100 protein-coding genes (2 of these 100 only partly in view) are annotated in these 115,343 nt (G+C 40.2%); 37 read left to right on the forward strand and 63 right to left on the reverse strand.

The window, feature by feature from the left end:
* Positions 1–7 carry the 3' portion of a hypothetical protein gene (locus ACHUE3_RS10530; protein ID WP_394192532.1) on the forward strand. 227 nt of this gene lie to the left of the window's left edge, so the window shows 7 of its 234 coding nt (coding positions 228–234); the start codon falls outside the window, past its left edge; its stop codon occupies positions 5–7.
* Between the two features lie 20 nt (positions 8–27).
* Here ACHUE3_RS10530 and ACHUE3_RS10535 read toward each other — a convergent pair whose 3' ends face one another.
* From ACHUE3_RS10535 to ACHUE3_RS10550, 4 genes are read right to left on the reverse strand one after another with little or no spacing between them, the layout of a single operon-like run.
* Positions 28–528 (reverse strand): DUF1543 domain-containing protein, encoded by a 501-nt coding sequence (locus ACHUE3_RS10535; RefSeq protein WP_394192372.1) that lies wholly within the window; start codon positions 526–528, stop codon positions 28–30.
* An 8-nt stretch (positions 529–536) separates the two neighbouring features.
* Positions 537–1,886 carry a sigma 54-interacting transcriptional regulator gene (locus ACHUE3_RS10540; protein ID WP_394192373.1) on the reverse strand — a complete coding sequence of 450 codons (1,350 nt, stop codon included), beginning with the start codon at positions 1,884–1,886 and terminating at the stop codon, positions 537–539.
* Between the two features lie 3 nt (positions 1,887–1,889).
* Positions 1,890–2,402, reverse strand: coding sequence for a hypothetical protein (locus ACHUE3_RS10545; protein ID WP_394192374.1), 513 nt, complete (start codon positions 2,400–2,402; stop codon positions 1,890–1,892).
* A gap of 1 nt (position 2,403) precedes the next feature.
* Positions 2,404–3,852, reverse strand: coding sequence for a sensor histidine kinase (locus ACHUE3_RS10550; protein WP_394192533.1), 1,449 nt, complete (start codon positions 3,850–3,852; stop codon positions 2,404–2,406).
* 307 nt (positions 3,853–4,159) lie between these two features.
* Here ACHUE3_RS10550 and ACHUE3_RS10555 point away from each other — a divergent pair, with 307 nt between their 5' ends.
* The 4 genes from ACHUE3_RS10555 to ACHUE3_RS10570 all read left to right on the forward strand — a co-directional run bounded on the left by ACHUE3_RS10555 (position 4,160) and on the right by ACHUE3_RS10570 (position 5,249).
* Positions 4,160–4,393: an EF-hand domain-containing protein gene (locus ACHUE3_RS10555; protein WP_394192375.1), complete on the forward strand. Its 234-nt coding sequence runs from the start codon at positions 4,160–4,162 to the stop codon at positions 4,391–4,393.
* A gap of 20 nt (positions 4,394–4,413) precedes the next feature.
* On the forward strand, positions 4,414–4,641 hold the full coding sequence (locus ACHUE3_RS10560; protein WP_394192376.1) for a hypothetical protein: 228 nt from the start codon (positions 4,414–4,416) through the stop codon (positions 4,639–4,641).
* Positions 4,642–4,771: 130 nt separating this feature from the next.
* Positions 4,772–5,008 carry an EF-hand domain-containing protein gene (locus ACHUE3_RS10565; RefSeq protein WP_394192377.1) on the forward strand — a complete coding sequence of 79 codons (237 nt, stop codon included), beginning with the start codon at positions 4,772–4,774 and terminating at the stop codon, positions 5,006–5,008.
* A 4-nt stretch (positions 5,009–5,012) separates the two neighbouring features.
* On the forward strand, positions 5,013–5,249 hold the full coding sequence (locus ACHUE3_RS10570) for an EF-hand domain-containing protein (RefSeq protein WP_394192378.1): 237 nt from the start codon (positions 5,013–5,015) through the stop codon (positions 5,247–5,249).
* A gap of 57 nt (positions 5,250–5,306) precedes the next feature.
* On the opposite strand, the gene ACHUE3_RS10575 is transcribed toward ACHUE3_RS10570, so the two are convergent.
* Positions 5,307–6,938, reverse strand: coding sequence for a methyl-accepting chemotaxis protein (locus ACHUE3_RS10575; protein WP_394192379.1), 1,632 nt, complete (start codon positions 6,936–6,938; stop codon positions 5,307–5,309).
* Between the two features lie 143 nt (positions 6,939–7,081).
* Between ACHUE3_RS10575 and ACHUE3_RS10580 the strand changes: the two genes are divergently transcribed.
* The gene (locus tag ACHUE3_RS10580; protein WP_394192380.1) at positions 7,082–8,728 is read left to right on the forward strand and encodes an amidohydrolase; all 1,647 of its coding nucleotides are present in this window, start codon (positions 7,082–7,084) and stop codon (positions 8,726–8,728) included.
* Positions 8,729–8,748: 20 nt separating this feature from the next.
* Here ACHUE3_RS10580 and ACHUE3_RS10585 read toward each other — a convergent pair whose 3' ends face one another.
* Positions 8,749–8,979 carry a uroporphyrinogen decarboxylase gene (locus ACHUE3_RS10585; RefSeq protein WP_394192381.1) on the reverse strand — a complete coding sequence of 77 codons (231 nt, stop codon included), beginning with the start codon at positions 8,977–8,979 and terminating at the stop codon, positions 8,749–8,751.
* A 278-nt stretch (positions 8,980–9,257) separates the two neighbouring features.
* Here ACHUE3_RS10585 and ACHUE3_RS10590 point away from each other — a divergent pair, with 278 nt between their 5' ends.
* The 3 genes from ACHUE3_RS10590 (at position 9,258) to ACHUE3_RS10600 (ending at position 14,492) form a co-directional block, all read left to right on the forward strand.
* Complete coding sequence (locus ACHUE3_RS10590; protein WP_135473089.1) at positions 9,258–9,914, forward strand: Crp/Fnr family transcriptional regulator; 657 nt, start codon at positions 9,258–9,260, stop codon at positions 9,912–9,914.
* Between the two features lie 379 nt (positions 9,915–10,293).
* Positions 10,294–12,222, forward strand: a complete 1,929-nt coding sequence (locus ACHUE3_RS10595) for a hypothetical protein (RefSeq protein WP_394192382.1) — start codon at positions 10,294–10,296, stop codon at positions 12,220–12,222.
* Positions 12,223–12,371: 149 nt separating this feature from the next.
* Positions 12,372–14,492, forward strand: coding sequence for a YjbH domain-containing protein (locus ACHUE3_RS10600; protein WP_394192383.1), 2,121 nt, complete (start codon positions 12,372–12,374; stop codon positions 14,490–14,492).
* A gap of 76 nt (positions 14,493–14,568) precedes the next feature.
* Here the strand turns inward: ACHUE3_RS10600 and ACHUE3_RS10605 are convergent, their stop codons facing one another.
* Both ACHUE3_RS10605 and pepB read right to left on the reverse strand, forming a co-directional pair.
* The gene (locus ACHUE3_RS10605) at positions 14,569–15,135 is read right to left on the reverse strand and encodes a phosphoribosyltransferase (protein ID WP_099294960.1); all 567 of its coding nucleotides are present in this window, start codon (positions 15,133–15,135) and stop codon (positions 14,569–14,571) included.
* Between the two features lie 255 nt (positions 15,136–15,390).
* Positions 15,391–16,686 (reverse strand): aminopeptidase PepB, encoded by a 1,296-nt coding sequence (gene pepB, locus ACHUE3_RS10610; RefSeq protein ID WP_394192384.1) that lies wholly within the window; start codon positions 16,684–16,686, stop codon positions 15,391–15,393.
* An 80-nt stretch (positions 16,687–16,766) separates the two neighbouring features.
* Between pepB and sfsA the strand changes: the two genes are divergently transcribed.
* Positions 16,767–17,486 (forward strand): DNA/RNA nuclease SfsA, encoded by a 720-nt coding sequence (gene sfsA / locus ACHUE3_RS10615; RefSeq protein ID WP_394192385.1) that lies wholly within the window; start codon positions 16,767–16,769, stop codon positions 17,484–17,486.
* On the opposite strand, the gene ACHUE3_RS10620 is transcribed toward sfsA, so the two are convergent.
* Positions 17,476–20,022, reverse strand: a complete 2,547-nt coding sequence (locus ACHUE3_RS10620; protein ID WP_394192386.1) for a penicillin acylase family protein — start codon at positions 20,020–20,022, stop codon at positions 17,476–17,478. The two genes, sfsA and ACHUE3_RS10620, sit on opposite strands and share 11 nt — an antisense overlap.
* Positions 20,023–20,220: 198 nt before the next feature.
* Between ACHUE3_RS10620 and ACHUE3_RS10625 the strand changes: the two genes are divergently transcribed.
* The 8 genes from ACHUE3_RS10625 (at position 20,221) to ACHUE3_RS10660 (ending at position 26,863) form a co-directional block, all read left to right on the forward strand.
* Positions 20,221–21,210, forward strand: coding sequence for an AraC family transcriptional regulator (locus tag ACHUE3_RS10625; protein ID WP_394192387.1), 990 nt, complete (start codon positions 20,221–20,223; stop codon positions 21,208–21,210).
* Between the two features lie 218 nt (positions 21,211–21,428).
* Entirely contained in the window at positions 21,429–21,872 is a 444-nt protein-coding gene (gene dksA, locus ACHUE3_RS10630; protein ID WP_058560218.1) for an RNA polymerase-binding protein DksA, read from the forward strand.
* A 19-nt stretch (positions 21,873–21,891) separates the two neighbouring features.
* Positions 21,892–22,839 carry a tRNA glutamyl-Q(34) synthetase GluQRS gene (gluQRS, locus tag ACHUE3_RS10635; protein WP_394192388.1) on the forward strand — a complete coding sequence of 316 codons (948 nt, stop codon included), beginning with the start codon at positions 21,892–21,894 and terminating at the stop codon, positions 22,837–22,839.
* A 172-nt stretch (positions 22,840–23,011) separates the two neighbouring features.
* Positions 23,012–24,445: a polynucleotide adenylyltransferase PcnB gene (pcnB, locus tag ACHUE3_RS10640; RefSeq protein ID WP_394192389.1), complete on the forward strand. Its 1,434-nt coding sequence runs from the start codon at positions 23,012–23,014 to the stop codon at positions 24,443–24,445.
* A 4-nt stretch (positions 24,446–24,449) separates the two neighbouring features.
* Entirely contained in the window at positions 24,450–24,935 is a 486-nt protein-coding gene (gene folK / locus ACHUE3_RS10645; protein ID WP_394192390.1) for a 2-amino-4-hydroxy-6-hydroxymethyldihydropteridine diphosphokinase, read from the forward strand.
* Between the two features lie 31 nt (positions 24,936–24,966).
* Complete coding sequence (gene panB, locus ACHUE3_RS10650) at positions 24,967–25,761, forward strand: 3-methyl-2-oxobutanoate hydroxymethyltransferase (RefSeq protein WP_394192391.1); 795 nt, start codon at positions 24,967–24,969, stop codon at positions 25,759–25,761.
* Positions 25,761–26,615, forward strand: a complete 855-nt coding sequence (gene panC / locus ACHUE3_RS10655; protein ID WP_394192392.1) for a pantoate--beta-alanine ligase — start codon at positions 25,761–25,763, stop codon at positions 26,613–26,615. The genes panB and panC overlap by 1 nt, the downstream gene beginning before the upstream one ends.
* A gap of 8 nt (positions 26,616–26,623) precedes the next feature.
* Positions 26,624–26,863 (forward strand): hypothetical protein, encoded by a 240-nt coding sequence (locus ACHUE3_RS10660; protein ID WP_394192393.1) that lies wholly within the window; start codon positions 26,624–26,626, stop codon positions 26,861–26,863.
* 221 nt (positions 26,864–27,084) lie between these two features.
* Here ACHUE3_RS10660 and ACHUE3_RS10665 read toward each other — a convergent pair whose 3' ends face one another.
* From ACHUE3_RS10665 to ACHUE3_RS10715, 11 genes are all read right to left on the reverse strand, one after another.
* A complete protein-coding gene (locus tag ACHUE3_RS10665) occupies positions 27,085–28,053 on the reverse strand; it encodes a PstS family phosphate ABC transporter substrate-binding protein (protein WP_394192394.1) in 969 nt (322 codons plus the stop codon).
* 72 nt (positions 28,054–28,125) lie between these two features.
* Positions 28,126–29,472, reverse strand: a complete 1,347-nt coding sequence (gene phoR, locus ACHUE3_RS10670; protein ID WP_394192395.1) for a phosphate regulon sensor histidine kinase PhoR — start codon at positions 29,470–29,472, stop codon at positions 28,126–28,128.
* A 65-nt stretch (positions 29,473–29,537) separates the two neighbouring features.
* Positions 29,538–30,227 (reverse strand): phosphate regulon transcriptional regulator PhoB, encoded by a 690-nt coding sequence (gene phoB / locus ACHUE3_RS10675; protein WP_394192396.1) that lies wholly within the window; start codon positions 30,225–30,227, stop codon positions 29,538–29,540.
* A 598-nt stretch (positions 30,228–30,825) separates the two neighbouring features.
* Positions 30,826–31,890, reverse strand: coding sequence for a class II fructose-bisphosphate aldolase (gene fba, locus ACHUE3_RS10680; protein WP_099294973.1), 1,065 nt, complete (start codon positions 31,888–31,890; stop codon positions 30,826–30,828).
* A gap of 215 nt (positions 31,891–32,105) precedes the next feature.
* Positions 32,106–33,281 carry a phosphoglycerate kinase gene (locus ACHUE3_RS10685; RefSeq protein WP_394192397.1) on the reverse strand — a complete coding sequence of 392 codons (1,176 nt, stop codon included), beginning with the start codon at positions 33,279–33,281 and terminating at the stop codon, positions 32,106–32,108.
* Between the two features lie 54 nt (positions 33,282–33,335).
* Positions 33,336–34,352, reverse strand: a complete 1,017-nt coding sequence (epd, locus tag ACHUE3_RS10690) for an erythrose-4-phosphate dehydrogenase (protein ID WP_394192398.1) — start codon at positions 34,350–34,352, stop codon at positions 33,336–33,338.
* Between the two features lie 394 nt (positions 34,353–34,746).
* Positions 34,747–35,007: a hypothetical protein gene (locus ACHUE3_RS10695; RefSeq protein WP_394192399.1), complete on the reverse strand. Its 261-nt coding sequence runs from the start codon at positions 35,005–35,007 to the stop codon at positions 34,747–34,749.
* A gap of 68 nt (positions 35,008–35,075) precedes the next feature.
* Complete coding sequence (locus tag ACHUE3_RS10700; protein WP_394192400.1) at positions 35,076–35,711, reverse strand: 3'-5' exonuclease; 636 nt, start codon at positions 35,709–35,711, stop codon at positions 35,076–35,078.
* A 24-nt stretch (positions 35,712–35,735) separates the two neighbouring features.
* A complete protein-coding gene (locus tag ACHUE3_RS10705; protein ID WP_394192401.1) occupies positions 35,736–37,574 on the reverse strand; it encodes a DUF294 nucleotidyltransferase-like domain-containing protein in 1,839 nt (612 codons plus the stop codon).
* 103 nt (positions 37,575–37,677) lie between these two features.
* Positions 37,678–39,402, reverse strand: a complete 1,725-nt coding sequence (locus ACHUE3_RS10710) for a sodium:solute symporter family protein (protein WP_394192402.1) — start codon at positions 39,400–39,402, stop codon at positions 37,678–37,680.
* An 11-nt stretch (positions 39,403–39,413) separates the two neighbouring features.
* Positions 39,414–39,677 carry a DUF4212 domain-containing protein gene (locus ACHUE3_RS10715; RefSeq protein ID WP_004586074.1) on the reverse strand — a complete coding sequence of 88 codons (264 nt, stop codon included), beginning with the start codon at positions 39,675–39,677 and terminating at the stop codon, positions 39,414–39,416.
* A gap of 383 nt (positions 39,678–40,060) precedes the next feature.
* Here ACHUE3_RS10715 and ACHUE3_RS10720 point away from each other — a divergent pair, with 383 nt between their 5' ends.
* Positions 40,061–43,501 carry a PAS domain-containing hybrid sensor histidine kinase/response regulator gene (locus ACHUE3_RS10720; RefSeq protein ID WP_394192403.1) on the forward strand — a complete coding sequence of 1,147 codons (3,441 nt, stop codon included), beginning with the start codon at positions 40,061–40,063 and terminating at the stop codon, positions 43,499–43,501.
* Positions 43,502–43,574: 73 nt separating this feature from the next.
* Here the strand turns inward: ACHUE3_RS10720 and ACHUE3_RS10725 are convergent, their stop codons facing one another.
* The 3 genes from ACHUE3_RS10725 to ACHUE3_RS10735 are packed head-to-tail and all read right to left on the reverse strand — an operon-like array spanning position 43,575 to position 46,956.
* Positions 43,575–43,883 carry a nucleotidyltransferase family protein gene (locus ACHUE3_RS10725; protein ID WP_394192404.1) on the reverse strand — a complete coding sequence of 103 codons (309 nt, stop codon included), beginning with the start codon at positions 43,881–43,883 and terminating at the stop codon, positions 43,575–43,577.
* Positions 43,873–44,259, reverse strand: coding sequence for a nucleotidyltransferase substrate binding protein (locus tag ACHUE3_RS10730; protein WP_394192405.1), 387 nt, complete (start codon positions 44,257–44,259; stop codon positions 43,873–43,875). Before ACHUE3_RS10730 ends, ACHUE3_RS10725 begins: the two co-directional genes overlap by 11 nt.
* A 45-nt stretch (positions 44,260–44,304) precedes the next feature.
* Positions 44,305–46,956, reverse strand: coding sequence for a DUF2339 domain-containing protein (locus ACHUE3_RS10735; RefSeq protein ID WP_394192406.1), 2,652 nt, complete (start codon positions 46,954–46,956; stop codon positions 44,305–44,307).
* A gap of 303 nt (positions 46,957–47,259) precedes the next feature.
* Here ACHUE3_RS10735 and ACHUE3_RS10740 point away from each other — a divergent pair, with 303 nt between their 5' ends.
* A complete protein-coding gene (locus ACHUE3_RS10740; RefSeq protein ID WP_394192407.1) occupies positions 47,260–47,826 on the forward strand; it encodes an RNA polymerase sigma factor in 567 nt (188 codons plus the stop codon).
* 104 nt (positions 47,827–47,930) lie between these two features.
* Here the strand turns inward: ACHUE3_RS10740 and ACHUE3_RS10745 are convergent, their stop codons facing one another.
* A complete protein-coding gene (locus ACHUE3_RS10745) occupies positions 47,931–50,180 on the reverse strand; it encodes a serine/threonine protein kinase (RefSeq protein WP_394192408.1) in 2,250 nt (749 codons plus the stop codon).
* A gap of 376 nt (positions 50,181–50,556) precedes the next feature.
* Between ACHUE3_RS10745 and ACHUE3_RS10750 the strand changes: the two genes are divergently transcribed.
* Complete coding sequence (locus ACHUE3_RS10750) at positions 50,557–51,006, forward strand: REP-associated tyrosine transposase (protein ID WP_394192409.1); 450 nt, start codon at positions 50,557–50,559, stop codon at positions 51,004–51,006.
* Positions 51,007–51,331: 325 nt separating this feature from the next.
* Here ACHUE3_RS10750 and ACHUE3_RS10755 read toward each other — a convergent pair whose 3' ends face one another.
* The gene (locus ACHUE3_RS10755; protein WP_394192410.1) at positions 51,332–54,205 is read right to left on the reverse strand and encodes a hypothetical protein; all 2,874 of its coding nucleotides are present in this window, start codon (positions 54,203–54,205) and stop codon (positions 51,332–51,334) included.
* A gap of 593 nt (positions 54,206–54,798) precedes the next feature.
* On the opposite strand from ACHUE3_RS10755, the gene purU reads away from it, so the two are divergent.
* The gene (gene purU, locus ACHUE3_RS10760; RefSeq protein WP_394192411.1) at positions 54,799–55,629 is read left to right on the forward strand and encodes a formyltetrahydrofolate deformylase; all 831 of its coding nucleotides are present in this window, start codon (positions 54,799–54,801) and stop codon (positions 55,627–55,629) included.
* 46 nt (positions 55,630–55,675) lie between these two features.
* Here the strand turns inward: purU and ACHUE3_RS10765 are convergent, their stop codons facing one another.
* Both ACHUE3_RS10765 and acs read right to left on the reverse strand, forming a co-directional pair.
* Positions 55,676–56,329 carry a response regulator transcription factor gene (locus ACHUE3_RS10765; RefSeq protein WP_394192412.1) on the reverse strand — a complete coding sequence of 218 codons (654 nt, stop codon included), beginning with the start codon at positions 56,327–56,329 and terminating at the stop codon, positions 55,676–55,678.
* A gap of 93 nt (positions 56,330–56,422) precedes the next feature.
* The gene (gene acs, locus ACHUE3_RS10770; RefSeq protein WP_394192413.1) at positions 56,423–58,363 is read right to left on the reverse strand and encodes an acetate--CoA ligase; all 1,941 of its coding nucleotides are present in this window, start codon (positions 58,361–58,363) and stop codon (positions 56,423–56,425) included.
* Between the two features lie 294 nt (positions 58,364–58,657).
* Between acs and ACHUE3_RS10775 the strand changes: the two genes are divergently transcribed.
* Positions 58,658–59,827, forward strand: a complete 1,170-nt coding sequence (locus ACHUE3_RS10775) for a DcaP family trimeric outer membrane transporter (protein WP_394192414.1) — start codon at positions 58,658–58,660, stop codon at positions 59,825–59,827.
* 135 nt (positions 59,828–59,962) lie between these two features.
* The gene (locus ACHUE3_RS10780) at positions 59,963–62,092 is read left to right on the forward strand and encodes a TonB-dependent siderophore receptor (protein WP_394192415.1); all 2,130 of its coding nucleotides are present in this window, start codon (positions 59,963–59,965) and stop codon (positions 62,090–62,092) included.
* Between the two features lie 118 nt (positions 62,093–62,210).
* Here the strand turns inward: ACHUE3_RS10780 and recA are convergent, their stop codons facing one another.
* Entirely contained in the window at positions 62,211–63,257 is a 1,047-nt protein-coding gene (gene recA, locus ACHUE3_RS10785) for a recombinase RecA (RefSeq protein WP_394192416.1), read from the reverse strand.
* Between the two features lie 68 nt (positions 63,258–63,325).
* Positions 63,326–63,814: a CinA family protein gene (locus tag ACHUE3_RS10790; protein WP_394192417.1), complete on the reverse strand. Its 489-nt coding sequence runs from the start codon at positions 63,812–63,814 to the stop codon at positions 63,326–63,328.
* Positions 63,815–63,835: 21 nt separating this feature from the next.
* Here ACHUE3_RS10790 and mutS point away from each other — a divergent pair, with 21 nt between their 5' ends.
* Positions 63,836–66,406 (forward strand): DNA mismatch repair protein MutS, encoded by a 2,571-nt coding sequence (gene mutS, locus ACHUE3_RS10795; RefSeq protein ID WP_394192418.1) that lies wholly within the window; start codon positions 63,836–63,838, stop codon positions 66,404–66,406.
* Positions 66,407–66,488: 82 nt separating this feature from the next.
* Here the strand turns inward: mutS and rpoS are convergent, their stop codons facing one another.
* The 11 genes from rpoS to ACHUE3_RS10850 all read right to left on the reverse strand — a co-directional run bounded on the left by rpoS (position 66,489) and on the right by ACHUE3_RS10850 (position 74,089).
* Positions 66,489–67,472: an RNA polymerase sigma factor RpoS gene (rpoS, locus tag ACHUE3_RS10800; RefSeq protein ID WP_394192419.1), complete on the reverse strand. Its 984-nt coding sequence runs from the start codon at positions 67,470–67,472 to the stop codon at positions 66,489–66,491.
* Between the two features lie 57 nt (positions 67,473–67,529).
* Positions 67,530–68,354: a peptidoglycan DD-metalloendopeptidase family protein gene (locus tag ACHUE3_RS10805; RefSeq protein ID WP_394192420.1), complete on the reverse strand. Its 825-nt coding sequence runs from the start codon at positions 68,352–68,354 to the stop codon at positions 67,530–67,532.
* A 41-nt stretch (positions 68,355–68,395) separates the two neighbouring features.
* Positions 68,396–68,974 (reverse strand): YqaA family protein, encoded by a 579-nt coding sequence (locus ACHUE3_RS10810; RefSeq protein WP_394192421.1) that lies wholly within the window; start codon positions 68,972–68,974, stop codon positions 68,396–68,398.
* 9 nt (positions 68,975–68,983) lie between these two features.
* The gene (locus tag ACHUE3_RS10815) at positions 68,984–69,622 is read right to left on the reverse strand and encodes a protein-L-isoaspartate(D-aspartate) O-methyltransferase (protein WP_394192534.1); all 639 of its coding nucleotides are present in this window, start codon (positions 69,620–69,622) and stop codon (positions 68,984–68,986) included.
* The gene (gene surE / locus ACHUE3_RS10820; protein WP_394192422.1) at positions 69,612–70,376 is read right to left on the reverse strand and encodes a 5'/3'-nucleotidase SurE; all 765 of its coding nucleotides are present in this window, start codon (positions 70,374–70,376) and stop codon (positions 69,612–69,614) included. The genes ACHUE3_RS10815 and surE overlap by 11 nt, the downstream gene beginning before the upstream one ends.
* Positions 70,377–71,405 (reverse strand): tRNA pseudouridine(13) synthase TruD, encoded by a 1,029-nt coding sequence (gene truD / locus ACHUE3_RS10825; RefSeq protein WP_394192423.1) that lies wholly within the window; start codon positions 71,403–71,405, stop codon positions 70,377–70,379.
* Positions 71,402–71,884, reverse strand: coding sequence for a 2-C-methyl-D-erythritol 2,4-cyclodiphosphate synthase (ispF, locus tag ACHUE3_RS10830; protein WP_394192424.1), 483 nt, complete (start codon positions 71,882–71,884; stop codon positions 71,402–71,404). Before ispF ends, truD begins: the two co-directional genes overlap by 4 nt.
* Positions 71,881–72,582, reverse strand: a complete 702-nt coding sequence (ispD, locus tag ACHUE3_RS10835) for a 2-C-methyl-D-erythritol 4-phosphate cytidylyltransferase (protein ID WP_394192425.1) — start codon at positions 72,580–72,582, stop codon at positions 71,881–71,883. The genes ispF and ispD overlap by 4 nt, the downstream gene beginning before the upstream one ends.
* Positions 72,572–72,862, reverse strand: a complete 291-nt coding sequence (gene ftsB / locus ACHUE3_RS10840) for a cell division protein FtsB (protein ID WP_394192426.1) — start codon at positions 72,860–72,862, stop codon at positions 72,572–72,574. The genes ispD and ftsB overlap by 11 nt, the downstream gene beginning before the upstream one ends.
* A gap of 62 nt (positions 72,863–72,924) precedes the next feature.
* A complete protein-coding gene (locus tag ACHUE3_RS10845) occupies positions 72,925–73,548 on the reverse strand; it encodes a hypothetical protein (RefSeq protein WP_394192427.1) in 624 nt (207 codons plus the stop codon).
* 64 nt (positions 73,549–73,612) lie between these two features.
* Positions 73,613–74,089 carry a DUF2947 domain-containing protein gene (locus tag ACHUE3_RS10850; protein ID WP_394192428.1) on the reverse strand — a complete coding sequence of 159 codons (477 nt, stop codon included), beginning with the start codon at positions 74,087–74,089 and terminating at the stop codon, positions 73,613–73,615.
* 60 nt (positions 74,090–74,149) lie between these two features.
* Here ACHUE3_RS10850 and ACHUE3_RS10855 point away from each other — a divergent pair, with 60 nt between their 5' ends.
* The 3 genes from ACHUE3_RS10855 to ACHUE3_RS10865 are packed head-to-tail and all read left to right on the forward strand — an operon-like array spanning position 74,150 to position 76,477.
* Positions 74,150–74,389 carry a DUF1653 domain-containing protein gene (locus ACHUE3_RS10855; RefSeq protein ID WP_394192429.1) on the forward strand — a complete coding sequence of 80 codons (240 nt, stop codon included), beginning with the start codon at positions 74,150–74,152 and terminating at the stop codon, positions 74,387–74,389.
* A 50-nt stretch (positions 74,390–74,439) separates the two neighbouring features.
* Positions 74,440–75,288, forward strand: a complete 849-nt coding sequence (locus tag ACHUE3_RS10860) for an AAA family ATPase (RefSeq protein WP_394192430.1) — start codon at positions 74,440–74,442, stop codon at positions 75,286–75,288.
* A 1-nt stretch (position 75,289) separates the two neighbouring features.
* Complete coding sequence (locus ACHUE3_RS10865) at positions 75,290–76,477, forward strand: vWA domain-containing protein (protein WP_394192431.1); 1,188 nt, start codon at positions 75,290–75,292, stop codon at positions 76,475–76,477.
* 1,246 nt (positions 76,478–77,723) lie between these two features.
* Here ACHUE3_RS10865 and ACHUE3_RS10870 read toward each other — a convergent pair.
* The 11 genes from ACHUE3_RS10870 to ppnP form a co-directional block, all read right to left on the reverse strand.
* Positions 77,724–79,013 (reverse strand): S41 family peptidase, encoded by a 1,290-nt coding sequence (locus ACHUE3_RS10870; RefSeq protein ID WP_394192432.1) that lies wholly within the window; start codon positions 79,011–79,013, stop codon positions 77,724–77,726.
* 223 nt (positions 79,014–79,236) lie between these two features.
* Positions 79,237–79,773 carry a DinB family protein gene (locus tag ACHUE3_RS10875; RefSeq protein ID WP_394192433.1) on the reverse strand — a complete coding sequence of 179 codons (537 nt, stop codon included), beginning with the start codon at positions 79,771–79,773 and terminating at the stop codon, positions 79,237–79,239.
* Positions 79,774–79,899: 126 nt separating this feature from the next.
* The gene (locus ACHUE3_RS10880; protein WP_394192434.1) at positions 79,900–80,766 is read right to left on the reverse strand and encodes an alpha/beta fold hydrolase; all 867 of its coding nucleotides are present in this window, start codon (positions 80,764–80,766) and stop codon (positions 79,900–79,902) included.
* A 660-nt stretch (positions 80,767–81,426) separates the two neighbouring features.
* The gene (locus tag ACHUE3_RS10885) at positions 81,427–81,756 is read right to left on the reverse strand and encodes a hypothetical protein (protein ID WP_394192435.1); all 330 of its coding nucleotides are present in this window, start codon (positions 81,754–81,756) and stop codon (positions 81,427–81,429) included.
* A 431-nt stretch (positions 81,757–82,187) separates the two neighbouring features.
* Positions 82,188–82,949 carry a hypothetical protein gene (locus ACHUE3_RS10890; RefSeq protein ID WP_394192436.1) on the reverse strand — a complete coding sequence of 254 codons (762 nt, stop codon included), beginning with the start codon at positions 82,947–82,949 and terminating at the stop codon, positions 82,188–82,190.
* Between the two features lie 112 nt (positions 82,950–83,061).
* On the reverse strand, positions 83,062–83,379 hold the full coding sequence (locus ACHUE3_RS10895; RefSeq protein ID WP_394192437.1) for a helix-turn-helix domain-containing protein: 318 nt from the start codon (positions 83,377–83,379) through the stop codon (positions 83,062–83,064).
* Entirely contained in the window at positions 83,366–83,698 is a 333-nt protein-coding gene (locus ACHUE3_RS10900; protein WP_394192438.1) for a type II toxin-antitoxin system RelE/ParE family toxin, read from the reverse strand. Before ACHUE3_RS10900 ends, ACHUE3_RS10895 begins: the two co-directional genes overlap by 14 nt.
* Before the next feature lie 79 nt (positions 83,699–83,777).
* Positions 83,778–84,233 carry a GNAT family N-acetyltransferase gene (locus tag ACHUE3_RS10905; RefSeq protein ID WP_394192439.1) on the reverse strand — a complete coding sequence of 152 codons (456 nt, stop codon included), beginning with the start codon at positions 84,231–84,233 and terminating at the stop codon, positions 83,778–83,780.
* Positions 84,234–84,277: 44 nt separating this feature from the next.
* On the reverse strand, positions 84,278–85,528 hold the full coding sequence (locus tag ACHUE3_RS10910; protein WP_394192440.1) for an NRAMP family divalent metal transporter: 1,251 nt from the start codon (positions 85,526–85,528) through the stop codon (positions 84,278–84,280).
* A gap of 132 nt (positions 85,529–85,660) precedes the next feature.
* On the reverse strand, positions 85,661–86,017 hold the full coding sequence (gene hpf, locus ACHUE3_RS10915) for a ribosome hibernation-promoting factor, HPF/YfiA family (RefSeq protein WP_394192441.1): 357 nt from the start codon (positions 86,015–86,017) through the stop codon (positions 85,661–85,663).
* A gap of 183 nt (positions 86,018–86,200) precedes the next feature.
* Entirely contained in the window at positions 86,201–86,512 is a 312-nt protein-coding gene (ppnP, locus tag ACHUE3_RS10920) for a pyrimidine/purine nucleoside phosphorylase (RefSeq protein ID WP_394192442.1), read from the reverse strand.
* A gap of 451 nt (positions 86,513–86,963) precedes the next feature.
* Between ppnP and ACHUE3_RS10925 the strand changes: the two genes are divergently transcribed.
* Positions 86,964–88,928, forward strand: a complete 1,965-nt coding sequence (locus tag ACHUE3_RS10925; protein WP_394192443.1) for a DUF1800 domain-containing protein — start codon at positions 86,964–86,966, stop codon at positions 88,926–88,928.
* A gap of 9 nt (positions 88,929–88,937) precedes the next feature.
* A complete protein-coding gene (locus tag ACHUE3_RS10930; RefSeq protein ID WP_394192444.1) occupies positions 88,938–90,266 on the forward strand; it encodes a DUF1501 domain-containing protein in 1,329 nt (442 codons plus the stop codon).
* 140 nt (positions 90,267–90,406) lie between these two features.
* Here the strand turns inward: ACHUE3_RS10930 and tkt are convergent, their stop codons facing one another.
* On the reverse strand, positions 90,407–92,398 hold the full coding sequence (gene tkt / locus ACHUE3_RS10935; protein ID WP_394192445.1) for a transketolase: 1,992 nt from the start codon (positions 92,396–92,398) through the stop codon (positions 90,407–90,409).
* A gap of 277 nt (positions 92,399–92,675) precedes the next feature.
* Between tkt and metK the strand changes: the two genes are divergently transcribed.
* Positions 92,676–93,827, forward strand: a complete 1,152-nt coding sequence (gene metK / locus ACHUE3_RS10940; protein ID WP_058561814.1) for a methionine adenosyltransferase — start codon at positions 92,676–92,678, stop codon at positions 93,825–93,827.
* A 273-nt stretch (positions 93,828–94,100) separates the two neighbouring features.
* On the opposite strand, the gene ACHUE3_RS10945 is transcribed toward metK, so the two are convergent.
* The 4 genes from ACHUE3_RS10945 to ACHUE3_RS10960 all read right to left on the reverse strand — a co-directional run bounded on the left by ACHUE3_RS10945 (position 94,101) and on the right by ACHUE3_RS10960 (position 99,107).
* On the reverse strand, positions 94,101–94,508 hold the full coding sequence (locus ACHUE3_RS10945) for a diacylglycerol kinase (protein ID WP_394192446.1): 408 nt from the start codon (positions 94,506–94,508) through the stop codon (positions 94,101–94,103).
* A gap of 53 nt (positions 94,509–94,561) precedes the next feature.
* Positions 94,562–96,550: an LTA synthase family protein gene (locus ACHUE3_RS10950; RefSeq protein WP_394192447.1), complete on the reverse strand. Its 1,989-nt coding sequence runs from the start codon at positions 96,548–96,550 to the stop codon at positions 94,562–94,564.
* A 341-nt stretch (positions 96,551–96,891) separates the two neighbouring features.
* Positions 96,892–97,554: an START domain-containing protein gene (locus ACHUE3_RS10955; RefSeq protein ID WP_394192448.1), complete on the reverse strand. Its 663-nt coding sequence runs from the start codon at positions 97,552–97,554 to the stop codon at positions 96,892–96,894.
* 32 nt (positions 97,555–97,586) lie between these two features.
* Positions 97,587–99,107 carry a CYTH and CHAD domain-containing protein gene (locus ACHUE3_RS10960; RefSeq protein ID WP_394192449.1) on the reverse strand — a complete coding sequence of 507 codons (1,521 nt, stop codon included), beginning with the start codon at positions 99,105–99,107 and terminating at the stop codon, positions 97,587–97,589.
* A gap of 209 nt (positions 99,108–99,316) precedes the next feature.
* On the opposite strand from ACHUE3_RS10960, the gene ACHUE3_RS10965 reads away from it, so the two are divergent.
* Positions 99,317–99,916, forward strand: coding sequence for a TIGR04211 family SH3 domain-containing protein (locus tag ACHUE3_RS10965; protein ID WP_394192450.1), 600 nt, complete (start codon positions 99,317–99,319; stop codon positions 99,914–99,916).
* A 39-nt stretch (positions 99,917–99,955) separates the two neighbouring features.
* Here ACHUE3_RS10965 and ACHUE3_RS10970 read toward each other — a convergent pair whose 3' ends face one another.
* Positions 99,956–100,435 carry a winged helix-turn-helix transcriptional regulator gene (locus ACHUE3_RS10970; protein WP_394192451.1) on the reverse strand — a complete coding sequence of 160 codons (480 nt, stop codon included), beginning with the start codon at positions 100,433–100,435 and terminating at the stop codon, positions 99,956–99,958.
* A 170-nt stretch (positions 100,436–100,605) separates the two neighbouring features.
* Between ACHUE3_RS10970 and putA the strand changes: the two genes are divergently transcribed.
* Positions 100,606–104,409, forward strand: a complete 3,804-nt coding sequence (gene putA / locus ACHUE3_RS10975; protein WP_394192452.1) for a bifunctional proline dehydrogenase/L-glutamate gamma-semialdehyde dehydrogenase PutA — start codon at positions 100,606–100,608, stop codon at positions 104,407–104,409.
* Between the two features lie 105 nt (positions 104,410–104,514).
* Positions 104,515–105,714: an HD-GYP domain-containing protein gene (locus ACHUE3_RS10980; RefSeq protein ID WP_394192453.1), complete on the forward strand. Its 1,200-nt coding sequence runs from the start codon at positions 104,515–104,517 to the stop codon at positions 105,712–105,714.
* Positions 105,715–105,746: 32 nt separating this feature from the next.
* On the opposite strand, the gene ACHUE3_RS10985 is transcribed toward ACHUE3_RS10980, so the two are convergent.
* Together ACHUE3_RS10985 and ACHUE3_RS10990 are read right to left on the reverse strand one after the other, a co-directional pair.
* Positions 105,747–106,799, reverse strand: a complete 1,053-nt coding sequence (locus ACHUE3_RS10985; protein ID WP_394192454.1) for a general secretion pathway protein GspB — start codon at positions 106,797–106,799, stop codon at positions 105,747–105,749.
* Positions 106,800–106,811: 12 nt separating this feature from the next.
* A complete protein-coding gene (locus ACHUE3_RS10990; RefSeq protein WP_394192455.1) occupies positions 106,812–107,729 on the reverse strand; it encodes an ExeA family protein in 918 nt (305 codons plus the stop codon).
* Between the two features lie 128 nt (positions 107,730–107,857).
* Here ACHUE3_RS10990 and ACHUE3_RS10995 point away from each other — a divergent pair, with 128 nt between their 5' ends.
* The gene (locus tag ACHUE3_RS10995) at positions 107,858–108,970 is read left to right on the forward strand and encodes a tRNA nucleotidyltransferase (protein WP_394192456.1); all 1,113 of its coding nucleotides are present in this window, start codon (positions 107,858–107,860) and stop codon (positions 108,968–108,970) included.
* Here ACHUE3_RS10995 and ACHUE3_RS11000 read toward each other — a convergent pair.
* The 4 genes from ACHUE3_RS11000 to ACHUE3_RS11015 all read right to left on the reverse strand — a co-directional run bounded on the left by ACHUE3_RS11000 (position 108,967) and on the right by ACHUE3_RS11015 (position 112,332).
* Positions 108,967–109,476, reverse strand: coding sequence for an Lcl C-terminal domain-containing protein (locus ACHUE3_RS11000; protein WP_394192457.1), 510 nt, complete (start codon positions 109,474–109,476; stop codon positions 108,967–108,969). The genes ACHUE3_RS10995 and ACHUE3_RS11000 overlap by 4 nt on opposite strands.
* Positions 109,473–111,152 (reverse strand): Lcl C-terminal domain-containing protein, encoded by a 1,680-nt coding sequence (locus ACHUE3_RS11005; protein ID WP_394192458.1) that lies wholly within the window; start codon positions 111,150–111,152, stop codon positions 109,473–109,475. Before ACHUE3_RS11005 ends, ACHUE3_RS11000 begins: the two co-directional genes overlap by 4 nt.
* Positions 111,153–111,258: 106 nt before the next feature.
* Positions 111,259–111,591 carry a hypothetical protein gene (locus tag ACHUE3_RS11010; RefSeq protein ID WP_394192459.1) on the reverse strand — a complete coding sequence of 111 codons (333 nt, stop codon included), beginning with the start codon at positions 111,589–111,591 and terminating at the stop codon, positions 111,259–111,261.
* Positions 111,592–111,624: 33 nt separating this feature from the next.
* Positions 111,625–112,332, reverse strand: a complete 708-nt coding sequence (locus ACHUE3_RS11015) for a DUF2982 domain-containing protein (RefSeq protein WP_394192535.1) — start codon at positions 112,330–112,332, stop codon at positions 111,625–111,627.
* 231 nt (positions 112,333–112,563) lie between these two features.
* Between ACHUE3_RS11015 and ACHUE3_RS11020 the strand changes: the two genes are divergently transcribed.
* Complete coding sequence (locus ACHUE3_RS11020) at positions 112,564–113,616, forward strand: efflux RND transporter periplasmic adaptor subunit (RefSeq protein ID WP_394192460.1); 1,053 nt, start codon at positions 112,564–112,566, stop codon at positions 113,614–113,616.
* 3 nt (positions 113,617–113,619) lie between these two features.
* Positions 113,620–115,343, forward strand: the 5' portion of a protein-coding gene (locus ACHUE3_RS11025) for an efflux RND transporter permease subunit (RefSeq protein WP_394192461.1). It continues 1,375 nt past the right edge of the window; 1,724 of the gene's 3,099 nt are visible here — the first part of the coding sequence; it begins with the start codon at positions 113,620–113,622; the stop codon falls past the right edge of the window.

Below are 115,343 nucleotides of genomic sequence, written 5' to 3' on the forward strand. Positions count from 1 at the left end.
CGATTAGTCGCTTACTTGAGTCTCGACTTATAGAATATAATAACCATACCAGTCTGGCTTTATTTTTTGTGATTGGCCGCTAGGAGTTAGCTTAATGCTTAATTGGCAATCAAGTAAGTCAATAGCAAAACAATCATCAACATCATGTAAATCATCTTTGTGTATGTGGCTTAACCCAGCAAGTAAATTTGTTTTTGCGCGTTGCTTAGCCTGCTCAGCATCCCTCGCTACGAACAAAGCAAAATCATGCTGCTCTGCAAGGCTATCAGCGCGATACGCGCCTAGATTAACAAAAAACAATTTCTCAGCTTGGCTTACTGGCTCATTTACAACCTCAACGTGGTAACCATCAATGTGCTTGATTGCCATGTAGCTGTCCATATGAACACTGCTTTTATCACCAACCCATTGGCTTTTTAACTTTGAATAACACTGCTCTATTGAATCTCCAACAACAAATCGAACATCATGCATTTCAATATGACAGCCTTGTATTCTGCCACCTAAATACACCATAAATAACTGCATTTTCACTCCTATAAAATAGCATCAACATCAATGTTATGTTTTTTAATTAACTTATAAAAATCTGAACGATTTCGCTTTGCAAGTTTTGCACCTTCTGCAACATTGCCCGCGGCCATTTTTAGTGTATTAATTACATAATCACGCTCAAACTCTTTTTTTGCATCGTTTAAAGAAAGCGGCTCGACATTGGTTTCATTACTATTCAGGGCACTTTCAACCAAGTGTACTGAAATCACTTCACTAGGTGAAAGAGCCACTACCTGTTCAACCACATTTTGTAGTTGACGAATATTACCAGGCCAATCATAACGAACTAATGCGTACATAGCATCTGTAGCAAACTGCTTTTGCCCTTGCCCCATTCGCTTTGCAATCATTGAACTAAAATGCTGTGCTAATAAACTAATATCCTCACGACGCTCTTTTAACGCCGGTAGCTTTAAATTTACAACATTTAAGCGATAGTATAGATCTTCTCTAAACTGTTGATTAGCAATAGCATCGGGTAAATTTTTATGGGTTGCAGAGACAATACGTACATCAATCGGTATCTCTTCTTGGAAACCCACCGGGCGGATGGTTTTTTCTTGTAAAACACGTAATAACTTAACCTGTAAGTTTAACGGCATATCACCTATTTCATCTAAAAATAACGTGCCGCCTTGAGCTTGTTGAAATAACCCTTGGTGATCTTTTACAGCCCCCGTGAACGCGCCTTTTTTATGACCAAATAACTCAGACTCAAGTAACTCACCGGGCACCGCTCCACAATTTATAGCAACAAAAGGCCCGTCACATACGTGACTATGCTGATGAATCGCATTGGCGAGTAATTCTTTACCTGTGCCACTGGCGCCTGATATAAGCACATTTACTTGGGTTGGGCCTAAAAGCTTTACTTGTTCAAGTAAATGCAACATCGCACCACTGCGAGTCACGATAGTACTGCTTGAAGATTGCTCCTCAGCATTTAAACCATGAATTTCAATTGCTTTAGCTAGGCTGTCAAATAACTCATCTTTATCCACGGGCTTGGTTATAAATGCAAAAATGCCCTGTTTAGTTGCTTCAACTGCGTCGGGTATCGAACCATGAGCCGTCATCATTATCACAGGTAATGCCGGATAACGACTTTGTAATTGCCGATAAAGTGCCATCCCATCCATTTCATCCATACGTAAGTCGGTGATCACTGCATCAAATACGTGGCTTTTAAGTAATTGCAGCGCCGCCATACCACTTTCACACGTTGTAACTTGATAACCTTTAGATTCAATACGAATAGACAGTAATTTAAGTAAACTTGCATCATCATCCACCAATAAAACACGTGCACTTTGGGTTAATTGAGTTGCCATAGACTACTGCTCCTTAGTTTCTTCGCGTAACAGCAGTTGCTGCTCGATGGTTGCCAGAGACGACAAGGTCTCTTGCATTTTATCGCTCAATGCCTGTTGTTCTTTTTTCGCATTGAGCTGTTGTTTTATTTGCTGCTTTTGCAGCCACCAGTAATGTTTAATATCATCTGGCCAATAATAAGCTTGATCGAGCTGCAAAAGCATTGTTAGCACTTTTTCAGGTGCTAACGTATTATTTTTGCAACTAAAATTAAAATACGATTGAATTTCTCTCTTGCCCACATACTGTTTTTTATCAGCTGCTAGCGCAAAACCGCCACATGACGAAGCATGCCAAGCGATCACTGTACTTGCCGATGGGTAAGCTGGTTCTGTTTTGGGCCGAGGCTTTGGGTTTGGATACATCGCTTTAATTGAATCTGTATTTTTTGTGCCTACATCACTTATTAACTCACACCCTGTCAATCCTATTAGGGTAATGCAGGCCAAAACAGCTGACTTAAAATAATAAGCCATGTTAATTCACTCCTTGTGGAATCGGTATTCGAATAATGAAACAGCAACCTTGCGGTCTATTTTCCTCAACGGTAATTGTACCTCTAAGGTGCTCAATTGATTCTTTCACGATTGTTAACCCTAAACCGCTGCCATGAGAATTTTCATCTTGGCTCGCTTTTGTTTGATAAAAAGCGTTAAATATTTTTGATTTTTCATGCTCTTTAATTCCAATACCATTATCACTGACTGTAATGATTAATTTGCTTTCAACTTGCGCGAGTTCAACTTTGACAGTGCTCCCATTTGCTGAGTATTTTAATGCATTAGAAATAAGCTGGATAAGTGACATTTCAATTAATTCGCCAGCTAAAGGCAAAGGGTCATCGGCCACGCTAGCTTGCCAACATATAGTTTGCTCCCGTGCTTGCAACCGATGCTCAAAATGGTTATTTATTTTTTTTATTATGTGATCAAATTCAACTTCGTTTAGGTTATCTTTGCTGGTGCGAATTGCATTATAACTAAGCAGGCTTTCAATCATAGCACGCAAACGATCCATACTTTGAGTAATTAACACAAGCACTGCCCGTTGCTCATTATTTATGGGCCCTACGATTTCGTCACTCAGCAAATCGGTACCTTCAACCATAGAGGCTAATGGCGTTTTTAGCTCATGCGTTACATGACGTAAAAAGGTGTCCTTTTGCTGCTCTAACGTATGTAATTGAGCTTGCACCCACTGTAACTTATTACCCAACTCAACAAGTTCAGCCGAACCTTGCACTGATATTTTTTGCTGCCAATGCCCTTGCCCTAATTTATCAATCACGGTTGTTAACCCTTTCAGACGACCGCTGATGCGCCATAAAAAGCCGCCACCAACGAACATAGTCAACGGCAGAAGTGCAACCAACCAATTAATAAATGAGCTCTGTAATGTCTTTAATTGCTGTTGATTTTCAGCAATTTTTTGCTCATTTTTCTCTCGCAACCACAGTGTTTGTTCGTTAATAAGCTTGCTAATTGGAATAAACAGCTTGGCATTTTGCGCATTTTCCTCAATAAGCTGTTTTTTTGTATTGTGTAGCACGGTTAAAAGTGATTGCCATTTTTGCTTACCCTGTTCATTACTTAACACTGTTAATTCATCTATAGTCTCAAATGATGCAATCCACTTATCTTTTATAAGTCCATCAAGTGATTCACTTTTTAGCACCCAGTTTTGGCGTGTCGCACGCTCTAAACTATTAAGGTCTTGCTTAAGGCTATTAAATGATTTAGTCACCTTGTAGTTGCTATCCACAATAATTTGGGTGGTGGCAAGCTGTTTGTTTAATGCATTTAAAAAAATAATAACCACCAAAGACAAGGGCAACAAAGACAGTAAAATACTAATTAAAAACTGCCCGATAAGGCTCGGTCGCCATGCAAGCATAGCTTTGTATTTTTTGCCTATCGTCACTAGTATTACCCTTCCCTTTTAATAATGGACGTATTATCAGACAGCTAACTTAGACACTCGCTGAATAAAGCACCTTTAGATGCATTTGAAGTACTACTGTGGTTAATTGGCAACACACTAAGCGATTACTTTTAAAGATATTTTTTATTTACACCCTTACCTTGTTGCAAAAAAAACACACTACCGAGTATTTTTTTCTTACCTTAATCTTTATAAAAAAATAAACCCTTGATTTATATAGACAAATATTATTGGCACTATTTTTGTTAACACTATCAATTAAATACAATATGTATCATTAAAAAGGATGTTTATGAGCACTCGTGGAATCACACTATTTTGCCTAAGTGCACTATTAAGCTTTAGTGCTAGTGCTAGTGCTTTTGACAGTAGGGCCACTTTCGCCGAGCTAGATAAAGACAGTAATGGAACGTTAAGCGAAGGAGAAGCATATGAAGATGCCATACTTTATAAAAATTTTGAGCAAATAGATAAAGACCACAGCGGTCAAATTTCGTATGCAGAATTTAAGTTATTTATTCAGTAATCAATGTTAAGGAAACAAAGATGAAACAATTAATAAGCGCATTTGCGTTAATGTTTTTAGCTATCAGCGCATCTGTTTTAGCGTCTCAGCTTAATGTTAAATTTGCGCAATTTGACATTAATGCAGATGGCAAAATATCACGCATAGAAGCTAAAAAGAATGACAACTTGTTCAAACAATTTAGCGATCTTGATGAGAACGGTGACGAAGTGCTTTCAGAACGCGAATTTAAACAATTAAAGCGCTAACTAACCTACACTCAGTTAACTAAATTAAAGTATTTGCCATAATCCCGGAGGGATTGTGTAAATGGATTTATTGTTGGGACTTAAATTATGGCAAATACTTTATCTTTAACATTTATTAAAGGACTTAATAATGAAAAATAAAGCACTTATATGTGGATTAATGATCAGTGTGAGCTTTGGAGCATCTGCACTCAATGTTAAACAACGCTTTGACCACTTAGACAAAAATAAGGACGGTTTTTTATCACATACTGAGCTGGAGCCTCAGCCGCAGTTACTTAACAGCTACTCTATTTGGGATAAAGATCGCGATAACCGCATTTCCTTGCTCGAATTTAAGCAATTTTTAACTAACAACTTACACTAAGCCTATGAACATTTTTAAAAATCTTATTTTATTTTTACTACTAACGACAAGTTGTGGCAGTTTTGCAACAAGTAACCGAATTGCAGAACAATTTAAAGCCTTGGACAGAAATGAAGATGGGCTATTAACTCGCTCAGAGTCGGCCAAAGACCCTGCACTTTGGTCACGCTTTAAAAATTACGATTCAGATAAAGATAACAGGCTCTCACTAGCTGAATTTAGTGTTTACCTAAATCAATAACTATCTGATAAAGCAAAATTACCCTAGAAAATCGCTACGGGTTAATATCGGCTAAACTTAACTTAATTTAAAGTATTCCACTTGTTCCAATACTGATTTGCTTTGAGTAGCCATATTCGTACTACTATTTGCAGTCTGCTGAGAAATTTCAGCTGTCTTTTCTGTTAGGGTATGAATCGTATGCATATTTTGACTAATATCAGCAGCCACCGCAGATTGCTCTTCAGCAGCAGTGGCAATTTGTTGTGTTTGATCATTTACTTGGTTAATCATCCCCATAATTTCTTTTAGCAGGCTATTACTCTCATCCATTTTATCTTCGGCTTGAGCAGCAACACGGGTACTGTCTGCCATCATGGTTACTGCATTTTGACTGGCTGAACGTAATTCCCCAAGCATGGTTTCTATCTCATTTACTGAACTGTGAGAACGCTGCGCTAAAGTACGTACTTCATCTGCGACCACAGCAAAGCCACGCCCTTGCTCACCTGCTCTTGCGGCCTCTATAGCCGCGTTTAAAGCAAGCAGATTAGTTTGCTCTGAAATATTACGTATAACATCCAAAATTGTTTCTATTTTACTTGATTCACTTTGTAATTGGTCGACTACACCTGAGGTTTCATTTAATGTTCCTAATAGTTGAGAAACGGCCTCTTTTGTTTGCTCTGAGGCTTCTATTCCACTGTGTGCCAGCTTCATCATGCCATCGGAGGCGGTTGCTGAGTCAGCAGTATTCACTGCAATACTCTTACTTGTAACTGTTAATTCCTCAATCGCTGTTACAGCCTGAGTTGTATGATCAGACACCTCAGAAGTTGCACTTTGTATGTCAGAATTTGCCGTCAGTAGCTCACTACTATGACTATTAACATCACTCACACTCTTATAAATACTAGCCATTGTTGCTTTTAAATGGGTAATTGTAGAATCGAGTGTAAAACTCAGATCAGCAACTTCATCCTTCCCTCTTACCGATGATAAGCGGTCTAATTCACCTCGCTGTAAAGCATGAGCACTCTGACTTACCTCAAATAACCCCATAACCACCTTTTGCGAAAGCAGGTGACTAAACAAGATAGCTAAAAATAACGCGGCTAATATAGATATATAAAAAATTGCGTTTGCTAAATCGATAGAGTCTTGTGCCGCTACTTGCGCCTCTTTAACTTGTTTTGTGTTAGCTTTCTCAAACTGAGAAAAAAATGCAGTTAAAGCCTGATGGGAGTCTACAAACTCTCTATAAATTGGGTAATCGGCTTTGTTGTCTGGTGCCGATTCCATTGCTTTTTTAAAGTTCAATGCTGCAGCTTCATATCGTTGTGAATGGCTGTTTAATTCTTTAATAAGTGATAAGTCACCTGAGTAGGTTTGCTGTATTCGGTTGATTAAAGGGCCTGTTTTAGTGATGTGACTTTCAATTTTGCTAAGCACCTCAGGAGCTTGCTCATTTAAGCCTAAAAGATAGATAACTTGTAAGCCTCGTATATCAGCGATAATCCCATCTTGTGCTTGCTTAAGCTCTGCACTTAGCTGTGTGATCATAAAATTTTGTTGATAGAACTTATTAAAACTCTGAGCAATTTGGTTATTTGCCACTTTAATAAACATCATAGCAACAATAAAAATGACACAAATAACTGCCGACAGCAGAATAAACTTGCTCCGCATAGTTAATTCATTCAATTTCATGATAGTTCCGTTTGTTAGCTCACTTTATTCATTGATTTTTAAGCATAGTGCATAATCTTGACTATACATAAAGTTGATAAGTATTTTGCAGCTCTCGCATTCTCTGTTAATGTTTATAAAAACAACAATAAGAGACTCTCACAATGAAGAAATGGCTTGCTTTATCTCTCATTTTTCCTTTGCTCGCAATTGCTGACACCAAAGTTATTTACAATGCCAATGGCTATACGCCAAGCTATAAAGGTGAGCTGACACAGTTTTCAACGCTCGTAATTAAAGATGGTAAAGTCGTTAAAATAGGCACAGACGAGCTTAAAAATAGCTTTCCTGATGCCGAAAAATTTGATGCAAAACAAAAGACACTTTTACCTGGGCTGATTGATGCCCATGGCCATGTTATTGGTCTGGGTCAAAATTTATCGCAACTGGATTTACGTGGCAGCGAATCTGTAAAAAATATTCAAGATAAGCTAGCTAAATTTGCGAAAGGCAAAGAAGGTTGGATAATTGGCCGAGGATGGAATCAAGAGCTTTGGCCCTCAAAGCAATTTCCGACTGCCGCCGATTTAGACAAAATTATAAGCGATGTACCGGTCGTTCTATCGCGTGTTGATGGACACGCAATTTGGGTTAATAGCAAAGCAATGGCGTTGGCAAATATAACCTCAAACACTGGCGCCCCCGACGGAGGGGAAATTATTCGCACTTCAAATGGCAAACCCAGTGGTGTATTTATAGATAAGGCCGAGGGATTAATCACGCCATTTATTCCTTCGCCTTCAGAAGCCGATATAAATCAAGCACTAGATAAAGCGGGTAATCATTTATTAAGCCTTGGCATAACTTCCACTCATGATGCCGGTATCGATAAACAAACATGGCAAATCTATAAGCAACGCGCTGAACAAGAAACTTTGCCTTTGCGGATCGTTGCGATGCTTAGCGCAACTGACCCATCACTTGAAACGATGCTCAAAGCAGGTCGTTTTAAGGATATTAATGATTATATGTCTATTCGCAGTGTTAAAATTTATGCTGATGGTGCTTTGGGTAGTCGAGGAGCCGCGTTAATTGAGGATTATGCTGACAGAAAAAGCCACAAAGGTTTAATGTTAGAAACTCAGCAAAAATTAGAGGCGTTATTCACCTTGAGCTTTTCTAACGGGTTTAGCGCTAACACACACGCAATAGGTGACCAAGCAAATCAAACTGTACTTAATGCATATGAAAACGTATTTAAAAAAACGGGTGGTATTTTACTGCGCAACAGGATTGAACATGCGCAAATAGTAAACCCAACGGATATCCCTCGCTTTAAAGCATTAAAAATCATTCCGTCGATGCAGCCCGTTCATGCAACATCTGATATGCATATGGCAGAGCAACGTTTGACGCAAAAACAATTAAGCGGTGCATACGCGTGGCAAACCTTTTTAAATCAAGGTTCTGTTGTTGCCGCTGGTTCTGATTTTCCTGTTGAACTTGCCAATCCTTTTCACGGTTTGTATTCAGCAATAACAAGAATGGATCATCAGCTGCGCCCAGAAAATGGCTGGCGAGCAGATGAAGCGTTAAGCCGAGAAGACGCATTACGCGCTTTCACACTGGGAGGAGCATACGCTGCACATCAAGAGTTTAAGCTAGGCAGCTTAGAGCAAGGAAAGTGGGCTGACTTTATTTTAATTGATAAAGATTATTTCAAAGTGCCAGTAAAAGATATTTATAGCATAAACGTTGAACAAACTTGGATTGCAGGTGAACTAAAATATCAAAAAACGAATGTTAACTGAGTGGTTACTGCAGAATAGTATTATTCTGCAGTTTTTGACTTTTTACGATTAAGTTTAATTAAATGGTATAAGTTAACAAAAGTAAGTAAACCATTTGTTATTGCAATTGGCCATGCACTTATTGCAATACCATAAAGTGTAAATGCTATACACCCAGCTAAATTAAACCAGCGCAGTTTGACTACATCGCTCATAGTTAAAGAAGCAACAAGTAAAGCAGAAGCTGTATAACCTAGATATTCCCAACTCATTTTGTTTCTCCTAACAATTAAGATTAACACTATGGGTATTGCGATTTGGGTGCAATAGCGACACAATGTAGTAATGTATAAAAAACTAACTTACTTAAAACCTAAAGTAAGCTAAAAGCATACTTTTAAATAATCGTTACACGGGATATAAAGGTGTGAAACTTGTATAGGTGCTGAGGCGCTTAAACAAGCTAGTAAGTTAGTGTAAATTCTTAGAGTTTTAATGCTATCGTCATTAAGATGTAATAAATAGGACAATTGTCCGAAGAGCATATTTGATGTTTCAATATCATTTTTCGAGTTATCTAGTTGAGCAACTTCTCACTTTTGCAGGTAGTCGATACCAGCAATCAAAAAAAGAAGTGCTAATTCACCAAGATCAGCCTTTAACAAAGCTCGTGTTAGTACGAAGCGGTACTGTGTCATTTAGCTATGACGTGGGTAACGGCAGACGTCTATTGTTAGGGCAGCTTGATTGTAATAATACACTGATTGGCGAAATTGAAGCCCTCAACAACAACCCGTGTATTTATACTGTAACTTGTTTTAGTGATGTGAGTTATAACTTAATCGAATTAAAGCATTGGCGAGCCTTATTATTAGACAAACCTGAGTTGAGCTTATATACAGCACAAACTATTGCTGCAAAATTTCAAGAGAACCAAAAAATAAACTTGGATAAATTACTGCTTCCCCTTGGTTACAACATCGCTAAAGACTGTTTATTAAGAGCAGAAAATAACAACCCAACATTACTGCGTGCTTACCCAACGGTTAATGCCGAAGCTGAGCGGTTTGCAACAACCGAAAGAGCCTATCGCCGTGTTGTGTCAGAACTAGTTGAAAAAGGCTTAGTTGAAAGGTCTAACAATGGTTTGAAGGCGGTTAACCTTGATAAACTCAGTGATTACGTAGATAGCTTTTCACAGATCTAACTATATTATCCTTTTCACGAATGCTATTATTGATGAAATTACACAAAACATACATAATTTAGCAATATAAAAGATGCTAAATTATGTATGTTTTACATGGTATGCTAGTTACATTAGCATCTAAACTTTAGAGTAAGCGCTGCCAATACATTATTTGTACTCAACTTGAGTACACTAGTAACACTGATTACAATTTTCTTATTAATTTAAAGAAAGTATATATAATGTTCACTTGACGTATATATAATGTGCGCTTATCCTTCATAAACAAAATTATTGTATCATAGTAAAAGTACCTCTTTAAGGGACCTCTAATGATACTAGTTTAACTGCAATTAAGTCTGTTTACTTAAAGAGAAAGGAAAGAAAGGTAACGATTATGGGAAATAATAATTTCAAGCTAACCAAGCTAGCGCTAGCTCTTGGCCTAACAGCAAGCTTAACTGCTTGTTTCAGCGACAACGATGACAACAAATACGAAAAACCACCAGTTAAGCCACCTGAAACAGTAGTGGTTGCGGTACCACCTGCAGCTGCTGAAGTTCAAGCTGGTGCTATTACTGTAAGTCTAGTTGATGTTCAAGGCAATCAATTAGTTGACACTACTGCAACCATTAAATTTACCTCTTCTGAAGACGGCCTAGTAACTTCAGCTGGTGCTGAATTATCTGAAGAAAACAAATCTACGACTGCAAGTCTTTTTGCTTTTAATGTTAGCGCAATTCCAGCTGACGGCATTGACTACAGCTATGTTGTTACCGCTGAAGGGTATTTAAGTAACTCAGGAACTTTCTCCCTAACTGCAGAAGAAACCTCTCTTGCACAAGAAATCCGCTTAACACCTAGAACACTTCCTGATTCAGACGTTGCAGTTGTAGCAGCTACAACTGCTTTAGCTGATTTAGCTGAGGAAGGTACTGACGTTGCCTATGACGAAAGTACAGGCCTAGTTATTTCTGGTGATAAATCAGAAATTGAGCTGAAGCAAGAAATTTCTGGCGATAAAGCTAGCACTGCTGTTGGTGGAACAACTGTTAAGCTTAAAAGCGGTACTAAATTCATCAAGAAAGACGGTACGGCAATGACAACAGTCCCTGAAATGACTGTTGCTTACTTCGCAAATGAAGCGACTCGTAATACAACTGAATCTGAAGAAAATGCTGCTGAGTCATCTTCATTAGATGCTTTCCCAGGTGGTTTAGCCCTTTCTGTTGCAGGTCCAGACAGTGACGACGCTGTTGCTGGCTCATTCACATCTGGTGGTTTTGTAGCTATTGAATTAGTAGATGACGAAGGCAACAAGGTTAGTACTTTTGGTGAAGATGAAAATGGGAACCCAATTGCACTAACGGTTGCAATGCAAGTAGACAAAAATACTAACAACCCATGCCCTATTATTTTCGATGAAACTTCAGCAGACTCGTTAACTGCTCAAGCAGAGGCTGGCGGTTACAAAAATGGTGTTTGTACAATTGCAACACCTACTAGCCGTGATTTACAAGCAAACGATATATTTCCAGTTTGGAGTTATGACGAAGACGCTGGTGAATGGAAGTTTGAAAACTACGGTGTTGTAAAAGATAACGGTAATGCAACTACATTTGATGTTGAAGTAGATGTTGAACATTTATCTTATTGGAACCTAGATTTCTTTACTTACCGTATTGGCGCATCTAAATGCCCTAATAATAGACTAACCTTCAACATTGTAGATCAAAACGATGAGCCTAATGAAGTTAGATCGAGCTTGGTAATTGAAGCTAAAGGCTACCGCTCGGTAATTAACAGCTTTGGCGGTAATTACGACTCAGGTAATTTCTTAAATCCACCGTCATTCCCTGTAAAAATCAAAATGTTGAGAGATGGTAAAAACATTTTAGATGGTGTTGTTGGCCAGGCAAGCGCTGATGGAGTATCTTCAGCTGTTGAATTTGATGACTTATGTGACTTACAAGGTCAAACTATTAAGCTAAATTCGGCTCCTGTTACTATTGTTGAAAAACAAATCACTACTCAGCTAATTTGTAGTAATACTGAAGACTTTGAAGTTGCTACAGCTCCAGTTGTAACACCTACAAACGTTAATATTTACCAAAGTGGTAAATTCGTTCGTAGTATTTACTCAACGGGTACATTCTCGTTGAAACTGGAAGAAGGTGGAACATACACAGCTTCTTACGAAGACACAAACACTGGTGACTTTATTTCAACCGACCTTACAGCTGACGCATCAGCCGCTACATTTGATATCCCAACTGTATGTGAAGTTGAAGAAGTTGAAGCAACTGGTTCTGGTTCTGGTTCTTAATTACTACTAGAACACTACCTTCTAAAGCCGCGCATTTGCGCGGCTTTTGTTTATCTTGCTATTAAGTTATTGCTTCATTTATATTATGGTAGAAGTAACTTTGGGTTTTAAAATTTAAAACCTCATTTAAATCTAAATTGGTTAATCACGTGACTTATTATAAAAAAACTCTCGCGACACTTTGTGCAATTGGTGCCAGCTCTTCTGCTTTTGCTGCTAATGATTTAAATCATGGCATTGCATTTAATGGTTTTACTGGAATTTTTCATACTCCCACAGCGGCCGTAATGAATAAAGGCGATATTGATATAGGCTACAGCAACCAGCTGGAAATAAGAGATAAATACACCGATGGCCATAACTTCACATTTTCTGCGGGGCTTTTTGACGGCCTAGAGGTAAGCGGTAGAATTACTTCGTCGTCTATGCATGATAACCTTTATAGCTACGAAAATGACGGGCAAATTCGCGATCTCTCTTTTAATGCCAAGTATCAAATCCCTTTTATCCCTACAGACTGGTTTACTGTTGCTATTGGTGCAAAAGACATAGGCGGCGCGGCTAATAATTATGAAGCATATTATGCTGTAGTTTCAAAAGAGTTATGGGACTTTCGTTTTAGTGCGGGCATGGGAAGCTCTGACGCGACCATAGGTCAACTTGATGGCGCTTTTGCAGGTGTTGAATATCAGCCCTTCACTTGGCTATCTATCCTTGCAGAGCATGACTCAGAGGCTTTTAATTTGGGTGCTAAAGTGACTGTTCCTAAAGAGTGGCTTTATGACATTGCAACTGTGTCTCTGAATACCCGCTTTTATTCAAATACCGAACTTGCTGATGAAGACACTTATTGGGGAGTAAACATCAGTATGCCGCTAAGTAATGAAGCTCAAAGCAACTATACACAACCTAAAGCAGCCCCTATACCTGATACTATACAAACACCTTCTGTAGCAAAAAAAGATAGAAAACCACAATTTCAAGTGAGTGCTTTAGCAAACTTAAATTCACCGCAAACTGTATCCAAGTCTAAAAAAATAGATCAAGCCAATAAAAGTAATAATCAAAACATACACGGCTTAAAATCAGCTTTAAGCAATGATGGTTTCGAAAATCTGCGCGTGGGTTTATCTGAAAGTGATTTAATAATAGTTGAATTTGAAAATTCGGTTTATAACCGAAATGAAATTGACGCTTTAGGACTCGTGCTAGGCCGTATTACTGAGCACTTCCCTAAAGGAAATAACGACTTTATTGTTCGTTTATCAAAATTAGACATACCTATACTACAAGTAAGTGGGCAACTGGAAAATTACCGACGCTTTATCAGTGAAAATATAACGCCTGATTTACTCGTTAAAACTCAATTTACTAGTCAAGATACGCAATCTATCAAATGGGCTGGAAACACAACAACGACAAGCCCTTACTTTGTTCCAAGGGTAACATTTTCACCTTCTTTATCATCTAGGCACGCAACAGAGTTTGGCGTACTCGATTATTCATTAGCACTACAAGCCGACTTAAATATTCCTATTTGGCAAGGTGCAGGTATAAATGTAACTGGCCAAGTAAATGTAGCTAATACAAGTCACTTTGAAGATCGCAAAATTTTCTCTAACTCACGCCAAGAAACGGGGATTACGCGTGCGGTCGCTTACCAGACGTTTTCACTACCGTTTAATATCTATAACCAAACTCAGATTGGACTATTTCAAGATTACTTTGACTTTATGGGTATAACTAATGAAACGGCATGGCAAAGCCCTGCTGGTGCTCATAAATTAAAAGCTAAAATAGGCTATTTTGAATATAAAGATTACAACACAGATAAACGTGATTACTCATTACTTTCATACCGTTATTTATGGGCTGAAAAAGATGTATCTTTTCATATAACTGGCGGGCAGTTCTGGAATGAAGATACAGGCTATAAACTTGAAACTAAATTTTGGTTCGGTGATGCAAATTTACGATTAATGTACATAGATACCGATGTGCAAAAAGTAGGCATTGGTTTTAGCATCCCACTATCGCCTCGTAAAGATATGAGCGCAGGTAATTGGCAAGTCAAAGGCACAAAAAATTGGAGTCACAGTGTGAACACTGTTATAAACCAAGATGTTAACTTAATTAATAGAACAAGTGCAGTTACACCTACCTCATCTATTGACCTTGACAATACTTTCTTTAACCAAGATAGAATGTCGAGTAGTTATATTTATTCGCACATTGCAAGGTTAAAAGAAGCATTTGAAATATATAAATAATATTTTAGATAAATAATTACATACAATAAAAAAGGCCTATTAAAGGCCTTTTATATTGTATGAGTAATACTTGAATTTACTTTTCTAGCAATAAATCATGAATTTTTGCAAGATCCGTTTTACCTTCGATGATCTCATCAGGCGTTAACCCTGATAACTCATGCGGGAAAACGAGCCACTCTTCAGATTCATGAATGTAGTAATCTGGTTTCATATCAACTTTTGAGTTTTTCGGCTTGTAGTATGGGCATGCTACACGAATATCTTTTGGTAAATTTAAACGCATTAACTCTGAAAGCTTTTCTTTTAATGCAAAAATACTACGGCCAGAGTCAAAAACATCATCGACAATAAGTAGCGAATCACCGGCATTGGCATTTTCAATAATGTAATGTAAACCGTGAACTTTGATCTCTTTTGATTGCTGGTTAATACCGTAATACGAAGATGTACGTACTGCGATATGATCAGTTTCTATGCCTTTATAATCATAGTATTCTTGCACTGCAATACCAATTGGTGCACCACCGCGCCAAATACCAATAATAAAATCAGGACGAAAACCGTCTTGGTAAACTTGTGCGGCAACGCGAAAAGAATCTTCAAGTAATTGTTGCGCCGTGATGTAAGTCTTATCAGACATAATAGAAACCCCAGTGTATGTAGTTCAATCAAGTGTAGTCTAAGCAAGACAAAGTTAACCACCTGAAAAGCTGTGGGGCGAGATTTTAACTTAAATTAGGATAAAAAGCTTGTTTGCGGGGGATTTTTAATGGTTATCAGCTAAAAACGAATCTAAACGTACAGCACAATGAGCTCTTTAAAAAAAATAGCACTTTATTTTCACAAGGTGCTACTTTCATCAATAATGCTTATTAAGCCGCTTTAAATAGCTAAATTACGCTTTTTCAAGCAGTGTACGGGCAACTGTACGCATACCAACAGTTGTTGCACCTGCAGCCCATTGACCTGTACTCCCCATATTAAACGCAGCTGCTAAATCAATATGTACCCAGCCTTTGCCATCATTTGGTACAAAGCGTGATAAGAAACCTGCCGCATTTGATGCGCCGCCATAACCGCCACCCTTTTGTGCTCGGCTATTTGCCGTATCAGCATAAGGTGATGGGCAGTTTTGTTGATGCCACTTTTCAAGTGGTAATGGCCAGCCAGCTTCCATTTCTTGCTCTGCAAAGCCTTCAACTTCACGTACAAACTCTTTATCAAGACCAAATAATGCATTGTACTCTTGACCAACTGCAACCAGTGCAGCGCCTGTTAGAGTTGCAGCATTGATAATAAGCGGTGCACCGGTTTCTCCGGCAGCCATAAGACCATCAGCTAGTACTAGGCGCCCTTCAGCATCGGTATTTACAATTTCAACCGTTGTGCCATTTTTATAAGTAAGAATGTCACCTAGTTTATATGCATGGCCAGAAATCATGTTCTCTGCGCAGCATAAAAATAACTTAATACGTTTATTAATACCACGGCTAATAGCTAAGGCAAGACCAGCAGTAACAGTGGCTGCACCACCCATATCGCATTTCATGCCCAGCATGCCTTCACTTGACTTAATTGAGTAACCGCCTGAGTCAAACGTGATACCTTTGCCCACTAAAGCCGCGTCAACTGGTGCATTGTCGTCCCCAGTTGGGTTGTAGTCTAATGCTAGTAATACTGGCGGACGCTCACTGCCACGACCAACAGCATGAATACCAATCCATTGCTGCTCAAGCAACGCATCGCCTTTAATAATTTGGTAGCTAACATGCTCAGGTGCAAGTGATTGAATAAATTCAGCCGCTTTACCAGCAAGGCTTTCAGGAAAAATATCATCTGCTGTGCCATTGATCATTTCACGTGCCCAAGTGGCAGAACGCAGTAATGAATTAAGTTCTTGGCTATCTGTTTTAGCATTTTGTGCAAACTCAACGCCTGCTAACGTTTTAGGAGAAACAAAGCCTTGATAAAATGCCCATTGTGTTTCAGTGCACCAGCAATCGCCAGCTAAAACCACATTTTTAACACCTTGATTGGCAATGGTACGCGCCGCTTTTTGCACGTTTTTTAAGGTCTCTTGCTCGGCTAAATGAACCGTGGCGCCCTGCTCGTTAAATGAAAGTGTGGCGTTTTCGCCCCAATGAGATGCAGCCGCTTGTTCGCTTAATTGAACAACAAATTTTTCAGACATGTTAGAATACTCTTTGCGCTAATTAGTGGCACTGAGTCTACTATAGCTGGCACAACTTCCCAACTGATTGAGACTAAATAATGAAATTTGCTAAGCCTTTACAACCAGCCACATTAATCAAGCGCTACAAACGATTTTTAGCCGATTTACGCTTAGTGGATGGCACTGAGTTCACTGCACATTGCGCTAACACTGGTAAAATGACAGGCTGCGCCGAGCCTGAATTCAACGCATTTTACTCAACCAGTGATAATACAAAACGTAAATATCCGCATTCTTTAGAGCTCACTCAAAATCAGTTTCAACACCTCATTTGTGTTAATACGGCGCTTGCAAATAGAGTGGTCGATGAAGCACTGCAAAACAAAAGAATTGCTGAACTGAGCGGTTATGCGCAATTACAAAGCGAAGTAAAATACGGTCAAGAGAACAGCCGTATCGACTTTTTACTCAGCGACCCTAATCGCCCAAATTGTTATGTCGAAGTGAAATCAGTCACGTTATTAAGCCAAGACGCGCCAGAAACGGGCCAAGGCTATTTTCCTGATGCGCAAACGTTACGCGGGCAAAAACATATTCGCGAATTAATAGAAATGGTTGAACAAGGCCATCGTGCAGTATTATTGTTTGCTGTGTTGCATGAGGGCATCACACAAGTGAGTGCAGCTAAACATATCGATGAAAAGTACGCCCAGTTACTAACAGAGGCGATTGCTAAAGGTGTTGAGGTATTGGCTTACAAAGCGAAAATTTCGGCCAGAGAAGTTACTCTGGCCGAGAGAGTGGCATTTATTCCTTAGTTAGTGAAATATCCATTTCAGCAATCAAATTAAGGTTAATATCTTCATCTTTGAACAATAATGGCCTAAGCGTGGCATTTTCAGAGTAAAAACGTGATTGATCATCAAAATGATCCGACGTTGAGTCTGAGCTTTGCGACATCGTTAATAGCCCTTTGGCAACCGGGCCATCGTCGGTGAAGTTCATCACAAACATCCAGCTAGAACCATAATTGACCGGATAACCTGCACTACTTAGGTTTGAGCGCAGTGGTTCACCCGTAATAGCGTCATTTAACGCTTGATGATCAATGTAAGGGATCAAAGTTGAACGAGTCGTACCGCTACGATCGAATCGAAACACATTGAATCCACCTTCAACATGCATAGGGCCGCTCCACGGTAGTTTTTCCCCTGAGGCATTACCACCTGCGAGCGTTTTCTCTACAAATTGCATCTGCGCAAGGGTTGCATCAAGTGCGATCCCATTACTTTGTAATGTAGCAACAGCATGTGCCAAGGTAGCCAAGGCAGAGCCGTCAATACGCAAAGTATTCGGTGTGCTCGCAGGGTTTGTGACATCAAAATTATCTGCAAGCAACGTATCTGCATCAAATAAATGAGCAAACTCACGGATTAGGGCCGCACCTTTAGTCTCTAGATTCATTGCGCCATTCCACTGCGCTAACACACTGCACGCTTGCGTTAGGTCGATACTATCACCATTACTTAACATGACAGGCGTGTCACCTTGCGCTTGGCACTGAGCAACCAGCTGTTCAAACACCAGCTCACCAAGATAAATGCGATCGCCAACAAGCGCCGTTTCAAGCTCGTCAAGAGTGAATAAACCATCTTCACCACCGCCATCTTTTAACAGCTGTAAGGCCATTCGGGTTCGCAATGAAAGCGGTTTGTGTACATCACCATATTGTGCAGCAAAACCGAGTAATGGTTGCTCTGGATTGGTTACCCAATAACTGTCGTTAGAATTTTGCACATAGTCGGTACGGTTTAACTGCGGCGCTTTTTCAAACGGCACATTGCCATCAGCTTCAAATAACTTTAAGTTACCTGGTACTAAATCAAACCCGGTCGATTCGCGCAGTGCAACGAGCTCAGGCTGAATACGAATCGCCATATTAGCGGTATCACCCACATTAAGTACTGTGCTGTCATCAACGAAAAACACATTACCGTCTTTATCCGTTGCCATTGTATTGTTAAACGACACGCCGTCAAACTGTGCAAACGAGGCTTTCATGTCATCTAGGCTGCGCGCTTGGTTTAAAGCTGACCACTGAGCAACCACGTCCATATTGAACTCATTGGCATCTTTAATAGTAAACGCTTGGCTATCATCCCAGCCCAAGCCGTTTGCAGCCGGTGTTTCAATCATTAAGCCGTGGTGGCTGTAATAAAAGTCTTTTTCCAGCTCGATTGTCATACCCGGCGCAACCGCGACTTCGACAGATACTTTTTTAGTTGTAATGGTGTGGTTATCGCCTTCAACGCTGTAACTCATTCGGTCGTTTTCATTTAGCGCTAATTGATAGATTAAAAAATGTCGTGCGGTTGAAAATGTGTGCGTCCAGGCAACATGCTCATTAAAACCAATGTTGATTACCCCGGGCATCCCCTGCAAGCTGCCGCCCATCACATTCATCGCACCTGGTATAGTCAAATGTGATTGCCAAAATCGTAGGTTACCTTCGTGAGGAAAGTGCGGATTGGCTAATAAGCCCCCTTTACCATTGGCCATTTTATCTTTGCCAACACCCCAGCCATTCGACCCTAAATGCTCGTACTTTTTCTCTAGTTTAAAGCTTTTAGCTTGTTGATTGATATTTTTAACAACGCTTGAAACTGCACTAGGTGCTGACTCTTTCGGGGTAGGTAAATATTCGCTATCGTCCCCAGGGTTGGCTAAAAATGCCAGATCTAAAAAGTTAGCTGAACTTGCAAGCTGCACTGTCGCCATGGCGTATGCCAACATATCTTCTGGAGTTAATTCAAACACCCACGGCTGCGATGCGCACTCTGGGGCTAAGTTATCAGTACCAGTATCGCTCACATATTTGTTAAACCCTTGGACAAAACCTTCATAATGCGCGCGGCTAGCATCGTTTAGTTCACTGTAATGCTCTTTAGCGTAGGCATTTACGCCTAAAGCTTTATAACCAAAATCAGAGATTAAATGCGCTGAATCACCACTGCCAGGTACTTTGTCTGGGCCATAAAACTTAGCACGTTCGCCGCGGGTTTTTACTATTTGATCAAGCAATAAGCAGGCATGATCTTTTGCATACGCATAACCACTGCCAAATGCTAAGCTTTCTAAGTTATCAGCCTCAATATGAGGCACCCCAAAGGTCGTCCAGCGAATATTCGCATCGAGCGAGTTATCATCATCAAATGCCGTAATAACTGGTGCGTGTTCTGGGCTGGTCTCAACCACTACAGGTGGTGGCTCAACAGTATTGTTGTCATTATCCGAGCCGCATGCAGTTAATAATAACGCTGCTGCAATACTAATAGAGAGTGTGTGAAGTTTCATTGTGGTTCCTTGTTGGTTAATCTCAATGCTAGATACAATTAGCAGAGCTGTTAACCTCAATTCAGGTTATTTATTGTTTTATCCAACCTTTACCATGCCCTATAAAACGGTCTAAATCTTGACTCCCCACGCAAAAAATTGACTTTGCGCGCCAACTAATGCAGCTTGATGCCATCTATTTATTAAAAAGTAACTAAAATGTATTTTGTCAGTAGCCAAATAATCCGCTCCTTAGTGCATTTTTTAATAGCCCAAGGGCTTGATCCAGAAGCAGTAAATAAACGCTTACTCAACCGAGCAAAACACCTCGATGATAGCCGCTATAAATACCCAGTTACAGACTATGAACAGTTAATGGCATTTGCAGCACAACAACTTTGTTGCGATCATATAGGATTAAAATTTGGCCAATCTTTAAAAACGCAAAGCTGGGGTTTACTTGGCCACATTGCACTAGTGAGTGATTCTTTAGGCAAGGTGCTACAACACGCTTTACAACTTAATACGTTAGTACGGAATGTAGGGATTATTCAACTGCATCACGAGCACCAAACGAGTCATTTAAGTTGGTACCCAAGCACTCAAATCCAGCACCATATGGTTGATGAACTATTCAGTAGTTGGCTTTCTTTCGCAAAATATTGCAGTTTCAAAAATACAGATTTGTCACTTATAAAGGTACAGCTTACCAGAGCTGAGCCTAAGCCTGAGAGTTTACGCGCATATAAAGCTGTATTTAATTGTCCCATCGAGTTCCATGCAACAACTAATACGCTTAGCTTTAAAAGTAACATGCTTAGTAGTCCACTCAATTCAGCGAACCAAGAACTAGAGCAACTATTATCAGCGCAAGCGATTGAACTGATCAGTGAAGATGACCGTATAAACCAGCTTAAAGCATACATTACCGCTCACTTTCCTAATGTACCCAATGTTGAACAAGCTGCAACACAGTTTGGTTTTAAAAAACGCAGCTTACAACGTTATTTAACTGAGCAAGGCTGCAACTATTCAATGCTGGTTGATGAGCTGCGCAAATACCATGCTAAACGTATGTTGCTTAATAAAGTGAGTGTGCTGGAGGTTAGTAACCGATTGGGTTTTTCTGAACAAAGTGTATTACAACGCGCATTTAAGCGCTGGTATGGTTGCTCACCGAAAAAGTTTTTAACTCAAATAAAAAATTAAGTTGTATTAATTATATTTGCCCATATAACTAGGCCAGTTAAAAAATCACACTGTGATTAAAAAGCAATCAAAAATAATCGCCTGATACCTTTTAAAGCAGTAAAAACAAATTAACCACAGCTAATTAATTAAAAATAAATTTGCCTAGGCCATAGGATTCTGTTATTTATAGCCGCCGGCTAAAGCTGGGCATTATATTAAGGATTTAGGAGAAAGTTATGCCAGACCAAAAAAAATTAGGGTTATTGGCTCAGGCCGGATTAGAACCGTACCAGGAAAAACCGGGCGAAGAGTATATGAATGAAGCACAACGTGCTCATTTTAAAACTATTTTGGAAGCATGGCGCAACGATTTACGCAACGAAGTAGACCGCACTAAATCGCACATGCAAGACGAAGCTGCTAACTTTCCTGATCCAGTTGACCGTGCTGCACAAGAAGAAGAGTTCTCTTTAGAACTTAGAACACGTGACCGTGAGCGTAAACTGATCAAAAAAATTGAAAAAACAATTATCCTTATCAAAGAAGATGATTTTGGATTTTGTGAATCATGCGGAATTGAAATTGGTATCCGTCGTTTAGAAGCACGTCCTACTGCTGATTTATGCGTAGACTGCAAAACACTTGCCGAAATCAAAGAAAAACAAGCTGGACGTGGTTAATAACTTTTTAAGTTAAGCCATGTCTATTACCACAGCCGTTACTGCGCCTTCTCGCAACTATCGCGGACGCTTTGCGCCGTCTCCTTCTGGGCCTCTTCATTTTGGTTCTTTGGTTGCGGCTGTGGGCAGTTACCTTGATGCAAAACATAATCAAGGCTGCTGGCTGGTTCGTATTGAAGATATAGACACAACCCGCGTAGTAAAAGGCGCAGCTGATGACATTCTCAGAACATTAGAGGCCTACGGCTTGTATTGGGATGAGCAAGTTGTTTATCAAACTCAGCGCCATGAGTTATACCAACACACTATTTCGCAGCTACAAAGCCAAAACCTGGTGTATGCCTGCAACTGCTCACGCAAGCAAATCAAAGCACTGGGTGGAATATATCAAGGCCATTGTAGAAGTCGCTCCCTAGATAACAGTAATTGCGCTCTGCGCTTAATTCAACAACACCCTACAACACAATATCGCGACCTTATTCAAGGCGATGTTATCGTTGACTCTAACCTCGCCCAAGAAGATTATATTATTAAGCGCAGCGATGGTTTATTTGCTTACCAACTCGTGGTTGTCGCGGATGATATTGCCCAAGGAATTACAAATGTCGTGCGTGGTGCTGATTTATTAGAGCCTACAGCCAGGCAGCTCAGTTTATTTAAACAACTTGATAGTATTGCCCCTAATTATGCCCACCTTCCTTTGGCCGTTGCCAAGCCGGGGTTTAAACTATCAAAGCAAAACTACGCGCCTGCTATTTGCAAACAACAACCCAAACCAGCATTATTTAATGCATTTCAATTTTTAGGTTTAGCACCCGAGCAAGAATTACTAACTGTTAACATTGAGCAAATGATGAATTGGGCAATTACCCGTTATCAATTATTAAATGTACCCAAAGTAGCACAAATTCAAATTTCTCAGTCAGCAGATCATCAAGCAACGCTGTTTACTCACATAATTAAGTAAAAATTCGCTAAATAGTGTTTATTTTAAAGTCTTCAACTTAATTTTTGAGCTGCACTGGTATATTATACCCAACTTTAGCAAACCTTAAACGCAGTACGTTTTTCGCCAAGTATGCACATTCTTCGTGCAGTTAATAACAAAATACAGCTATACTTGGTTAGATTTTTGATGGATGTGCCGTCATTTAACAGAGTTCTGTAGGAGACAGATTATTATTTCCAAGCTTTTTCAATTTTGTCGGCAAATTATTGGGCCAAATGGCACTCAAACACATCAACCAGAACAAGAACAAACCTTGCCTTTGGTTATTGGACGTAATGAGCACGGTATTTCTCGTAAACAATTTAGCCCTAATGCAATCAAGGTATTATACCGCCTGAAAGATGGAGGATTTGATGCCTACCTTGTTGGTGGTTGTGTTCGTGATATTTTGTTAGGGCAACAGCCAAAAGACTTTGATGTTGTAACCAACGCCACGCCAGAGCAAGTAAAAAAGCTATTTCGTAACTGTCGTTTAATTGGTCGCCGATTCCGCTTAGCACATATTGTTTTTGGCCGCGAAATTATTGAAGTAGCCACAATGCGTGGCCATCATGAAGCCGCTGAAGACAAAAACCAAATTAGCCAATCAAGCGATCAAGGTCAATTGCTGCGAGATAACGTTTTTGGCAGTATTGAAGAAGATGCCGAGCGCCGCGATTTTACAATCAATGCCCTATATTACTCTATTAATGACTTCTCAATTCATGATTTTGCCAATGGTATTGCCGCTATTAATGCAAGGCAAATTGAGTTAATTGGCGATCCACAAACTCGCTACAGAGAAGACCCTGTACGCATGTTACGTGCAGTGCGCTTTGCCACCAAGCTTGATATGACTATTGCGCCTGCAACTGAAAAGCCAATGAAAGAACTGGCAAGCCTTCTTGATAACATTCCTCCAGCGCGGTTATTTGAAGAAACGTTAAAGCTTTTCTTAAACGGTAAAGCTGAAGAAAACTTTCTTATGTTACGCCGCTATGATTTATTTAAGTCATTATTCCCAGCACTTGATAAAATCTTAGATAAAAATCCTGAGGGATTAGAACATTCTCTTATTCAGCAGATGTTCCGCAATACAGATGAGCGTATTAACGCGGATAAAAAGGTCACGCCAGCTTTCATCTTTGCTGCTCTACTGTGGTTCCCATTATTAAAAATAGCGAAACAGCTACAACTCAGTGAACAACTTTCAGAGTATGATGCGTACACCCAAGCAATGAATAAAGTGCTCAGTGAAAACGCACAACACATTGCCGTACCAAAGCGTTTTACCTTAGGCGCCCGTGATATTTGGCATATACAGCAACGCTTAGACAAACGTTCAGGCCAACGTGCATTTAGATTGACTCAACAACCGCGTTTTAAAGCCGCTTATGACTTTTTACTCTTACGCGTGCAAGCCGGTGAACATCAACACCAAGAACTCGCAAATTGGTGGAGTGAATACCTAAATAAAGACATGAATGGCCAAAAAGACATGGTGAGAGCATTAGGGAGCCAAGGCGCACCTAAAGGCCGACGCCGTTCACGTCGTCGTAGCAGCCCAAAACCGGCAGCTGAGTAATAAAATGGAAACTGTATACCTAGGCCTAGGGGCGAATTTAAACGCCCCTCGTGAGCAATTAAACAATGCTATTTTAGCCTTACAAACGCTTCCACATTGCGAATTTATTAGTGTATCTCGTCACTATGCTAGCAAACCGATGGGCCCGCAAGATCAGCCGGACTATGTCAATGCCGTAGCGGCTATAAAAACGAATCTCCCTCCCGAACAGCTTCTTGATTTAACACAAAAAATTGAACTGGACCATGGTCGTGTTCGTAAAGAGGAGCGCTGGGGTCCACGGACGCTGGATATCGATATTTTATTATTTGGAAATCAAGTAATAAACACAGAACGGCTAACAGTTCCCCATTATGGTTTGACTGAGCGTGAATTTGTCGTCTACCCATTACTTAAAATTGCGCCTGATATTACCTTGCCCACTGGCGAGAAGTTAACAGATATTACCGCAACATTAGCATTAAACGAATTACAACAATTACCTCTGTAATTAATTTCAGGGCGTTGCCTACGAGGATATTATGTCTAAAATAACAGTCTCTACTCTCAATAAGATGAAAGCAGAACAACAAAAAATAACCGCTTTAACCGCTTACGATGCCAGCTTTGCGAAGCTCTTTTATGATAACGGTGTTGACGTTGTTTTAGTAGGTGATTCACTCGGTATGGTACTGCAAGGTGGTGACGATACCCTCGCGGTAACAAATACAGACATCGCCTACCATACTCGCTGCGTCCGTGCTGGCAGCCGTGATTTATTTGTCATTGCAGATATGCCGTTTATGACCTATTCAAACCCGCAGAAAAGCTGTGAAAATGCAGCGCAACTAATGCGTGCAGGGGCAAATATGGTCAAGTTAGAAGGGGGTGAATGGTTATACGATTCAATCACAGCCCTAACACAACAAGGTATTCCTGTGTGTGGGCACTTAGGACTCACGCCTCAGTCTGTGCATGTTTTTGGTGGTTTTAAAATTCAAGGTCGCGCAGAAGAGCAAGCTAAAAAAATGATTACAGATGCACAAGCTCTTGAAAAAGCAGGCGCACAAATGATTGTACTTGAATGTATCCCTTCTGAGCTTGCCAAACGTATTACAGATGCGGTCAGTATTCCTACAATTGGCATTGGCGCAGGGAATCAAACCGATGGCCAAATATTAGTGATGCATGATTTGGTAGGGATTTCTGCAGGTTACATCCCTAAATTCTCGAAAAACTTTTTACTCGAAACAGGCAATATGCCAGATGCCGTAAAAAAATATTGTGCTGATGTTCAAAATGGCACCTTCCCAAGCATTGAACATGAGTTTAAATAATGCAGTCTATAACTGAAATAAAATCATTACGCAGTCAAATTAAAGCATGGCGTCAAGTCGGCCTCAGCGTCGCATTGGTGCCTACAATGGGAAACCTGCATCAAGGTCATTTCTCACTAGTAGAAAAAGCCAAAACAATGGCTGACAAAGTTGTTGTAAGTATTTTCGTTAATCCAATGCAGTTTGGTGAAGGTGAAGACTTAGACAATTACCCGCGTACGTTGAATGCTGATAAACAAGGACTCGCTGAACTGGGCACCGATATTGTTTTTACACCAAGTGTAGAGACCATTTACCCTAATGGTTTAGGCGCACAAAGCTATGTTGATGTACCAAATATATCAATGGGCTATTGTGGCGGCTCACGCCCTGGGCATTTTAAAGGCGTGGCTACTGTAGTAACAAAGCTATTTAATTTGGTTCAACCTGACTTTGCCTGTTTCGGTGAGAAAGATTTTCAGCAATTACAAGTTATTAAAACGATGGTGCGCGATTTATCTATCCCTGTTGAGGTGATAGGCGTTGCGACTACTCGTGAAGTATCTGGTCTTGCGATGAGCTCTCGTAATGGTTACTTATCTGACCTACAAAAAGCCACTGCGGCCAATTTATTTAAAACATTATCTTATGTTGCAGCGCAGTTAAAAGCTGGTCAAAATGACTTTTCAGCTCTTTGCCAACAAGCAAAGCAAATGCTGAACGATGCAGGATTAAAAGCAGATTATTTTGAGATAGCACAGCGCGATACCTTAAAAAGCGCTACTGTAAAAGATGAACAATTAGTCATTTTAGCTGCTGCATATTTAGGTAATGTGAGGCTAATCGATAACTTACAAGTTGATATAAAAAATTAGGGATAAAAATGAATTCACTACTTAAAATAGCCAGCACCACTTTACTTGCTGGGCTTTTATTCGGTTGCCAAAACCAAATAGAAAATCCAGAAATGCAGCAATGTGCACAACAAAATTACCAATGTGAACTTAACTGTGAGCAACAGAGCACAGGAGAAGGCATGGCACATAAGGTATGCAGTACCAAATGTATAGAAACATTTAATCAATGCAAAGCCAATGCTGAGAAGCTAGGGGAAATGCAATAAATAATGGCTTCAAGCTTATCAACCTTGATGTGATAAGCTTCTTCCCTCCCCTCAAGCAAACACTAAACCGCGACTCACTAACCTAAATTATGAATAACTTAGTAAGCGATTAAAACAAACTTTAGCGAGTGTGTGAAGTTGAGTGTTAGGTATTATTACTAGCCATAAAAAAACCGCCTTTATAAAAATAAAGGCGGTTTTTATTATTATCAATTATATGATTATAAAAGGCCTAGTTTTTTAAGCTCTCTCATTGCCATTGCACCTGACAATGGTACGTATCCATCTTTTTCTACAATTTTTTGACCACTTTGAGAAAGTACCATTTTAAGGAACTCTGCATCAATTGGAGAAAGTGGTTTATTAGGGTGCTTGTTTATATAAACGTACAAGAAACGAGATAACGGGTATTTACCTGTTGCTACGTTATCAAGTGTAGCGTCTACGAACTTGTTACCTTTCTTAGCCAGTGGAACAGTACGAACACCCGATGTTTTGTAACCGATACCTGAGTAGCCGATTGCATTTACAGAAGATGAAATTGACTGAACAACTGATGCAGAACCTGGCTGTTCATTTACGTTGTTACGGAAATCGCCTTTACATAAAGCCATTTTCTTAAAGTAGCCATACGTGCCTGATACAGAGTTACGACCATAAAGCTGAATATCTTTAGCAGCCCAATCACCAGTTAAGCCTACATCACTCCAACGAGATACTTCATCTGATGCGCCACATTTACGCGTTGATGAGAAGATAGCGTCAACCTGATCAATACGAAGACCTTCAATTGGGTTATCTTTATGAACAAATACAGCAAGAGCATCAATTGCAACACGAACTTCTGTAGGCTTGTAACCGTAACGCTTTTCAAACGATTCGATTTCTTTTGACTTCATCTTACGGCTCATAGGGCCGAAATTTGCAGTACCTTCAGTTAAAGCCGGTGGTGCTGTTGAAGAGCCAGCTGCCTGAATTTGAATATTTACATTAGGGTAGAAGCGCTTATATTCTTCAGCCCAAAAAGTCATCATGTTGGCAAGAGTGTCAGAGCCCACTGATGAAAAGTTACCTGAAATACCTGTTGTTTTCTCATACTCAGGAATCGTTTTATCTAAAGCTAGCGCTTGTGCAGATACTAATGTTGTAACAGCCACACCCATTGCGGCAACTAAACTTTTAAATTTCATAGGGGTTACTCCGATTTGTTCGTCCCATTTCCTAACTGCTGACTACTTTAAAGCCATTAAATGACAGTTAGATTACTTAATTATTGCACTTTTATGACTTTCGAGTATTTTTGAATTTTCACTCTCTACAAGTTTCTCTTTTGAAAACGAGAAAGAGAAGCATGAGCCCTCACCAAGCTTACTTTTTATTTGTAAATGGCTATCATGGCGTGTAAGCACATGCTTGGTGATCGCCAAGCCTAAACCTGATCCACCCGTTGTGCGACTTCTCGCTTTATCTACACGGTAAAACCGCTCAGTGAGGCGGTTGATATGCTCTGGTGCTATGCCATCACCATTATCAACAACAGAAAAAACGGCTTGATTATCTACCCGCTGCCAGCTTACTGTTATTTTTCCATCTGGTTTAGTGTAATGAATAGCATTAAACACCAAGTTAGAAAACGCACTGCGCAGTTCATCCTCAGCGCCCTTAATATCAAGCTCAGTATCAACCTCAAATATGAGTTCATGCCCTTTATCTTGATTTAGTGACTGAGCTTCAGTACGAATATACGCTAATAACTGAGGGACATTGATTGCTTTATCATTGTCTTGTCGTCTTACACCTTCGATGCGTGACAATGACAATAATTGATTTACTAAGCTATCCATACGCTTACACTGCTCTAGCATGGTATTCTGTGCTTTATTCCACATAGCAGGTGGTGGCATCATATCGCCATCAAACATCTCTAAATAGCCTGTCACTACCGTCAAAGGTGTACGTAACTCATGCGACACATTTGCAACAAAGTCTTTGCGCATTTGTTCTAACTGCTTTAAACGAGTAACATCCCTTACGACCACCATAAGCTGTGAGCTTGCGTATGGCATCACACGGTATTCTAATACTTGCTCAATACTGTGTGAGTTTTCAAGTTCAAGGGCTTCATCAAATTTTTCTTGGTGCATGTATTTAGCAAATTTAGGATCGCGAATTAGGTTATCTAACCGTTGTCCATGATCAGCAGGCCATTGCAAACCGAGTATTTTTAAAGCCAATTGATTACACCAAACAATACTAAGATCCCGCTGTAATACCACTACAGCATCAGGGACAGCTTCTGCACCATCACGAAAGCGGCGAATTAAATCTGCAAGTTCATTTCTCTTTTTGCGATTGCGATGCTGTAGATGATAAATTCCTTCAAAAACTTGCTCCCATGCACCTTCACCTTCTGGTGGGTTAAAACTGCGTTGATTAAGTAGCCAATCACTGAGTCGGTAAAGTTGATGATAATGCCAAACTAATAAAGAAAAAGAGCCTAAAAATAAAAGCAAAAATGGCGCACCAACAAGCACGCCAATAAGTAGTAGGGGTAAAAAATAGATAAGCAAACGCTTCGCAAGCGCTTGCTTATTAACAACTCGATACATAAACTCACTTTACCTTAGAAAAATAAACTTAAGCTAATAAAGTCATTAACTTAACGTTTAAGATACTATAGTTTACTCGAAAAACGGTAACCTGCGCCTCTCACAGTCTGAACCAATCTATCATGGCCCAGAGGAGCAATCGCTTTACGCAAACGACGAATATGCACGTCGACTGTTCTATCTTCAACATAGACATTAGTCCCCCACACGTTATCTAGCAATTGTTCTCGGCTATATACGCGCTCAGGGTGAGTCATAAAGAAGTGTAATAATCTAAACTCTGTAGGACCCATATCCAGCTCACTGCCATCCGAGGTTACGCGATGTGAAATTGGATCCAAACGTAAACCGTGCACCTCAATCGCCTCTTCTAACGACGTTGGTGAAACTCGGCGGATAACTGCTTTAATACGTGCCATCAGTTCTTTTGGTGAAAATGGTTTAGTTACATAATCATCAGCCCCCACCTCTAGACCACGTACTTTATCTTCTTCTTCACCACGGGCTGTTAGCATGATGATAGGGATTTTGCGGGTATGCTCATTTTGTTTAAACTTTTTAGCAACTTGAATACCACTGCCACCAGGCAACATCCAATCCAGTAGTACCATATCCGGGTATGGTTCAACCATGGCTGCAATAGCAGAATCGTAATCTTCGGCCTCAATCGCTTGAAATCCATTTTGTTCTAATACAAAAACTAACATTTCCCTAATAGGCGCTTCGTCATCGACGACAAGTACTTTACGTGACATTCCAATTCTTCTCTTTCGTTATCGAACTTGTTTTCATTATTATGACTAAGTATGACATTTTTATGAAAGTGTAACGTGTAACTTAAAATGAGCGAAAAAAAAAACACAAACAACGCAAAAAAAGCATAAAAACTCATAAATTAGACTTGGTTCAATCAACTTCCTCTCACCTCACTGCAAATGAAATAGGTCAGAGACTACTATTTTCAATCTTCTACAATTGACTTTATAATTCAAAAATCAGCTTATTAATTCCAATTCATAATCTAAAAAATAAGCATTGGATCAAATTCATACCAAGCAAACAAATTCGGATCATGTTTATACTAAGCCACTTAGATCTGGGATCGTGATTGTACTAACATGAGAATGTAAGGTGTTGATCATTTGCTCAAACATTACGGTTTACGCTGGATTTTCAAACAAAAAATACATATTAGATCGTGTTCCTTAGTAAAAGACTGATCTCAAGAATAAAGCGTTGGTAAAAACCCGATCTTTTCTTTATTAGTTAGTAAAGGAATGATCTTTCCTTATGGTACGCGCATAAAAAAAGCCAGCTCTTTTCAGATACTGGCTTTATTTTCAATCGCTTAAATTACTTAACTTGAGGATCTAACTCACCTGATAAGTATTTAAGGTGCATCTCATCAAGTGAGATTGGCTTGATCTTACTTGCTTGACCCGCAGTGCCAAACGCTTCATAACGCGCTACACAGATCTCAGTCATTGCTTTAGTTGCTTCAGCAAGGTATTTACGAGGATCGAAGTTTGATGGATTCAGTGCTAAGTGACGACGAATGGCACCTGTAGATGCTAAACGTAAATCTGTATCAATGTTTACTTTACGAACACCAAACTTAATACCTTCAACGATTTGCTCAACTGGTACACCATATGTTTCAGGGATTTCACCACCATATTGATTAATAATTTCAAGCCACTCTTGTGGTACTGATGACGAACCATGCATTACAAGGTGAGTATTAGGAATACGTGCATGTATCGCTTTAATACGATCGATCGCTAATATGTCATCCGTTGGTGGGCGTGTAAATTTATAAGCTCCGTGAGAAGTACCACAGGCAATTGCAAGCGCATCACAGTGAGTTTTGCTAACAAAGTCAGCTGCCTCTTCTGGATCTGTTAGCATTTGATCCGTGGTTAATTTACCTTCAGCACCAACACCGTCTTCTTCACCAGCTTCGCCAGTCTCAAGAGAACCTAAAACACCTAACTCGCCTTCAACCGATACACCACATGAGTGAGCAAGCTCAACTGTTTTGCGTGTTACATCAACATTATACTCGTAGCTTGAAGGTGTTTTTCCATCAGTCATTAATGAGCCATCCATCATTACAGATGAAAAACCTAACTGGATTGAACGCTGGCAAACACCTGGTGAAGTACCGTGATCCTGATGCATAACCACTGGGATGTGTGGCCATTCTTCGATGGCAGCTAAAATCATATGACGAATAAATGGGGCGCCAGCATAGGCACGAGCACCTGCTGAACCTTGCACAATTACGGGGCTATTTGTTTTATCAGCCGCCATCATAATAGCGCGGATTTGCTCTTGGTTATTAACGTTAAAAGCTGGCACGCCGTAACCATTTTCAGCTGCATGATCAAGAAGTTGTCGCATACTGATTAAAGCCATTGGGTATTCTCCAAATTATCGATAGCTGCGTAAACGCAACACTACCTAGTCGAACGGAATAGTTTAATTCGATGCAATCACTGCATCACGACAGCCTTGGCACTTGCCAAACCTACCGCTAACACAAACCAGTAATTAAATAAGGGTGAGAGGTATTTAATTAATGGTGTTAGTTGGTGTAAGTAAATTTACTTACACCAACAAGCATGCTCGTTTTATTTAGCACGCTCTTCTAGCATAGCAACAGCTGGCAATTTTTTCCCTTCTAAAAACTCAAGGAAAGCACCGCCACCAGTTGAAATGTATGAAACTTTATCGCCAATACCGTATTTATCAATCGCTGCTAGCGTATCGCCGCCACCTGCAATTGAGAACGCGTCTGAATCAGCAATCGCTTGTGCAATTGCACGCGTGCCATTACCAAACTGATCAAATTCGAATACCCCAACTGGGCCATTCCAAACAACAGTGCCGGCGTTAGCAATAATTTTAGCTAGTTTACTAGCTGTATCTGGGCCAATATCAAAAATCATATCATCACTAGTTACTTCACTAACATCTTTTAATGTTGCAACCGTTGATTCTGAAAACTCCTTACCCACAACAACGTCAGTAGGAACTGGAATTTCGCCATTATTACTTTTAGCTGCTGCGCATAACTTATTAGCTTCATCGATTAAATCAGCCTCATAAAGCGATTTACCTACTGGATGACCTGCAGCGGCTATGAAAGTATTTGCAATACCGCCACCAGTGACTAACTGATCTACAATCGTAGAAAGTGAATCAAGTACTGTTAATTTGGTTGATACTTTAGAACCACCAACAATAGCAACAAGCGGACGCGCTGGGTTATCAAGCGCTTTGCCTAGGGCTTCTAATTCTGCTGCTAATAAAGGACCCGCGCATGCAACGTCAGCAAACAAGCCAACGCCATGGGTTGAAGCTTGTGCACGGTGAGCAGTACCAAAAGCATCCATTACGTATACATCGCACAGTGCAGCGAGCTTTTTAGACAATGCTTCGTCGTTTTTCTTTTCACCAACATTGAAACGTACGTTTTCAAACACAACGACTTCATTATCAGCGATTTCAACACCATCTAGGTAATCTTTTTCAAGGCGTACTGTTTGCTCAAGTGCCTCGTTTAAATAATCAACCACTGGAGCTAATGAAAACTCTTCGTTGAATTCCCCTTCCGTAGGGCGGCCAAGATGTGACATCACCATTACTTTTGCGCCTTTTTCAAGGGCTAGTTTGATGCTTGGTAATGCTGCACGGATACGTGCATCTGAGGTCACTTTACCTGCTTTGACTGGTACATTTAAATCTTCACGAATTAACACGCGTTTGCCGTTTAAATCTAAATCTACCATATTAATGACCGACATGGACTTCTCCTTAGTTAACGATACTGACTTGAGTAAAAATTCTTAATTATAATTCTAGCTTTTTGCAACCATCATGCACCGTGCGGTGTCTATCATACGGTTAGCAAATCCCCATTCATTATCACACCAGACTAACAACTTTATCAGTCGTTTATGACTAACTCGTGTCTGCGTGCCATCGATAATACATGAGTGTGCATCATGATTAAAATCAACAGAGACCAATGGCTCCTCTGTATAACTTAAAATACCTTCTAATCTATCTTTCGCGGCCGCTTTTAAAGCTTTATTTACCGCAACCAAATCTACGTCTGTATTCACTGTAACGCTCAAATCCATTGCCGTAACATTAATCGTTGGAACTCGTACAGCGATGGCTTCAAATCGGCCATGAAATTTGGGTAATATTCGCTCAATACCACGTGCTAATTTGGTGTCAACAGGGATAATTGATTGGCTTGCTGCACGTGTACGACGTAAATCATGGTGATAAGCATCAATCACTTGTTGATCATTCATCGATGCATGAATAGTGGTGATGGCACCCGATTCAATTTCAAATGCATCATCAAGTACTTTAATAACAGGCACAATACAATTTGTTGTACATGATCCGTTAGATACTATTGTGTGTGCAGCGGTTAATTCATCATCATTGATACCGTAAACAATAGTGGCATCGACATCTGCATCCGCAGGTTGAGAAAATAACACCTTTTTAGCGCCCGCATTTAAGTGCAGTTGTGCATGCTCTCGAGAATGAAACACACCTGTACACTCTAACACCACATCAATATCAAGTACCTGCCAAGGAAGCTCACACGGATTTTCTTCGCAAAATAATGCAATTGAATCGCCGGCAACATTGATACAGTCTTCACCGAGCGTGACAGGAAATTTGAAACGTCCATGAGACGTATCGTATTTAAGGAGGTGAGCGATCCCTTGAGGATCAGCTAATTCATTGATAGCAACAATTTTGATCTCATCATTTAGCCCTGATTCATACAGTGCTCGAACGATATTACGACCAATTCGACCAAAACCATTAATTGCAAGTTTGATTGCCATTCGAAAGAAAATCCACTCTAGTTGCTTGCAGATAAAGGCAATCTGCCTTTTTGATGGCGGTATTGTAATCGACCTTGCAGTTGAATATAAGAGGCAAAGTTAAATAAATGTTTAGCCCCTCTTCTTGATGGCTCTGATTTTGGTAATCGACCTTGGGGTTGAATATAAGAGACAAAGTTAAATAAATGTTTAGCCCCTCTCCTTGATGGCCCAAATTTTGGTAATCGACCTTGCAGTTGAATATAAGAGACAAAGTTAAATTAATGTTTAGCCTCTTTTCTTGATGGCTCTGATTTTGGTAATTACCCTTGGTTTGAATATAAGAGGCAAAGTTAAATTAATGTTTAACCTTCTTTTTGGCGAAGCTAATTTTGCTCACTAACCTCTGGAGTATCTATATTTTGAAAGTTTTTCTAATTAAACTGGCCGTTAGTAGTGATACAACCATAATTACAATGCAATAGGTAACAAGCATCGTTGAAGAGGTCGCAAGCTCGATTATCTGGCTATTTTCCCCAGTACAGAGGTTAGTTTCATAATTGAACGAACCGCCATTGTCTAAACAACTGTCAACGAGTAAAAATCCGTGTAACCACCATACAACAAATAAGCTGGCTAACACGCCAACTAATGAAGGCAGTAAAGTATTTTTCATTTTAAAACCAATTGATTAATGAAATTTCAGTGCTTTATAGTAACAAATGCTACTCAATATAACTGCTTTTAAAGCGCGACTTTTACAATATCGGCTAGTTTTATTTCATTTCCACAACTAATTTGATGACACTGTGCCAATAACAATTCTGCTGTCGCGGTCGCATCAGTTAATGCGTGATGGTTAGAATAATGAGGTAGCTTATATCGTGCCCGACACGCTGCAAGCGTTAAATCATCCAATGCTATTTCTTGACCTTGTTGCAGTAAACGCTTTTTTTCAATTTGAAACGTATCAATAATTAATTTCGGTTTAGCATTTATACCATGTGCTTTGAAAGCACACTTTAAAAAACTCCAATCTAAACTTGCATTATGAAACACTAAAATTGAGTCATCAAAATGCCTACTGAGCTTGTTTAAAATATCACTTAAGCTTTGCCCCTGAGCAACCTCTTGTTGGGCAATCCCATGAAAAATCGGGCTTTGCTCAAGTTGTTTAACTTCTTTATTAATATAGTGCTCTGCTTTACTTAACTTTATACACTGCTGATCCACTAGCACCCATGCCACTGACACTATCTCATGCTGTTTTGCATCTAAACCTGTTAGCTCTAAATCTATCACAATAAAACGCTGGCTAAATACACTTTTAGCGAGTAACTTTTTCCTTGATATATATCGGCTAAGCCATAATTTAACCACGCTGAGCCCTCAGTTTATCCGTCATTACAAGCTTCCTCGAGCAAATTTAAATGCTGCAGCTTGTTGGGCTTGTTTAATTAAATAAAACGCCTCTTTAAGCTGATGACGTTCTAACGAATTTAATTTATCAGGATTAATACAATTACTTGGTAAGCCTTCTTCGTTGATCTGCGTTCTTAACCGCAACTGAGTTAAAAATCGCCAACAATCCTTTAAGTTGTAAACATCTTGCTTATTTAGTTCAGGGTATTTCAATAACGCATCAAGGCGTTCTTGTGTATTTGCTCGACGAACACCGGCTTTAAGCGCATACAAACGCACTATGTCGTTGATAATTACGACACCTCGCTTTTTTAAATCAATATACTTGTGCTGTTTGGCGTCTTTTTCTAATTTAAACTGGTTAAACAAACCAATTGGCACTGGGGTCGATTTAATATCACTGGCCATGGCAGCATAAAATAACTCGTTACGCGAAATACGAGTAAGCTGCTCACAAAAGCTGCTATAAAGTGTGTTTGAGCCTTCAATAAATCGCAAATCAAAAAATATTTTACAGTTAAGCATTGCCTCTGGCGTCGGACTTTTTATCCACTTAAAAAAGCGTTCACACCAATCTGAAATACTCATTCTGCATAACGCGTTGCTAGCCATTATATTTCCAGGACAACGACGGATACCGCATTCAACGAGCTGCTCACAAACAAACTCACCCATACGACGAAAATAATCTTGATGCTGCTCATTTAAGTCATCAGGAAGTAAAAGTCCATTATCTTGATCTGAATGCAGTGTTTGTTCCTCGCGTGCTTGCGATCCAAAACAGATAAAACTAAAACTAGTGGGAGCTGCGCCATTATCTTCTTGAAAGAGGTATATGAGTCGTGAAGTTAACGCATCCGTTAAACCACTTAGTAGTTTGCCAATCAATGAAATATCATCAATATTATGCGAAAAGCCCCTTAGTAACTCAGGTATTTCAGCTGCATAGCGTTTTAAGTCAACAATACTGTGCGCTTTATAAATGCGCCCTATCAATTGTACAGGGTCACTTTTTTGCTGCCTAAGTAAATCAGTACTGGTGATCATGCCCAGCGCTTTATGATGTTCATCCAGCACGGGTAAATGATGAATGTTATGTTTTAGCATTAAATGCAGAGCAGAAAAAACCCGATTATTCTCAAAGATGTATTTAGGTTTTTTACTCATTATCGAACTGATAGCTTCTTTGGGATCTACTTCATCTGCAAGCACACGATTACGTAAATCACGATCTGTCACCACCCCCACTAATCTCTCAAACTCAGTGATCATGATTGAAGAAACGCCATATTTTTTCATTTTCTTTGCCGTTTGGCGAATACTGGCATCGGGAGGTAAAGTAACCGCTTTACGAGACATCAGCTCAGAAATCTTACGCTCCGACCAACTTTCGTTCTGACTTTTGTAATGTGATGAAAGTAATCGGTTTGCATGCGCTCGCACAAAGTATTGCTCGAACGGTTTATATTCTCGGCGCAAAAAGTCAAAGGCATCTTGATTGAGCATATACACAATGCCCTCTTTTTGCGTTTCTAAACGATTTTGTATTGCCTCGCCGGTTAGTAAAGACGGAAACCCAAAATAATCTCCCTGCGCTAAACGTGTGATCACATCACCTTTGGCATCAACTAAATCGTATAAACCTGAGCGAATCAAAAATAATTTAGGTGACGCTGACTGTAGCCACTGAGCCTGATTTTCACGGGTTAAATAAATACTATCTACGTGAGCAACAAAATAATCAGTGGCACTAGTATCAATCTGGCTAAAGGGTGTTTGGGCTATAACAAATTGGGCGACTTCCTGCTGCTCATTATTCATAACTGTACTCACATAAATAAGTGTACGAATACTGTACTGCTATCCGTTAAAAATAAAAAGCCCGACAAAAGTCGGGCTTCAAAATATATAACCAATATATTATTTAGTGGGCGTGAGCTTCACTAGAACCTTTAGGGTTGCGGATACCTTCAACCATTTCTTGAATTTCAACAGGTGTTTCACCAGTTAGTTTCATTACAATTGCAGCAACACCAAAGTTAACAATCATACCAATCAAACCAATACCTTCAGGTGAAATACCTAAGAACCAATGCTCTGGGCTATTCAGTTCAGGGCTAACAAATTTAAAGAAGATAATGTAAGCAGCAGTAAAGGTTATACCTGTTACCATGCCGGCAATTGCTCCCTCTTTATTCATCGATTTTGAGAATATACCCATAATGATCGCCGGGAAGAAGCTCGCAGCCGCTAAACCGAATGCAAATGCCACCACCGACGCCACAAAGCCAGGCGGGTTAATACCAAAGTATGCCGAGATAACAATCGCTACCATCGCAGCTAACCTCGCTGCCAATAACTCTTGTTTATCACTTATATCCGGTTTTAGGGTTCGCTTGAGTAAATCATGCGAAACAGAGGTCGAGATAACCAATAATAAACCTGCGGTTGTTGAAAGCGCAGCCGCTATACCACCCGCTGCAACTAATGCAATAACCCACGCTGGTAAGTTAGCAATCTCAGGGTTTGCCAACACCATAATATCGCGGTCAACTTTTACCTCATTAGCACTACTTGGGTCATCAATTTTACCTGCAGTATAGAACATTTTGCCATCACCATTTTTATCATTAAAGGTAATAAGCCCTGTTCTTTCCCAGTTTTTAATCCAAGCAGGTGCTTGTGCGTACTCGGTACCGCTGCCATCTTTACCATTGATAGTATCAATCATGTTTACGCGAGCAAATGACGCAACTGCTGGTGCTGTGGTGTATACAATCGCGATGAAGACTAAAGTCCATGCCGCTGAAATACGCGTATCTTTAACACGAGGAACAGTGAAAAAACGTACAATTACATGAGGTAAACCCGCTGTACCCACCATCAAGGCACCAGTGATTGCAAATACATCAATCATACTTTTAGAGCCTTCGGTGTATTGGGCAAAACCAAGTTCAGAGCTCAAGCCATCGAGCTTATCAAGAACATACATGCCTGAACCATCACTTAAAGTGGCTCCAAAACCGGTTTGTGGGAAGAAGTGTCCTGTCATCATCATTGAAATGAAAATTGCTGGCACTAAATAAGCGAATACTAATACACAGTATTGTGCTACCTGAGTATAGGTAATCCCTTTCATGCCACCTAATACAGCATAGAAAAATACGATCACCATACCAATGTAAACACCGGTTTCTATCTCAACTTCTAAAAAGCGTGAGAATACAACGCCTACGCCACGCATTTGCCCTGCAATGTAAGTAAAGCAAATGAAAATAGCACAAAATATTGCCACCATACGCGCTGTGCGAGAGTAGTAACGATCGCCAATAAAGTCAGGTACCGTAAATTTACCAAATTTACGTAGATAAGGTGCAAGGCACATCGCAAGTAGTACATAACCACCCGTCCAGCCCATTAGGTATACGCCACCGTCATAACCTGCAAACGAGATAATACCCGCCATTGAAATAAATGACGCAGCACTCATCCAGTCAGCAGCGGTTGCCATACCATTTGCCAGCGGCGGTACACCACCACCAGCTACATAGAATTCATTTGTTGAGCCAGCACGCGCCCAAATTGCAATGCCGATATAAAGCGCAAAGCTTAAACCAACAATCAAAAATGTGAGTGTTTGAACATCCATTACTTAAGCTCCTATTCGTCTACGCCGTATTTTTTATCTAACGTGTTCATTTTGAAAACGTAAACAAAAATCAAAGCCACAAAGGTGTAAATAGCGCCTTGCTGGGAGAACCAGAAGCCGAGTTTAAACCCAAAAAAACGTACTTCATTAAGTACATCTACCAGTAAAATGCCAAAACCAAACGACACAACAAACCAAACTGCTAATAATTTAAATAGCAGCGAAATGTTTTCCGCCCAGTAAGCTTTTGCTTGTTCTTCATCTTTAAAAGCCATTTTATTTTCCTCTTCAACACTGAAAAAAGTGATGTGTTTTTATTTTCATTATTAAACTTAGCAATGCCTTAACAAGATTGATTTGAGACCATAGTCGTAACATCAAGTTAACGTTTACGTAAACTGCAAAACACCAACTGTTAAACTAAAGTTAAAAAACATTAAAATCAGCAACTTAACGATTTTTAACACACTACTGAGTAATATAAATACGCTTTTATGATGATCTTCGACATTAGTCTAATAAAAATACAGATTTTAACTATTTTATTATTTTTCAAAGGGTTATAAATACTGTTAAATAACCTTTATAAATTGACGACGCAAATTACTGACAACTTCTGGTATGGTATGAAGCAACATAATAAAAATTGTATTAAGACATGACTGCCGCACTGATATTTGTCGCTTTAGCCTACATAGGCGTATTATTTTGGTTAGCTAACTGGGGAGATAAAACCACCCCATTATCAAAACGAATTAGCCACCACCCGTTTGTATACTCGTTTTCACTGGGGATTTATTGTACTTCGTGGACGTATTACGGCTCTGTTGGGACTGCTGCAACCAGCAGTTGGAGTTATTTACCTATTTTATTAGGGCCTGCGTTATTATTTATATTTGGCCAAGGTTTTTTACGTAAGCTGGTGCTAGTCAGTAAAAAACAAAACATCACCACCATTGCTGATTTTATCTCTGCACGTTATGGCAAACGTCAAACTACCGCGATCATGGTCACCGTAATTGCTTTACTTGCAACCATTCCTTACATCGCATTACAGTTAAAAGCACTCAGTAGTAGCTTTTTGCTACTACAAAGCGACAACAAAATATCAGGCTCTATGGTCGCTTTGTCTGCGACACTTGTAATGACCATGTTCGCCATATTTTTTGGCACTCGTAAAGTAGATGTCACAGAGTACCGCTCAGGCCTAATGCTAGCAGTTGCCTTTGAATCGTTAATAAAATTACTCGCACTGGTCGCAGTTGCTGGTTTAGCGGTATACACCTTGTTAAATTTACCCGAAGAGCGCGAAGTATTAATCAGTGAATCGCTCTGGTCACATTGGAATAATTTTAACTTTTTTGGCTTTAACTTTATTGGTCAATCATTAATGGCCGCAGCGGCAATTATATGTTTACCAAGACAATTTCATGTCACCGTAGTCGATAACCAAGACAAACGACATTTATTCACAGCGCGTTGGGCATTCCCGCTTTATTTACTACTGACCGCAGCGATGATTTTACCGATAGCAACCGCAGCCATTCATCCTAACATCGGCAACGGGTTTTCACCTGACAGCTTTGTACTCGCGCTACCGTTAATGCATGAAAATATCTCTCTTACCACATTTGTGTTTATTGGTGGTATTTCCGCAGCCACTGCGATGATCGTCGTAGCAACTCTGACTCTCAGTACGATGATTTCAAATGATGTGGTGCTTCCATTAATGTTGCGCCGTAAGTTTAAACGTAACCTAATCACCACCAGTTATAAATCGCAGATTTTACTAGTTAGACGCTTTACTATTGCTGGTATTTTAATTTTGTCATATTTTTATCAGCAATGGTTTGGCCACGGAAAAGCATTGGCAAGTATGGGGTTGGTGGCCTTCTCACTTGTTACACAACTTCTACCAGCCATTGTAGGTGGTTTATATTGGCGAAAAGGCCATGCTTATGGTGTTTACGCCGGATTATTAGCTGGCTTTAGTTGTTGGGTATTGTTTTTAATGCTGCCAATTTTAGATGCCGGAAACACCCTTAACACAGAGCTTCAGCAAACACTCATTACCCGTGGCACACTCATTGCCCTTTTTGCGAATATAGGTTGTTATATTAGCTTCTCACTAGGTGCAGATGAGCGTTTAATTGACAAAATTCAAGCAGCTGCATTTGTTAATCCAAAAGAACAAGCTGTACTTGCTAGGCGTTTAAATAAAAACGTTCAAGCCACTATTTATGATTTTAAAGTACTGCTGCAAACTTTCTTAGGTGTACAACGCAGTCAGCAAGTTATGGCTCAATTCTCGCTCACAAATCCACTTGGTGATAACAACGCTCACCCTTCTTCTGAATTTATTGCATATTGTGAACGTGCACTTACAGGTGTGCTTGGTGCGTCCTCTGCTCAAGCACTTGTTCATACTGTGGCCTCAGGTAAACGCATGGCCTTTGAAGAAGTGGTTAACTTTTTTGACGAAACCACACAAGCCCTGCAATTTAACCAAAACTTATTGTTCACATCTCTTGAGAATTTAAGTCATGGAATTTCTGTTGTTGATAAAGAACTAAACCTTGTTGCGTGGAATAAACGATACGCTGAAATGTTTGATTACCCTGCTGACTTTTTAGAAGTAGGCCAACCAATTGAAGATATTATCCGTTACAACGCAGAGCGCGGAGAGTGCGGCCCAGGTGAAATAGACCGACAAGTAGAAAAACGCGTACAACATTTAAAAAATGGCACGTCTCATCACTTCATCCGTCATCGTCGCAATGGCCAAGTATACGAAATGACAGGCAACCCACTGCCTGATGGCGGGTTTGTTACCAGCTTTTCAGACATCACCACGCACATTGCCACACAAAATGCGCTCGAAGAGGTCAACATGGACCTTGAAAACCGCATTGAGGCCCGTACACAAGAAATACGTACAATCAACAAAGATCTCGAAGCGCAAATCGACAGCCGCGTTCAAACTGAGCAAGCACTCACTTTAGCCAAACGAGAAGCAGAGCAAGCAAATGATAGCAAGACACGCTTTTTAGCGCTCGCCAGCCATGATATTTTACAGCCACTCAATGCCGCGCGGTTATATTTAGCAGCCATTGATGAAAAATCGTTAGCTGACAATAATATCAATAACTTTGAAAAGCTCGGCGCGAGTCTCGATTCAACCGTGCACCTTATGTCAGCCCTTCTTGAAATTGCTAAGCTGGAACAAGGTGCTATGACCCCGTCACCACGCCATTTTAATATTGACGATATTTTAGCGCCACTGCGTAATGAGTACGCTATTTTATCTAGTGAAAAAGGCCTTAAATTACATGTTCGCTCGCAAGGACAGATTGTGCACAGCGACATTACTTACTTACGCCGAATAATTCAAAATTTGGTATCTAATGCGGTCAAATACACCGAAAGTGGCAAAGTACTCGTTGCATGCCGTAAACGTAAGCACCATCTACGTATTGAAGTTTGGGATACAGGCCCCGGTATTAGTGATAGTGAACAAGCGAAGATATTTAACGATTTTTACCGCATAGAAGCCGGTGACAACAAAGGTGTAGGGCTAGGTTTAGGCGTTGTAAAACGTATGGTAGATTTACTGAGCCTGCGATTAGAAGTGCATTCAACGGTTAATAAAGGCAGCCGCTTTAGTATTGAAGTTCCTTACGGCGACAACCAATTTGTACAGCAAAAAACGGCCACTAATAGCTTGTTTGAAAACCGCGCGGCAATGAATGTTATTGCTGTGGATGATGACCCTGAAAACCTCAATGCCATGGCGAGTTTATTGCAGAAGTGGCAAGCTGATCACCAATTGTTTGACCAAGTTGAAACGGTGATGGAGTATGCAAAGGCGCATAAAGCGCCAGATGTTATTTTAATGGATTACCAACTCGGCCATGACTGTGATGGTATTACGCTTATTAAAACCCTGCGTGAAATTTGGCAAAGCCCGGTACCCGCTATTTTGATTACCGCGGTGCGTGATGATGAACTAAAACAAGCGACTAAAGCCGCTAATATTCATTACTTATCCAAACCGATAAAGCCCGGTAAATTAAAAGCGCTACTTAATCACAGTACGTGAATGAATACTTATCGTAAGACTTCTCTTTTTTCAAATTAACCTAAGGCGTTTAATTAAACGCCTTGCACTTTATCTATGAATATTTAAGAGGGATAAGATCATCACTAATCGCATTATAAAAATCAGGTTTTATAGCGTTGAGATCTATTACATCAACTAGGTAGGGTAAATTTGATTCACTAAAAGCACTTTTAAGGTTAAAAATAACGCTGTGTTCAATTACTTTATTTTTAGCTTTTAAGGCCAAATCTAGATCAGAATAAGTTCTAGCTGTACTTTTAGCTCGAGAGCCAAATACATATACATCTATCCCTATATCACTTAAGTTTTGCTTTTTTAAACAATCTTCTATGATTTTTAAATGTTGAGGCTCAATTTGCATTTCTTCGCTCAAGCTCTGCTAGCAAATGACTGGCATCAATAAAAAAAGCTTTTGCGGCTTGATACACCTTCTCAGCAACTGCTTCATCATAGGTATGAGAGGTTGTGTTTCGCGCAACATGATATTCAAACCAAGGAAGAGGGTCATTTATTAGTTGCTTATCTGCGGCTAACCTAAATAAATCTTTACGACTTAGTGGCGCAAGTGTTTCAGCGCCCATATCTTCAACCAAGTAACGACGAAGCATCTTCCAAGCAAGCTCATAGCTATATTCAAATCGCTGAATTACACTATCTCGAATAAACTCATTTTTAGGTTGCTGCAGCGCCAGCTCTAATGACGAAAGTGCTTTACCAAATGGTGTTAAAATTAACATAACAGCCTCGATTATTTTTTTACTAGTTTAATACAGCCTAGTAATTTACCCAAGCACATCTGTGTGTTTAGTCTTACTACTAAGCTTTTGGAATAGCCAACTCAAGCCTACCAGCGATAAACCTAAGCCAATAAACGATATCGCTTTTAGTAAACCAGTCAGGCTTGCCATATCAATCAAAAACACTTTAACGATTACTGCGCCAAGAATACCTAACCCAACTTTTTGTAACAGCAGTTGTTGTTTTAAATGCCCTGAAATAACCACCAGCGCGCCGAGCAAAAGCCAAATAATCGAATAACTATAGAGCTCCGCATCACTGGTTTTTCTATCTAGGTGAATATATGCGCCTTGCCAATACTGACGGATGAGTGCATTTATTGCTAATGCAGCTAAAACGCCCGCTACTACCAATATTATTTTACTAAGTTGGGTATTAACTGGCTTTACTAGGTTAGCTAACCACAGCGCTAAAGCACTTGGCACCAACCACATCATCAACACCCAGTTAAACACCGGAGTTTCACCTATATATAATGATGTTAGTAATGGGTTGTTATCAAACATTGTGCTTGCTAACAATAAACCAGCTAATGCCGACAAGATTAACCCTGCAACCCTGTAAAGCTTGCCTAGCTGCCCAGCACTTTGCGCGCGATACAAATAAACACAGCTTAATGCAAGCCAATTACAGCTTAATAAAACTTGCTCATAAAAGCTCAGGGAACCAAATTGAGGATAGTGCCCAACTAATTGGTAGCTTGTTTCTGTCGTTATGAATAAAGCCAGACAATGTAATGAAGCACCTTCGAGCCAGATTTTCATTTGCGTTTTCTGCCATTGCTTTGCTGCAAACCAAAATAAACCTACACTCAAAGGGTAAACAACCACACTCCAATGCATCGTTAAAAAGGTTAAATCTGTATCGTATATCCACGGTGCAAATGTTAAACGGGCTAAAACGCCAGCCACTAAGGCTTTAATAGGCCAATGTGGCATAGGTACTTTATGGCGTTTAACAAGAAAACTTATAACTAACACTTGAATTGCAAGCGCAAGCGTGAGGCCGCTATCAGCTAATAACATGGTTAAACACAAGGTGACATTGGCATTTGCACCAATCCAATAACTAAACTGCTGCCATTGGGTATGGGCATTTTGCGCACGCTTGATCAATACACCACTGCCAAATAGTAATAGTACTGTCCACAAAGAATACGCTACGGCGAGCTCATGCTCAGGGGTTACGGTGTAAAGCGTCGCGACCAAAGTAAACATACTAAATGCGGCAACTAAGTGAAAACTTAACCGTTTATAATAACGTGCGCCAAAATACAGCCCGTAACAACAAAAACCTATACCGAGTAATAAACCAAGCCCATACATATTTTTAAATATAAATAAGTGGTCGTTATTAGTATCAATATTATACGTTTGCTGACTGACAACCAGTAACACAGCAATTAGCAGTGCTAAACCTTGCCATAGGTCCCAACGGCTATTTTGTAGCACCAAAAATAGCAACATGACGATTAAACTCACCATCACAATTTGCCATTGCACACTCGCAATAGAGATTACTATTGTGATTAATAACGGCACTACAATCGCTAACAATAATGGGTGATCCGGCTGTAATCTTAATAAACGCTTTAAACTATGTGGGCGGTATTCCAGCAAACGCAAAGTAATACCTAAACGCATCATCGCGATTAAACCAATAATCGATAGCAGCGCAAAACTACCAACAAGCCAATACTCGGTTGACTTAACAACACTTAATGCCACCCAATACCAGCCAATGTGACCCGCCCAGAGTAAATACCATAACCAATTACGTTTTACTTTTTGCGCTACCAGCACAGCTGAAAGAGTGACGAAACCAATATAGGTCAATAGTGCGACTAAATTACCGCTTCCGGTGTTAACCCACAAAGGCACGCTGTAAGCCCCTACAATACCTAATACAGCGAGTAGTGGCCCTAAACGCAGTGCCATTGAACTTGCAGTCAGCGCAATAACCGCCAACAACACAAAGGCAGTGGTAGGACTTAACATGCTGTAGCTTGAATAAGCGAGCAGCGTCAATGCAAAGCAGCTAATAAAACCACCACCCGCCAAAGCTGCAGGAATATAATTATTGAATTCTTCAAAAACAATGCCTTTACGGTGTAAATACTCTGCAACCGTAATCAGCGAAATGCCAAACAATCCGCCAAGGGTAAGCCTGAGGCTAGGAGATAATAAGCCAGCATCTAAGCTATATTTTGCTAAAAATATACCACCAAATGCTAACGCAATACCGCCAATCCACGTCATCCAGTTGTCTTGAAATTGCGCCTTAAATTTATTAATAAAAGTAACAACAAGCGATGGAGCACGTTCTTTGGTGGGTGAATGAGTTGCAGCTGGGTGCTTTGACTGAGTGGTATCAATAGAACCCCTTTGCTGATGCAGAGGCGATTCGGGTTGATTTTCAGCTTCTTTCGAGCCATCAATTTGCTGTTCAGCGAGATAGTTTTTAACTATTTGCGCAGGCTGATTGGTCGATTTATTGATTATCTCATGCAACTGTTTTTTCAGAGCCGTAACATCATGCTGTAACGCGCTCACTTTTGTTAAAGCAATTAACCCTGCAATTGCGCCGAAAATCACTACTAACGACAGTATGACGATCAGAACTAACACATCATCCATTATTCAATCCCTGATTGCGTTTAATGCCCTTCTTTATATCGTAAACAACTGTAATTATAAACAAATAAAATAAAAGCCACTAATAACATAGATCAAAAATACTAAACTTATACTCAACAAGCTCATCTAACGGATGAAAAATATAACATACAGCATGCACATTTTATTATTCTACCTTCTTTAAAAACGTGCCTATAACGTGAGATCTCAAAATATTCATGTAAAGCAAAAAACATATGATTAACACTTGTTATCAAAAACTTATAGCTGTACCGTATTGGAAGTGCAATTTTGGAGGTAAGGATGGGTACACCCTTAGAAGAGCTAATTAATGGCTGGCAAGCAGGCTGTTCAAAAAGTAGCGACGAACTAAAAGCACGGCTTTATTACCACTTAAAAAAAGTGTGTCATGAGCATTTACAAAGTTACCGTGACGAGATTGACTCCACGTATGTAATTCAACATTTACCGCATACAGGTTCTTTACTACACCAATCGTTGCTTGAGCTTATACCCCCACAAAAAACAATCGTACATGAAACCCAGTTTAATGCTTATTTGAGTGTTTTTATCCGTAATATGCTACGTGATGAAATTCGTAAATTTCAGTCAAAAAAGCGAACACCCAACGACAATGAACCAAGACAAAATATTGACTTGTTAAAGCACCAAGAAGATTTTTTAGCCTTAGATAGCGCATTAAATCAATTAGAAAAAAACCATCCGCAAAAAGCACAAATATTTTCAATGCATTACTTTTTAGGGATTGATACCAATGAACTCGCTCAACAATTTAAAATATCATTGGCAACCGTATACCGTGAGCTTGATGCTGCAAAAGCGTTTTTGAGACTGAAGATCGATCAATAATATTCAACCAGTAAAATTAATAGTATTCGCATTTATACCTGCTCATCATCTAAAAATCATGAATAACACTTACATTGCTGCACTTTATATTTTTACTAGAAACATTATTTGCAGCAATCCTCATTGCGTTCATCTGCCTTTCTTTGAGATATCAACGCTTCTTTCATTACTTGTAAATTATCAGCAGTTAGCGTTGAAGCGTTAGTAGAGAGCGGACTATTAATTAACGGCAGCCTTAATATCTTTGCCGCAACCCCTGCAACCTCACGTCTGGTCATTGGCGTTTCTGGGAAGAATGCTCCTCCCTTAGTGTCCAGTAATTGGTAGAATTTAATTATAGTCGCAATGTTTATATCTTTTTCATTATTAAAGTTACCCAAATCCGTAAACGCTGTTGGAAAGTCATTTAACTTAGTGGGATCAAATAGCTGTAATAACTTTACAATAAATTCAGATAACCATATTCGTTTTGTTAACTCTTTTGGATTAATTTCATCAACTGAACCTAGCAAGTTCAATTCTTCTATTTTACTTAAAAATACAGAAGCCCACGAATAATCTTCAATCCCACCGCGCTCGTTAACCAAAATTAAATTGGTATACACTTTATCAGGCGGTGTTAATGAAATGATATTTCTAGAGTAAGCTGCCAGCATTATAATTTTTAATGCTTCAGCTTTTTTTACATATTGATCCGGCTCAAACAACCTTTGTGATGATTGAACCCCAGGGCGCCCAATTAATACCCCTTTTAATGCCAGATAATGGATATCATCATAACCTTGCTCACTCTTGGCAACATCAACAAACCTAAATGGTATATTTTTGCCATCTCGAATAATAAAATGAAGGGTTAAATTATGATTTACACTCCCTGATTCAATGTTAATTTTTACTGGATAAACTCCTATTTTATTAAATCTATGCCTGTACTCCCCTTCGACAGAGATCTCCCCTTCTCCCTCTATAGCAATTTTACTATCCGGGGGTAATTTCTGTGTATTAATAACCTGTACTTTAATTTCTTCATTAATTTCAGCACTATGATTACCAAAAAGTAAAAAGGCAAAGGGTGACTGCGCATTATGCGTATTTACTTGCTGTGAGTACGCATTTTTAGCATTTTGGTTTTTTGACAATAAATCAAACACGGAAAATTCGTCACTTTGCTGTGTATTTTTATTAAATAAACTGGAAAGGAAGCTAATGACATGTTTATTCGTCTCATTTTGTTCTGATAATTTTTGGTTTTTTAATGCGAGCGAGTAAGTAAAAATAGCCACCACTAAACTCAACAAAACCACAGAGCTTGTGAATATGTAATTTCTGCGCGTGTACGTAACAACACTTTCAAACAATTTAGGCTCACACCAACTCGGTCTGTTAAAGCTTAATATTTTATTGATCCCAACAATAAGCTGTTCAAAGCCTTCAACACGACTTTTAGCGTCATGCTCAGTACATTTTTTAATACATTCATCAACCCAGCGTTTTACAATATGATTACTTTTTGGTGCCCCTTTTATTAAACGCTTTAATACTTTCCCAGCCGAATATATATCACTGCTAACAGAAAGTTTTTTACCTTCAAGTTGCTCAGGGCTTGCATAGTCAATACTGGCCGCTGAATGTGTTTTTTGGTCAGTATCCATATTGCCATACGTTTGTGCTATGCCGAAATCCAACACTTTAGGCTCACCATATTTATCAACCAAAATATTTGAAGGCTTTAAATCGGCATGAATAACAAAATTTTTATGAGCTTCATAAATAGCTGAACACACTTTTTTAAATAATGTTAGTCGTTGGGTTAATGTTAAGGATCCATTATTGCAAAACACATCTATCGGTATTCCATCAATATACTCCATCACCATGTAAGGGATAGCGTCTTTTGTGACATCAACGGTATATACCCTAGCAATATTATTGTGCACCACATTTGCAAGATACTGGGCTTCTTTAAGCAGTAAATTTCCTTGCGTGATGGCAGCCATAGACGGGAAAATAAGTTTAATGGCTACTTGCTGTTTTAGCTGCTTATCATTTCTTTCCCCGAGATAAACAACCCCCATACCGCCTTGGCCTAATTTTTTTGTTAACTTATACACCCCTATTTGAGTGTTTTCTAAGTCTTGAATGCCCTTATCATCAACGAGCTCTTCAGCTTGTTGGCTGATTAAATGACTAAAAAGTGTGTTTTCTTTATTCGCTAAATGAGCTGAAATCAAAGCAATGACCTCAGAGTAAAACGGATGCTCTTCACTAATAAAGGTAGTAAGGCTGACCTCCATATCATCTTCATTCATTACTAACAAATGCTGAAACAGCGAAAGTGGTGAATCGAACTGCATTGTAATCCTTACATCTTTGTTTTTATTATTTGAGATAATACTTACTCAATTGCACTGATAACTGCCACTTTAAATGTACTTTAAAGCCAAAACGCATTCAATCAAAGTGCTGCCTATTCAAAGTTGAAAGATAAAAGCAATAAGACTAAGCCTTACGTATTTTTTGTTTGAATTGTTACTGGAGAAATATTTCAACCCAAATAAAATTACAAACCTAAGTTAACGCCCAGAGCTTTGCATATATAAACCCGTAGCAGCGACTTTACGTCGCGTTCTTTTAAAGGGTTTACCTCTCGTTTTAAGATAAATGACGCGGGGTGCATTTACGCGGGGTAAACCCGCTGCTACGCTTATATTTTACCCACAAGGATTGTGAATGAATAATGTGTATAAATTAAGAAAAGGCAGGGTGTCTTTAACCAATCATTTTTACAGCATCACCATTGTTGCCCATCAACGCCAGCCGTTCTTTACCGGGTTTGCTACAAATCGGCAAATCATCAAACATATGCAACAACTTCAGCAGCAACAACTTATAAAATCAATTGCCTTCGTGCTCATGCCAGATCACCTTCACTGGCAATTTCAATTACTTGAAAATACCACTCTTGCAAGCGCTATTCGAACATTCAAAGGTCGAACAGCAACCACCTGCCGCAAATTTGGTATCCACAAACTTTGGCAAAAAGGCTACTACGACCACTTAATCCGTGATGAAAAAGATTTAATAAGCCAAGCCCGTTATATAATTGCAAACCCATTAAGAGCAAAATTAGTAACAACCGTCGCCAATTACCCCTATTGGGATTGCATTTACCTCCCGTAGCAGCGGCTTTATGCCGCGTAATCGCTTAAGGCTTTACCCCGCGCAATCATTTAAAGGTTGCCCCCGCGATGTTTACCCGAAACGTAGCAGCGACTTTACGTCGCGTTTTTTTAAAGGGGTTATCCCCGTTATTTAAAGGGTTTGTCCCGCGCCGTAAAATAAACGCGTTATTTATCCGACGCGGGGTAAACCCGCTGCTACGTTCAAACTCGATGTGAAACAAACGCGATGTAAAATCGCTGCTACGAAAGCTCTGATAATAAAAAAGCGCGATAAAAATTACCGCGCTTTATTTTTGTTAAAACAAAAGGTCTATAAGATGGGCTTAGCGCAGTGCGCTTGCTCTAAGGGAGTTTATGTTATCAACAAAGTTTTGTGCTTTTTGGTGATCAAATAAGAAGTAGTTAAAATCTTTATCACCTCGCTCAGCATCGTTAGTCACTATGATATTAAAACCATCGGTAACTAAAGAAAGGTATAATGTATTTTGATCGTCAGGAAAGCTGATCATACCGGTATCATCCGTATTATATGTTTGCTCGCCTTCTGAATTAGCAAAGTTTTCATCACTGAAGAAAGTGATTTTGTCTGCATCAAACTTTAAATAACTGACGACCCATTTACCATCACGATCCCTATCAACCATAAATATCTCACGGTTTAATAAGTGTTCTACCGTGCTTACTGGTGTACTAGATGCTACTTTACTTATGTACTCTTTGGCATTCGCTTCTTCATAAAAATGAGGCCAAGGTAAGCCGTTATAAGCGCCAATGACTACATTGTTTGATTCGATTAAAAAACCATAATTGTGAGTTTGAATGCGGTCTTGTGTTTTAAGAATAACTTGCCCATCAGCAAAACTTTGGTAATCGCCACCTAATACTTCATCAAATAGTGTTTGGCTAAACTGTTTGTCATCGTTTAGTAAAATTGTCCCTGTAAATTGCTCTGCCCAATCATCGTGACTAGCAACATATAGTACTTTATTAATGTATTGGGATGGAGCTATTAATCCTGTTAAATGTACGAATGCCATCTCACCTATTTCTTGCAAGACATTATCAGGAAGTGCACTTAGTCTTTCATTAAAACGTGTAAACTTACGAATGCCAATTTGATCTGAAATACCATAACTTTCACGCCATATTAATTTCTGAGTAAGGTAACTTGAGTAACCAGTTCGTTCAAAAAGGTTCCAAACATACCGATTATACTCCCAACAATCAGCATCCGATTCAATGTAAAAACAATTATCCCCTCCACGATTGCGAATAATTGTTAGTTCTCCATCCCTTACAAACCAATTACCTTTCGTTATACTTACTTCATTACTAGATATTTCCTCATTTTCATCATAATCATACGTACTGACTGCCACAAGACGCCCATCAGGCCATAATTCAAACCAGAATTTATTTATTGAGTAATCTGGATTACTATAAATCCCTGGTACCATTTCTACATTGAATTCTTCGTTAGGTTCTATTCCCCCGCCAATACCAACTGACGAATTTTTATCCATAAAGTCTGATTGAACAGCGATGTTAAAGACACCACCAGTATTCCCGAATTGATGAAAGAAATACCCTTTATTGTCAAAATCGGAAAGTGTAATGAATAGAGATTGCGTACCACTAATATTAACTTCTTGCCACTGAATAGGGCTATTATTTAGCTCTTTTATCGAACCTGAACCATCAGGTTCCAAAACAAATGTTGCTGAAAATAAAGAGATTCCAGTTTCTTCTTTTAAGTTATTAGGCAATGGAAGAGCTAACTTGTCCACAGTTTGATGCAAAGAGAAATCAACCCGGTTATTACTAGTAAATGCATACGTTGTGAGGGTATTTTTATTTTCTTCATCAGGTAATTCATTTTTAGGGTAATGAGTTTTAACGTGACGGTTAACGTTTATTAGAGCACTATTATCATCGCTAGACAGTACTTCAAGTTCAATTTTATAAGTGCTTTTTTCAACATCGACCCTTACTTGCTCCCCTCCTATTGTGACAAGTTCTACTGTACTTTTGTTAATAATACCTTCTGTATTTTCTAACGTATATAACCCATTATTTTGGGACCATTGAAATGAAGTCCGCCCTAATTCATCAGAATAATAACCAGTACCATTGTTATCCAGTTCAATTATCGGTTTAAAGTTAAAATTGTTTCTATTGAAATAAAAGGCACTGAAAGAAGACGTTTCTGTTTTATCAACAACATTAGCATCAAAGAGCATCTCTGCCCTTGATTCTTTAAACTCAACCCTTTGTTTGATCAAATTGATAAATTTAGACATCTTTTGAGAATCTAAAGCTAACTCGAAAACATTTTCAACGCCATCAGGTAATCCCAGCTCAGCCGTTCCTTCAGAATGATCTAAAATTACTTTTATCGCAGTTGCAAATTGCACGAGCTCTTCAGCATTTAATTCATTCATTAAGCGAATCAAATCTTGTTCTGTTGAAATACCAGAATATGCATTTTGTCGCGCTAACAGCGCGGATTTGGCAGTTGTAAAATTAGTAATATTAACAGCAAAATCTTCGTTTGAGGTTAGTATGCCATCATCACCCGCTCTGTTTAGTAAGCTAGCAAAACTCATTAATTTCGATTGCAACAAGGCCGCTTGTTGATCATCTTTGCCCTGAGCTTCAAGCACGACTAACTGGCTCATGTCAGCATCGTCATCGAGGGCTAAATCAAGTGTATAATAACCATCACTTGTTGTTTTTGATGTAAACTCCTGCTCGCCAATTACAGCTTTAATATCAGCTTCTATTAATGGCGAATCTGTTGCTATACCTTCTATAGATAAGTTAACCAGCTGCTGCTTGATATCTACAACTAAATTCTTTTCACTTGCTAAGCCGTCACTGTCTGTCACTTTCAAATTTAAGGATATTTTTTTATCTTCGCTAACACTTGGCGCAACAAAGCTCACAGTATCTGTTGTTGTGTTCTGCAGTGATACAGGCAAACCTGCATTTTGGCTCCACAAATAAGTGACAGTCCCTTCATCTTCAACTTGTGAACTGATTGATATAGTTTGTTTCTCTAAGCCCTCAGCATCGCTGACTGTGATAATAGGTGCGTTGTTAATTGGCTCATCTGGATAGTCGATAAAATCCGAGCCACATGCTGTCATCAAGGCCAACGAGACTGAAGCTGCGAGTAATGATTTAATTGTTTTCAATTTTTCATCCTTTTTATTAAATGTCTTAACATTTATAAATTAAGGGTACAAACGCTAAAAGTCACAGCACGTATTCTGTTTAAAATTTTCTCATAAATTTAAAATATTTCTCTGGTAGCAGCAGGTTTACGTCTCGTTTTTTAAAGGGTTTACCCCGCGTTTCTCTTACGGGTTTTCCCCCACGTGAAATAAACGCGATGTGAAATTATGCGACCTAAAGTCGCTGCTACGTTAAAACACGATTATGTAATTACGCGACGTAAAGTCGCTGCTACGTTCAAACATGATGTGTAATTACGCGACGTAAAGTCGCTGCTACGTTCAAACATGATGTGTAATTACGCGACATAAAGTCGCTGCTACGTTTAAACGCGATGTGAAATTACGCGACGTAAAGTCGCTGCTACGTTCAAACTCGATGTGTAATTACGCGACGTAAAGTCGCTGCTACGTTCAAACTCGATGTGTAATTACGCGACGTAAAGTCGCTGCTACGACTCATGAGTAAAAATCAATTACTCAACAAAGCCCTTGCATTAGTATGTAATTGGCAAATAATAGGGTTGATTATCACGGGATTGGAATGAGGACTAATGAACATGATACTAACAACGCAATGTGCAGATGATGTGGGCTTAATTGCTAAAATCACCGGGCTGTGCCACGAACATAATTTAAATATTACTCGCAATAATGAGTTTGTAGACAAAGACGCTAATCGCTTTTTTATGCGCACAGAGTTGACCGGACAGCCAAGCGAAGACTTTATTGAGCAACTTGAATGTATTCTACCTAACGGGGCAAAGGTTACTTTACACAACGATGAAAAAACAAAAGTGGTGTTGCTTGCCACTAAAGAAGCGCATTGTTTAGGAGGCGTGTTACTCAAGCAATTTGAGCAGGCATTAAACATTGAAGTATTGGCTGTAATTGCTAATTATCCTGATTTAGCACCGCTGGCAAAGGGATTTAATGTGCCTTTTCATGTGGTCAGCCATGAAGGCTTGAGCCGTTTAGATCATGATCAACAAGTGGGTGATTTAATTACTAGTTACAAGCCTGATATTATTGGCTTGGCTAAATATATGCGGATATTAAGCCCTGAGTTTGTAGCACGATTTGACGGTAAAATTATTAATATTCATCACTCGTTTTTACCTGCCTTTATTGGCGCAAAACCTTATCATCAAGCATTTGAACGTGGTGTAAAAATTATTGGTGCAACAGCGCATTTTGTTAATAACGAGCTCGATGAAGGTCCCATTATTATGCAAGACGTAACACATGTGAGCCATGCAAATACTGCTGAAATAATGGCGAAAATGGGTAAAGATGTAGAAAAAACAGTTTTCTGCAAAGCACTGCAATTAGCGTCCGAGCATAAGCTGTTTATAAATGGTAATAAAACCGTGGTGTTTAGCTAAATTAGCAAAGTAAATGAAGAGGCTATTTGCCTCTTTATTATTTAAGTTAAGACGCCGACTCAATCGGTTCTAGTTGTAATTTTGCTGCAATAAGTACAGCTTGAGTACGGTTATAAACGCCTAGCTTTCTAAAAATTGCAGTAATATGAGCTTTTACGGTTGCCTCAGAAATATGTAGCTCGTAAGCAATTTGCTTATTGAGTAACCCTTCGTGAAGATATTGCAAAACTTTATATTGCTGCGGGGTAAGCGATGCTACTTGTGCAGCAATTTCTTTATCTTCACCTTCTACCGTTGCCACTTTATCTTTAAGATCAAGCGGTAACCATACATCACCATCAAGAATTTGATTGATTGCGCCGGCAATATCCTCTGACGACGATGACTTTGGTATGAATCCCATTGCACCATAGCTCATCACCTTGGATACAATATTTATATCTTCACTACCCGACACCACCGCTATAGGCAGGCTTGGATAATCTTCTCGGATACGAATTAGGCCGTATAAATCGCCATTACCTGGCATGTGTAGGTCTAGTAATAAGATGTCTAAATCTTCTTGCTCGCTCAGCACCTGCAATGTGGTATCAAAGTCTTCTGATTCAAATACTTCTAAATCAGCAAACTTAGTACTTAATGCCCCTTTTAGTGCTTCACGAAATAACGGGTGGTCGTCCGCTATTAAAAACTGACTCATGGTTCACTCCTAATAAATTCGGCTGTCATCAATTAGATGACAGCCGATATACTACGTTTAGAATCAACTTCTAATCAAGTTTTTAACGCATATTTAACGATTTAGTCTATTCTCGATAAGTTCATCAACTACACTCGGATCAGCAAGTGTTGAGGTATCACCTAATTGTTGGTGCTCATTGGCTGCGATCTTGCGCAAAATACGGCGCATAATCTTTCCTGAGCGTGTTTTAGGTAAACCCGGTGACCATTGAATCATATCTGGTGAGGCAATTGGGCTAAGCTCTTTGCGCACCCAGTTACGTACTTCTTTAGTCAATTCATCACTTACTGTTACACCCTCATTTGGTGTAATGTAAACATAAATGCCTTGACCTTTAATATCATGTGGGAAACCAACAACAGCTGCTTCTGCTACTGCTTCGTGAGCAACCAATGCACTTTCTATTTCAGCGGTACCTAACCGGTGCCCTGATACGTTAAGTACGTCATCTACACGGCCGGTAATCCAATAATAACCATCTTCATCACGGCGACAGCCATCGCCGGTAAAATACACACCCGGATAAGCTGAGAAGTAAGTTTGTTCAAAACGTTCATGGTCACCATAAACTGTGCGAGCTTGTGAAGGCCAGCTATCTAAGATAACTAAGTTACCATCAACTGCGCCTTCTAATGTATTCCCTTCTGCATCAAATAATGCAGGTGCAATACCAAAGAAAGGACGCGTTGCTGAACCCGGTTTCATATCTGTTGCGCCTGGTAATGGTGTGATCATAATGCCACCCGTTTCAGTTTGCCACCACGTATCAACGATTGGGCACTTTTCATTACCAATTTGTTCGTAATACCATGTCCATGCTTCTGGGTTAATCGGCTCACCGACTGAACCTAAAACACGTAAACTATCACGTTTAGAGGTCGATGTAGGCTCATCACCTTTAGCCATCAATGCACGAATTGCTGTAGGCGCAGTATAAAGAATAGTTACGCTATGCTTGTCAACCACTTCACCCATTCGACCTGCAGTTGGATAAGTTGGCACACCTTCAAATAATACTTGTGTACAACCATTAACTAATGGGCCATAAGCAATGTAACTGTGACCTGTGATCCAACCTACATCAGCACTACACCAAAATACATCGTCTTCTTTTAAATCAAATACGTATTCATGGGTCATTGACGAATAAACCAAATAGCCACCAGTTGTGTGTACTACACCTTTAGGTTGGCCTGTTGACCCCGACGTATAGAGAATAAACAATGGGTCTTCTGCATTCATTGGTTCAGGTTCGCACTGTGCTGGTACATCAGCTACCAAGTCATGCCACCACACATCGTGTTCGTTCCAATCAACTTCACCGCCTGTAAGTTGATGCACAACAACATGTTCAATGGTTGTTACAGACTCTTGGGCAACGGCTTCGTCTACATTTGCCTTTAACGGGACAGTGTTTCCTGCACGGCGGCCTTCATCTGACGTAATTACAATTTTAGCACCAGAGTCTTTGATACGATCTGCAATTGCTGATGGCGAAAAGCCACCAAACACAACTGAGTGAATAGCGCCTAAACGGGCGCATGCTTGCATTGCATAAACAGCTTGTGGCGACATTGGCATATAGATAGCTATACGATCGCCCTTTTTAACGCCTAATTTTTTAAGACCGTTTGCAAACTTTGCCACTTCATCATGCAGTTTCTGATAGCTAATGTGCTCGCAATGTTCTGGGTTATCGCCTTCCCAAATTAATGCTGTTTTATCTGCTTTTGTTGCAAGATGGCGGTCGATACAGTTGTACGAAGCATTTAACTCACCATCTTCGTACCACTTGATACTGATATGACCTTTATCAAAAGAGGTATTTTTTACCTTAGTATAAGGAGTAGACCAATCAAGGCGTTTGCCGTGTTCTGACCAAAAACCTTCAGGATCATCAATAGATTGCTTGTAGAGTGTGTTATATTTATCGTTATCAACTAAGGCTGCATTCTTGATATTTGCAGGAACTGGATAGATACTTTGTGACATAGTCGTCTCCATTTTTAATTACTTGCCAAAGGCCTACTCCAAGGATTACCCAGCAGCGTCAATGAAAGTATTAGACCTTAGTTGTAATACTATTTTTATAATTTAGCCATCACACTGCACATAGCAGCTATGGCATTGATATTCACCGTAATGAAGGTTAACTCCCCTGTTTTTTCAAGTCTACCTGCGTGCCACCTTAGTCTAATAGACCAATAGGTAATTGAGTAAAAAGCGTACATCATCAAAAGTGACATCATTAAAAGTATAACAACTGCATCGAATAGGAAATTAATCATGACAACAAAAGCAACATTAATAAAATCACTCACTGCAACCGCTGTTTTATGCGCCCTTAGTACAACGACGCAAGCAGCATCGATTGGTGGCACCGATGTAAACTACGGTGGTTATGTCAAACTTGATGCAATGTGGAGTGATTATTCAGACGGCGTACCTGCCGGTGGAAGTATTGGTCGTGATTTTTATGTACCTGGCACAACCCCCGTTGGTTCTGGCGTTGACAGTGATGCAGTATTTGATATGCATGCCCGTCAATCTCGTTTCTTTTTTGGTACGGGTACCAAACTTGATAACGGCAAAGAAATAAAAACGAAAATTGAAATCGACTTTATTGCCTCAGCCCCAGGCGGCAATGAGCGAGTCAGTAACTCATACGCTCCTCGTGTTCGCCAAGCGTTTATCACCTATGACGGCTGGTTATTTGGTCAAGCATGGTCAAACTTTCAAAATGTGGGAGCTTTGCCTGAAACCCTTGATTTTGTAGGCCCGGCGGAAGGCACTGTGTTTGTGCGCCAAGCCCAAGCACGATATACGTCAGGTAATTTTTCATTCTCAATTGAAAACCCAGAAAGCACAATAACAGATGTAGGTGGTGCGCGAATTGCCACTGATGATGCCTCTCTACCTGACTTTACTGCACGCTACACAATGAATGCTGATTGGGGTCAATTTGTAGTTACAGGCCTCGCACGCCAATTAACATATAAACAAAATGGTATTGATGCTGATGAAACTTCGTTTGGTGTTAGCGCATCAGGTAAAGTTAACATGGGTAAAAACAACCTTAAATTTATGCTAACTCAGGGGCAAGGATTAGGCCGTTATGTTGGCTTAAATGCAGCACATGGTGCTGTACTGGATAGTGATAATGAACTAGATGCGATCGATTCTACCTCTGGCTTTATTGCATACCAACAACACTGGAACAGCCAGTGGCGCTCAACTTTCTTATACTCTTTCTTTTCAGCTGATAATAACGAAGATTTATTAACTATTTCTGGCGACCCAACAAAAACAAGCCAAAGTTATAGCGCAAACTTACTTTATTCACCGATTAAAAAACTAACCTTCGGGGCTGAATTCAAGCATGCAGAGCGTGAAGTAGAAAGCGGAACCGATGGAGATATGAAGCGGTTACAGTTTTCTGTTAAGTACGCATTTTAAATTTATCTATTCTTTCCTAAAGCGACCTATGGTCGCTTTTATTTTGTTAAATAAAACAAAAAAGCTCAAACACAATTGCAAACCATTATTATTTAGATTAAATTACGCATTAATTTGAACTTTCTGGAATGTAATATGTCTGCCCCGCAATTTTTAAAATTATCGAAACTCGCCATTTTCACCTCTGTAGCCTTGGGTGGGTTAGCCCATGCCTCGACTCAAAATAATACTGATGATTCAGATAAATCTCTTGAAAAAATAGCGGTATATGGGCAACACCATAAAAACTACATAACGGAAGATGCGCAATCTGCTACCAAGCTGGGCCTAACAATTAAAGAAACCCCGCAGTCAATTTCTGTCATTTCTCGTGCATTGATGGATGATTTTTCACTTGATGATATCAATGCGGTTTTAGAAACCACACCTGGCGTAACTGTTGAACAAATAGAAACAGACCGTACTTACTTTAAAGCCCGCGGCTTTGAAATTACTAACTTTCAAACCAATGGCATGGGTACACCGCAAGATAGCGGTGCAATTCAAGGAACTTTAGACACCTCTATTTTTGAAAGTGTTGAAGTCGTTCGTGGCGCTAACGGTTTAATGACAGGCGCTGGTAACCCCTCTGCCACTGTAAATATGGTACTTAAAAAGCCAACATATCAAACAAAAGTAAGTGCCTCTGCATCGTATGGCTCATGGAATAATAAACGTGTAGAACTTGATGCATCAACAGCACTTACTGATGACCACGCGGTACGTGTTGCTTTTACTAAACAAAAAACCGACTCTTATTTAGACCGCTACGAGCAAGATAAAACTATTTATTATTTAGCCTATGAAGGTCAATTATCTGCCAGCACTGTTTTATCTGTTAACTATGTAAATCAACAAAAAGACGCTGACAGCCCACTTTGGGGGGCGCTGCCTCTTTTCTACAGTGACGGCACAGCAACCAACTTTGATGCTTCAACTAGCACAGCTTCAGATTGGTCATATTGGAATAATTCAACAGAGCAATTGTTTGTATCTGTCGAGCAAAGCATTGCCAATACTTGGCTTTTAAAAGCAAGTTACGCGCATCTAGTAAATGAGCAGGATTCTGAATTATTTTACGTATTTGGTACACTTGACCGCGAAACAGGCCTTGGCTTAACAGGCTATGCTAGTGAGTATGATCACAAAGATAAGCACGATATTTTTGATCTTTATGCTGCGGGTAAATTTAACTTATTTGGCATGGAACATGACCTATCATTTGGTGTAAACCAAGCCGATATGGATAACTATGACAAATCGCTTTACGACAACACAACCGGCAATGGCTTTCCACCAATACCAGAGCTTAGTGGTTGGGATGGTATTGCACCAGTACCTACATTAACCGATGGTTTAACAGGGGCTGATGTCACTAACAGGCAGCGTTCAGCCTATATTTCAACACGTATACGTACAACAGAGTCATTGAGTTTATTAGCGGGTGTGAGTCAAGTTAACTGGCAATCTGAAGGTGAGTCATACGGTGTAGCCAAAGACAAAGACAGTGACCAAACGATTCCATATTTTGGCACTGTTTATGATATCAATGAAAACTTCTCAGCTTACGCCAGCTATACAGAAACTTTTGTTCCACAAACTGAACGAGACACCACTGGCGATTACTTAGATCCAATCACTGGCGAAAGCCGTGAAATTGGCTTAAAAGCCCAGCTTTTAGATAACGATTTATTTGTTACACTCGCTTATTTTGACGCGAAACAAGTTGGCCTAGCAGTTGCGATCCCAGGCTCAGCACCAGACGATACCCGCTATTATGGTGCAGAAGGTATAAACAGTGACGGCTTTGAAGTTGAGTTAAGCGGTAAAGTTAGCGAAACACTGAGTACTAGCTTTAGCTATAGCAGTATTAATATTGAGGGTGATGAGTTAGTTAAAAATTACACCCCTGAAACGCAATATAAACTTGCTGTTGCTTACAAGGTCCCTGAAGTTGATGGTTTAACTGCGGGTCTAAACTATCGTTGGCAAGATGACACTAAGCGTATTCAAGCAGCTACTTCACAAGGTGTTACACCCGTTACTAAGCAAGATGCATTTGGTATTTTAAACCTGATGGCGACTTATGATATTACTGATAATGTGGGTGTTTCATTTAACCTCAACAACGTAACCAACGAGAAGTACATTCACAGCTTGTATTGGGCACAGGGTTACTACGGTGCGCCACGTAGCTACTCAATCTCAGTTAACTGGCAGCTATAACGCTATATAGCTTACACGCGCTTAGTTTGAGAACGTTTAAACAAAAAGCCGCTAAACAGTTAAGTTTAGCGGTTTTTTTTTGTTAAGTGCGGGTCAAATCGCGCTTACTCTTACAATTTTATAACTCGTCTTCAGCGATTAAGCCTGCGTCTTCGCCATCTTCAGGCTTAATTTCAGCTTTTAAAAGCAACATTTCACGCAGTTTACCTTCAATCTCATCTGCAATTTCAGGGTTCTCTTTTAAGAACTTAATTGAGTTAGACTTACCTTGGCCCACTTTGCTGCCATTGTAGCTATACCATGCACCGGCTTTTTCAACAATTTTGTGTTTAACACCTAAGTCGATAAGCTCACCCTGTTTAGAAATACCTTCACCATACATGATGATAAATTCAGCTTGCTTAAATGGTGGCGCAACTTTGTTTTTAACCACTTTTACGCGGGTTTCGTTACCAACAACTTCATCGCCTTCTTTCACAGAGCCAATACGACGAATATCTAAACGCACTGATGCGTAGAACTTAAGTGCATTACCACCGGTTGTTGTTTCAGGGTTACCAAACATAACACCAATTTTCATACGTATTTGGTTAATGAAAATACATAACGTGTTTGAGCGTTTGATATTACCTGTTAGCTTACGTAATGCTTGAGACATTAAGCGTGCTTGTAAGCCCATGTGCGAATCGCCCATGTCACCTTCAATCTCAGCTTTTGGTGTTAATGCAGCAACAGAATCGACAATAACAACATCAACGGCACTTGAGCGTACTAGCATGTCACAAATTTCTAGCGCTTGCTCACCCGTATCTGGTTGCGATACTAAAAGGTCATCAATGTTAACACCCAATTTTTGCGCGTAAACAGGATCAAGTGCGTGCTCAGCATCTACGAATGCACAGGTTTTGCCTTCTTTTTGCGCCTGAGCGATAACTTGTAGTGTTAAAGTTGTTTTACCTGATGATTCAGGACCATACACCTCAACAATACGACCCATAGGTAAACCACCTATGCCTAAAGCAATATCGATACCTAATGAACCTGTAGATACAGCTTCAATGTCTAGTGCCTTATTGTCACCCAATTTCATGATTGAGCCTTTACCAAATTGACGCTCAATTTGTGATAAAGCGGCATCTAACGCTTTTTGTTTGTTATCGTTCATTTTGTTCTCCAAATCCGGCTAATGCAGACAAGTATACTGTATGAAATCACAGTATCAAGTTAATTTTATTAATTTATCTTCTCAATAACACTTTTTATTGCATAAACAATAGCTTGCGCTCTAACATTGGCTCTATCGCCAGTAAAAACTTGCTTACTTGAATACTGTTTATCTGCAATTTTGATACAAAACCAGACTAAACCAACAGGTTTATCATCACTACCACCACCGGGTCCAGCAACCCCCGAAATGGCGATCGCAATATCAGCATTTGCAGCCCTACAGGCTCCTTCAGCCATTTCCTTAACTACTTGCTCACTTACTGCACCAAAGTCAGATAATGTTTGCAAACTTACGTCCAGTAAATCGTGTTTAGCTTGATTGCTATAAGTGACAAAAGCACGGTCAAGATAGGCAGAACTTCCAGGGGTGTCTGTTAGTGCATAACTTACACCACCTCCAGTACATGACTCAGCAGTAGTGATCCATAAGCATTTATCCGTTAAAATAGCCCCTAATTGCGCAGCAAGTGTTTTAATCTCTTGATGTAACTCCATATTCAGCCTTTGGGTAAATACATGTCGTTTGATCTTTATGCACCACACACAATAAGTCAACAAACTCCGATGATGCAGCAGTATCTAAAAATAAAATCTGAACATCGTGATATTTTATTGTTTTACCGAATGGGTGATTTTTATGAATTATTTTTCGATGACGCAAAACGAGCCGCACAGTTATTAGATATTTCACAAACTCACCGTGGCAAAGCCGGTGGCGACCCCATCCCAATGGCGGGTGTACCTTATCATGCTGTTGAAAACTATCTTGCGCGATTAGTGCAAATGGGTGAGTCGGTCGCTATTTGTGAACAAGTTGGTGACCCCGCAACAAGTAAAGGCCCTGTAGAGCGCAAAGTAGTCCGTATCGTTACACCCGGTACCATTTCTGACGAAGCACTATTACAAGAACGCCAAGATAATTTACTAACCAGTGTATGGCAAAATAAGAAAGGTATTTACGGTATCGCTTATTTAGACATCAACTCTGGTCGTTTTAACATTGTTGAGGTCAATACCGATGAAGCATTTAGCTCAACATTACAACGTTTAGCACCAGCCGAATTATTGTATAGCGAAGACTTTGCAAATTTACACTTAATTGAACACATTAAAGGTATTCGTCGTCGCCCTGAGTGGGAGTTCGATTTAGATACCGCACAGCATTTGTTATGCGATCAATTTGGTACTAAAGATCTCATCGGGTTTGGTGTTGATAAAGCCAAAGCTGCACTTGTCGCAGCGGGCTGCTTAATGCAATACGTTAAAGACACGCAGCGGATTGCCCTTCCCCACATTCGTGCAATCACTCTTGAGCATAATGAACATGCTGTGATTCTTGATGCCGCAACCCGTAAAAATTTGGAGCTCACTGTCAACTTATCAGGTGGATATGAAAATACCCTTGCACAAGTGCTTGATAAAACGGCGACTGCGATGGGTTCGCGTTTATTAAAACGCCGTATTCATACACCTATTCGCTCAAAACCAGAGCTTAACGCGCGCCTCAACGCAATAGGTGCAATCATAGATGCGCAGCTGTGCGGTGAGCTTCATGAATCGCTTAAACAAATAGGCGATATAGAGCGCGTTATTGCACGGTTAGCTCTATGGACGGCAAGACCACGCGATCTAACTCGTCTGCGCAGTGCATTACAAGCATTGAGCCCATTACATGCATTATTAAATGACGCCAGCGATCCTCGCATTGCACAAATTATTGCCGATTCCCCAACCCTGCCTGAACTACAAGATTTATTAGAACGTGCAGTCATTGATAATCCACCCGTACTTATTCGTGATGGAGGAGTAATAGCACCGCTCTACAACAGCGAACTAGATGAATGGCGCGCATTGAGTCAAGGTGCCACAGATGTACTTGAACAATTAGAGCAGCGTGAACGTGAACGCACCGGTATTAGTACCCTTAAAATTGGCTACAACAAAGTACACGGCTTTTTTATCGAAGTAAGTCGCGCCAACTCCCATTTAGTACCAGCTGATTATATTCGTCGTCAAACGCTTAAAAACAACGAACGCTATATAATTCCTGAGCTAAAAGAGCATGAAGACAAAGTACTCGGTAGCCAATCAAAAGCACTTGCTCTTGAAAAGCAACTTTACGAACAACTCTTTGAATTTATTGCGCCACATATAGAGCAATTACAGTTAATGGCTGGTGCATTAGCTGATTTGGATGTACTCAATAACCTTGCTGAGCGCGCAATTGCCCTTAATTATGCAAAGCCACAGCTTTGTAATAATGACGATATCAGCATCAAGCAAGGCCGCCACCCTGTGGTTGAGCAAGTAATGAAAGACCCATTTATTGCCAATCCTGTTGAGCTGAATGCGCAACGCAAAATGCTAATCATAACAGGGCCAAATATGGGTGGTAAATCAACCTATATGCGTCAAACAGCTTTGATCGTACTGATGGCTCATATTGGCTCATTTGTACCCGCAGACAGTGCCAATATTGGTAACATTGACCGAATATTCACCCGTATAGGTGCAAGCGACGATCTGGCCTCAGGACGCTCAACCTTTATGGTAGAAATGACCGAAACGGCAACAATTTTAAATAATGCAACCGCGCAATCATTAGTATTAATGGATGAAATAGGCCGTGGCACAAGTACTTACGATGGCCTTTCACTGGCGTATGCAACAGCGGATCACTTAGCATCAAAAATTGCAGCTAAAACATTGTTTGCTACACACTACTTTGAATTAACTGAACTTGCTGAGCAACAAGCTGGACTTGTAAATGTCCACTTAGACGCAATTGAACACAATGATACAATTGCGTTTATGCACACCGTATTAGATGGAGCTGCAAGCAAGAGTTTTGGGTTACAAGTCGCAGCGCTAGCCGGTGTTCCAAAAGCTGTGATAAAACAAGCAAAGCAAAAGCTAAAAATGCTTGAAAACCATCAACCTGTTACCGCTGACTTAAATGCTCAACAAGCATCATTGTTTGAAAGTGAGCCAAGCGAGGTAGAAACCCAGTTAGCTGAAATTGATTTAGATAATTTGAGCCCGCGCCAAGCTCAAGACCTACTCTATAAATTAAAAGCGCTGCTTTAAAAATTAAACAAAAAAAAGCTGAAGAGGCAACCTCTTCAGCTCTATAAACTGTTTTATAAGTGTGTGTATTTTTTACTAGAACTTATGTGAACTGATCAAATAAACTATCAGTACTAAGCCCTTCATGTTGCAAAATGTCTTTTAGTCGGCGCAGCGCTTCAACTTGAATTTGTCTCACACGCTCACGTGTTAAGCCAATTTCACGACCTACATCTTCAAGTGTGGATGGTTCATAACCTAACAATCCAAAACGACGAGCTAGCACTTCACGTTGCTTAGGGTTTAACTCACCTAGCCAATCTACAATATGCTTATTGATGTCGTTATTTTGAACTTCACCTTCGGGGCTAAAGCCTTTCTCATCAGCAATAATATCAAGTAATGCTTTATCATTTTCGCCACCAATAGGTGTATCAACCGATGTGATCTTTTCATTTAAACGCAGCATTTTAGTTACGTCTTCAACGGGTCTGTCTAAGCATTCTGCAATCTCTTCAGCCGTTGGTTCGTGATCAAGCTTTTGTGTTAATTCACGCGCAGTACGTAGGTATACATTTAATTCTTTAACAACATGGATAGGAAGACGAATTGTACGTGTTTGATTCATGATAGCGCGTTCAATAGTCTGGCGTATCCACCACGTAGCGTAAGTTGAGAATCTAAAGCCACGTTCAGGGTCAAATTTTTCAACAGCGCGGATTAAACCTAGATTACCTTCTTCAATTAAATCTAGTAATGCTAAACCTCGGTTATTATAGCGGCGGGCAATTTTTACAACTAAGCGAAGGTTACTTTCAATCATACGTTTGCGGGAAGCTTCACAGCCTTTTAACGCTTTACGGGCAAAAAATACTTCTTCTTCAGCACTCAATAATGGAGAAAAACCAATTTCACCTAAATATAATTGAGTAGCATCTAAGTTTTTAGTCACTTCCTCTTTCGCGAATATATCGTCTTCTTTATCAACTTCTTCTAATAACGATTCTGTTGGCTCTTTAACCGTTACATCATCAAATTTATCGTCAACTGCGGATTTCGTTTTTTTTACGTTTGCTGTGTTACCCATTAGCGTACCCTCAAGCAAATAAGTGATTATATAATCACTGGTGTCTATACCCGTTAGCTAAGGCAAATATTTTTGGGGATTAACAGCCTTTCCTCTATAACGGATCTCAAAACGCAATGCCGTAACATCAGAATCAGAGCTGCCAATCTCTGCTATTTTTTGCCCTGCTTTCACATGCTGCTTTTCTTTAACTAACAACTTCGAATTATGTGCGTAAGCACTAAGATAATCATCATTATGTTTCAAAATGATTAAACTACCGTAACCTCGAAGTGCGCTTCCTGCATAAACAACGGTCCCTTGTGCTGCAGCGAAAACAGATGTACCTTTTTTGTTAGCTATTTGTAGTCCTTTATAGCCATTCTCCCTTGTGGAAAAGCGTTGTGTTACTTTGCCTTTTGCAGGCCAAGACCAACGTACCTTTTTAGGGTTAAAGCTACTAGAATTGCTAACTTTTTTACTACCTTGTTTTTGAACATACTCTCGTTGTTTTGGCTGATCAAGCTCTTTCTTTAATTTTTTGTTATTTTTTTGTATTTCTTTTGTAGACTTTTTACTCGGATTCGTATACTTTTTACGCTTTTTACTTTTAATTTGTACCTTTTTTAGGTTTATTATTTGACCGGGGTGGATAATATAAGGAGTTGGAATATCGTTGTTTTTTGCAAGGGTTCGAAAATCTTGTTGTGCACTGAAGGCGATAGAGTAAAGTGTGTCTCCTTTTTTTACTGTATATTTATCGCCAACTATATTAATTCTGCCAGTGTAAGGAGCGACGCTCGTATCTAAACTACTTACAGGCGCTGGTGCTTTACGCGAAGAGCAACCAGTGAGCAAAACACTCATAAATAAAACAACATAGCATATAAAGTATTTATTCACGGTGTTTTGCCCTCAATCCTTCAAACTGTCTCTTTTGGCGGTTAACGCAATAAAAAGTAAGCGACAACCACTAAAGCGACTAATCCCCAGCCAAGTGCTTCAACATATTGACGTAATTTCTGTTCCATTTTCACTCCGCCCCATTTCATCAGTGCTGCCACTAAAAAGAAACGCGCACCTCTGCCGACGGCTGATGCAAGCAAAAAGGGTAAAAATGCCATGTGTAAAAGTCCAGCCCCCACAGTAAACACTTTATAGGGTATAGGTGAAAAACCTGCAATAAATACCACCCATACTCCATAGTTTTTAAACCACTCTAATGCGACATTAAACTTTTCTTGCCAGCCCATTTGAGCAATAAGGGGCTCTACTACAGGTTCAAATAGCCAAAAACCTAACAAATAGCCTAAAATGCCACCTATCACTGAGGCAATTGTTGTAAAACTTGCAAAACGCCACGCTTTGCTAGGCTGTGCAAGTGCCATAGGTGCTAACATTACATCAGGTGGAACTGGAAAAAAAACAGACTCAGCAAAGCTCATGCCCGCTAAATAACGCTCAGCATGACGGTGTTTCGCCCACACTAAGGCCATATCGTATAACTTTGTAAACAATTTCAAGGTGGTTTCCTATTCAATATCACCAGGGACAAGTGGAACGAATCTCACTGGTGCAATTACGTGTTGAGTAAATTTATTATCTTTTCTAACAACCATAACAAGTTGTTGTTCTTCATTACCAATAGGGGCAATCATCACACCGCCATCAGCTAACTGATCAAGCAATGCTTGAGGAACTTGTGAGGCCGCAGCAGTGACAATAATACCTTCAAATGGTGCTTGGGATTGCCAGCCTTGCCAACCATCACCATGCTTCATCGTGACATTGTACAAATCAAGATTATGTAAACGGCGTTTTGCTTGCCATTGTAATGCTTTAATACGTTCAACAGAGCAAACTGTGGTGAACGTTTTAGCAAGTACAGCAGTTTGGTAGCCTGATCCCGTCCCAATTTCGAGTACTTTATCACGAACCCCTGCCAATCGCAGCAGCTCAGTCATTCGTGCAACTATATAGGGCTGTGAAATCGTTTGCCCTTGACCAATAGGCAGCGCTGTATTTTGATAGGCTTTATGTTTAAGCACATCATCAATAAACATATGCCGCGGTATTGTAGCAATTGCATTGAGCACCTGCTTATCTTCAACACCTTCTCGGGCGAGTAGATCGGCTAAAGCTTGTGCGCTGCGAGTATAGTTAGACAGCACCATTGATCTCCATCGTTTTTAGCCAATCACCAACCGCTTGAAGACTATCTTTAGCCGTCATATCAACACTTAGAGGAGTCACAGAAGCATAACCATTATTGACTGCATAAAAATCCGTGCCATCGCCTGCGTCACTCTCAGCACCCAAGGTACCGTACCAGTAAATATCACGTCCCCATGGATCCTGCTGCTTCGTCATGGTCTCTGCTTTGTGGCGCGCACCTAAACGAGTCACTTGCACGCCTTTTAGTTCGCTCAAAGGAACATCAGGCACATTAATATTTATGATTTGGTCTTTTGGTAACGGATGAGAAGCCAACTCTTTAATGATACCCACCGTCACTGCAGCGGCTGTCTCGAAGTGGTTACCTTCTTTAGAGCAAAGTGATACTGCAACCGCAGGCAAACCTAAATGCCGCCCTTCAGTAGCGGCAGCAACAGTGCCTGAGTACAAGGTGTCATCACCTAAATTAGCCCCATGGTTTATACCCGCAACAACTAAATCTGGTTTTTCACCAAGTAGTTCGTTAACACCTAAATGCACACAATCAGTGGGAGTACCATTAACTGAAATAAACCCGTTTTCAAGTGTTGTTGCACGTAACGGGTTCATTAAAGTAAGTGAATTACTTGCCCCACTGCAATTGCGATCAGGCGCTACTAGAGTCACCTCTGCAATTTGTGATAACGCTTGATAAAGGACTGCTATCCCCTTGGCATTTACACCATCGTCATTACTCAATAATATCTTCATTTAAGCATCCTTTTCTTTATGTACCCGAGGGCTTGCATCATTGTAATCCACCAGCTCACGAAGAAGTGCTGTAGCAAACGTTCCTTTGGGTAAACCAAAACTTAACTTGATAGTGGTTTCGTCTATCGTTTCAACAGCTAAATCCTGCGGGATTAAACGCAACATTCTGCGCTCATTTTTAAGACCGAGCTCACCTAGGCCGTCGCACCATTCTTGGTAAGGTTCTAACCATTGCTTTTCTTGCTCTGTTAGGCCCTTTTCACTTTTACCCACCATAGGAGCCGACATAATAATATCGCCCGACGCAAGTCGCGCGATGTTTTCATCATTGATTGTGTCTTCAAAAAATGTATTACTACTACCAAGCATAAACACTTCACGGTGCATGGTTTTAGCTAAACCGTGCTCTGCTACTCGCAGGTTCACAATTTGATTAAATACATACGAACGCGCAGCCGAAATAACTAAGCCTCGTAATTTTTTATCACGAATGCGCTCGCCTGCAAACATGCGTTTTGCCATATCAAGGTTATGGCCGTCGTGACCAAAGCGTTGCTCACCAAAGTAATTAGGCACACCAGCACGCACGGCATTAATTCTACAAAGGATATCTAACGGTTGCGTGACATTACGCAGGGTAATGGTAAATTTATTGCCTTTGTGACACCCAGTGCGTAATTTACGGTTATGTCGGTGCTGCGCGACAATAAACACAGAGTCACTATTGAGCTGTGTAAAATCAATCTCTTTTTTTATTGGCACAGGTACGCTAAACCATTGGCTGCATACACCGTGGCGGTCTTTCATACCGGCGTAACTTACATCGCGCGGTGAAATACCTGCTTTTTGCGCCAATAACTTTGCTACATATTGTGTGTTTTCACCTTTTTTTACGACCTGTAAACACACATGTTCACCGCTACCTGTAAATTCAATACCTAAGTCTTCATCTACCATAAAGTCTTCGGCGGTAGTTTTAAAATCAGCCTGAGATAACGGTTTACCATATAAGTAGTTTAAATCACTCATAGTGACGCTTTGCTCATAATCACTACTGCATGGCTTGATATACCTTCTTTACGCCCTTCAAACCCTAGCTTTTCAGTGGTGGTCGCCTTTACATTCACTTGGCTAATATCAGCGTTTAAATCAGCGGCTAGGTTTTTACGCATAGCTTGAATGTGTGGCAGCATTTTAGGCGCTTGAGCTACAATCGTCACGTCAGCATTACCAAGCACATAGCCTTGCTGTTTAGCTAAATCAACGACATGACGTAATAAAATACGGCTATCAATATTTTCATATTCACTGGCAGTATCGGGAAAGTGCTTGCCAATATCACCCATTGCAAGCGAACCTAAAATGGCATCACATAATGCATGAATAGCAACGTCACCGTCTGAATGTGCTAAAAACCCTTGAGGATAATCAATCTTTTCCCCACAAATCGTTAATGGGCCTTCGCCGCCAAACTTATGAACATCAAAGCCGTGGCCAATTCTAATCATGATGCGTTCTCGCTGTGTTGTTTTTGAAGTAAAAAGTGAGCTAAGTCTAAGTCTTCTGGAGTGGTTATTTTTATATTATCGCTACGCCCTGCAACCAATTTAACCGGCTTTTTAGCCCATTCAATGGCTGATGCCTCATCAGTAATTGCAACCTGCTGAGCCAATGCACCTGTTAAGGCATTAACTAAATCGGAGTACTTAAAAAGCTGGGGCGTTAATGCTTGCCATAAATCATCTCGCGGCACTGTTTGTTCGCTATGAGTGTGGCCGCGTTTAATGGTGTCTTTTATTTTAGCGGCGAGAATACCGCCCTCACCAGCATGTACGCATTGCTCTATTAAATTATTAATATCGCTAATATCAACCAAGGGTCTTGCAGCATCATGCACCAGCACCCAATCAGGTGGCGAGTCAGCAAGTGCTAACAAACCGCTTAAAACTGAATCAGCGCGTTCTTTACCACCGCTAGCACGTATAACTCTGCTATCTATAGGAGGTAACTGTGCATAAAATGGGTCATCATCGCTTACAGCTACCACGATATGAGTAAGCTGTGAAATCGCAGCAAGCTTTGTCAGAGTGTGCTCTAAAATAGTTTTACCCGCTAACGTTATATATTGTTTTGGCGCAGTATGTTGCATACGGCTACCAACCCCTGCGGCGGGTACTACAGCAGCTATTGAGTATTTATTGGTCATTATATTGTTGCCCAGGTAAAACACGTATAAACGTTTCACCGGGTTTTATCATTCCTAATTCGTTACGAGCGCGTTCTTCAACACCTTCTTGGCCAAGCTTTAAATCTTCGATATCGGCCTTAAGTACTTTATTACGCTTAATTAAATTGGCATTGGTTTCTTGATGGGAGTTTACAGCAGTTTTTAAGCGACTGTAATCTTGTACGCCATTGTGGCCAAACCACAACTTATACTGAACAAATAGTGCTAAACACAGTAATAAAAATTGAAACAGTCGCATAACATACTCCTTGAACGTTGCTCTTCCAGTATAAAATTAAATGCACATAATAAGGCTACTGGTCATTTTTTAATGAACGCGGGGCGTTTTAAGTTTCGCCAATTAATATTACTCGCAAGCAGCATTTCTCTTAGTGACAAAATACGCGGTGTACTACGTTTAGAAAAACGCCACTGATGGCCGCAACATGCCGCAGTCATTGTTGCTTTTGAAGGCTTTAATAACAGCCCTATTTGCCCGTCGAGAGGCTTTCCTTGGCAATCAAACCAACCGTGTTCATTACAATGAAGTTTATTGTCGCTTACTTGGTCGATGCTGTCTATTGCAACCCGTGACAGATTATCGTTTATAACTAATAACGGCACAATTAGGCCTAATTTATTATTGAGAGAGTAAAAATCGGCAAGATCATCTTGGGTAGGGGGTTTGGCTTTTTGTTTATCAAGCCAACTGCCATTTTGCGGATCGAGTACAAAAGGGGCCTCACCATTTACCACACGCGTAGCAGCGCGTTCTATGTAATAAGGTAAGCTTTTTAAAATAGCACGCAACCGTTGTTCATTTGGCTCCGTCACTAAACGCGCAATTTCCCTCGCATAAAAGGCATTACATAATTGGGCATAGAGCACACGTTGTGCGTCTGATTGCCAAATATTAGTTTGTTGATGGGGCTCACTCGCAGTCAACGTATCTACTCAAAAACACTTAGTTACGTATTTTATAGCATAGTATTGACTGCTTTTTAAGCGTCTACGCGGGCTTATTGCCCAGCTTTGCATCACCAGTTTCTAAAAACTGCACAACCGCATCACGCTTCTTGCCTAACAGCAAACTACCATCAGCTAAAAACATAAAGTTTTGCCAATTACGTTTAAATACATCAAAACTGGTTTCAATGATGTTATCTCGCGCCATACAAAAGTACACTGTGGTGTTCGCTTGCCAATCTAAGTGCGCTAAAATTTCTTCTGGTGGTTGTTCAGTGCCTTCTTCCCAAGCATCTTCCCAACGAACGGTTTCAGTGAAGGTTTCTTCTTTGCCGCACCAATCAGTTTTATCAAAAAAATCAGGGTGGTCATGCTCTCGGCTCACCATCGTGCTCCAAAGTACAGCAGCGCGTTCATGGCTCATAGGTTTAATTAAAGCAAGGTCTTGCTCTGATACGGGGGCATCTTGGTGGCGAAAAACCCACGCTTTTTTGTAATCATCTAACGGTATATAGTTCATAATAGTGGCAAATTAGTTAGCATTAAAAGTGCAAGCGCAAATTATACAAGAGATCAAAACATGACTACAGCAATAAAACCACTTCCCCTCAAATCAGGCTTATACCAACACTACAAAGGTCCACAATATAAAGTGCTCTATGTTGCCACCCACAGCGAAACGCAAGAGCCACTAGTGATATACCAAGCATTATATGGTGAGCATGGCATGTGGGCACGCCCATTGAGTATGTTTTTAGAAACCGTAGAAAAAGACGGCCAAATCATTCCCCGCTTTGCTTACCTTGGCGATGCCGAATAGTTATGGCATCATGTTTAAAATAACACTGCTCAGACCAGATAGGTATTTACGTGCAATTTAATTCTACAGATAACTACATCGCTAGTAATTCGTTAAAACAAGCGGTGAATGCGGCAATTTTGCTAGAAAAGCCACTATTAATAAAAGGCGAACCCGGCACAGGTAAAACAATGCTGGCCGAAGAGCTGGCGAAAAGTTTAGATACCACGCTTATTCAATGGCACATTAAATCAACCACCAAAGCGCAGCAAGGCTTATATGAATACGATGCGGTTTCACGCCTACGTGATAGCCAGCTTGGTGATGAGCGTGTGCACGACATCGGCAATTACATTGTTAAAGGCAAGCTTTGGCAAGCCTTTACCTACGGCGAAGAGAATAATAAACGCCCGGTATTATTGATTGATGAAATAGACAAAGCCGACATCGAATTCCCGAATGACCTATTACTTGAGCTGGATAAAATGGAGTTTCATGTTTATGAAACTGGCGAGCGCGTCGTTGCAAAACAGCGCCCTATTGTGATCATCACCTCAAATAACGAAAAAGAATTGCCAGACGCATTCCTTCGAAGATGCTTTTTCCATTACATTGACTTTCCATCGAGCGATGAAATGCTGCAAATTGTTGATGTGCATCACCCAGACGTAAAACAAGATTTAGTGCGCCAAGCGCTGGAAGTGTTTTTTGGCCTACGTGAAGTCAACGGTATTAAGAAAAAGCCATCTACCAGCGAACTACTCGACTGGCTTAAACTTTTAATGGCCGAAGACATCGACGCTAAAACCTTGCACGACAAAAGCCAAAAAGGCGGCCTAATGCCGATGTTTGGTGCGCTTTTAAAGAACGAGCAAGACATCAGCCTAATCGAAAAACTTGCCTTTATGAGCCGCCGTTAACATGTTGATTGCGTTTTTCTTCAAACTGCGTGAATACCGCTTACCAGTGAGCATGCGTGAGCTGCTTGATTTAATCAACGCGCTAAAAAAAGGCGCGGTATTTGCCGATGTTGACGGGTTTTACTATTTAGCCCGTACCATTATGGTTAAAGACGAAACCCACTTTGACCGCTTCGACAAAGCCTTTGCTGATTACTTTAGCGGCGTTGCCGATCTCGATTTACTTGAGAGCTTAAAACAGCAACATAACTTACCCAATGAGTGGCTACGCAAAGAGTTTGAAAAACACCTAAGTGATGAAGAAAAAGCACAACTTAAGGCCATGGGCGGCCTTGATGAACTAATGAAAACCCTTAAAGAGCGCCTAGAAGAGCAACAAAAACGCCATGCTGGCGGTAATAAATGGGTTGGCACCGGTGGTACATCACCCTTTGGCGCCTATGGCTACAACCCCGAGGGCGTGCGCATAGGTCAAGACGGCAACCGTAACCGCCGCGCTGTAAAAGTGTGGGATAAACGCGAATATAAAAACCTCGACTCAGATCGCGAAATAGGCTCACGCACTATAAAATTGGCCCTTAAAAAACTACGTAAATTTGCCCGCACTGGCGCAAGTGACACGTTAGATTTAAACGAAACCATTCGCGCAACGGCCAAACAAGGCGGCATGCTAGATGTAAAAATGGTACCCGAGCGCCACAACGCGGTAAAAGTGTTAATGCTGTTTGATATCGGCGGCTCAATGGATGATTACATTCACACCTGCGAAGAGCTTTTTAGCGCTGCTCATAGCGAGTTTAAACACTTAGAATTTTACTATTTTCATAACTGCTTATACGAACATGTTTGGCAAGATAACCAACGCCGTCATGCAAACGTTATCGACACCATGACGTTGATTAACAAGTTTACCAGCGACTACAAAGTGATATTTGTTGGCGACGCCACCATGGGGCCCTATGAAATCGCCTACCCCGGCGGCTCTGTAGAGCACTACAACGAAGAGCCCGGAAGTGCTTGGTTAAACCGCATCACCAATCACTTTGATAAAGTCGCGTGGCTCAACCCCCAACCCGTTGAACACTGGCGTTACTATCAATCCATTGATTTTATAAAGCAGTTGATGGATAACCGAATGTACCCGCTGAGTTTAGATGGCATTAGTAATGCAATAAGGGAGTTGAGTTAATCAAAAACCTTCTTGCAATACAATGAAGCTAAAATATTAATAATAAAACAACCCACGAATATTAACAAAATAAAGAAAATGCGACCGAAGGTTGGTATAGCAAAATATACTAAACAACCTAAAAAAGTCACAAGGGACAGATATAATATGTTTTGTTTCAGATTCCCTAAAGAGATAGCACCATCAAGCTTATTAAAATCTTTTAACTGATATGATTTAAAAGCTATTAAGCCACAGTACAGAAAAATAAAAAATAAAGCTAAATAGCTATACATCACATAATTAAGTTCCATTATTAAGTACGTACAACAAGTTGACGCATAAAAAGCATTTGATAACTTAATTTCATAAATATAATTTAGCAGCCATATAATAGACAAAGCTAAAAAGATTGAATAAATCACTTCCATTTTATCTGAAAATCCATATTTTTATAATTAAGGTCTATTACTACAAGGCTGGATTTTACTATAGTGCGTACACCCTCAACCAGTGCAAACCTGTGCCCCTTGTCCCACAAACCCCACCACTTTGCGAGCCAGTCGAGGAGCCCGTACTAGAGCTATCACCTGTCGAGCTCGTACCACTACTGCCACCGCCAGATCCTGCTCCAACCTCTTCTGTTGTACCGTCTTTTCTAACAACAACTAACTTACCTCGCTTGAAAACTAAAATATCACCTGGTTTCAAATTTGATTTGTACCAACTAGCACCTATAAGAGCGTCATTTAATTCAGTAGCAACAATAGCTTCAGCAGTTAATTTGGGGAAAGTTAAATTAATAAACTTAGCAATAAAACTTGCAAATCGCCCAATAGGAATAGCTGCTGCATATACACTCGAAAATAATTTACTTTGAATTAGCTAAAGAAACATTAACCAAAAATAGTAAAAACAGATAAAAAACAGATAAAAAACAACTTTCATGATACATCCTTGTAAAAACAATAGGTACAACAATATTGAAAGTACTTTAAATAAAGCCCAAGCCACTTATTTCATTCTATATGCTCAAGCTTAACTTTACCGCATCACCAATCACTTTGATAAAGTTGCGTGGCTAAACCCACAACCCGTTGAACATTGGCGTTATTATCAATCCATTGATTTTATAAAGCAGCTAATGGATAACCGCATGTATCCGATGAGCTTAGATGGCATTAGTAATGCAATTAGGGAATTGAGTTAATCACTCCCTACAAGTTTAGGCGCTGAGAACTAAAATTAGCGCCTTGTGTTTAAAGCGTCACAACGAAACGACTTTAACGCCAGTCATTTGCAGTTCACCATTTGGCCTTGTCAAAATAAAACGCGGGCTGACCATTTGCAAATTGCTGTGCGCTAAGTTTAAAAACTGGATCCCGCCTGTTTGAGTGCTTCTTCCTGTTGTGTTTTCGCCAACCAATGGCGCAATCGAAAAGTCTTGTAGGGTGTTAGCAAACACAATAGCCGACGAGTAAGTATAAGCCCCTATTTTCACAGCAACATCCCCTGTAAAAAAGTTAGCAAGCTCAGGCTCTGGCTGTATAAAACGAGTGTTCTCGCCAGACTCAATTTCACCTACTATTTGGCCTGGATCACGATACTTTAACAACACCTTAGAGCGATAATAGGAAAAGTGACGATACGGTACATCCGTTATATATCGCATAATTCCCGCCATCCAAAAGTCATCATCGCCACCGCCATTATTACTGATATCAATCACCAAATGCTTAATATTTTTTTCTTTAAGCTGAGTAAAAGTGGCGTCCATAAAGGTAAGGTATTGCTTAAAATCAGGCCATGAAAATGAATTAACAGTCAGGGTTGCCGACTCACCTGCATACTCAACATAAAAAGTATCTGCAAATGAGCGTTCAACCATGCTTTGTGGCATGGATTTGCTCGCAGCGAGAGTGAGATCTTCATCTGCCAACGTAATGCTAAATTGTTCTGAGTAACCAAACGTTAAATAAAATAAACGATGAAATTGACGCGCTAATACTTCTTGCCTAAATTCATCAGTATCACCATGCGTGCGACGTAATAATTGAGCCATGACTTGCTCATAAGGCACGCCATTTATTGCCTTGATTTGTTGCTTAGCATAGTCACTCTTAGTACCGCCCGTGTTTGATTTTATATAAAGTTGCTGGTTTACAATCGCAACTTCAAATGGAAAAAGCCCCACGCCACCACTGACCCATTTACGCCATTGCGACGTAGGAGCATGCCCTACTTTTAAGTGCCCATCAGCCAATGTTGAATTTAATACCGCTATACGTGCCCATAACTCCCGCACGCTAATATCGTCAGTAATACCTGCGGTTATAGTGTTTAGTTGCAAGTAAAAAGCATCAATATCGGCCACACTGTGTTTTAGATCAGGGTGCGTACTGTGCAGCCATTGTGACCATTGCGCAACATCTTGCTTTGCTTGTTGAGGCGTGATTATTTGTTCAAAAGGTAGGTCAGTAGCCTGCACGGGCTTAATACCCACAAAGCTTACTAAAACCAATAACGCTATATTTAAAACCTGCTTTAAGTAGTTCATACAAAACCTTTATTATTGCTTTAAAACTTAGTCGCAAAAACTGATATAAAGGTTTAAATACAAAGTAAAAATATGTTTTATCAAGTAGGTGGATTTAGAAGAGGACTAAATTAAAAGGTGAGTTAATAACAACTCAGTGCCATAGGGAGCCTTTCAAAAAGCGAATAGTAAAATGCAAGACGCGAGCCTACTGTTACGCGCCCGCTTAAACGACCTTTTATGCTTACATTTCGGGGATCTCGTACAAAAAGTCCGTCGCACCAATATCATGCCCCATTTGATTTAATAATGTTGAAACTTGACCTCTATGGTGAGTTTGATGGTTAAACAAATGGCTGACCAATTCACCAAAATTACGCGAGCTTTTAATACCTGCTGTATTTGAATACTCTAGATTTCGATGAAAGTCAGATACATTAATGTCTTTATCAAGCCAGTTTACTAGCGCAGAATCCACTTTTTTTCTTACACATTTATATGATTTTAAATCGGGGTACAAAATATCACTTAGACTTTTGGGTTTAGGTAATGTAGTGACGCATTTAAGTGATACGTAGCTTTCTGAATGAAGATTAAAACGAGACAACCAAATAATATCACCGACAAGAATATGATTTAACGTACCAATAATTGATTTGAAATACGCACCTTTATTTTCTGTTAAATCTATGGGGTTTAAACTTTCAACAACGCTTAATATTTGATTGTTCATTCTATCATTATACTTAGCCATCATTTGAAAGTGACGCTCAATGTACATATTTACTCAATCCTTTGATCAGCATAACGTTATGATAAACAGCGCTTTAATGTTGGCTGAAATAAGTGGGGAATGAACGCTTAGTCAAATTTAAGACGCCCATTCGCTTTGTCACCTTCTTAAACCTCATTTGCTGACAAGTTCCTTAATGCTTTTTACAACCAAATCACGGTCTGCGATGTGCAGGTGATGCTTTTCTGATTCCGAATAGATAACTCGGCTATTTGTAGATAAATTTTTAAAGTAACTCTCTGCATTAGCATACAGGGAGTCCATTGATTTGGCGATTTCTTCAGGAACAAAAGGAGGATCATAACGCTCTTCGGTCTGTTTAGCGCGTAAAATTATAATAGGTTTATCACCGAAACTCGCTGCATTAGATAAGGTTGCATAGCTTTTCATATGATCTACGTTTTCAGGAACTCTTTCAAACATTGGATCATGAACACTTTGCTCAAAATTATAAAAACGCTCCAATTTTTCATTGTCCGTTTTAAAGTTTTCAGGCCACCTTGTACCCATAGTGTAAAAGTAGCCTAAAGGAGGTGGATCGATTAGCACAGCCCCCATCACTTTTTGTGGATATAGGTTATTGAATGACGTTATGACATATGATGCGTATGAACCACCAGCAAAATAATAGGGTTGCTCAATTTCCGCCGTGTTCAACAAATTATGAAGTCGAGTTGCCATTTCATCAACAGTGAAAGGCACGGGGCCCTTTTCACTTTTTCCAAGGCCTGCTCGATCATATAAACAAATACTGAAATCATTTTTCAATTGTTTAATGTTCTCCAACCACACCCCATCTGAACCAGAGCGACCAAAGCCCTGCTCAAGTATCAGTCGAGGCTTGTCATTTTCATAGCACTCAAGATACAACTTAAACCCACCAACGTCATATAACCCAGACTTTGTTGCTTGTAACTCCTGCTCTGTACCTAGTGCACTAAAGCTAATAAAAATTGAAAATAAACATAGTATTGATTTCATTTAGACTCCATTCTCTCGGTGAGGCTTAACAAGGCTGTAGATTAACTCGTTTTAAATTTATTCTTTTATTGATGAATCAACCATAGCCGAGTTCCTATTTTGGTTCAATTAGTTATCGCTATCTTATATATAATGTAAAAAGAGGGTTTACTGTTGTTTTAATTGGTGCTTTGGAAGCCATCACAGGTGTTTAAGTGGCTTATTTCGAGAGGTAATAGCTTACTTTTTTAATGCAGACTGCTTTGCAGCTTTTCTATGTTATGAACAAGGTAATACAGTTGCCGAAGAATAAAGTAAATACATTCACCTTCGCTTGTCATTTTTTTAAAAAGCTTTTGATGTCTGAAGTCAAGGTTTGACCAAATATATTTAAACCACAAATTTGTTATTAAGCAGCGAGAATGCTGCCAAAACTGGGCTGACATTGGTACTAAACGATGACTGAGGCGAAAGCCAAGGGCCTTAATTAATCATCAACGATGCTTGATTAAACTGCCTAAATTCATATGGCGTTCTTTATTCAAACCAAGGTTCATATTCACACCAAACGACGTCATTACTGAATGCATAGTCATATTTAAAGTAAGTTAAAAAATAAGAACATTTGGTTTTTGACTAAAAATATCAAGAAAGCACAGCTGCCTGCTTGACCGGAACTTTCTAATGGGTGACCCCGTCACTTTTCTTTTTATACCAGCCATTTCTATTACTACCATGATAAGTATCTGCAAAGAGTTTAAACTTGGCTTTGCAATTAGAGCATTTAAAGTAATTTAGAATTATGTCTGACCATGGAGCCTTATTGGGAATTGCATTAAACTCCTCTTGAAATCTATCATCAGTTGGAGGAAGAGCTATCAACTTTCCGTCATTAACATCAGCTCGAATACGCTTAATTAATGTAGATAATTCAGCAGGATTTTTAACTAATTTAGTGCTTTTCCAAGAACGACATTGATCACATTTTTTCTTCTTTAGAAAATCAAACACCGAATCCTCTCAATACACATAACGAGCCTGTAGATTAACTCGTTTTAAATTTATTTTTATTGATAAATCAACCATAGCCGAGTTCCTATTTTGGTTCAATCAGTTATCGCTATTTTACGTAACATAGAAAAAGAGAATGTGCGGTTGTTTTAATAGATGTTTTAGAGGGAATTACAGTCTCTTGATTGGCATATTTCGGCTAAAAAGGCTCCCCTTTTTTAATGCAGCCTGTTTTGCAGCTTTTCTATGTTATGAATAAGGCAATACAGTTGCCGCAGAATGAAGTCAATGCATCCACTTTCGTTTGTTATTTCTTTAAAAAGCTTTTGATGTCTGAAGTCAAGACTTGATCCTGAGAGATACATTATAAAAGAATAAAAACCACCAGAATATTTGACTCAGGCGGAATGACTATAAAAGTCCTCTTTGTTTTAATGCTCAATACCATACTTATCCTTCAGCCCTCCTATGACTGTTTCAATTTCATGCGCATATCGTTCCAATTCGTTAGTGCAAATTTGTATTACATCTGCTTCAGTAGTAAATGTTATGCTTGGGTTATTAAGACCATTTTTGCAGTAATTATATAATTGTCCTGATACCTTTTCTAAGTGAGGAGTTATAATTACGGCACTTTCTTTATCCAATTTACTATTCAGCCTTTTAAGTTCTATTACAAATACTTTAGCCCTCCAGTTATAAGTATTGTAATAATAGCTAAGTGTAGATTCTTCTTTTTCATTTTTTGTTGTTAAATCTTTTACAGCTTCGCACCCTGCGATATCGACTCTATTACTTGAAATCAAAAACATATCAAGTAGCTGCTTCTGTCTATCATACTCAATTTGTTCTTGAAATTGCTTCCTTTGTTCTTCTAAATTTTCTTTACTAGCTAGCTCTGAGGACTCAATAGAGGTAGCCGTGTTTTCATTTGCTTGTGCCTGCACTTCATTACTTTTTGACTGTAAATAAACAGTATATATAACACCCAAAAATGAGAAAAACGAAAGAAGCGGCCCTAAAACACCACCAAAAAAGCTTCCGAAATGAGCCCATGTTTCAGTCGTTCCACCATAACCTACACCCAGCCCTTTTTGCCACACATAAAAAGTACCTAATATACATCCTGCGGCAAGAAGTATAAGAACAAATAAAAGTCTCTTAGGTGATTTGACACTACTAGAACTATACATAAGCATTCCTTTGAAACTAGGAGTAATGGGTCGAAAGTGATGAACTGGTCTATTTTTTGTTAGCAGAAAGATTAACCAGATTTATTAAAACAACTCACTTTCTTAAATGAAGTTATGACAACTCAGCTATATGATTCAACGTTTCAGGATGACGCTGCACTAGCTTTAATAAAGTAACAGCCTGACCATTCGGTGCGCTGCGGCCTTGCTCCCAGTTTTCAAGGGTCCTTGCTGATGTATGTAATAGGTTTGCAAACACGCCGCGCGACATATTAAACGTTTCGCGAATTTTAATGATTTCATCGGGTGAAATGGCAAGCTCGTCTATATCATTCACTGCATGTGTGCGTAACGTAAGTTTACCTTGTGAATGTGCTTTAGCATCAACAAGAGCTGTAGTTAGTTCTGAAAATAAATCACGTTTGCTCATTGCACCATACCTCTAAAAACTCTTTTAATTGCTTTTTCTGATCTGCGGTTAAATCTACCATTTCATTTTTACCGTAAATCGTGAGTAGGTAAAAACGCTTTCTTTCGTCTAAGTAGTAATATATAACTCTCGAACCGCCACGCTTGCCTTTTCCTTTGCTCGCAACTCGAACTTTACTTAAGCCGCCCGCTCCTTGAATGACATCACCCTGCTTAGGATTAACCATTAATTCTGCTTGAAATAAACGATACTCGTCATCACTCAAATACAGATCACGGTACTTTTCGAATATGCTTGATTCAACGAATAGACTTTTCATATATAAAAGTATACGCAGATAACGTATAAACTCAATAAAATATTTTAAACAAGTGGCTGTAGGTATTTCTTGCTTTAGCTTAAAGCGTTTTATTCATGAACAAGCTGTAGGGATCTAAAACATAATCACCAAACGGCTGGCACTCTTTAAAACCAAACTGGGTATATAACTTTTGTGCGGGCAAAAACGCATCGGCGGTGCCGGTTTCTAGGCTTAGTGTCTTATACCCGCGCTGTGTTGCTTGTTCAATAATGTGGGTAAGCAATTTTGCGGCTATACCTTGGCGTAAATGAGCTGATGATGTGCGCATAGATTTAATCTCGCCATGAGTCGCATTGAGCGCTTTTAATGCGCCAACTCCTGCTAAATTGTTATCTTTCCATAAACTGTAAAACGTTATATTAGGCACTGCGAGCTTGCTCACATCCAGGGCGTGTACGCTTTCTACTGGTGAATGCTGTAGCATATCATTATGGTGGCTTTGCAATAATGCAATAACATCTGGATGTGCAAGTTCGCCAGTTTTAATGTTCATTTATTCCTCTTTGCTCGTTGTATTACGGTTTTATTTATTACTTTTTAAGCGGCTAACTTCCAAATTATAAACGCCAACGCAAAACCAATCAGATAAACCAAACCTACCCAACTTAAAGTACGTACTCGTTTAGAATGTTGAATACTGGGCTCTGAGCGCACTAAACTAAAATTAAGCCATGCAAAAATGGGAGTCGTTACAAACGCAAGTGTCATGGCAAAGGTGAGCATGGGGCCGAGGGCTGATTTAAAAAATAAAATCACCGCCATGCCCGCGAATGATTGCAGTATTAGCCAGATATTTAAGCTGTGTTTAGATTGCTTAAAACCTAATAATTTATGTGATTCATTAAGTGTGCGGGCATAGCCATCGAGCACCGTTAAGGTAGTACCAAACATACATAAAAAAGCGATAACCGACACCAAAGGCCGCGCCCATTCGCCGATTGTGAAGGCGTACATATCAATAAGCTGCTTTGCGAATGCCACGCCACCTAATGCAATTTCATTGTTTTGACCGTATTGCACTAGCACACCCAAGGAGAAAAACACCAGCGCTAATGCGGCGGTTAGCCAATAACCAACATTAAAATCAAACAAGCCCTGCGCACGTGTTACCGTTTGCTGGTTTTGTTTTTCTTTAAGCCATAATGAACTGAGCGCTGAAATCTCAATCGGTGCAGGCATCCACCCCATTAACGCCACCATAAACCCCAGCATAGCGAGCTCATACGGTGACGGGCCAATATAATCAACAGGTGCTAGTGTTCCATGGTTCATAGCGCCATTACTAACTGCAATAACAAGCGCTATCACTGTAGCTAAAGTGAGTAAGCCCATAATCGCTTTAGCCACGTTATCAAGCGCTTTAAAATGGCCAAGTAATAAAATAACTAAGCAAACCGCTAATATTAACCAACATAATAAGGTTACTGAAATACTCATTGGCAGCGCATAGTGCAGCAGGCTTGCTGTGAGTAATAACACGCCAGCCGTATTCACTACCGCAGCTATAATATTCAAACCGATAAAGCTGTAAAAAAACCATGGGCCTTTACTTTGGTAGCCTTCAACTAGGCTTTTTTTAGTGGCTAGGGTGTATTCAATACCAAAGCGAAAAAACGGGTATTTAAGTACATTAATTACCACAATGAGCCAAAACAACTGCCAACCAAATATGGCGCCTGCTTGGGTTGATGCAACAAGGTGAGAGCCACCAATTGCCGCTGTTGCCATTAATATACCGGGGCCTAATGCGTTTAAACGAGTGTGCCAAGTTGATGCTGTTGGATGCATGTCCATGCTTACATTTTATTTTTATTAATAAGCAAGTTACAACGTTTTACAGAGGATTGAAAGTGAGAAAGTGAGTGGAAGATTAAACGGTTCGCTAGATCCTAGTTACCTAGGACCTAGCGGCTTTAGTTATTAACGTAAGTCCATTTCTTGAACTTTTTCGTGAGCAATCTCAGGTGTAGTGCTCACTGGTTTTTCGTGTAGGTTCGCTTTAATTTGTCCTTTACGATGCTTTAGTGCCGCATCGAGTTTTTTAGCCGCGCTTGCAATAGCTGGGTATAGAACTTCGTTCTCACCTTTAACTGATAAACGCGCGCCTTCGTATATGGTGCTAATTTCTGCTTGGAGCTTATGATGCTCTTTTGAAAGAATAATATCGAGTGCGATCAGAGATGGAAAATGGCTCGCAATTTTTGAAAACTTTTCGTTGATGTGTTCTCTAATAGAGTCAGTAACGTCAACATGGTGACCAGAAAGATTAATTTTCATAGGGTATCCTTTTTTTTGTTACCTCATAACTAGTATTGGGGGCTATTTAGATTTACACAAGCGCAAAACACAGAAATATGACATTTATTTGTTAGTAAAGCTGATTAAGATCAATTGGCGAGCATTAAATATGCAAAACCCCGCGTGATGCGGGGCTTTCAGCTGCATGTTTATTTTTGTATATTAAGTGTACGAACAGCAGTAATCGGCAAAATCAGTCACTTTTACTTGGAAAGTAACGTTAGCATCAACATTAAATGATTCACCCGCTGACATAGTTTTCCATTCGCTCTCACCTGGGAGTAAAACTTCCCACTGACCACCGTTAAGTTCCATTAGCTCTTTTTTACTTGTAGCAAATTCAAACTCACCCGCTTGCATAAAGCCTAATGTTTTGGTGCTGCCATCTGCAAAAATCACTGTACGACTTGAAACTTTACCATCAAAGTACACGTTCGCTGTTTTAACAACACTCACATTATCAAACTGAGACATCCTCACTCCTGTTTATTGTTTTATAATTTATTAACGACCACAGTGCCTGATAGTCATAAGCCTTGCAAGGGACAAGATGTGAAAAAAGCTCACGTGAAACGCATTTTACTTTTTTCGGTAAACCTCAAACCAAAATCAAATAGACCTGGACTTAAACTTATTTTATAAATAATAAACCATCACGCAGTACTACCAATGTAAGTTCCTACAAATAATGTCTGCATACTTTCTTGCAAAGCAAACTTTAACCCTCATAAATTCAAACTTTCATATACATAAAATTAACCAGCTGTTCATATTGGGTGTACTAACTTTATTGCTTGGATCGGTAGTGTTCACTTACTTGTTCAGGTATGACCAGAAACGTGAATATAATTCACACAAAATAACTACGCAACATTAAATTTACAATGCTAAATTATTAAAAATTTATTTACATTAAGGCATTGAGATGAGTAAGCGAATAGCACTGGCTATCCTTACTAGTTGTTTTTTAGTTGCATGTGGTGGTGGCAATGAAGCAAACACAAGTAAGGAAGCACCGGTATCAGATACCCCAACAACTCCTCCTGTTAGCGGGGACACTTCAGATGACGATACGACCACCGATAACACAGCTCCGGTTATTAGCCTCTCCCCTCCCGATAATGTGAGCCACGGTCAAACACTCACTTTAAACGCCAATGCAAGTGATTCAGATGGTGATACGCTCACCTATAGCTGGCAACAACTTTCAGGCCAGACAATTGAAACCTCAGGCAATGAGGTGCTAACAATCACTATCCCCTCTCCCCTTACTGGTTATGATGAAACGTATCGCTTTTTGCTTAGAGTAACGGATGAACACGGCGCACAAAGTGAGTTTGAATTTGGTTTTACAGCCAAAGCGTATATGGACAGTGCACATGCCGCTCGGCTGTTACATCAAGCCAGTTTAGGGCCAACCTATGAAGAGATTTTATCGGCGCAGGGGTTAAGCGCTGAAGAGTGGATAGATGCTCAAATGCAGCTACCTATTACTTACCATGTTGATTATTTAGAAAACTACCCTGATAGAGATTACCCTCGGCAAATAAATCGCATTGATGCTTGGTGGAAAGGCAGCATTAACGCTACTGATCAACTTAGGCAGCGTGTTGCCTATGCTATGAGCCAAATTTTTGTGGTGTCTGACTTTAATAACTCATTGGCAAATGAGCCCAAAGGTATGGTGAGCTACTACGATATGTTATTAGAAAATGCCTTTGGCAATTACCGTGACATTCTTGAGACTATATCTCGCTCCCCTATCATGGGAAAATACTTGGATCATTTAGGCAATGAAAAAGCCGACGAAGACCGTAACATTCGCCCAGACGAAAACTATGCCAGGGAGCTGCTACAGTTATTTAGCTTAGGTTTAGAAGAGTTAACGCTAAATGGTTTAGTAAAAAAAGATGAAAATGGCCAACCAATCCTTGCTTACACCCAAGCTGATATTGAAGGATTTGCTAAAGTATTCACTGGCTGGACATTCGGAGCCAGTGAATTTTGGGGGCGCCCGAGTAATAACCATTCAATTCTTATGAGCCCATTTGAGGCGTATCATTCAACTGCTGAGAAACATTTAATTAGTGATGTGGTTATTCCTACTAATACTGATGCAGAAACCTCACTTAAAATAGCGCTCGATACAATCTTTGCACACCCAAATATAGCTCCATTTATAAGTAAGCAATTAATTTTAAAGTTAATTACCTCAAACCCGTCCCCAAGTTACATTGAGCGGGTTGCTCAAGTTTTTAATGATAATGGCCAAGGTGTTAAAGGTGACTTGAGTGCTGTTGTTAAAGCTATCTACCTTGACCCTGAAGCTCGGCAGTTCGCAGCGCCCCTTGCCTATTTTGGTAAAGTCAGAGAGCCTCTCCTTAAACAAATGCAACTGTGGCGGGTATTTAAGGCTAAGTCGTTAAATGATCGCTATTACACCAGCAATTTAAGCTTACAGTTTGGCCAAGGCCCGTTGCAGTCCCCCTCTGTTTTTAACTTTTACCAACCGGATCATCAACCTCAAGAGCTATCTGGATCTATGCTTGTTGCACCTGAATTGCAAATTGCCAACGATGCTTATGTGATCAATACACTGAATACTCATTTTGATGAAATGAGCCGACGCGTTGCAGAGCGTTACGATGAACTCAATGAAAACTACGTCTATTTATACATGGGTGATGACTTAGAGCTACTGGCTAACTTTGGCCTAAATGCGGTTATTGATAAGTACGACACATTATTTTTTGCAGGTGCTATGTCACAAGATATGCGCAACGCAATTTACGATATGGACGCTTACTTTTCATCAAGCGAAAGTCATTTAAGGCTTTCATATATCGTGTATTTAATTTCGGTTTCAGCCGAATACAGCTTGCAGCAATAGGAGAGAGTCATGGATAGAAGAAAGTTTTTAGACTTATGCTTAAAGGGGGGTGTGTCAATGGCTGCACTCAATCAATTACAGTTGCAGGCATTTCAAGGGGCTAGCAATTTTGCTGATGACGAATATAAAGCACTCGTGTGCGTTTATTTAAGTGGCGGTAATGATTCTTTAAATATGTTGGTACCGCTCGAAGGCGAAGCCCGCAATTTATATGAACAAAGCCGACAAAACCTAGCGATTAATAATCCCCTACCCTTGAATCCTCATACTGCACAAGATGGTGGTGTGGGATTACATACCTCATTATCGCCACTGCAATCTCTATTTTCAGACCGGCAGTTGGCATTCGTTACCGGAGTGGGCAGCTTAATTACACCAACGACCCAGCAAGATGTTATCAATAAGTCTGTTCCACTACCACTGCACCTTTTTTCGCATAACAAACAGCGAGCAACGTGGATGTATGGCAAAGAGCAAAGCTCGCTAAATAGCGGCTGGGGCGCGAGGTTATTAGAACGACTGCAACAGAGTGAGCAGTTTGGCGGAAATATTTCACTCTCAGGAATGAATCTCTGGCAAACCAGCAACAACAGCATGCCCTTTAGTTTAAGTAGTAACGGCATAAGTCGCATTAATGCATTAAGCGGCTCACAAGAACGAAGCGAACATGTGAGCAATCTGTTTAATCGCGTATTAACAGGCCAAACAAATCCTATTGCACAAGCGTATGGCTCACGTGTAAAAGCATCCATTGATAAAACCTCAGCAATGAATATAGCCCTTCAAGACTCTGATCCTATTGATGGCGTATTTTCTAATAGTTCGCTTTCACGTAGGCTCAAAACAATTGCACGAACAATATCAATTCAATCTCAACTTGGGTGTAAACGCCAAGTGTTTTATGTGTCAATGGGTGGCTTTGATACCCATGGCGATCAAAACCGTAGCCATGCTTCATTGCTTAGCCAATTATCACAGTCGTTAGCTGAGTTTAATAGTGCTATGTCTTACCTGAATAAACAAAATAATGTGACATTGTTTACCATGAGTGAATTTGGCCGAACATTAACCTCTAACGGCAACGGCACTGATCATGGTTGGGCGGGGAACCATCTTGTGATGGGCGGCGCGGTAAATGGTGGCGATTTATATGGCTCCTTATTGACGCAACATTTAGGTGGTCCAAAAGACACCCGAGGTGGCCGATTAATACCCGACGTTTCTAATGAACAGTACTTTGCAACTTTGGCCAAGTGGTTTGGCGTACCTGACTCAGAACTGGTAGATATATTCCCTAATTTAGCCAACTTTAACCAACATACTCTGGATTTTATTTAACTTATACTCTGGCTAATTTGCTTATCATATTAGCCTGCGTTCAATGAGAAAATAATAAAAAACCCGCTTAGTTTATATCACTAAGCGGGTTTTATTTTGTTAGGCTCGGTATTAATAGCTGACCATTAATACCTCAGCACTTAGAACAATTCGTTTGCTTTGCTTACGATGTTTTCTACCGTGAAGCCAAAGTGCTCAAACAGCTCGTTAGCTGGGGCTGACTCACCAAAGGTGGTCATGCCGACTACTGCGCCATTTAGGCCAACGTATTTGTACCAGTAATCAGCGATACCCGCTTCTACAGCAACGCGGCGTGAAACGCTTGCTGGCAATACGCTTTCTTTGTAGGCAGCATCTTGCGCATCAAAGACATCTGTTGATGGCATTGATACAACACGTACTTTTTTACCTTGCTTACGTAATTCAGCCGCTGAGTCTTGTGCTAATTGCACCTCAGAACCCGTTGCGATTAAGATAAGCTCAGGCTCACCATCACAGCTAAGTACATAACCGCCTTTTTTCACATCGCTTAATTGCTGCGCTGAACGAGTTTGTTGAACTAAGCCTTGGCGCGTAAAGATAAGTGACGTTGGACCGTCTTTACGCTCAATCGCTTGTTGCCATGCGATTGCAGACTCAACTTGGTCACACGGACGCCAGTTAACTAGGTTAGGCGTTAAACGCATGCTCGCAATTTGCTCTACTGGTTGGTGAGTTGGACCATCTTCACCCAAACCAATTGAATCATGTGTATAAACAAAAATGCTTGGCACTTTCATTAATGCAGCCATACGCACAGCATTACGCGCGTATTCCATAAACATAAGGAATGTCGCACCGTAAGGAATAAAGCCTTTATGCAGCGCAATACCATTCATAATTGCTGACATACCAAACTCACGCACACCGTAGTATATATAGTTACCGCTTGCGTCATTTGCTTCAAGGCCTTTAGAACCTTTCCAAATTGTTAGGTTTGAACCTGCTAAGTCAGCAGAGCCACCCATAAACTCAGGTAATAACGGGCCAAATGCATTAAGTGCATCTTGTGATGCTTTACGTGATGCAGGGTTTGCTGGATTTGCATCAAGCTGTTCAATGTACGCTTGTGATTTTTCAGCCCAATCAGCTGGCAACTCGCCGCTTGTACGACGTTTAAACTCTGCTGCTAGCTCAGGATGTGCCGCTGCATAGGCTGCAAACTTTTCATCCCAGCTTGCTTCAAGTTGCTTACCTTTTTCTTTGCCATCCCACTGACTGTAAATGTCAGCTGGAATGTCAAATGCGTCGCCAGTCCAACCAAGGAACTCACGTGCTGCTTTAATTTCGCCTTCACCTAATGGTGCACCGTGACAATCGTGGCTACCTGATTTATTAGGTGAACCGTAACCAATCACCGTTTTACAACAAATTAGTGTTGGCTTGTCTGTGATGCTGCGTGCTTCTTCGATTGCTGCGCGAATAGCGTCTGAATCATGGCCATCAACACCACTAATTACATGCCAGCCGTAAGCTTTAAAGCGCGCTGGCGTATCATCGCTGAACCAGCCTTCGACTTCGCCGTCGATTGAAATACCGTTGTCATCCCAAAATGCTACTAACTTACCTAGACCTAACGTACCAGCAAGTGAACAGGCTTCATGAGAAATACCTTCCATAAGGCAACCATCGCCCAAGAACGTATACGTGAAGTGATCAACAATATCGTGGCCTTCACGGTTAAACTGAGCCGCTAGCGCTTTTTCAGCAATCGCCATACCGACTGCATTTGTGATCCCTTGACCAAGTGGGCCCGTAGTGGTCTCAATACCAGGTGCATACCCATACTCTGGGTGTCCCGGTGTTTTTGAATGCATTTGACGGAAGTTTTTAATTTCGTCAATCGGCAAGTCATAACCACTTAAATGCAATAGAGAATAAATAAGCATTGAACCGTGGCCGTTTGAGAGTATAAATCGATCTCTGTCTACCCACTCTGGATTAGTTGGATTATGATTTAGATAATCGCGCCATAGTACTTCTGCGATATCTGCCATGCCCATAGGGGCTCCAGGGTGGCCAGATTTGGCCTGTTGTACTGCGTCCATTGATAAGACGCGAATAGCATTTGCAAGTTCTTTGCGAGACGGCATGAATTCTCCTACCTTTACTGTATTTGCGCTGGTTGATTGTGTGTTTTTCAAGAACACCCATTCTTACTTATTGTAGGGGCTGTGTGCAATTAAAAACCCTGATTAAATTGGCTATTATGAAAATTTTTTAAGAACTAAAAGTTATTAGTAATTTTATTTAGACGTCTAGGCGTAAAATTACTATGCAAATATACTTGTTTTAGATAAAATACGTCCCTTAATTTTTTAGCGCTCTTACCGACGTTTGTGAAGCGCAATATTTGTGAGCAGAAATACAATGGCAAAACATTTATTTACTTCTGAATCAGTTTCTGAAGGTCATCCGGATAAAATCGCGGATCAAATCTCTGACGCGGTACTAGATGCCATCTTAGAGCAAGATTCTCATGCACGTGTTGCGTGTGAAACTTACGTAAAAACCGGTATGGTCATGGTCGGTGGTGAAATCACTACTAGTGCATGGGTTGATATCGAAGAAATTACACGTAAAACGGTACGTGAAATTGGCTACACGCATTCAGACATGGGTTTTGATGCTGATTCGTGTGCAATTTTAAACACAATCGGTAAGCAGTCACCTGATATCAACCAAGGTGTTGACCGTACAAGCCCTGAAGAACAAGGCGCTGGCGACCAAGGTTTAATGTTTGGTTACGCATGTAACGAAACTGAAGTGCTAATGCCTGCACCAATCACATATTCTCACCGTTTAGTTCAACGCCAAGCACAAGTTCGTAAAAGTGGCGAGCTTAACTGGTTACGCCCTGATGCAAAATCACAAGTAACGTTTGCATACGAAAATGGTAAGCCTGTTGGCATCGATGCAGTTGTTCTTTCTACTCAGCACAGTGAAGAAATTTCACAAAATGACTTAGTAGAAGCGGTAATGGAAACTATCATCAAGCCAGTACTTCCTGCTGAGCTAATTACTAGCGCAACGAAATTCTTCATCAACCCAACTGGCCGTTTTGTTATCGGTGGCCCAATGGGTGACTGTGGTTTAACTGGTCGTAAAATCATTGTTGATACCTACGGCGGTATGGCACGTCACGGTGGTGGTGCTTTCTCTGGTAAAGATCCATCAAAAGTTGACCGCTCAGCTGCGTACGCTGCACGTTATGTTGCTAAAAACGTGGTTGCCGCTGGCCTTGCTGACAAGTGTGAGCTACAGGTTTCTTACGCAATCGGTGTTGCAGAGCCTACGTCAATCAGTGTTGAAACGTTTGGCACTAGCAAATTAGAAGAAGCTCGTTTAATCGAACTTATTCGTGAGCACTTTGACTTACGCCCTTACGGCTTAATTCAAATGCTTGATCTTGAGCGCCCAATTTACCTACCAACAGCGGCTTACGGCCACTTTGGTCGTGATGAATTCCCATGGGAACGCACAGATAAAGCAGACGCACTTCGCGCAGCAGCTGGCTTATAAACCACGCTTTGTGTGAACGAAAAAAGCGCCTTTAGGCGCTTTTTTTTGTCTCTGACGTTTATACTTTTTAAGTTAACCTGAACTCTGGTTAAGAGATGTACTAATATATTGATATTAAATAACAAATTTTTTTCTTAGTCTCCAGCCGGAGACTTTTAGCGATAACAAGACGAATTTACGCGTCAATAGCTGGCCTATTGCAAGTAAATTCAACGCAGTTAGCGTTGAAAGTAGCCGCTGGAGATATATTTATTATCCAGAGCTCAGGTTAAGTTAGTGCATCAAGGTGATAACCTTTTCATACCCTGCTGCTGCCCATACTATAAACAAGACTATTAAAGCTAAGGTTACTGCTGCTGATGCTATGTCTTTAGCACGCCCTGATAGCACATGATATTCAACACCTACCCTATCTGTTAATGCTTCAATAGCCGAGTTAAGCAATTCAACAATCAATAAAAATAAAAAGCTAACAATGAGTATCACCCAATGTTGTAAAGACTGCGCTAACCAGAACGATAAAGGCAACAAAATGACACCTAATGCCAACTCTGTTCTAAATGCCGACTCTTCTTTAAAAGCCGCTTTAAACCCTTTTATAGAGCACTGAGTGGCTTTTATAATACGGCCTATACCAATGCCGTTAGGTTTATTAACTAAATTTATTTCTGGTTTATTCATTATATTATCTTTTAAAAGCGGCTTTAACTTTGTGGTGTATTACTAGCAAGGTTTCAATCCATACCACGAGTAAGCAAGTGCCATGCAGTGGCCATATAACGATTATAAGCTTGCTCTGTATCAGCATCAACATATTCAAACCCTGATGGACTGAATGACGTTAACTGAGTTTTATCGTGTTCATTAACCTTATAATACTCGTAAATCGCCTCTAAATCTCCCTTCCAGAGTTTTTCATTGCGACGAATAGTTTGAAAACCAAAAACAGTGCGCTGTTCCTGAGCACTTAACAATGATTGGCCCATACTATAAAACGCTGTATTTTTTGGTGCGATTAAATTAAGTAAGGTCGGCGCAATATCCATATGGCTTGCAACTTGTTGCGATGACAATAAATCAGGTGTAATTCCTTGTCCATAAATCACCATTGGCACATGTGTTAGTTCAAATAAATTAGGCCGGCTATGTAGGTAACGACGACTAAAATGATCCCCCGTGATCACAAAAAGAGCATCAGGGTAACGCTGTTCCATTTTACGCACAAACTCGCCCAGCATTTTATCTGCATACCATAAATGCCCTAATACATAAGGGTCTAATAATTCCCCTTCTAACGATTGTATTGTTGCTGGGTAATCATCATAAGAGGCGTATGGGTAGTCAAGTTGCGTTAAATCTAAGTTAAATGGGCCATGATAACTGCCGCTTAAAATTACATTAAAACTTTTCTGCTCGGTTTTAGCCGCTGCGAGTTCAAATAGTTGACCGTCATCAATTCCCCATACACCCGCACTGCCTTTACCACCAGCATCTGTTGCGGAATAAATGTTATCGACACCTTGCGATCCTACATATTCACCTACATTTTGCCATGAGAGTAATCCTCCATAGAAAAATTGACTGGTATAACCAAGCCGCTCCATTTGATTAATAAAAGAAAGCTTACTAGCAGGTTGTTGCGGGCCAATGCGGCTCATGTTCACACCTGAAAATGGAATACCAGACAAAATACTTGATAGTGAATTCATCGTACTACTAGCAGCAGGTAGCATATTATCTAAATAGATCCCCTTACCAGCTAAGCTTTTTAATTCATTAGTCACATTAAGCGATGCGTATTTTTGCTGCAGAGGCCACGAGTCATAACTTTCCATGATTATCAAAAACACTTGAGATGGAGGGTCAATAAACGCTCCTTTTGTGTGTTGCTGATAATCAAGTAATGGGTTATTAAGTGGTGCTGCATTTGAGCTCAAATATGGGTTTTTGCCATCCATCCCATGATTTTGCAGTTCGTTATAATCTTTTATTGCATACACAAAGCTACGAAAAGGGTTAATCACTAGATTGTTTACAAACGGATCAGGAGTAACCGCTGACCATTTACGGGAAGCCGGACGGGATTCGAATGAGCCGCGAATAGCGCAGATAAAAAGCACTGTGATCAAAATAACAAGTATTGATCGTTTCCATTTACAGGCAGTATAAATGCGCGTTAGAAAACCAAGGCTAGTGTGGTCAACATGCTTACAATATCTAAACGCAACAAACAGCAGAAGCACTAAACTTATAAGGCTTCCCCAAGGTTTGTATTGTTTTATTGCGGTTAATGCGATGGCCTGCTGATCATCATGTAGCCCTTCAAACATAAAATAGTTAAATTGTGTACCATACTCAGAGATATAGGTGACGCTGGTAATGCATAATAAAATCATTACGCTAAAAAATACTCTCGCTGTATAGAGGCGAATTTTTGAAACCCAGTGCCCTAACCGCATTGGTTGAAAAATACAATTGAGTAAAAAAGGAATACTAAAACACACTCCACTCGCTGCTGAGTCAAAAGCAAAGCCAGTCTTTAAGGTATTGTATAGAGCTGTTGCATCTAAAGGTGCTGCAATATGATCATAAAAATATACTAAGAAGAAAATACGAAAGCTCATGAAGAGCAATACACCTGCAAACCAAAGTGCAGCTAAACGCCAACACTCTGTTACAAATGAAAACCAACGACTACTGGGCGTTGAAGTAACATTAAACACTATCTATGTCCTTATAGCACATATTCCCAAAAGAGGAACTGTACCAATAAAGGACACAAATTCAATTCATATTATGTTTTAAAGTGTAAGAAAGTGTAAAAAAATACAATTTATTAACTTATAAAAAACAAGGAGCTAACACTATATAACCTGAACTCTGGTTAAGAGATGTACTAATATATTGATATTAAATAACAAATTTTTTTCTTAGTCTCCAGCCGGAGACTTTTAGCGATAACAAGACGAATTTACGCGTCAATAGCTGGCCTATTGCAAGTAAATTCAACGCAGTTAGCGTTGAAAGTAGCCGCTGGAGATATATTTATTATCCAGAGCTCAGGTTATATAGAGCAATGACCCTCTTTAATAACAATAGGCGCAGCACGATATAACTCTTGAGCGAGCTCACTGCGTAAAGCTTGTAGTGTTTTGAGTGTACTTTTTAAACTTACCTTATTGCTTAACCAATGGGGAATTGCACCACCAGGGTCAGCATAAACTGTGTAGGTGAGCGTCAAACTAAGCTTTGCTGGGGTATTATTTTCTTCGAGTAACCAAGTCGCTTTTAAGTCCTTGATGCGCACAACAGAGTCGACTTCCTCCTTAAAACCTGGGTAAGCACTAATCGTTAATAACGTTTGCGTGGGACTTAGCCGCTTGTAACAGGAATAACTCACCATATCCCTGTCTCTAACAGGCCACGGTGAGTTAATTTGTGTATATACGATGGTTTCTGCTTCGCTTGGACGCGCTAACACCTGAACGTGACTAACATTTTCGACCCATTTCGCAGCTCGTTCAGTATCACTTAAAAGAGCTATGAAGTCGCTCGCAGTGCTGTTTTCTATAAGCAACGAGCCTTTAACTTCAACAATACCATTTTGATGTTTCTTGTAGGAAACATTGATCCCTTCTTGAGACTTCCATGATAGCCATGATGTTTGCTGTGCAGCATGAACTGTACAGCAACATAGTATGATTATTAATCCGGCTATTTTACGCATTGGCATTCCATTGTGTTACTGCCAGTACCAGGCTATTCCCAGTAGGGTGAAATCTTAAATGATGCTAGACGACTTTGCTCCATCGCACTCACTAAGAACTCAGATTTCATTTCAAGCCAATGCTGAATTTTGGCAAGCTCTTCATCTTCTTGGCCTGCACATAGCTGCTTTAAATAATCGAGCGTGCACAGCTCATAAATACCATGAGAAATATCTAACCAAGGAATACGGAACTCACTACAATCCTCTTTATCAAACAATGCACCTAAACAGTTTCCGCTAAGTAAGCTATTTTCCAAGCGTGTACGCAGGTTTAAATAGTCTTTACAAGTGAGGGTTTGTTGTTCTGGTAACAACTGATGCAGGTCCTGCCAATCTTTATGAAATAAGCGGTTCGCTATTTCATCAACAGAGCGTTCTGCAGCTTGAAACTGGGTTTGCCCCCAGCTTTTACGCCACTGTTTATCTACAAGCCAGGTTGTTAAGCTAAGTAGTAACCGATTATAGCGGGCGCTGTGAAAGAGCTTGTTGATGTCATCAATGCTCGGCTGTAACTCTTTAAGGTCATTAATGACTTGAGTAAGCTCTGGAGCGCTGTTAATTTTTTTGTAGTAAGCATGACGTTTTGATGTGTATGTTTTCAGCTGAATAGCATTCTCAACCCACGCCAGTTCACTTAACAACCATTTAAGCTCTACTCTCAATGACTCTGTGGTACTTTTATCTACAATGTCATCAAATAACCAAAATGTGTGGCGAATCAGGCTAATGCCATCAGTAACACGTTTAAGGGTTTTTAAACTTGGCTTGTCAAAGTAGCACTGCTCATGCTTTTGCACAAAGCGAATACCAAACCCTATCGCTGCAATGAGAGCTTGCTCTTGCGTTGCCTTTTTAGGCAATGAAACAAAACCGATTGATTTGCTCGGTTTAAGCGGCTTTTCATCCGCTAAACGATAACCTCTCGCTGCTTTAGAATACAAACCAAGACGAATATTACTTTGTGCAACCAGCTTGTCAGCCAAAGCAAACAACTCATTGCGGCTGCCTTCCATAAGTTCAATTTCCAGCTCACATATTGGCTCAATACGTCCAGAGGCTGAAACTTCACCTTTATCTAAAACCACCTCAATTTTTGCCCCACTCTCGGTTTCAATTAACCAAGTACGGCGAATAAAGTTAGTACTGAAAATTGGATATAAATTAGCGGCTATTGCGTTAACTTGCATACCGTGAGGCCAAATACTGCTGTCAAATTCAGTGATATCTGGGCGGTTACCTTCAATCGGCAAATTATATTCAGGGCGCTGATGTAATCCACCAACAACCTCTCCTGCCAATTTAATTGTTTGCTCACATTGGTTGTCTGCACAACGTGTTCTAAAGCCAATATCAAGTGCTCTTAACTCACGACTTGGAGTGTCATAGTAAGCATTTTGCAAGCTACGGGAAGGCTTATTTGTGACGGTTTTTGCAAATTGAGTAATTAACGCGGGGATCAGTGGAACGACGGCATCTGACACCAAAAACTTAAGTTCTATCTCAGTATCCATTAGGCTTGAGGATTACCTTTAAAATAAATAAGAGCTCAAAATAAACAAAGCAAAGCGGTAATGCAAATTTTTTAGCGAGATTTCATTTATTCACTGTAATGTGATTACAATATCAGCCTTGCTATTAGCGTGTTAAATCCATACTATCTCTATACTTAGAACGAAAAAAATTGCCGTAACGATCACGGTTACATTAACAGGGTAGATTAATGTTTAAACATTCTTTATTAGCTTTACTTATTAGTGCTGTTGCGTTTTTTAGCCACGGCGAAGAAGCAAATTCAGCAAACAATACAAATACGGCTTATATTGTTGATAATCTGTATACGTTTATGCATTCTGGTGCGAGTAAAAACTACCGTATTATCGGGTCGGTTGATGCAGGAACAAAGCTTACGCAACTGTCACCTGAAGAAAATGGCTTCGTCAAAGTCGTTGATGATAAAGAACGCGAAGGCTGGGTAGAGGCTAAGTTTGTCTCTAAATCAGCTGGTATTCACCAGCAGTACCGTACTTTGAGTGAAGAGATGACGTCGATGCAAGAGCAACTTCGTCAAACACAGATTGAACTGCCACAGCTGCAAGAACAGAACCAATCACTGACTGATCAAAATTTAATGCTGTCAGAACAAATAACCAAACTACAAACGACCCTCAATGCAGAACGTACTCAAAAGCAACAAGCAGGTGCTAAAGAGAAACGCCAGCTACTTACCTACGGAGGAGCTATCGCATTTATAGGGTTGTTTTTAGGGATTATTTTAACGATAGTGCTGTCGCGCCGTAAACGTTACGACGGATGGGCATAAGCAATATAATAAAAAAAGCACCAATTGGTGCTTTTTTATTTAATCGAGCTTGAGACCATTGTCTTCCTTTATTTTCTCAATAACCATATAGGTATGGTGCGTACCCACACCTGGTATATCAACTAAATCGCCTAACACTTGGCGGTATTCGTCCATATCTGACACACGTATTTTTAATAAATAATCGTAGCCGCCCGCCACCATGTCGCACTCGATAACTTGAGTTATTCTTAAAATATGTTCACGGAAGACTTTAAACACAGCCGTGTTTGATGTTACTAATGACACTTGTACATGCGCTAATAAACTCTGATTAAGTTTTGCTTCGTTAAGCTTAGCAAAGTAGCCCTCAATATAGCCTTCTTGCTCGAGTCGTTTTACTCGGTCAAGACAAGGGCTGGGGCTTAAGTTAACCTGCTTTGCAAGGTTCACATTAGATATTCTGCCGTTTTTTTGCAGAACGTCTAATATTGCTAGATCGATACGATCAAGCATGCGTAATCTATTGGGACTTGTCATAACAGAATTTTATGCGGATAAGTTTAACGTATGCCCTGTAAATTATCGTAAATCGGCAAATTTAACCAGCATATTCTGCTGGAATTTAATTAGAATGCACGCATTAAACAACATGATAATCGAGCGGCACACTTTTTTTGCTGCAAGACTCCACACTTTTGAGGTTACTTATGTTATTCAACGGCGATTTGACTACAACGTGTCCAATTCGACAAAAAATCCGTGACTTTTACCGCATTGATGAAAATGCTGTAATTGATCATATTTTACCCCTTGCCGAAGTAGGCGTAAAAGCACGTAGTCGTGCGTGGGAGCGTGCACGTCAAATAGTTCACAATATTCGTAAAGACCAAGATGGTCAAAGCGGTGTTGATGCACTTCTAAATGAGTTCTCACTATCTAGTGAGGAAGGTGTGGTACTAATGTGTTTGGCTGAAGCCCTACTTCGTGTGCCAGATAAAGCAACCCAAGAAACGCTAATTCGTGACAAATTAGCAAAAGGCGACTGGAGCTCACATTTAGGTAGCAGTGACTCTCTATTTGTTAATGCATCATCTTGGGGTCTATTAGTGACCGGTAAAATGGTTAACTACAACGACAAAACCAAAGATCAGCAATTTGGTGTGTTGAAAAAAACCATTGGGCGTTTAGGTGAACCAGTAATTCGTAAGTCAGTTAACTTTGCGATGAAGATCATGGGTAAGCAATTCGTTATGGGTCGTACCATTGACGAAGCGATTGAACGTGCTGCAGATACAGAACGCAAGGGCTATGTATACTCATACGATATGCTAGGTGAAGGCGCGCGTACAATGAAAGACGCGGACCGTTATTACCAAAGCTACCTAAATGCAATTCACTCTATTGGTAAAGCTGCAAATGGACGCGGTCCAATTAAGAGCCCGGGGATTTCAGTAAAACTTTCAGCGATTCATCCACGTTATGAGTTCACGCATAAAGAACGTGTGATGGAAGAAATTGTACCTAAGCTAAAAGCATTGGCACTTGTCGCTAAAAGTTATGATATTGGCTTTACAGTAGATGCAGAAGAAGCTGACCGTTTAGATATTTCACTTGATGTCATTGAAGCTGTATTTAGCGACGACGATTTAGCAGGCTGGCATGGTTTTGGCCTAGCTGTTCAGGCATACCAAAAGCGCGCTATTTTTGTTATCGAATGGCTTACAGAGCTTGCTACCCGTGTTGGGCGTAAACTCATGGTACGCTTAGTTAAAGGTGCTTACTGGGATACAGAAATCAAAACTACCCAGCAAGATGGATTAGACCATTTCCCTGTATTTACCCGAAAAGCGACGACTGACGTTTCATACAAAGCTTGTGCTATTAAAATGCTTGAAGCACGTGATGTACTTTATCCGCAATTTGCAACACACAATGCATACACCGCAGCCACTATTTTAGAAGTTGCAAAAGGCGATCATGATGGATTTGAGTTCCAACGTTTGCATGGCATGGGTGAATCATTATTTGACCAAATTGTAACGCAAGAGAAAATCCAGTGTCGTGTGTATGCGCCTGTTGGCCAGCACGAAGACCTACTAGCTTATTTGGTTCGTCGCTTACTTGAAAACGGCGCTAATTCATCATTTGTAAACGCGATTGTTGATACCACGCAACCTGTTGAAGCATTGTTGCCAGATCCTGTTGAAACGCTGCAGGGCTTACGCAATAAATACAATACTCAAATCAAAATGCCTATTGATTTATACGGTGCAGAACGCGCTAACTCAAAGGGTATGGATTTAACTGACATCAATGCAATTACACCATTTAAAGAAAACTTAGATGCGTGGTTTGAAGAACATCGTATTGATGAAAGTGACGTGCCTGAGGGCTCATTAGCCGTTAAAAATCCAGCCAATCATAAAGAAGTCATTGGTCACGTTAAATTACATAACAGCGATGACATGCTAGGCCTACTTGCTAATGCAGAAACAGCCTTTGAGTCATGGTCGCAAACACCTGTAAAAGATCGTGCAAATTTACTTCGTCGTATTGCAGATATTTTAGAACGTCACCATGATGAACTTGTAGCAATCTGTATTAAAGAAGCAGGTAAAGTTGCACAAGATGGTATTGATGAAGTACGCGAAGCCGTTGATTTTTGTCGTTACTACGCAGCGCGTGCAGAAGAGCTTAGTGAAGATGAACGTTTTGAAGCCCGCGGTGTTATTTTATGTATAAGCCCGTGGAACTTCCCGCTCGCTATCTTTTTAGGTCAAGTAGCTGCTGCAATCGTAACCGGTAATACTGTTATCGCTAAGCCAGCAGAACAAACAAGTTACATTGCACTGCGCTCTATTGAGCTAATGTTATCAGTTGGTTTACCTGAGCATGTTGTACAACCTGTTATTGCTCGCGGTAGTGAAGTAGGCAAAACAATTGTACCTGATGAGCGTATTCAAGCAGTGATGTTCACAGGCTCAACCGAGACTGGCACTATCATTTCACAAACACTTGCAGCGCGTAACGATATTCAAGTACCGTTAATTGCAGAAACCGGTGGTCAAAACTGTATGATCGTTGATTCAACTGCACTCCCTGAGCAAGTGGTTGATGATGTGATTAGTTCTGGTTTCCAAAGTGCCGGTCAACGCTGTTCTGCATTGCGTGTATTATTTTTACAAGAAGACGTGGCAGATGGCATCATTGAGATGATCAAAGGTGCGCTTAAAGAGTTACATGTTGGTGATCCTTCACTACTTTCAACTGACATTGGTCCTGTTATCGATGACAAAGCACTGAAGAATCTAACCGATCACGTTGAGTATCTTAAAGGCAATGCCACACTGCACTATGAGTGTGAAATTCCTGATAATACTGAAAATGGCGCTTATTTCTTTGCTCCACGCTTATATGAAATCAAAGATTTATCAGTACTTAAACGTGAAGTATTTGGCCCATGTGTGCATGTAATTCGCTTCAAGGGCACTGAACTTGACAATGTTATTGATCAAATCAATAACACTGGCTATGGCTTAACTATGGGTATTCATTCACGTATCGAAGAGCGCTGTGAACACCTTGCTAAAATGTCACGCGCGGGCAACGTTTATGTAAACCGCAATATGATTGGCGCTATTGTTGGTGTGCAACCGTTTGGTGGACGTGGCCTATCTGGTACTGGCCCTAAAGCAGGTGGTCCAAACTACTTGCAACGCTTAGTAAAAGAAAAAGCGTCACCTGATAACGTGCAAATGACCAACTTAACACCCGATGAGCTTGATTTACACCACTACTCAGGTGCAAATGAGCAAGTTGAAAAGTTAATGACCAATTCAATGCGCGACGAAAAAATCTGGCGCGCAACGCCATTGAATGATCGTGTTTCTGCGGTACGTCAGTTGCTTGCAAAAGTTGCCACTGTCGATATTATCGATGAGCTTGCAGACGATTTGGCATTAACACTTGCCGACGCACGTGCTCAGCTAAACCGCCTTGAAAAGCACATGCGTAAATATACTACGTTACCTGGGCCAACAGGCGAATCAAATACACTGCACCTTGAAGCTCGCGGTTGTGTAGTATGTTACGCAGATAAGAGCACATCATTTAACTTTTGGGCTATCTCTATTATCACTGCACTTGCAGCGGGTAATACTGTAATCACGGTAGCATCAGAATTATTCTATGATGAAGCTGTTGCGTTTAAAGACAAGTTTATCTCAACGGGTGTCGCTGAAGGTGTGTTCCAAGTTGCAAAGCCAAACCAGCTACAAGCAATCTTGGCGCATCCACATTTAGCGGGCGCAGTGGTTGCAGCACGTTCATCACGTCTAGGCTACTTTAGCCAGCAGCTTGCACAACGCAAAGGCGCAATCTTACCTGTGATAAGCTCAGAGTATTACGATACGCTGATCAAACGCCTGATCACAGAAAAGACCATTAGTATTGATACTACCGCCTCAGGTGGTAACACATCGCTAATGACTTTGGTCGAAGATGACGAGTAAAATCAAAGACTAAGTATCAAAGGGCGCACTTTAGCGCCCTTTTTGCTACTTATATGTTAAAAAGTTTGCTAGTTTTAATGTATGTTGATTTTTTTTAAGTAAGCAATGTTCAAAACCATCCCTATCAAACAACTTCTACCTGGTATGTTCGTTCAACAAGTAACGAAGCAGTCAGGTAATATCAAAATAAAAAACCAAGGATGGGTAAAAACGCAGGCTGGTATCGATAAGTTAATTAAAGCGGGTATTTTAGAGGTCGAGATTGACCCTGATAAAACCATCATAGAGCAACCAAAAGAGCTAAACGACACACCGATTATAAGTGCCCCACCAAAACAACGTGATCCATGGCATACCACTCACTCTGTTGAACAAGAGATGGGCAAAGCCCAAAAACTTTATTGTGAAGCTAAAGACCTACAGAGCAAAGCATTTATTGACATTAAAGCTGGCAACACCATTGATATCGCACCATTTAAAGAGCTTGCAAGTGGCTTTATTGATTCGGTTTTTCGTAATCAAGATGCGCTGGCCTGTATTACACGGATGCGAGAAAAAGACAGTTATCTTTTAGAGCATTCAATTAATGTTTCTGTTTTAATTAGTATTTTTGCCAAGCATCTAAATTTTGAAAAAGAACTCATCGAAGAGCTGGCGACAGGCGCACTGCTGCACGATATTGGTAAAATACAAATCCCTGATGAGATTCTTCATAAACCCGGGAAACTGACTGAGCAAGAATTTAAAACTATTCAAAATCATGCACTTTATAGTAAGCAAATTCTAGAAGAATCAGGTTTAACAGGCATTGCTGTTGATATTGCAGGCTTTCACCACGAACGCTTAGATGGCAGTGGCTACCCGTTTGGAAAGCACGCAGACGAAATCAGTCAATATGTGCGTATGGCATCGATTGTTGATGTATATGACGCGCTTACTGCTGAGCGAGTTTATAAAGAAGGCATGGAGCCCATTAAAGCCTTTAAAATACTTAAAGATGGCTGCCCTGATAGCTTCGATGGCGAGCTATTGACCAAATTTATTCAATGTATTGGTATCCACCCTGTTGGTACTTTAGTGAAGCTTTCAAGCCAAAAAGTCGGATTGGTAACAAAAAGCAACCCAGCAAGCCCGCTAAAGCCGCAGGTTAAAACCTTTTATCATGCCAAACATGCACGCTACACTGGTGTAGAAGATATTGATTTGGCTCATAGCCGTACTCATGACACATTGGAATCAGCCGTGAAACCTAAAGATTTTAATATTGATTTAATCAGATTTTTTAAGCATTCAATCCTGCCGTAATACTACGGCAGGGGTATACTCATAAAAACCAGTTACTCTGGCCAGTCTTGCAGCGCTTTAATACTAAATTGATAGCCATCATAACTTAATACACTTTGTTCTGGGGTTATCTCTAACACTTCAATATCACCTAAACTATCACCCTCATACAACTCTCGGTTGTTAAGCTTGATCCATCGCTTCTCAACGGACGATGAATAAATGTGTGCCTGATATTTAATTTTAGGTAGCAAAGCTAATAAGCCATCTGGTAGTAGCTCAATAGGCTCTGCATAGGAAGAGTTTCTTGTTGCTTGGGTAACTTGATTGGTCGTGACTGTTTCAGTGTCTTTAATTGCTTGGGCAAACGCATTTTTAAGCTCGTTAGGGACGGCCTCTAATTCGCTATCACTTTGCTGCGAGGTTTGTTTAGCTGTATTTGAGTCGCCAATAGGTCTGCCAAGCACCTTATATTGGCTTAAATCAATATCTCTTGATCGTGTATTTGATGGTTGTGACTGTGCAAACTGTTGGGGTTGAGCATATTGCTGAGGCTGCGAATACTGCTGCGGCTGATACTGAGCAGCAGGAGCATTGATCACTTGCTGATACCCATTAGGAGTTTGGACTAAAACAGTTTGCCCTTGCGAGTAAGTTGGTACAGAATTAACAGGCACTTGGACCCATTGATATTGTTGAGATTGGTTCGAGTAGCCTTGAGCCATCACTGGCTGCTGTGAATGAGTAAACTGTGCGGGTACATTTTGAGCTTCTTGCGGTACATTCTTAGGCAATGTATCGCTGCCCTTTTGTACGCTTGAAATTTCTTCTTTCGGCTGTGTCTCTTTTGCAACGGTTGCTTCAGGCTCTTTAAGGCTAGGTTCCGACACACTATCCGTTTGAATATTTTTAGCTTGTAACCACTTACCAATGGCAAACCCTGCCACTAAGGTCAGTGCTAAAGCTAACAACAGGGCAAGTGACATCGCGATTAGACGATACCGTTTCAGCTCTTGTTGCTGTTTAATTTGTTGAGCATTTTGATCAAAAGCAGATGCTTCATCACGATGCTCAGACTGTTTTAATGCATCTAATAAAAACGACATAATTTACCACGACTAAAAAATAAACGACAAGCCAACACCGGCACCCAGCACTGTTACAAAAACGAAAGGTATTAAAAGCTTACTGGTTTTTGTTTCATTTTTAACTTCACTTTGCAGTACGCTAGGCGGCAACGCTTCTTCTGCTGAACGCATAACAATATCACTGTCAATGACCATAACTTGTTTAGAAAATGCCCCCATTAAGCATCGCTCGCACAATAAGTTAACTAATCGAGGGATACCTTTTGTCACAGCATAAACAGTTTTTAATGCATCCGCTGAGAACATAGCTCGTTCACAACCGGCAACATATAAACGGTGTTTGATATAAGCAATAGTTTGCCCTTCAGTCAGCGGTAATAAATGGTACCGAGCTGTAATGCGCTGCGCTAACTGCCTTAATTCATTACGCTTCAGTAGTTCTTGTAGCTCTGGTTGACCAACTAAAACGATTTGCAGTAACTTTTTATGATTCGTTTCTATGTTGGTCAATAACCTCAGTTGTTCAAGTACATCTGGTGCAAGTAACTGCGCTTCATCAATCAATAGTATAGTGTGACCACCTGATTCATGATTAGCCTCTAGATGCTTTTTTATCGCATCTGTTAAGGTTTTTAGAGTGGCATTAACCTCATCATAATTAATTATAAGCTCATCGCAAATACTCGCTAACAACTCTAGCTGTGATAATGCCGGGTTATGGATCATTGCCACTTGCGTATTCTCAGGCAGTTGTTCTTGCAAGCTACGAATTAGGGTTGTTTTACCCGTTCCTACCTCACCTGTAAGTAATACAAAACCACCAGCTTCGCCCAAACCATAGGTCAGATGAGCTAATGCTTCTTTATGGCGCTCGCTTAAAAATAGATATTGTGGATTTGGCGCGATTGAAAACGGTTTTTCCGACAAGCCAAAATAGCTTAAATACACCCTGAACTTCCTTACTGAGTAAATCTGCGCCTATAATGGCAAAAAAATGCACTAAGTGAAAACCTTGTTAGCGTTTTATTACTTAAATAACGTAAAATAACCTAAACAGGTTAACTCTAGGCGTGACTATGGAAGTTTATTTAGTGGGTGGTGCAGTGCGTGATGAGCTGCTCGGACGTAAAATTAAAGAACGTGATTATGTTGTCGTTGGTGCGACTCCAGAGCAACTTTTACAGCAAGGCTTTGTACAAGTCGGTAAAGATTTTCCTGTTTTTTTACACCCAAAAACCAAAGAAGAATATGCACTTGCTCGTACTGAACGCAAACAAGGTCAAGGGTATACCGGGTTTACTTGTGAGTTTTCAGCAGATGTTACACTTGAAGATGATCTGCGCCGACGCGACCTTACAGTTAATGCCATCGCAAAAGCTGAAGATGGCAGCTTAATTGATCCATACAACGGTAAACTAGATTTAGACAACCGCATTCTTCGCCATGTATCCGATGCATTTAGTGAAGACCCACTTAGAATATTGCGTGTTGCTCGCTTTGCCGCACGTTATCATTACCTAGGCTTTACTATCGCTGATGAGACCAAAATGCTATTAAAAAAGATGGTGGCTCAAGGCGAGCTTAAGACCCTGACTCCTGAACGTATTTGGCTTGAATGTGAAAAGTCACTCAGTGATGGTGCTTTTGCTGAATTTTTACAAACGCTTTACTACCTTAATGCTCTCCCTTCGATTAGCAACGCGTTAGCTTCAACGTGGACCCCAGATATATACGAGCGACTCAATGCCCGCTATGAGTATGCAAATAATCAAAACATTACTGAGCCTAGCTTACTATTTTGCCAAGCTACCAGTGACTTATGTCGTGATTCAATAATTACATTAGCTACATCGATTCGAGTGCCAAATGATGTTCGGGATATGGCGCTCTACTTGCAACAACACCTTGCAACTCTTAATAATGAACAACTTAACAGCAATGAATTACTGGCACTTTGTAATCAACTTGACCTATGGCGCCGACCAGAACGATTCAGTACTTTATTAAAAGCAGCAGAGATAGCCAATTGCGGGCCATTAAAGCTGCAACACACTCTAGTAAGTGCTACCGAAGCAGCTAGAAAAGTTAGCCCGCAACAGTTTATTGCTCAAGGTATAAAAGGTGCTGATATAAAAACCGCGCTTGATCAAGCGCGGTTAGACATGTTTACACAGTATTTAAATAATTAATCTTCATACCGCACAAGGCGAAGGTAAACATTAGAGGTTTTAGCATGAAGGCTGTTAAGACCTCTGTCGAATGTGTATACCCACGCAAAACCGGGGTCAATAACGCCCGATGTACTAGTCCAATAGTTTTCACTTTTATTCCCGTTAAAAATAACCTCATTAATACTTGGGGTTACACAACTGTGCTCTAAAATACTGGCCAGTTCTTTATTATTTGGCACTTGCCAATCATTATAATTAGCGGTGCGATCATTAACAGATGCTCTAAGCGCCTCTTGCCACGTCGTTTTAATTGCGCTATTTGTACAGCTAGTGGTGTCGGCATCATAGCTTTGCCCGTAACTGCAAGTTTGCCACATTAACCCCGTCACGCTATCACTCACCGTGCCATCAGTATTGAGTGTAAAACGCGCTGTAGGTGTTGTTTCCGGAACAGTGCTGTAACACGTTTGCGCGGCTACAAAACTGGGGCTTAAAAGTACTATGCTCGCAAATAATGTTTTCATTGTGATGCCCCCGCCGTTCTAACTAAACGCACAAATGCTGTTTCACTCTTAGGATAAGCTAAGTCATTACCATCGCTCATATCTATTATATAAGCCTGCGATAAACTGGTGCCATCTGCTGCAGTTTGCGAGGTCCAATAAGGTAAATACGGTTGGTTTACAAAGGGATGTTGAGTAGGTGTATTAACAAAGTAATCATTATCAATTAATAATGATTGCCCATGTTGTGAATAATCCAATAAGGTCATTAGCTCGGTGTACGTGGGAACTCGCCAATTGGTTCCACCACAATAATCTGAGTTATTAACGGCGTTTATGTACACTTGTAAACCACAATTCGTTGTTGCAGAGCATGTTGTGGTTGCACCTAGTTGACTACCACCTTGTACGCCAGTTTCTCCATTTAGGTACCATGTATAGTGGTTCTGCCCTTCTCTGAGGGAGGTTCCGTTAGGTAAAGTACCTGTATTTGGGCTTTTAACTTCCCAAATTAACCCAGTGACATTATCGCGAACGCAACTAAAGTCACTCGCATTGTCAGGGAGTTCATCTGCAAACTCATTTAACTTGGTAAAATCAAATGCGGAATCACCAGCGCCTACTTTGTTGATATGCGTATTAACAACACTGTCCCGACCAACGGCTGCATCTTGGCGAGGAAAGTCTGGGCTGTCACACGCTATTTGTTGAGTATTGTTGTAGCACGTATTCACCCCAGTATCATTAATCAGACCTAATGGTTTAGACTCAATATTGATTTGTACGACATCAGTGTCTGTTCGACCTTTACTGTCGGTCACTGTCACCTCAAAACTAAACGTATTAACAGCTTCGGTTTTTGGTGCGGTAAACGATGTAATACATTGTTCTTTATTTGCCAAAGTAACAGTGCCAACAACTTGTTCCCAATGACAGGAGAATGTTTCGGTGACGGTTTCACTTGCAGTTGCATCGAGCGTGACAAGTTCAACCTCATTTACAGTTTGATCAGCCCCCGCATTAGCAATAACAACTTTATCTGTTCTATTTAATTTATGATTATATTGAATGCTTGCTTCTCCCCCTTCATCATCAATAACGGTTAGCTGCCAAACTAATGTCGTGTTTACATCTAACAAGGGGTGAGAAAAACTGATGGTCTCATTATTGTAGCTATCGACCGCAACTGTTGGACCAGAGATTTGCTGCCAACGGTAACTATTAATAGCCCCATTTTCATCGGGATCTGATGACTCTGCACCGCTCAGCGTAATGGTGTCTTTATAATCGGAAGGCAACTCTGCAGGCGCAATTTGTGTAACTACCGCCTCGGGTAGCTGGTTATTCGAGACAATATCAATAATAACATCATCACTGACTAACTGACCGTCTGCTGTTTGATAGTTAACCCGCAGTAAAAGTTGGCTGTCCGTCTTTACATCAGGCGCTGTTAACGTTTGTTCATCGCCGTCAGCAGGTAATCCCTCTACGGCGGGACCATTAATCCTTTGCCAAGAAAATGTCCCATTTGCAGGTGAGCCTATTGCTGATAGAGTAAATTCACTCTTCTCAATAACTTGCTGATCTATCCCGGCATTGACCGACGCAGCAACATCGGGGTTATCATTTCCACCACCTGAGCCACCACACGCACTGAGCAAGGCAACAACTGGAAGTATAGTGAAAAGAGCTCTCATGCAATGTTTCCTCATTTTCATTCATATAGTTATGTAGCGCGATTATTTAAGCTACATTCTTTACTCAGATAATAAGCAACAACAATGCCAGTTATTAATTTTGGTGTTACATGTAGCTATCTTGATGGATACGTACAAATAATTTGGTGCCTACTTTACTATAATCTACTTTATATTCTCGGCCATCTAATGCCTGAATGAATAACAGTCGTTTTTCTTCGCCAAATACATCTGCACTGCTTATATAAACCATATCAAGGTAACGCTCTTTTGCTTCGCGGCGATTTTTTGGCAGTTCTTCTTTGAATGGTTCTAAACCATTTTGAGTAACTTTAATTTTAGGCTGAGTTTCAGAGTTTACGATCACTAAATCGAGCTTTTTCTCTTTGTGGATAATCGTATTTCTTCCACTTTTAATAAATGATCTATCTTGACTCATCGCATTATCCTACTGACGTCTAATTAGGCGTTTCTAGCCTTTTAACTGAGATTGAATAAAGAGTTTGGGGTTTTGCTGCCAACTGTTTAGGCCATGGCTAAAATCCCAAATACTTCTATCTAATACACTGGCAGGCAACAGCAAGTCATACCCTGTTAATTGCTGCAAATGTCGCATTCGGTTTGCGAACATTGCAATTAATCCATTAAATTTGCGACCGTTTAAAGATGTATAGTTATTGTCTTCTACCAACCATTCTGATGGGCAATTGCCATTTTTGCAATGTTTTTGAACAACCTGCATAAAAAGGTGGCGTTGTTCTATTAATAGTTTACCCGCTAGTCGCGGTGAAATTTCCATTAAAAAATCATCCGTATCCCTAAGTTTAATACCTACAGCATTTAACTCAAGGTATTCAAGTCCATGCTCCGCTTTAGGTATTCCGCTATGCTGCAGATTTTCCCTATTTAATGACCATGAGCCATACTTATGATGATATGTAAGTAACTGCTCGGTAATAATTAAGCTGTAAAATGGCTCTTGTGTCTTTAAAAAACCAATAAAAACGGCAACAAGGCTCACACTCACCAAGAATATTTCTAATATACTAATCGTACCTGGACGAAGTAAATTAACCAACATAATAAACACAAGGCCAAATGAGCCAACCAACAGAATTTCCATTCCGTTTTTTGAACCCTGTGAGCGCAGCTTTAAACATAACATTGCGTGTTTAACCATCATAATAAATCATATAAAAAACAAACATAATTATAGCCCAAATTACTAATTTACGAATTTTCCGACATCGTTCACAGCCTGTTTTTATCTTCATAGTTGCAATTTATCCTTTTTAAAAAAGGGACAGCGAGCGGTTTTACGGCTAACTGACAGATTTCTGAGATACACGGGCAGTCTTTTTACGCCGTTATTTCGTACACTAGTGGTAATTAATCTTTCGGTAAAAATAAGATGTATTTAAAGCAGTCAGGCAAAGCATTATTTCCATTCATTATCACAGTGTTGATCGGGTTGTGTGTGTACCTTTATTTGCCAAGCAGTCAGGGTGAACAATTAGGTTATAAACCAACAGCAACACAAGTAACCGCTCATACGGTAACAACCCATGAAAACCCGATACTTATTGAGGCTATCGGGAGTGCCCGCGCGAATCAAGCAATTTATATCAACAGCGCGCAAAGCGACTACGTGACTGACATTTACTTTAATGACGGTGATCGCGTTGATAAAGGGCAAAGACTTGCCCAATTACAATCTCAACAAGAACAACTTACGGTCAAAGAGCTTGCTATTAATTTAAAAGAGGAAGAACGTCAACTTTCGAGGTTGACTGAACTCTCTCGCTCTCAAGCCACCGCTAAATCATTGCTTGAAGAACAGTTATCTCGCGTTGATGCTACCAAAACACAGCTGCAAAATGCAAAAACTAAACTCGCCGAGATGACTATAACCGCACCGTTCTCTGGCGTTTTAGGGAAACGCCTTATTTCAGTAGGTACCTTTGTAAATAGTAGTACGGTATTAACCAGTTTAGATGATATCAGTATTATCAAGGTTGACTTTAAAGTACCAGAAAAATACTTAGCTCAACTGGGACTTGGTATGAAAGTGATGACACAAAATGATGCCTACCCTGGTAAAACATTTTCCGGTCAAGTAACCCACATTAGTTCACGTATAGATTCTGTAACGCGCAGTATTGAAGTCACTGCGAGTTTTGTTAATGAATCTGGTTTACTGCGCCCTGGTATGCTTTTAAAAACCGCTTTGCAATTAAGTACAAATAAAGCACTAATGGTACCTGAAAAAGCCATTATCCCGCAGCAAGACAGACATTACGTGTTTCAAATAACCGAAGGCGTTGCAACCAAGGTAGAAGTACATGTTACTGGCCGACACAACGGCTGGGTAGCGATTGATGAAGGCCTAAATGATGGCCAGCAAGTTGTAACCGAAGGAATTATAAAAATTCGTTCTGGTAGCAAAGTAACAGTGAAGGGATAAACAGTGAAAATTACTGATACCAGCGTTAAACGCCCTGTCTTTGCGATCGTTATTAACTTATTACTACTGACTTTTGGTTTAGTGGCATTTTCGATGCTACCACTGCGCGAATACCCAGATATAGAATCACCAATTGTAAGTGTGAGCACGAGTTATACAGGTGCGTCAGCTGAAATTATAGAAACAAAAATAACCCAAGTACTGGAAAACCGCATTTCAGGTATTGAGGGTATAAAAAGTATTAACTCATCAAGCCGTAATGGCCGCTCTAACATCACCATTGAGTTTAATATTAGCCGTGACATTGATGCAGCATCTAATGATGTGAGAGAGCGTGTTGCCCGTGCGTTAGATAGTCTACCTGAGCAAGTACGTCCGCCTGAGGTGTCTAAATCAAACAGTGATGAGAGCCCTATCGCTTGGTTTGTTCTTAACAGTACAACCATGGACTCCTTACAGCTTTCAGATTATGCACAACGTTATATTGTTGACCGCTTAGCCGTTGTGGACGGTGTTTCTAATGTTCGTGTTGGTGGCGAACGTAAATATGCCATGAAGGTGTGGCTAAATCGCCAAGCAATGGCCGCACGCGGTATTACTTCAAGTGATATAGAAAATACGCTTCGTACAGAAAACGTTGAATTACCAGCCGGTGAAATTGAATCTATCGATCGCGATTTCACCGTTCGCACAGCACGTAGTTACAAAGATCAACAGGACTTTAGAAACCTAGTTATCAAGCGCGGCGAAGATGGCTATTTAGTTCGCCTAGGTGAAGTGGCCGATGTACATCTTGAAGCCGCTGATGATGAAAGCCTATTCCGTGGTAATGGCCGAAACATGATTGGACTAGGCATTGTAAAGCAAGCCAAAGCAAACACCTTAACTGTAGTTGATAATGCACGGGCTGAGCTTGAAAAAATCAAGCGCAACCTCCCTGAGGGCACGACGATTGAAGACAGTTACGATTCTTCCATCTTTATCAAAGAGTCTATCGATGAGGTGTATCGTACTTTAGCAATCTCAATGGCATTGGTAGTTTTAGTTATTTACCTTTTCTTGGGTAATATACGCGCAACGCTTATTCCTGCAATTACGGTTCCCGTAGCGCTAGTGGGTAGTTTTATGTTTTTACTCGCAATGGGCTACTCTATCAATTTACTGACCCTGTTAGCGTTAGTGCTAGCAATCGGCCTTGTAGTGGATGATGCGATTGTTATGCTTGAAAACATTCACCGTAGAATTGAACTTGGTGAACCACCTCTTTTAGCCGCATACCGCGGGGCTCGCGAAGTTGGCTTTGCGATTATTGCAACAACCTTAGTGCTCATCTCTGTTTTTGTTCCTTTAGTGTTTATGGATGGCCGCATTGGCGCGTTATTCACTGAATTTGCAATGGCGGTCAGTGCAGCCGTATTCTTCTCAAGCATTACGGCATTAACGCTCTCCCCTGCATTATGTTCAAAAGTTCTCAAACCATCTGAAAAAGAGAGTAAATTCAGTCAAAAAATGGATTTCTTTTTTGGCAAAATTGAAAATGCATACAGTAATTCTCTCAGGTCCAATATGGCTCGAAAATGGAGCTTAATACTAACAATGATATTGGCTGGTTTAGCCAGCTTTATGTTGTATCAACAAGTACCATCAGAGCTCACGCCTAAAGAAGACCGAGGCACCTTTTTTATTATGATGAGTGGCCCAGAAGGCGCCAGTTATGAAAATAACGC

The sequence above is a fragment of the Pseudoalteromonas atlantica genome, assembly GCF_043641955.1.
Lineage (GTDB): Bacteria > Pseudomonadota > Gammaproteobacteria > Enterobacterales > Alteromonadaceae > Pseudoalteromonas > Pseudoalteromonas atlantica_A.

Coding starts and splice junctions, on each gene's coding strand:
- ACHUE3_RS10910 (WP_394192440.1), bottom strand. CDS start 85,528: ATGCATCCAACAGCATCAACTTGGCACACTCGTTTAAACGCATTAGGC.
- ACHUE3_RS10660 (WP_394192393.1), top strand. CDS start 26,624: ATGAATTCACTACTTAAAATAGCCAGCACCACTTTACTTGCTGGGCTT.
- surE (WP_394192422.1), bottom strand. CDS start 70,376: ATGAAGATATTATTGAGTAATGACGATGGTGTAAATGCCAAGGGGATA.
- tkt (WP_394192445.1), bottom strand. CDS start 92,398: ATGCCGTCTCGCAAAGAACTTGCAAATGCTATTCGCGTCTTATCAATG.
- ACHUE3_RS11010 (WP_394192459.1), bottom strand. CDS start 111,591: ATGAGTCAAGATAGATCATTTATTAAAAGTGGAAGAAATACGATTATC.
- truD (WP_394192423.1), bottom strand. CDS start 71,405: ATGAGTGATTTAAACTACTTATATGGTAAACCGTTATCTCAGGCTGAT.
- folK (WP_394192390.1), top strand. CDS start 24,450: ATGGAAACTGTATACCTAGGCCTAGGGGCGAATTTAAACGCCCCTCGT.
- ACHUE3_RS10565 (WP_394192377.1), top strand. CDS start 4,772: ATGAAAAATAAAGCACTTATATGTGGATTAATGATCAGTGTGAGCTTT.
- ACHUE3_RS10705 (WP_394192401.1), bottom strand. CDS start 37,574: ATGAATAATGAGCAGCAGGAAGTCGCCCAATTTGTTATAGCCCAAACA.
- ACHUE3_RS10765 (WP_394192412.1), bottom strand. CDS start 56,329: ATGAGTCAGTTTTTAATAGCGGACGACCACCCGTTATTTCGTGAAGCA.
- ACHUE3_RS10685 (WP_394192397.1), bottom strand. CDS start 33,281: ATGTCGGTCATTAATATGGTAGATTTAGATTTAAACGGCAAACGCGTG.
- ispF (WP_394192424.1), bottom strand. CDS start 71,884: ATGATTAGAATTGGCCACGGCTTTGATGTTCATAAGTTTGGCGGCGAA.
- ACHUE3_RS10865 (WP_394192431.1), top strand. CDS start 75,290: ATGTTGATTGCGTTTTTCTTCAAACTGCGTGAATACCGCTTACCAGTG.
- ACHUE3_RS10750 (WP_394192409.1), top strand. CDS start 50,557: ATGAATAATGTGTATAAATTAAGAAAAGGCAGGGTGTCTTTAACCAAT.
- ACHUE3_RS10775 (WP_394192414.1), top strand. CDS start 58,658: ATGACAACAAAAGCAACATTAATAAAATCACTCACTGCAACCGCTGTT.
- ACHUE3_RS10580 (WP_394192380.1), top strand. CDS start 7,082: ATGAAGAAATGGCTTGCTTTATCTCTCATTTTTCCTTTGCTCGCAATT.
- phoB (WP_394192396.1), bottom strand. CDS start 30,227: ATGTCACGTAAAGTACTTGTCGTCGATGACGAAGCGCCTATTAGGGAA.
- ACHUE3_RS10985 (WP_394192454.1), bottom strand. CDS start 106,799: ATGTCGTTTTTATTAGATGCATTAAAACAGTCTGAGCATCGTGATGAA.
- pepB (WP_394192384.1), bottom strand. CDS start 16,686: ATGTCTGAAAAATTTGTTGTTCAATTAAGCGAACAAGCGGCTGCATCT.
- rpoS (WP_394192419.1), bottom strand. CDS start 67,472: ATGGGTAACACAGCAAACGTAAAAAAAACGAAATCCGCAGTTGACGAT.
- ACHUE3_RS10790 (WP_394192417.1), bottom strand. CDS start 63,814: ATGGAGTTACATCAAGAGATTAAAACACTTGCTGCGCAATTAGGGGCT.
- ACHUE3_RS10605 (WP_099294960.1), bottom strand. CDS start 15,135: ATGTCTGATAAGACTTACATCACGGCGCAACAATTACTTGAAGATTCT.
- fba (WP_099294973.1), bottom strand. CDS start 31,890: ATGGCTTTAATCAGTATGCGACAACTTCTTGATCATGCAGCTGAAAAT.
- ACHUE3_RS10540 (WP_394192373.1), bottom strand. CDS start 1,886: ATGGCAACTCAATTAACCCAAAGTGCACGTGTTTTATTGGTGGATGAT.
- ACHUE3_RS10945 (WP_394192446.1), bottom strand. CDS start 94,508: ATGAATAAACCAGAAATAAATTTAGTTAATAAACCTAACGGCATTGGT.
- ACHUE3_RS10570 (WP_394192378.1), top strand. CDS start 5,013: ATGAACATTTTTAAAAATCTTATTTTATTTTTACTACTAACGACAAGT.
- ACHUE3_RS10560 (WP_394192376.1), top strand. CDS start 4,414: ATGAAACAATTAATAAGCGCATTTGCGTTAATGTTTTTAGCTATCAGC.
- ftsB (WP_394192426.1), bottom strand. CDS start 72,862: ATGCGACTGTTTCAATTTTTATTACTGTGTTTAGCACTATTTGTTCAG.
- ACHUE3_RS10875 (WP_394192433.1), bottom strand. CDS start 79,773: ATGTACATTGAGCGTCACTTTCAAATGATGGCTAAGTATAATGATAGA.
- ACHUE3_RS10955 (WP_394192448.1), bottom strand. CDS start 97,554: ATGCGTAAAATAGCCGGATTAATAATCATACTATGTTGCTGTACAGTT.
- ACHUE3_RS10710 (WP_394192402.1), bottom strand. CDS start 39,402: ATGGATGTTCAAACACTCACATTTTTGATTGTTGGTTTAAGCTTTGCG.
- ACHUE3_RS10595 (WP_394192382.1), top strand. CDS start 10,294: ATGGGAAATAATAATTTCAAGCTAACCAAGCTAGCGCTAGCTCTTGGC.
- ACHUE3_RS10725 (WP_394192404.1), bottom strand. CDS start 43,883: ATGCAAATTGAGCCTCAACATTTAAAAATCATAGAAGATTGTTTAAAA.
- ACHUE3_RS10720 (WP_394192403.1), top strand. CDS start 40,061: ATGACTGCCGCACTGATATTTGTCGCTTTAGCCTACATAGGCGTATTA.
- metK (WP_058561814.1), top strand. CDS start 92,676: ATGGCAAAACATTTATTTACTTCTGAATCAGTTTCTGAAGGTCATCCG.
- ACHUE3_RS10585 (WP_394192381.1), bottom strand. CDS start 8,979: ATGAGTTGGGAATATCTAGGTTATACAGCTTCTGCTTTACTTGTTGCT.
- ACHUE3_RS10715 (WP_004586074.1), bottom strand. CDS start 39,677: ATGGCTTTTAAAGATGAAGAACAAGCAAAAGCTTACTGGGCGGAAAAC.
- recA (WP_394192416.1), bottom strand. CDS start 63,257: ATGAACGATAACAAACAAAAAGCGTTAGATGCCGCTTTATCACAAATT.
- dksA (WP_058560218.1), top strand. CDS start 21,429: ATGCCAGACCAAAAAAAATTAGGGTTATTGGCTCAGGCCGGATTAGAA.
- ACHUE3_RS10870 (WP_394192432.1), bottom strand. CDS start 79,013: ATGAACTACTTAAAGCAGGTTTTAAATATAGCGTTATTGGTTTTAGTA.
- ACHUE3_RS10970 (WP_394192451.1), bottom strand. CDS start 100,435: ATGACAAGTCCCAATAGATTACGCATGCTTGATCGTATCGATCTAGCA.
- ACHUE3_RS10695 (WP_394192399.1), bottom strand. CDS start 35,007: ATGAAAAATACTTTACTGCCTTCATTAGTTGGCGTGTTAGCCAGCTTA.
- ACHUE3_RS10905 (WP_394192439.1), bottom strand. CDS start 84,233: ATGAACATTAAAACTGGCGAACTTGCACATCCAGATGTTATTGCATTA.
- ACHUE3_RS10890 (WP_394192436.1), bottom strand. CDS start 82,949: ATGTATAGTTCTAGTAGTGTCAAATCACCTAAGAGACTTTTATTTGTT.
- purU (WP_394192411.1), top strand. CDS start 54,799: ATGAACATGATACTAACAACGCAATGTGCAGATGATGTGGGCTTAATT.
- ACHUE3_RS10880 (WP_394192434.1), bottom strand. CDS start 80,766: ATGAAATCAATACTATGTTTATTTTCAATTTTTATTAGCTTTAGTGCA.
- panC (WP_394192392.1), top strand. CDS start 25,761: ATGCAGTCTATAACTGAAATAAAATCATTACGCAGTCAAATTAAAGCA.
- putA (WP_394192452.1), top strand. CDS start 100,606: ATGTTATTCAACGGCGATTTGACTACAACGTGTCCAATTCGACAAAAA.
- hpf (WP_394192441.1), bottom strand. CDS start 86,017: ATGAAAATTAATCTTTCTGGTCACCATGTTGACGTTACTGACTCTATT.
- ACHUE3_RS11015 (WP_394192535.1), bottom strand. CDS start 112,332: ATGGTTAAACACGCAATGTTATGTTTAAAGCTGCGCTCACAGGGTTCA.
- ACHUE3_RS10735 (WP_394192406.1), bottom strand. CDS start 46,956: ATGGATGATGTGTTAGTTCTGATCGTCATACTGTCGTTAGTAGTGATT.
- sfsA (WP_394192385.1), top strand. CDS start 16,767: ATGAAATTTGCTAAGCCTTTACAACCAGCCACATTAATCAAGCGCTAC.
- pcnB (WP_394192389.1), top strand. CDS start 23,012: ATGTGCCGTCATTTAACAGAGTTCTGTAGGAGACAGATTATTATTTCC.
- ACHUE3_RS11020 (WP_394192460.1), top strand. CDS start 112,564: ATGTATTTAAAGCAGTCAGGCAAAGCATTATTTCCATTCATTATCACA.
- ACHUE3_RS10590 (WP_135473089.1), top strand. CDS start 9,258: ATGTTTCAATATCATTTTTCGAGTTATCTAGTTGAGCAACTTCTCACT.
- ACHUE3_RS10740 (WP_394192407.1), top strand. CDS start 47,260: ATGGGTACACCCTTAGAAGAGCTAATTAATGGCTGGCAAGCAGGCTGT.
- ACHUE3_RS11005 (WP_394192458.1), bottom strand. CDS start 111,152: ATGAGAGCTCTTTTCACTATACTTCCAGTTGTTGCCTTGCTCAGTGCG.
- ACHUE3_RS10625 (WP_394192387.1), top strand. CDS start 20,221: ATGTATTTTGTCAGTAGCCAAATAATCCGCTCCTTAGTGCATTTTTTA.
- mutS (WP_394192418.1), top strand. CDS start 63,836: ATGTCGTTTGATCTTTATGCACCACACACAATAAGTCAACAAACTCCG.
- gluQRS (WP_394192388.1), top strand. CDS start 21,892: ATGTCTATTACCACAGCCGTTACTGCGCCTTCTCGCAACTATCGCGGA.
- ACHUE3_RS10930 (WP_394192444.1), top strand. CDS start 88,938: ATGGATAGAAGAAAGTTTTTAGACTTATGCTTAAAGGGGGGTGTGTCA.
- epd (WP_394192398.1), bottom strand. CDS start 34,352: ATGGCAATCAAACTTGCAATTAATGGTTTTGGTCGAATTGGTCGTAAT.
- ACHUE3_RS10980 (WP_394192453.1), top strand. CDS start 104,515: ATGTTCAAAACCATCCCTATCAAACAACTTCTACCTGGTATGTTCGTT.
- ACHUE3_RS10960 (WP_394192449.1), bottom strand. CDS start 99,107: ATGGATACTGAGATAGAACTTAAGTTTTTGGTGTCAGATGCCGTCGTT.
- phoR (WP_394192395.1), bottom strand. CDS start 29,472: ATGTATCGAGTTGTTAATAAGCAAGCGCTTGCGAAGCGTTTGCTTATC.
- ACHUE3_RS10900 (WP_394192438.1), bottom strand. CDS start 83,698: ATGAAAAGTCTATTCGTTGAATCAAGCATATTCGAAAAGTACCGTGAT.
- ACHUE3_RS10620 (WP_394192386.1), bottom strand. CDS start 20,022: ATGAAACTTCACACACTCTCTATTAGTATTGCAGCAGCGTTATTATTA.
- ACHUE3_RS10745 (WP_394192408.1), bottom strand. CDS start 50,180: ATGCAGTTCGATTCACCACTTTCGCTGTTTCAGCATTTGTTAGTAATG.
- ACHUE3_RS10965 (WP_394192450.1), top strand. CDS start 99,317: ATGTTTAAACATTCTTTATTAGCTTTACTTATTAGTGCTGTTGCGTTT.
- ispD (WP_394192425.1), bottom strand. CDS start 72,582: ATGACCAATAAATACTCAATAGCTGCTGTAGTACCCGCCGCAGGGGTT.
- ACHUE3_RS10855 (WP_394192429.1), top strand. CDS start 74,150: ATGACTACAGCAATAAAACCACTTCCCCTCAAATCAGGCTTATACCAA.
- ACHUE3_RS10545 (WP_394192374.1), bottom strand. CDS start 2,402: ATGGCTTATTATTTTAAGTCAGCTGTTTTGGCCTGCATTACCCTAATA.
- ACHUE3_RS11000 (WP_394192457.1), bottom strand. CDS start 109,476: ATGAAAACATTATTTGCGAGCATAGTACTTTTAAGCCCCAGTTTTGTA.
- ACHUE3_RS10780 (WP_394192415.1), top strand. CDS start 59,963: ATGTCTGCCCCGCAATTTTTAAAATTATCGAAACTCGCCATTTTCACC.
- ACHUE3_RS10575 (WP_394192379.1), bottom strand. CDS start 6,938: ATGAAATTGAATGAATTAACTATGCGGAGCAAGTTTATTCTGCTGTCG.
- ACHUE3_RS10925 (WP_394192443.1), top strand. CDS start 86,964: ATGAGTAAGCGAATAGCACTGGCTATCCTTACTAGTTGTTTTTTAGTT.
- ACHUE3_RS10555 (WP_394192375.1), top strand. CDS start 4,160: ATGAGCACTCGTGGAATCACACTATTTTGCCTAAGTGCACTATTAAGC.
- acs (WP_394192413.1), bottom strand. CDS start 58,363: ATGTCACAAAGTATCTATCCAGTTCCTGCAAATATCAAGAATGCAGCC.
- ACHUE3_RS10730 (WP_394192405.1), bottom strand. CDS start 44,259: ATGTTAATTTTAACACCATTTGGTAAAGCACTTTCGTCATTAGAGCTG.
- ACHUE3_RS10995 (WP_394192456.1), top strand. CDS start 107,858: ATGGAAGTTTATTTAGTGGGTGGTGCAGTGCGTGATGAGCTGCTCGGA.
- ACHUE3_RS10665 (WP_394192394.1), bottom strand. CDS start 28,053: ATGAAATTTAAAAGTTTAGTTGCCGCAATGGGTGTGGCTGTTACAACA.
- ACHUE3_RS10535 (WP_394192372.1), bottom strand. CDS start 528: ATGCAGTTATTTATGGTGTATTTAGGTGGCAGAATACAAGGCTGTCAT.
- ACHUE3_RS10895 (WP_394192437.1), bottom strand. CDS start 83,379: ATGAGCAAACGTGATTTATTTTCAGAACTAACTACAGCTCTTGTTGAT.
- ACHUE3_RS10850 (WP_394192428.1), bottom strand. CDS start 74,089: ATGAACTATATACCGTTAGATGATTACAAAAAAGCGTGGGTTTTTCGC.
- panB (WP_394192391.1), top strand. CDS start 24,967: ATGTCTAAAATAACAGTCTCTACTCTCAATAAGATGAAAGCAGAACAA.
- ppnP (WP_394192442.1), bottom strand. CDS start 86,512: ATGTCTCAGTTTGATAATGTGAGTGTTGTTAAAACAGCGAACGTGTAC.